The organism is Ancylobacter dichloromethanicus (genome assembly GCF_018390645.1).
Lineage (GTDB): Bacteria > Pseudomonadota > Alphaproteobacteria > Rhizobiales > Xanthobacteraceae > Ancylobacter > Ancylobacter dichloromethanicus.
In genome coordinates, this window is record NZ_JAHBGC010000007.1 from 1 (window position 1) to 109,333 (window position 109,333).

At 66.0% G+C, this 109,333-nt stretch carries 115 protein-coding genes, 6 pseudogenes and 1 other annotated feature; of the genes and pseudogenes, 53 read left to right on the forward strand and 68 right to left on the reverse strand.

Annotated features, from left to right (window positions below):
- Window positions 1–506 precede the first annotated feature (506 nt).
- A complete protein-coding gene (locus KHC23_RS04215; protein ID WP_213369865.1) occupies window positions 507–1,064 on the forward strand; it encodes a hypothetical protein in 558 nt (185 codons plus the stop codon).
- Here KHC23_RS04215 and arsH (KHC23_RS04220) read toward each other — a convergent pair.
- The 8 genes from arsH (KHC23_RS04220) to KHC23_RS04255 form a co-directional block, all read right to left on the reverse strand.
- A complete protein-coding gene (arsH, locus tag KHC23_RS04220; protein WP_213369867.1) occupies window positions 1,054–1,746 on the reverse strand; it encodes an arsenical resistance protein ArsH in 693 nt (230 codons plus the stop codon). The two genes, KHC23_RS04215 and arsH (KHC23_RS04220), sit on opposite strands and share 11 nt — an antisense overlap.
- Window positions 1,746–2,801 (reverse strand): ACR3 family arsenite efflux transporter, encoded by a 1,056-nt coding sequence (gene arsB, locus KHC23_RS04225; protein WP_213369869.1) that lies wholly within the window; start codon window positions 2,799–2,801, stop codon window positions 1,746–1,748. Before arsB (KHC23_RS04225) ends, arsH (KHC23_RS04220) begins: the two co-directional genes overlap by 1 nt.
- A 9-nt stretch (window positions 2,802–2,810) precedes the next feature.
- Window positions 2,811–3,236, reverse strand: a complete 426-nt coding sequence (gene arsC, locus KHC23_RS04230) for an arsenate reductase (glutaredoxin) (RefSeq protein ID WP_213369871.1) — start codon at window positions 3,234–3,236, stop codon at window positions 2,811–2,813.
- An 8-nt stretch (window positions 3,237–3,244) separates the two neighbouring features.
- Complete coding sequence (locus tag KHC23_RS04235; RefSeq protein WP_213369873.1) at window positions 3,245–3,772, reverse strand: arsenate reductase ArsC; 528 nt, start codon at window positions 3,770–3,772, stop codon at window positions 3,245–3,247.
- Entirely contained in the window at window positions 3,765–4,136 is a 372-nt protein-coding gene (locus tag KHC23_RS04240; RefSeq protein ID WP_213369876.1) for an ArsR/SmtB family transcription factor, read from the reverse strand. Before KHC23_RS04240 ends, KHC23_RS04235 begins: the two co-directional genes overlap by 8 nt.
- 158 nt (window positions 4,137–4,294) lie before the next feature.
- Window positions 4,295–7,564, reverse strand: a complete 3,270-nt coding sequence (locus KHC23_RS04245; RefSeq protein WP_213369878.1) for an error-prone DNA polymerase — start codon at window positions 7,562–7,564, stop codon at window positions 4,295–4,297.
- On the reverse strand, window positions 7,561–9,084 hold the full coding sequence (locus KHC23_RS04250) for a Y-family DNA polymerase (RefSeq protein ID WP_213369880.1): 1,524 nt from the start codon (window positions 9,082–9,084) through the stop codon (window positions 7,561–7,563). The genes KHC23_RS04245 and KHC23_RS04250 overlap by 4 nt, the downstream gene beginning before the upstream one ends.
- Window positions 8,999–9,757: an ImuA family protein gene (locus KHC23_RS04255; RefSeq protein WP_213369882.1), complete on the reverse strand. Its 759-nt coding sequence runs from the start codon at window positions 9,755–9,757 to the stop codon at window positions 8,999–9,001. Before KHC23_RS04255 ends, KHC23_RS04250 begins: the two co-directional genes overlap by 86 nt.
- A 194-nt stretch (window positions 9,758–9,951) precedes the next feature.
- On the opposite strand from KHC23_RS04255, the pseudogene KHC23_RS04260 reads away from it, so the two are divergent.
- The 4 genes and pseudogenes from KHC23_RS04260 (at window position 9,952) to KHC23_RS04275 (ending at window position 14,296) form a co-directional block, all read left to right on the forward strand.
- A pseudogene (locus KHC23_RS04260) lies at window positions 9,952–12,023 on the forward strand (ATP-dependent helicase).
- A 26-nt stretch (window positions 12,024–12,049) separates the two neighbouring features.
- Window positions 12,050–12,679: an SOS response-associated peptidase gene (locus tag KHC23_RS04265; RefSeq protein WP_213369884.1), complete on the forward strand. Its 630-nt coding sequence runs from the start codon at window positions 12,050–12,052 to the stop codon at window positions 12,677–12,679.
- A 102-nt stretch (window positions 12,680–12,781) separates the two neighbouring features.
- Window positions 12,782–13,879 (forward strand): annotated as a pseudogene (dinB, locus tag KHC23_RS04270) (DNA polymerase IV).
- Between the two features lie 84 nt (window positions 13,880–13,963).
- Window positions 13,964–14,296: a hypothetical protein gene (locus KHC23_RS04275; protein ID WP_213369886.1), complete on the forward strand. Its 333-nt coding sequence runs from the start codon at window positions 13,964–13,966 to the stop codon at window positions 14,294–14,296.
- Between the two features lie 48 nt (window positions 14,297–14,344).
- On the opposite strand, the gene htpG is transcribed toward KHC23_RS04275, so the two are convergent.
- Together htpG and KHC23_RS04285 are read right to left on the reverse strand one after the other, a co-directional pair.
- Complete coding sequence (gene htpG, locus KHC23_RS04280; protein WP_213369888.1) at window positions 14,345–16,219, reverse strand: molecular chaperone HtpG; 1,875 nt, start codon at window positions 16,217–16,219, stop codon at window positions 14,345–14,347.
- A gap of 542 nt (window positions 16,220–16,761) precedes the next feature.
- A complete protein-coding gene (locus KHC23_RS04285) occupies window positions 16,762–17,229 on the reverse strand; it encodes an Hsp20 family protein (protein WP_213370057.1) in 468 nt (155 codons plus the stop codon).
- A 337-nt stretch (window positions 17,230–17,566) separates the two neighbouring features.
- Between KHC23_RS04285 and groES the strand changes: the two genes are divergently transcribed.
- Both groES and groL read left to right on the forward strand, forming a co-directional pair.
- A complete protein-coding gene (gene groES, locus KHC23_RS04290) occupies window positions 17,567–17,881 on the forward strand; it encodes a co-chaperone GroES (RefSeq protein WP_029349471.1) in 315 nt (104 codons plus the stop codon).
- A gap of 55 nt (window positions 17,882–17,936) precedes the next feature.
- Entirely contained in the window at window positions 17,937–19,565 is a 1,629-nt protein-coding gene (gene groL, locus KHC23_RS04295; RefSeq protein ID WP_213369890.1) for a chaperonin GroEL, read from the forward strand.
- Window positions 19,566–19,667: 102 nt separating this feature from the next.
- On the opposite strand, the gene KHC23_RS04300 is transcribed toward groL, so the two are convergent.
- Entirely contained in the window at window positions 19,668–19,853 is a 186-nt protein-coding gene (locus tag KHC23_RS04300; protein WP_213369892.1) for a hypothetical protein, read from the reverse strand.
- Between the two features lie 58 nt (window positions 19,854–19,911).
- Here KHC23_RS04300 and KHC23_RS04305 point away from each other — a divergent pair, with 58 nt between their 5' ends.
- The 3 genes from KHC23_RS04305 (at window position 19,912) to KHC23_RS04315 (ending at window position 23,600) form a co-directional block, all read left to right on the forward strand.
- Window positions 19,912–21,027, forward strand: coding sequence for a glycosyltransferase family 4 protein (locus KHC23_RS04305; protein ID WP_213369894.1), 1,116 nt, complete (start codon window positions 19,912–19,914; stop codon window positions 21,025–21,027).
- Between the two features lie 14 nt (window positions 21,028–21,041).
- Window positions 21,042–23,255: an amylo-alpha-1,6-glucosidase gene (locus tag KHC23_RS04310; protein ID WP_213369896.1), complete on the forward strand. Its 2,214-nt coding sequence runs from the start codon at window positions 21,042–21,044 to the stop codon at window positions 23,253–23,255.
- Window positions 23,256–23,363: 108 nt separating this feature from the next.
- On the forward strand, window positions 23,364–23,600 hold the full coding sequence (locus KHC23_RS04315; RefSeq protein ID WP_213369898.1) for a hypothetical protein: 237 nt from the start codon (window positions 23,364–23,366) through the stop codon (window positions 23,598–23,600).
- On the opposite strand, the pseudogene KHC23_RS04320 reads toward KHC23_RS04315, so the two are convergent.
- The 5 genes and pseudogenes from KHC23_RS04320 to KHC23_RS04340 form a co-directional block, all read right to left on the reverse strand.
- Window positions 23,599–24,690: pseudogene (locus KHC23_RS04320) on the reverse strand (Do family serine endopeptidase); the annotation flags it as partial. The gene KHC23_RS04315 and the pseudogene KHC23_RS04320 overlap by 2 nt on opposite strands.
- Window positions 24,691–24,774: 84 nt before the next feature.
- A complete protein-coding gene (locus KHC23_RS04325; protein ID WP_213369902.1) occupies window positions 24,775–25,140 on the reverse strand; it encodes an SPW repeat protein in 366 nt (121 codons plus the stop codon).
- A complete protein-coding gene (locus KHC23_RS24845) occupies window positions 25,134–25,667 on the reverse strand; it encodes an NADH dehydrogenase ubiquinone Fe-S protein 4 (RefSeq protein ID WP_213369904.1) in 534 nt (177 codons plus the stop codon). The genes KHC23_RS04325 and KHC23_RS24845 overlap by 7 nt, the downstream gene beginning before the upstream one ends.
- Window positions 25,668–25,739: 72 nt before the next feature.
- Window positions 25,740–26,249, reverse strand: a complete 510-nt coding sequence (locus tag KHC23_RS04335; RefSeq protein ID WP_213369905.1) for an Hsp20/alpha crystallin family protein — start codon at window positions 26,247–26,249, stop codon at window positions 25,740–25,742.
- Window positions 26,250–26,343: 94 nt separating this feature from the next.
- A complete protein-coding gene (locus tag KHC23_RS04340) occupies window positions 26,344–26,817 on the reverse strand; it encodes an Hsp20 family protein (protein ID WP_213369907.1) in 474 nt (157 codons plus the stop codon).
- A 408-nt stretch (window positions 26,818–27,225) separates the two neighbouring features.
- On the opposite strand from KHC23_RS04340, the gene KHC23_RS24290 reads away from it, so the two are divergent.
- From KHC23_RS24290 to KHC23_RS04355, 3 genes are all read left to right on the forward strand, one after another.
- Window positions 27,226–27,411: a response regulator gene (locus tag KHC23_RS24290; protein ID WP_246544197.1), complete on the forward strand. Its 186-nt coding sequence runs from the start codon at window positions 27,226–27,228 to the stop codon at window positions 27,409–27,411.
- Between the two features lie 156 nt (window positions 27,412–27,567).
- Entirely contained in the window at window positions 27,568–27,813 is a 246-nt protein-coding gene (locus tag KHC23_RS04350; protein ID WP_213369908.1) for a PCC domain-containing protein, read from the forward strand.
- 243 nt (window positions 27,814–28,056) lie between these two features.
- A complete protein-coding gene (locus KHC23_RS04355; RefSeq protein ID WP_213369910.1) occupies window positions 28,057–29,091 on the forward strand; it encodes an AI-2E family transporter in 1,035 nt (344 codons plus the stop codon).
- A gap of 252 nt (window positions 29,092–29,343) precedes the next feature.
- On the opposite strand, the gene KHC23_RS04360 is transcribed toward KHC23_RS04355, so the two are convergent.
- Window positions 29,344–30,339, reverse strand: a complete 996-nt coding sequence (locus tag KHC23_RS04360; protein ID WP_213369911.1) for a sensor histidine kinase — start codon at window positions 30,337–30,339, stop codon at window positions 29,344–29,346.
- Between the two features lie 286 nt (window positions 30,340–30,625).
- On the opposite strand from KHC23_RS04360, the gene katE reads away from it, so the two are divergent.
- From katE to KHC23_RS04380, 4 genes are read left to right on the forward strand one after another with little or no spacing between them, the layout of a single operon-like run.
- On the forward strand, window positions 30,626–32,737 hold the full coding sequence (katE, locus tag KHC23_RS04365; RefSeq protein ID WP_213369914.1) for a catalase: 2,112 nt from the start codon (window positions 30,626–30,628) through the stop codon (window positions 32,735–32,737).
- Between the two features lie 13 nt (window positions 32,738–32,750).
- On the forward strand, window positions 32,751–33,359 hold the full coding sequence (locus KHC23_RS04370) for a cysteine hydrolase family protein (protein WP_246544200.1): 609 nt from the start codon (window positions 32,751–32,753) through the stop codon (window positions 33,357–33,359).
- Between the two features lie 19 nt (window positions 33,360–33,378).
- Window positions 33,379–34,011 carry a DUF6766 family protein gene (locus tag KHC23_RS04375; protein WP_213369916.1) on the forward strand — a complete coding sequence of 211 codons (633 nt, stop codon included), beginning with the start codon at window positions 33,379–33,381 and terminating at the stop codon, window positions 34,009–34,011.
- A gap of 44 nt (window positions 34,012–34,055) precedes the next feature.
- A complete protein-coding gene (locus tag KHC23_RS04380; RefSeq protein ID WP_213369918.1) occupies window positions 34,056–34,949 on the forward strand; it encodes an SDR family oxidoreductase in 894 nt (297 codons plus the stop codon).
- Between the two features lie 54 nt (window positions 34,950–35,003).
- Here KHC23_RS04380 and KHC23_RS24295 read toward each other — a convergent pair whose 3' ends face one another.
- The 4 genes from KHC23_RS24295 to KHC23_RS04400 all read right to left on the reverse strand — a co-directional run bounded on the left by KHC23_RS24295 (window position 35,004) and on the right by KHC23_RS04400 (window position 38,295).
- On the reverse strand, window positions 35,004–35,153 hold the full coding sequence (locus KHC23_RS24295; RefSeq protein WP_271188744.1) for a KTSC domain-containing protein: 150 nt from the start codon (window positions 35,151–35,153) through the stop codon (window positions 35,004–35,006).
- Window positions 35,154–35,419: 266 nt separating this feature from the next.
- Window positions 35,420–36,571 carry an extracellular catalytic domain type 1 short-chain-length polyhydroxyalkanoate depolymerase gene (locus KHC23_RS04390; protein WP_213369920.1) on the reverse strand — a complete coding sequence of 384 codons (1,152 nt, stop codon included), beginning with the start codon at window positions 36,569–36,571 and terminating at the stop codon, window positions 35,420–35,422.
- A 143-nt stretch (window positions 36,572–36,714) separates the two neighbouring features.
- Window positions 36,715–37,638 carry a hypothetical protein gene (locus tag KHC23_RS04395; RefSeq protein WP_213369921.1) on the reverse strand — a complete coding sequence of 308 codons (924 nt, stop codon included), beginning with the start codon at window positions 37,636–37,638 and terminating at the stop codon, window positions 36,715–36,717.
- A gap of 159 nt (window positions 37,639–37,797) precedes the next feature.
- Window positions 37,798–38,295, reverse strand: a complete 498-nt coding sequence (locus KHC23_RS04400) for a YciE/YciF ferroxidase family protein (RefSeq protein ID WP_213369923.1) — start codon at window positions 38,293–38,295, stop codon at window positions 37,798–37,800.
- Between the two features lie 630 nt (window positions 38,296–38,925).
- Here KHC23_RS04400 and KHC23_RS04405 point away from each other — a divergent pair.
- From KHC23_RS04405 to KHC23_RS04435, 6 genes are all read left to right on the forward strand, one after another.
- Window positions 38,926–39,150: a hypothetical protein gene (locus tag KHC23_RS04405; RefSeq protein WP_213369925.1), complete on the forward strand. Its 225-nt coding sequence runs from the start codon at window positions 38,926–38,928 to the stop codon at window positions 39,148–39,150.
- Window positions 39,151–39,171: 21 nt separating this feature from the next.
- Window positions 39,172–39,693: a hypothetical protein gene (locus KHC23_RS24850; protein WP_373878542.1), complete on the forward strand. Its 522-nt coding sequence runs from the start codon at window positions 39,172–39,174 to the stop codon at window positions 39,691–39,693.
- Between the two features lie 57 nt (window positions 39,694–39,750).
- On the forward strand, window positions 39,751–40,398 hold the full coding sequence (locus KHC23_RS04420; protein ID WP_309299205.1) for a flavodoxin family protein: 648 nt from the start codon (window positions 39,751–39,753) through the stop codon (window positions 40,396–40,398).
- A gap of 67 nt (window positions 40,399–40,465) precedes the next feature.
- The gene (locus KHC23_RS04425; protein WP_213369928.1) at window positions 40,466–40,993 is read left to right on the forward strand and encodes a DUF4142 domain-containing protein; all 528 of its coding nucleotides are present in this window, start codon (window positions 40,466–40,468) and stop codon (window positions 40,991–40,993) included.
- Between the two features lie 28 nt (window positions 40,994–41,021).
- Window positions 41,022–42,314, forward strand: coding sequence for an SDR family oxidoreductase (locus KHC23_RS04430; protein ID WP_213369930.1), 1,293 nt, complete (start codon window positions 41,022–41,024; stop codon window positions 42,312–42,314).
- Window positions 42,314–42,793 carry a DUF2269 family protein gene (locus KHC23_RS04435; protein WP_213369932.1) on the forward strand — a complete coding sequence of 160 codons (480 nt, stop codon included), beginning with the start codon at window positions 42,314–42,316 and terminating at the stop codon, window positions 42,791–42,793. The genes KHC23_RS04430 and KHC23_RS04435 overlap by 1 nt, the downstream gene beginning before the upstream one ends.
- Here the strand turns inward: KHC23_RS04435 and KHC23_RS04440 are convergent.
- The 7 genes from KHC23_RS04440 to KHC23_RS04470 form a co-directional block, all read right to left on the reverse strand.
- Window positions 42,790–43,113, reverse strand: a complete 324-nt coding sequence (locus tag KHC23_RS04440; RefSeq protein WP_246544202.1) for a hypothetical protein — start codon at window positions 43,111–43,113, stop codon at window positions 42,790–42,792. The genes KHC23_RS04435 and KHC23_RS04440 overlap by 4 nt on opposite strands.
- Window positions 43,110–43,616 (reverse strand): hypothetical protein, encoded by a 507-nt coding sequence (locus KHC23_RS04445; protein ID WP_213369934.1) that lies wholly within the window; start codon window positions 43,614–43,616, stop codon window positions 43,110–43,112. The genes KHC23_RS04440 and KHC23_RS04445 overlap by 4 nt, the downstream gene beginning before the upstream one ends.
- Window positions 43,613–44,071, reverse strand: a complete 459-nt coding sequence (locus KHC23_RS04450; protein ID WP_213369936.1) for a hypothetical protein — start codon at window positions 44,069–44,071, stop codon at window positions 43,613–43,615. The genes KHC23_RS04445 and KHC23_RS04450 overlap by 4 nt, the downstream gene beginning before the upstream one ends.
- A gap of 28 nt (window positions 44,072–44,099) precedes the next feature.
- Window positions 44,100–44,894 (reverse strand): SDR family NAD(P)-dependent oxidoreductase, encoded by a 795-nt coding sequence (locus tag KHC23_RS04455; RefSeq protein ID WP_213369938.1) that lies wholly within the window; start codon window positions 44,892–44,894, stop codon window positions 44,100–44,102.
- Window positions 44,895–44,904: 10 nt separating this feature from the next.
- Window positions 44,905–46,074, reverse strand: coding sequence for a zinc-dependent alcohol dehydrogenase (locus tag KHC23_RS04460; protein WP_213369940.1), 1,170 nt, complete (start codon window positions 46,072–46,074; stop codon window positions 44,905–44,907).
- Window positions 46,075–46,175: 101 nt separating this feature from the next.
- A protein-coding gene (locus KHC23_RS04465) for an IS3 family transposase (protein ID WP_246544205.1) occupies window positions 46,176–47,275 on the reverse strand; the annotation gives its coding sequence in 2 pieces (ribosomal slippage) (window positions 46,176–47,026 and window positions 47,026–47,275; 1,101 coding nt in all).
- Between the two features lie 263 nt (window positions 47,276–47,538).
- The gene (locus tag KHC23_RS04470) at window positions 47,539–47,928 is read right to left on the reverse strand and encodes a DUF2934 domain-containing protein (RefSeq protein ID WP_213369942.1); all 390 of its coding nucleotides are present in this window, start codon (window positions 47,926–47,928) and stop codon (window positions 47,539–47,541) included.
- A gap of 117 nt (window positions 47,929–48,045) precedes the next feature.
- On the opposite strand from KHC23_RS04470, the gene KHC23_RS04475 reads away from it, so the two are divergent.
- From KHC23_RS04475 to KHC23_RS04485, 3 genes are all read left to right on the forward strand, one after another.
- Window positions 48,046–48,768 (forward strand): hypothetical protein, encoded by a 723-nt coding sequence (locus KHC23_RS04475; protein ID WP_213369944.1) that lies wholly within the window; start codon window positions 48,046–48,048, stop codon window positions 48,766–48,768.
- 120 nt (window positions 48,769–48,888) lie between these two features.
- Window positions 48,889–49,473 carry a TetR/AcrR family transcriptional regulator gene (locus KHC23_RS04480; protein WP_213369946.1) on the forward strand — a complete coding sequence of 195 codons (585 nt, stop codon included), beginning with the start codon at window positions 48,889–48,891 and terminating at the stop codon, window positions 49,471–49,473.
- Between the two features lie 9 nt (window positions 49,474–49,482).
- A complete protein-coding gene (locus KHC23_RS04485) occupies window positions 49,483–50,349 on the forward strand; it encodes a DUF3313 domain-containing protein (RefSeq protein ID WP_213369948.1) in 867 nt (288 codons plus the stop codon).
- Between the two features lie 81 nt (window positions 50,350–50,430).
- Here KHC23_RS04485 and arsH (KHC23_RS04490) read toward each other — a convergent pair whose 3' ends face one another.
- From arsH (KHC23_RS04490) to KHC23_RS04515, 6 genes are read right to left on the reverse strand one after another with little or no spacing between them, the layout of a single operon-like run.
- Window positions 50,431–51,180 (reverse strand): arsenical resistance protein ArsH, encoded by a 750-nt coding sequence (arsH, locus tag KHC23_RS04490; RefSeq protein WP_213369950.1) that lies wholly within the window; start codon window positions 51,178–51,180, stop codon window positions 50,431–50,433.
- Between the two features lie 8 nt (window positions 51,181–51,188).
- Entirely contained in the window at window positions 51,189–52,421 is a 1,233-nt protein-coding gene (locus KHC23_RS04495) for an MFS transporter (RefSeq protein WP_213369952.1), read from the reverse strand.
- Window positions 52,418–53,479: an ACR3 family arsenite efflux transporter gene (gene arsB, locus KHC23_RS04500; protein ID WP_213369954.1), complete on the reverse strand. Its 1,062-nt coding sequence runs from the start codon at window positions 53,477–53,479 to the stop codon at window positions 52,418–52,420. The genes KHC23_RS04495 and arsB (KHC23_RS04500) overlap by 4 nt, the downstream gene beginning before the upstream one ends.
- Window positions 53,480–53,485: 6 nt before the next feature.
- Window positions 53,486–54,313: an arsenate reductase (glutaredoxin) gene (arsC, locus tag KHC23_RS04505; protein ID WP_213369956.1), complete on the reverse strand. Its 828-nt coding sequence runs from the start codon at window positions 54,311–54,313 to the stop codon at window positions 53,486–53,488.
- Window positions 54,314–54,316: 3 nt separating this feature from the next.
- On the reverse strand, window positions 54,317–54,859 hold the full coding sequence (locus tag KHC23_RS04510; RefSeq protein WP_213369958.1) for an arsenate reductase ArsC: 543 nt from the start codon (window positions 54,857–54,859) through the stop codon (window positions 54,317–54,319).
- Complete coding sequence (locus KHC23_RS04515; protein WP_213369959.1) at window positions 54,852–55,220, reverse strand: ArsR/SmtB family transcription factor; 369 nt, start codon at window positions 55,218–55,220, stop codon at window positions 54,852–54,854. The genes KHC23_RS04510 and KHC23_RS04515 overlap by 8 nt, the downstream gene beginning before the upstream one ends.
- 255 nt (window positions 55,221–55,475) lie before the next feature.
- Window positions 55,476–55,531 (forward strand) — a sequence feature (sul1 is cis-regulatory element that is thought to sense ions involved in sulfur or methionine metabolism; They are found in Alphaproteobacteria).
- Between the two features lie 61 nt (window positions 55,532–55,592).
- Here KHC23_RS04515 and KHC23_RS04520 point away from each other — a divergent pair.
- Window positions 55,593–57,074, forward strand: coding sequence for a SulP family inorganic anion transporter (locus KHC23_RS04520; protein ID WP_213369961.1), 1,482 nt, complete (start codon window positions 55,593–55,595; stop codon window positions 57,072–57,074).
- An 84-nt stretch (window positions 57,075–57,158) separates the two neighbouring features.
- Here KHC23_RS04520 and KHC23_RS04525 read toward each other — a convergent pair whose 3' ends face one another.
- Window positions 57,159–57,533 (reverse strand): winged helix-turn-helix transcriptional regulator, encoded by a 375-nt coding sequence (locus KHC23_RS04525; RefSeq protein ID WP_213369964.1) that lies wholly within the window; start codon window positions 57,531–57,533, stop codon window positions 57,159–57,161.
- A 345-nt stretch (window positions 57,534–57,878) separates the two neighbouring features.
- On the opposite strand from KHC23_RS04525, the gene KHC23_RS04530 reads away from it, so the two are divergent.
- Both KHC23_RS04530 and KHC23_RS04535 read left to right on the forward strand, forming a co-directional pair.
- Window positions 57,879–58,745, forward strand: a complete 867-nt coding sequence (locus KHC23_RS04530; RefSeq protein WP_213369966.1) for an NmrA/HSCARG family protein — start codon at window positions 57,879–57,881, stop codon at window positions 58,743–58,745.
- Between the two features lie 65 nt (window positions 58,746–58,810).
- Window positions 58,811–59,383 (forward strand): isochorismatase family protein, encoded by a 573-nt coding sequence (locus KHC23_RS04535; RefSeq protein WP_213369968.1) that lies wholly within the window; start codon window positions 58,811–58,813, stop codon window positions 59,381–59,383.
- A gap of 273 nt (window positions 59,384–59,656) precedes the next feature.
- Here KHC23_RS04535 and KHC23_RS04540 read toward each other — a convergent pair whose 3' ends face one another.
- The 5 genes and pseudogenes from KHC23_RS04540 to KHC23_RS04560 all read right to left on the reverse strand — a co-directional run bounded on the left by KHC23_RS04540 (window position 59,657) and on the right by KHC23_RS04560 (window position 63,513).
- On the reverse strand, window positions 59,657–60,124 hold the full coding sequence (locus tag KHC23_RS04540; protein ID WP_213369970.1) for a hypothetical protein: 468 nt from the start codon (window positions 60,122–60,124) through the stop codon (window positions 59,657–59,659).
- An 11-nt stretch (window positions 60,125–60,135) separates the two neighbouring features.
- Window positions 60,136–60,915: an anti-sigma factor family protein gene (locus KHC23_RS04545; protein WP_213369972.1), complete on the reverse strand. Its 780-nt coding sequence runs from the start codon at window positions 60,913–60,915 to the stop codon at window positions 60,136–60,138.
- A pseudogene (locus KHC23_RS04550) lies at window positions 60,912–61,448 on the reverse strand (RNA polymerase sigma factor); the annotation flags it as partial. The pseudogene KHC23_RS04550 and the gene KHC23_RS04545, both read right to left, overlap by 4 nt.
- Before the next feature lie 72 nt (window positions 61,449–61,520).
- Window positions 61,521–62,978: a YncE family protein gene (locus tag KHC23_RS04555; RefSeq protein ID WP_213369976.1), complete on the reverse strand. Its 1,458-nt coding sequence runs from the start codon at window positions 62,976–62,978 to the stop codon at window positions 61,521–61,523.
- A 10-nt stretch (window positions 62,979–62,988) separates the two neighbouring features.
- A complete protein-coding gene (locus tag KHC23_RS04560) occupies window positions 62,989–63,513 on the reverse strand; it encodes a DUF305 domain-containing protein (protein ID WP_213369977.1) in 525 nt (174 codons plus the stop codon).
- A gap of 220 nt (window positions 63,514–63,733) precedes the next feature.
- Between KHC23_RS04560 and KHC23_RS04565 the strand changes: the two genes are divergently transcribed.
- Window positions 63,734–64,159 carry a nuclear transport factor 2-like protein gene (locus KHC23_RS04565; RefSeq protein WP_213369979.1) on the forward strand — a complete coding sequence of 142 codons (426 nt, stop codon included), beginning with the start codon at window positions 63,734–63,736 and terminating at the stop codon, window positions 64,157–64,159.
- A gap of 67 nt (window positions 64,160–64,226) precedes the next feature.
- Here the strand turns inward: KHC23_RS04565 and sorB are convergent, their stop codons facing one another.
- From sorB to KHC23_RS04590, 5 genes are all read right to left on the reverse strand, one after another.
- The gene (gene sorB, locus KHC23_RS04570) at window positions 64,227–64,553 is read right to left on the reverse strand and encodes a SorB family sulfite dehydrogenase c-type cytochrome subunit (RefSeq protein WP_213369981.1); all 327 of its coding nucleotides are present in this window, start codon (window positions 64,551–64,553) and stop codon (window positions 64,227–64,229) included.
- Window positions 64,554–64,565: 12 nt separating this feature from the next.
- A complete protein-coding gene (gene sorA / locus KHC23_RS04575) occupies window positions 64,566–65,783 on the reverse strand; it encodes a SorA family sulfite dehydrogenase catalytic subunit (RefSeq protein ID WP_213369983.1) in 1,218 nt (405 codons plus the stop codon).
- 81 nt (window positions 65,784–65,864) lie between these two features.
- Window positions 65,865–66,674 carry an anti-sigma factor gene (locus KHC23_RS04580; protein ID WP_213369985.1) on the reverse strand — a complete coding sequence of 270 codons (810 nt, stop codon included), beginning with the start codon at window positions 66,672–66,674 and terminating at the stop codon, window positions 65,865–65,867.
- Window positions 66,661–67,179 carry an RNA polymerase sigma factor gene (locus KHC23_RS04585; RefSeq protein ID WP_213369987.1) on the reverse strand — a complete coding sequence of 173 codons (519 nt, stop codon included), beginning with the start codon at window positions 67,177–67,179 and terminating at the stop codon, window positions 66,661–66,663. The genes KHC23_RS04580 and KHC23_RS04585 overlap by 14 nt, the downstream gene beginning before the upstream one ends.
- Window positions 67,180–67,258: 79 nt before the next feature.
- Window positions 67,259–68,431 (reverse strand): TDT family transporter, encoded by a 1,173-nt coding sequence (locus KHC23_RS04590; protein ID WP_213369989.1) that lies wholly within the window; start codon window positions 68,429–68,431, stop codon window positions 67,259–67,261.
- A gap of 132 nt (window positions 68,432–68,563) precedes the next feature.
- On the opposite strand from KHC23_RS04590, the gene KHC23_RS04595 reads away from it, so the two are divergent.
- The 3 genes from KHC23_RS04595 to KHC23_RS24305 all read left to right on the forward strand — a co-directional run bounded on the left by KHC23_RS04595 (window position 68,564) and on the right by KHC23_RS24305 (window position 70,250).
- Entirely contained in the window at window positions 68,564–69,478 is a 915-nt protein-coding gene (locus tag KHC23_RS04595) for a LysR family transcriptional regulator (RefSeq protein ID WP_213369990.1), read from the forward strand.
- A gap of 94 nt (window positions 69,479–69,572) precedes the next feature.
- Window positions 69,573–69,950, forward strand: a complete 378-nt coding sequence (locus KHC23_RS24300; RefSeq protein WP_246544208.1) for an SH3 domain-containing protein — start codon at window positions 69,573–69,575, stop codon at window positions 69,948–69,950.
- A 30-nt stretch (window positions 69,951–69,980) separates the two neighbouring features.
- Window positions 69,981–70,250: a hypothetical protein gene (locus KHC23_RS24305; RefSeq protein ID WP_246544210.1), complete on the forward strand. Its 270-nt coding sequence runs from the start codon at window positions 69,981–69,983 to the stop codon at window positions 70,248–70,250.
- Between the two features lie 69 nt (window positions 70,251–70,319).
- On the opposite strand, the gene KHC23_RS04605 is transcribed toward KHC23_RS24305, so the two are convergent.
- The 3 genes from KHC23_RS04605 to KHC23_RS04615 all read right to left on the reverse strand — a co-directional run bounded on the left by KHC23_RS04605 (window position 70,320) and on the right by KHC23_RS04615 (window position 73,043).
- Window positions 70,320–70,904 carry a hypothetical protein gene (locus KHC23_RS04605; protein WP_213369992.1) on the reverse strand — a complete coding sequence of 195 codons (585 nt, stop codon included), beginning with the start codon at window positions 70,902–70,904 and terminating at the stop codon, window positions 70,320–70,322.
- Window positions 70,905–70,987: 83 nt separating this feature from the next.
- Window positions 70,988–72,313, reverse strand: coding sequence for an ATP-binding protein (locus KHC23_RS04610; protein WP_213369994.1), 1,326 nt, complete (start codon window positions 72,311–72,313; stop codon window positions 70,988–70,990).
- Between the two features lie 10 nt (window positions 72,314–72,323).
- On the reverse strand, window positions 72,324–73,043 hold the full coding sequence (locus KHC23_RS04615) for a response regulator (protein ID WP_213369996.1): 720 nt from the start codon (window positions 73,041–73,043) through the stop codon (window positions 72,324–72,326).
- Between the two features lie 262 nt (window positions 73,044–73,305).
- On the opposite strand from KHC23_RS04615, the gene KHC23_RS04620 reads away from it, so the two are divergent.
- Genes KHC23_RS04620 through KHC23_RS04635 form a run of 4 tightly spaced genes read left to right on the forward strand, consistent with a single transcriptional unit; the run spans window position 73,306 to window position 76,675 of the window.
- Window positions 73,306–73,578 (forward strand): hypothetical protein, encoded by a 273-nt coding sequence (locus tag KHC23_RS04620; protein ID WP_213369998.1) that lies wholly within the window; start codon window positions 73,306–73,308, stop codon window positions 73,576–73,578.
- Between the two features lie 39 nt (window positions 73,579–73,617).
- Entirely contained in the window at window positions 73,618–74,820 is a 1,203-nt protein-coding gene (locus tag KHC23_RS04625; RefSeq protein WP_213370000.1) for an efflux RND transporter periplasmic adaptor subunit, read from the forward strand.
- On the forward strand, window positions 74,817–75,980 hold the full coding sequence (locus KHC23_RS04630) for an ABC transporter permease (protein ID WP_213370001.1): 1,164 nt from the start codon (window positions 74,817–74,819) through the stop codon (window positions 75,978–75,980). Before KHC23_RS04625 ends, KHC23_RS04630 begins: the two co-directional genes overlap by 4 nt.
- Window positions 75,977–76,675 (forward strand): ABC transporter ATP-binding protein, encoded by a 699-nt coding sequence (locus KHC23_RS04635; protein ID WP_213370003.1) that lies wholly within the window; start codon window positions 75,977–75,979, stop codon window positions 76,673–76,675. Before KHC23_RS04630 ends, KHC23_RS04635 begins: the two co-directional genes overlap by 4 nt.
- Before the next feature lie 52 nt (window positions 76,676–76,727).
- Here KHC23_RS04635 and KHC23_RS04640 read toward each other — a convergent pair whose 3' ends face one another.
- The 3 genes from KHC23_RS04640 to KHC23_RS04650 all read right to left on the reverse strand — a co-directional run bounded on the left by KHC23_RS04640 (window position 76,728) and on the right by KHC23_RS04650 (window position 80,199).
- On the reverse strand, window positions 76,728–77,513 hold the full coding sequence (locus KHC23_RS04640) for a sulfite exporter TauE/SafE family protein (protein WP_213370005.1): 786 nt from the start codon (window positions 77,511–77,513) through the stop codon (window positions 76,728–76,730).
- Complete coding sequence (locus KHC23_RS04645) at window positions 77,513–79,204, reverse strand: bifunctional protein tyrosine phosphatase family protein/NAD(P)/FAD-dependent oxidoreductase (RefSeq protein WP_213370007.1); 1,692 nt, start codon at window positions 79,202–79,204, stop codon at window positions 77,513–77,515. The genes KHC23_RS04640 and KHC23_RS04645 overlap by 1 nt, the downstream gene beginning before the upstream one ends.
- Before the next feature lie 71 nt (window positions 79,205–79,275).
- On the reverse strand, window positions 79,276–80,199 hold the full coding sequence (locus tag KHC23_RS04650) for an MBL fold metallo-hydrolase (RefSeq protein ID WP_213370009.1): 924 nt from the start codon (window positions 80,197–80,199) through the stop codon (window positions 79,276–79,278).
- A 99-nt stretch (window positions 80,200–80,298) separates the two neighbouring features.
- Between KHC23_RS04650 and KHC23_RS04655 the strand changes: the two genes are divergently transcribed.
- The 7 genes from KHC23_RS04655 to KHC23_RS04685 all read left to right on the forward strand — a co-directional run bounded on the left by KHC23_RS04655 (window position 80,299) and on the right by KHC23_RS04685 (window position 83,823).
- Window positions 80,299–80,952 (forward strand): peroxiredoxin, encoded by a 654-nt coding sequence (locus KHC23_RS04655; protein WP_213370011.1) that lies wholly within the window; start codon window positions 80,299–80,301, stop codon window positions 80,950–80,952.
- Between the two features lie 5 nt (window positions 80,953–80,957).
- The gene (locus tag KHC23_RS04660) at window positions 80,958–81,350 is read left to right on the forward strand and encodes an ArsR/SmtB family transcription factor (protein ID WP_213370013.1); all 393 of its coding nucleotides are present in this window, start codon (window positions 80,958–80,960) and stop codon (window positions 81,348–81,350) included.
- Between the two features lie 117 nt (window positions 81,351–81,467).
- Entirely contained in the window at window positions 81,468–81,686 is a 219-nt protein-coding gene (locus KHC23_RS04665) for a YgaP family membrane protein (RefSeq protein WP_213370015.1), read from the forward strand.
- Between the two features lie 4 nt (window positions 81,687–81,690).
- Complete coding sequence (locus KHC23_RS04670) at window positions 81,691–82,572, forward strand: MBL fold metallo-hydrolase (protein ID WP_213370017.1); 882 nt, start codon at window positions 81,691–81,693, stop codon at window positions 82,570–82,572.
- A 55-nt stretch (window positions 82,573–82,627) separates the two neighbouring features.
- Complete coding sequence (locus tag KHC23_RS04675) at window positions 82,628–82,978, forward strand: ArsR/SmtB family transcription factor (protein ID WP_213370019.1); 351 nt, start codon at window positions 82,628–82,630, stop codon at window positions 82,976–82,978.
- On the forward strand, window positions 82,975–83,403 hold the full coding sequence (locus KHC23_RS04680; RefSeq protein ID WP_213370020.1) for a YeeE/YedE family protein: 429 nt from the start codon (window positions 82,975–82,977) through the stop codon (window positions 83,401–83,403). The genes KHC23_RS04675 and KHC23_RS04680 overlap by 4 nt, the downstream gene beginning before the upstream one ends.
- 3 nt (window positions 83,404–83,406) lie before the next feature.
- On the forward strand, window positions 83,407–83,823 hold the full coding sequence (locus KHC23_RS04685; protein ID WP_213370021.1) for a DUF6691 family protein: 417 nt from the start codon (window positions 83,407–83,409) through the stop codon (window positions 83,821–83,823).
- Between the two features lie 259 nt (window positions 83,824–84,082).
- On the opposite strand, the gene KHC23_RS04690 is transcribed toward KHC23_RS04685, so the two are convergent.
- The 8 genes from KHC23_RS04690 to KHC23_RS04725 all read right to left on the reverse strand — a co-directional run bounded on the left by KHC23_RS04690 (window position 84,083) and on the right by KHC23_RS04725 (window position 92,827).
- Window positions 84,083–85,438, reverse strand: a complete 1,356-nt coding sequence (locus KHC23_RS04690) for a ferredoxin reductase family protein (protein ID WP_213370022.1) — start codon at window positions 85,436–85,438, stop codon at window positions 84,083–84,085.
- 242 nt (window positions 85,439–85,680) lie between these two features.
- Window positions 85,681–86,382, reverse strand: a complete 702-nt coding sequence (locus KHC23_RS04695; protein WP_213370023.1) for a VIT1/CCC1 transporter family protein — start codon at window positions 86,380–86,382, stop codon at window positions 85,681–85,683.
- The gene (locus KHC23_RS04700; protein ID WP_271188746.1) at window positions 86,379–88,283 is read right to left on the reverse strand and encodes a heavy metal translocating P-type ATPase; all 1,905 of its coding nucleotides are present in this window, start codon (window positions 88,281–88,283) and stop codon (window positions 86,379–86,381) included. The genes KHC23_RS04695 and KHC23_RS04700 overlap by 4 nt, the downstream gene beginning before the upstream one ends.
- A gap of 5 nt (window positions 88,284–88,288) precedes the next feature.
- Window positions 88,289–89,263: an FAD:protein FMN transferase gene (locus KHC23_RS04705; RefSeq protein ID WP_213370024.1), complete on the reverse strand. Its 975-nt coding sequence runs from the start codon at window positions 89,261–89,263 to the stop codon at window positions 88,289–88,291.
- Entirely contained in the window at window positions 89,244–91,451 is a 2,208-nt protein-coding gene (locus KHC23_RS04710; protein ID WP_213370025.1) for a PepSY domain-containing protein, read from the reverse strand. The genes KHC23_RS04705 and KHC23_RS04710 overlap by 20 nt, the downstream gene beginning before the upstream one ends.
- Window positions 91,452–91,460: 9 nt before the next feature.
- A complete protein-coding gene (locus KHC23_RS04715) occupies window positions 91,461–91,931 on the reverse strand; it encodes a DUF2271 domain-containing protein (protein ID WP_213370061.1) in 471 nt (156 codons plus the stop codon).
- Window positions 91,932–91,974: 43 nt separating this feature from the next.
- Complete coding sequence (locus KHC23_RS04720; RefSeq protein WP_213370026.1) at window positions 91,975–92,310, reverse strand: hypothetical protein; 336 nt, start codon at window positions 92,308–92,310, stop codon at window positions 91,975–91,977.
- A gap of 202 nt (window positions 92,311–92,512) precedes the next feature.
- Entirely contained in the window at window positions 92,513–92,827 is a 315-nt protein-coding gene (locus KHC23_RS04725) for a PepSY domain-containing protein (RefSeq protein WP_213370027.1), read from the reverse strand.
- Between the two features lie 143 nt (window positions 92,828–92,970).
- On the opposite strand from KHC23_RS04725, the gene KHC23_RS04730 reads away from it, so the two are divergent.
- From KHC23_RS04730 to KHC23_RS04740, 3 genes are all read left to right on the forward strand, one after another.
- Window positions 92,971–93,630, forward strand: a complete 660-nt coding sequence (locus KHC23_RS04730; RefSeq protein WP_213370028.1) for a response regulator transcription factor — start codon at window positions 92,971–92,973, stop codon at window positions 93,628–93,630.
- A complete protein-coding gene (locus KHC23_RS04735; protein WP_213370029.1) occupies window positions 93,627–94,985 on the forward strand; it encodes a sensor histidine kinase in 1,359 nt (452 codons plus the stop codon). Before KHC23_RS04730 ends, KHC23_RS04735 begins: the two co-directional genes overlap by 4 nt.
- Window positions 94,986–95,380: 395 nt before the next feature.
- Complete coding sequence (locus KHC23_RS04740) at window positions 95,381–95,806, forward strand: hypothetical protein (RefSeq protein WP_213370030.1); 426 nt, start codon at window positions 95,381–95,383, stop codon at window positions 95,804–95,806.
- Window positions 95,807–96,081: 275 nt separating this feature from the next.
- Here KHC23_RS04740 and KHC23_RS04745 read toward each other — a convergent pair whose 3' ends face one another.
- From KHC23_RS04745 to KHC23_RS04770, 6 genes are read right to left on the reverse strand one after another with little or no spacing between them, the layout of a single operon-like run.
- Window positions 96,082–96,555 carry a DUF411 domain-containing protein gene (locus KHC23_RS04745; protein WP_213370031.1) on the reverse strand — a complete coding sequence of 158 codons (474 nt, stop codon included), beginning with the start codon at window positions 96,553–96,555 and terminating at the stop codon, window positions 96,082–96,084.
- Window positions 96,556–96,608: 53 nt separating this feature from the next.
- Window positions 96,609–96,899 carry a copper-binding protein gene (locus tag KHC23_RS04750; protein WP_213370032.1) on the reverse strand — a complete coding sequence of 97 codons (291 nt, stop codon included), beginning with the start codon at window positions 96,897–96,899 and terminating at the stop codon, window positions 96,609–96,611.
- 14 nt (window positions 96,900–96,913) lie between these two features.
- Window positions 96,914–97,381: a cupredoxin domain-containing protein gene (locus KHC23_RS04755; protein WP_213370033.1), complete on the reverse strand. Its 468-nt coding sequence runs from the start codon at window positions 97,379–97,381 to the stop codon at window positions 96,914–96,916.
- A 13-nt stretch (window positions 97,382–97,394) separates the two neighbouring features.
- Entirely contained in the window at window positions 97,395–98,792 is a 1,398-nt protein-coding gene (locus KHC23_RS04760; protein WP_213370034.1) for a multicopper oxidase family protein, read from the reverse strand.
- A gap of 19 nt (window positions 98,793–98,811) precedes the next feature.
- Window positions 98,812–100,278, reverse strand: a complete 1,467-nt coding sequence (locus KHC23_RS04765) for a TolC family protein (protein WP_213370035.1) — start codon at window positions 100,276–100,278, stop codon at window positions 98,812–98,814.
- A complete protein-coding gene (locus KHC23_RS04770) occupies window positions 100,278–100,496 on the reverse strand; it encodes a hypothetical protein (RefSeq protein WP_213370036.1) in 219 nt (72 codons plus the stop codon). The genes KHC23_RS04765 and KHC23_RS04770 overlap by 1 nt, the downstream gene beginning before the upstream one ends.
- A gap of 703 nt (window positions 100,497–101,199) precedes the next feature.
- On the opposite strand from KHC23_RS04770, the pseudogene KHC23_RS24310 reads away from it, so the two are divergent.
- Both KHC23_RS24310 and KHC23_RS04780 read left to right on the forward strand, forming a co-directional pair.
- Window positions 101,200–101,517: pseudogene (locus KHC23_RS24310) on the forward strand (FixH family protein); the annotation flags it as partial.
- A gap of 490 nt (window positions 101,518–102,007) precedes the next feature.
- Complete coding sequence (locus KHC23_RS04780) at window positions 102,008–102,160, forward strand: hypothetical protein (RefSeq protein ID WP_213370039.1); 153 nt, start codon at window positions 102,008–102,010, stop codon at window positions 102,158–102,160.
- Window positions 102,161–102,220: 60 nt separating this feature from the next.
- Here KHC23_RS04780 and mbfA read toward each other — a convergent pair whose 3' ends face one another.
- Entirely contained in the window at window positions 102,221–103,198 is a 978-nt protein-coding gene (gene mbfA, locus KHC23_RS04785) for an iron exporter MbfA (RefSeq protein WP_213370042.1), read from the reverse strand.
- A gap of 219 nt (window positions 103,199–103,417) precedes the next feature.
- Window positions 103,418–104,529, reverse strand: a protein-coding gene (locus KHC23_RS04790) for an IS3 family transposase (RefSeq protein ID WP_213370044.1) whose coding sequence is annotated in 2 segments (ribosomal slippage) — window positions 103,418–104,274 and window positions 104,274–104,529 — 1,113 coding nt in all. Because the reading frame shifts where the segments join, the coding sequence is not laid out codon by codon here.
- Between KHC23_RS04790 and KHC23_RS04795 the strand changes: the two genes are divergently transcribed.
- Window positions 104,495–106,552: a DUF3320 domain-containing protein gene (locus tag KHC23_RS04795; protein ID WP_213370046.1), complete on the forward strand. Its 2,058-nt coding sequence runs from the start codon at window positions 104,495–104,497 to the stop codon at window positions 106,550–106,552. The two genes, KHC23_RS04790 and KHC23_RS04795, sit on opposite strands and share 35 nt — an antisense overlap.
- 106 nt (window positions 106,553–106,658) lie before the next feature.
- Window positions 106,659–107,428, forward strand: a pseudogene (locus KHC23_RS04800) (IS5 family transposase).
- Window positions 107,429–107,570: 142 nt separating this feature from the next.
- Here the strand turns inward: KHC23_RS04800 and KHC23_RS04805 are convergent.
- Window positions 107,571–108,164: a cytochrome b gene (locus KHC23_RS04805; RefSeq protein WP_309299206.1), complete on the reverse strand. Its 594-nt coding sequence runs from the start codon at window positions 108,162–108,164 to the stop codon at window positions 107,571–107,573.
- Window positions 108,165–108,367: 203 nt separating this feature from the next.
- Here KHC23_RS04805 and KHC23_RS04810 point away from each other — a divergent pair, with 203 nt between their 5' ends.
- Entirely contained in the window at window positions 108,368–108,754 is a 387-nt protein-coding gene (locus tag KHC23_RS04810; protein WP_213370050.1) for a hypothetical protein, read from the forward strand.
- Window positions 108,751–109,275, forward strand: a complete 525-nt coding sequence (locus KHC23_RS04815) for an RES family NAD+ phosphorylase (RefSeq protein ID WP_213370052.1) — start codon at window positions 108,751–108,753, stop codon at window positions 109,273–109,275. The genes KHC23_RS04810 and KHC23_RS04815 overlap by 4 nt, the downstream gene beginning before the upstream one ends.
- The last annotated feature ends 58 nt before the right edge of the window (window positions 109,276–109,333 follow it).

The window sequence follows — 109,333 nt, forward strand, 5'->3', positions numbered from 1 at the left end:
CTTCGAAGCCACCGACCAAAGGGGACACCCTCCAGGCCATGCCCCGCCCTCGCCCCCACCAAGCAGGACCCGCACCGGACCGACGCCTCGCCCGGTATCCGTCATGGCCGCTCAGGACGCCCCTGCTCCCCCGCACCGCGATGGACAATTGCAGCGCTCCGCCCGATTCCGCCGGCGGCGCCGCGCCAGCGCCCGCCAGAACCACGGACCACCACCAACGGCAGGAACCCTCACGTCGATCCCCAGCCACGGTCCAGGCTCTACGCAAACACCCAGGCCTGGCGCCAAGGCCATTCCGCCCTCGCCAGCATCGGCCCGATACACCCGAAGCTCGACGTCACCCAACAGCGGGGTCGGCGCTCCCGCCAGACCAGCATCTCCGTGCCGAGCCGATCGCGCAGCCCGCCGAACTCGAGATCTCACGGGAACTCGGTTGAGAAGATAAGGATTCATGCCGTCATTGACCCGTGCTAATGGAGAAAAATCTCCCAACTTGAACCGGTTCCATGAAACGCCCGACGAAGCCTTTTGTTGTCGAATACAAGCGCAGCGCGCGAAAAGCCTTCGGACCGTCGACGATCTCGGCAAGGGATATGGCTGCGAGCCTTCCGACACCCGCAGCTGATTCGATCCCGAAATCTCCGCAGGCAGCAGCCTCCGCACTGTTCGAGATCACAGGCCAGTCGAGTCCCACTTCCAATTCGGTGCCGACGGAGCCGCTTGTCTTGGCGGTCCTTACGGTTGAAGGCGACAGCACACCCGAAACCGAGCAGACCCAGGACGATCCCCTTCGGCTGCATGACCCGTCATCACCGGCAATCGAAGCGAGAGCGTCACCTCGCAAGACGAAGGCGCGGAAGCAAGTTGCGGTTTCCGCGCCGGCCGATATCGGTGCAGGCCCGCAGATGGCGCCGGCAGGGGATGATGGAGCGATGGCTGGGACTTGCAAGCCGCGCGCCGCTTCACTCCCGGCAGTCCGCCGGCGCCGACGACTGCTGGAGGGGGAAGATTGTTTGCCGCGTGGGCAGCGTTGGAAACGGCGATTGCCGAAGTTCATGCGGTAGCTAGCTTCTCCGCCGCTTCCTTGCGCTCACTGTAGCGGTCGGTGAGATAGGGGGAGAGATCGCGTGTCAGCAGCGTGAACTTAACCAATTCCTCCATCACGTCGACCACCCGGTCGTAATAGGAGGATGGCTTCATGCGGCCCGCCTCGTCGAATTCCTCGTAAGCCTTGGCGACGGAAGACTGGTTGGGGATGGTCACCATCCGCATCCAGCGGCCGAGCACACGAAGCTGGTTGACCGCGTTGAAGCTCTGCGAGCCGCCCGACACCTGCATGACGGCAAGCGTCCGGCCCTGCGTCGGCCGTATCGCGCCAACCGATAGCGGTATCCAGTCGATCTGCGCCTTGATCACCCCGCTCATGGCGCCGTGCCGCTCCGGGCTGGTCCAGACCTGACCCTCGGACCATGCCGACAGATCGCGCAGTTCTCGCACCTTCGGATGGTCGATCTCCGCGCCGTCGGGTAGCGGCAGGCCGTGCGGATCGAAGATACGGGTCTCCGCACCGAAGTGCTTCAGCAGACGTTCGGCCTCCAGCGTCAAGAACCGGCTGTAGGAGCGCTCGCGTAGCGATCCGTAGAGCAACAGGATGCGCGGCGGATGCATTGAGGGCGTCGCGTGCAGCCGGTCGATGGTTGGCACGTCGAGGCAGTCGGCGGCGACGTTGGGCAGATCGTCCGGCATCAACGGTGGGCCTCGGCAATCGCCACGACTTTGTCGCCGCGCTCGTACCAGCCCTTGGAGCGGTTCACGATCCAGACGACGGTGAGCATCACCGGCACCTCGATCAGCACGCCGACGACAGTCGCGAGCGCAGCCCCTGAGTGAAAGCCGAACAGGCTGATGGCGGCGGCCACCGCCAGCTCGAAGAAATTCGACGCGCCGATCAGCGCCGAGGGACCGGCGACGCAATGCTGCTCGCCCGCAATCCGGTTTAGGATATAGGCCAGTCCAGCGTTGAAATAGACCTGGATCAGGATCGGCACCGCCAGCAACGCGATTACCAATGGCTGCGCGATGATCTGCTCGCCTTGAAAGCCGAACAGCAGCACCAACGTCGCCAGCAGCGCGACGAGCGAAACCGGGCCAAGCCTTGCCAGCAGCCGGTCGAGCGCGGCTTGTCCGCCTGTCGCCAATAGTCGGCGCCGGAGAAGCTGCGCGATGATCACCGGAATGACGATGTAGAGCACGACCGAAAGAACCAGCGTGCCCCATGGCACGGTGATAGCGGAGAGGCCGAGCAGCAGCCCAACGATCGGCGCAAAGGCCACGACCATGATGGCGTCGTTGAGCGCTACCTGGCTCAGCGTGAAATGCGGCTCGCCCTTGGTCAGGTTCGACCAGACGAACACCATCGCGGTACAGGGTGCTGCCGCGAGGATGATGAGGCCGGCGATATAGCTGTCGATCTGGCCAGCCGGCAGATATGGTCGGAACAGGTAGCCGATGAACAGCCAGCCGAGCAGCGCCATCGAGAACGGCTTGATCGCCCAATTGATGAACACAGTGACGCCGATGCCGCGCCAATGACGGCCGACTTCGCCGAGCGCGGCGAAATCGATCTTCAGCAGCATCGGGATAACCATCAGCCAAATCAGCACCGCGACCGGCAGATTGACCTTGGCGATCTCAGCAGCCCCGATCATCTGAAACGCGCCGGGCATGATGTGCCCGAGCGCGATGCCGGCGACGATGCACAGCGCGACCCACAGCGTGAGATAGCGTTCAAACGTGGACATGGCTTTTCCTTACGCCGTCGCGACGCGGCGGCCGTGCTCGTCGACGACGCGCTCGCCGTCTTCCTTGGTGAACGCGCCCCGTTGCGGCGGCAGCAGATCGAGAACCTCTTCGGAAGGGCGGCAGAGCTTCACGCCTTCCGGCGAAACGACGATCGGCCGGTTGATCAGGATCGGATGCGCCAGCATGGCGTCGAGAAGCTCGTCATCCGTCAGGCCGGGATCGCCGAGACCGAGTTCGACATAGGGCGTTCCCTTCTCGCGCAGCAGCCCGCGCGTGGAAATCCCCATCCGCGCAATGAGCTGGAGCAGCATCGCGCGCGACGGTGGTGTCTTCAGATATTCGATGACATGCGGCTCGACGCCGGCATTGCGGATCAGCGCCAGCGTGTTGCGCGAGGTGCCGCAGTCAGGATTGTGATAGAGGACGACATCCATGGCTCGCCTCACGCCGCACTGTGGCGGCGCGAGGTTGTCCCTTCGGACTGGCCGATCTCAACGAGCTTCGCCTTGAGCGACGCCTTGTCGAGGCTCGCGACCGGCAAGGCCACGAAGACCGAAATCCGGTTCCTGAGATAGCGGAAGGCGGAGACAAAGGCGGCTTGCTTCTGGATATCCGTGCCTTCGACCGCAGCGGGATCCTCGATCCCCCAATGGGCCGTCATTGGCTGGCCGGGCCACACCGGGCACGCTTCACCGGCGGCGTTGTCGCAGACGGTGAAGACGAAATCCATGACAGGGGCATCCGGCATCGCGAACTCCTCCCAGCTCTTCGAGCGGAAGCCCTCGGTCGGATAGTCGAAGCTCTCCAGCACCTTCAGCGCGAACGGATTGACAGTCCCTTTCGGTTGGCTGCCGGCAGAGAAGGCACAGAAGCGGCCGCCGCCATCCTTGTTGAGAATGCTCTCGGCGAGGATCGACCGCGCCGAATTGCCCGTGCAAAGGAAGAGGACATTGTAGATACGGTCACTCATGAACAGCCTCCTGGGTAGCTTCATTTTTGGGTGTGCAGCAGGGAGACAGGTCGGCGATCAACGGGGCGCAGATCTCCGGGCGCCCGCCGCAGCAATCCTTGACGAGGTAGAAGGCAAGCTCGCGTACCGCATCGAGCTTGGCTCGGTAGATGATCGACCGGCTTTGCCGCTCGGCTTCGATGAGCCCGGCGCGTGTCAGGATCGCCAGATGGGTCGACATGGTGTTCTGCGGTACGGTCATATGCCGGGCGATGTCGCCGGCCGGCAGCCCTTCCGGTTCGCGTGCGATCAGCAGCCGGAACACGTCGAGGCGCGTCGGCTGGGCAAGCGCCGCGAAGGCGAGAATGGCTCGCTCTGATTCCATAATTCGAGATTACTCGATATATGGAATCATGTCCAGCCAAGCATGGTAGTGAAGGTCACCTGCCTGAGACGGCAGCATCCGAGTCAGCAGCTAACCATGGAGCCAAGCCAGTCAGCATCAATAGGAATGGGACGTCCCAACAGCCCTACCGATGTGCCCTAACGAAAATCCCGCGTCTTCACCTTGATCTCGTCGACGCGCGCGTAGGGATCCGCGATGTCGCGCGGCCGCGGTCCTTTTGACACCCCGCGCGGATCGGGCGTCGGCGAACCGTGGTGGAACTCATCCCCACGCCCATGCGGCAGCGGGAAGCTCACCTCGCGCGATCCGACGCTGGCGAGCTCGGCCGAGAGATCGGTAAGGTGATGGGCGACGAGATGCACCACCTCGCCCTCCCTCTGGATACGCCCGCGCACGCTGATCATCCCGGACCCGAGCACAATGCGCCGATGTGCCTCGAACACTTTCTGCCAGACGACGAGATTGGCGATGCCGGTCTCGTCCTCCAACGTGATGAACATGACGCCCTTGGCGGAGCCGGGACGCTGGCGCACGAGGACGAGGCCGGCGACCTCGACCCAGCGCCTGTCGCGGGCGGCCATGGCCTCGGCACAAGCGATGATGCGCCGGCGGGCGAGATCCTTCCGGAGGAAGGAAATGGGATGATCGCGCAGGGTCAGGCCCACATGCCCGTAATCTTCGACGACCTCGCCGCCGGCGGTCATGGGACGCAAGGCAACGACCGGCTCATGCTGCTCCGGAACGGGCGTAGCGTCCCGCGCTGCCGCGGCGGCGAACAGCGGCAGGGGTTCGTCGCGCAGTGCCTTGATCGCCCAGAGCGCTTCACGGCGCGCAAGCCCGAGCGCGGGGCGGAACGCATCGGCCTCGGCAAGCTCGACCAGGCCGGCGGATGGGATGGCGGCGCGGCGCCAGAGATCGTCAACCGAAAGAAAGGGCCGATCGGCGCGGCAGGCGACCAGCCGCGCGGCTTCCGCGTTGCCGAACCCCTTGACCAAGCGCAATCCCAACCGGACGGCGAAGCGGCCGTCATCGGCATCGCCTGGCTCGAGCGTGCAGTCCCAACGTGAAGCGTTGACACAGACGGGTCGGACCTCGACGCCGTGTGCCTGTGCGTCGCGGACGATCTGCGCTGGCGCGTAGAATCCCATGGGCTGCGCATTCAGCAGTGCCGCGCAGAAGACATCGGGATGCCAGCATTTCAGCCAGCTGCTCGCATAGGCGATCAAGGCGAAGGAGGCGGCGTGGCTTTCCGGAAATCCATAGGAGCCGAAACCCTCAAGCTGCCGGAAGGTGCGCTCGGCGAAGTCGCGCTCGTAGCCATTGGCGACCATGCCGCCGATGAGCTTCTCGCCGAACTTCGACACCCCACCCGTATGTTTGAACGTCGCCATGGCCCGACGAAGCTGATCGGCCTCGCCGGGCGTAAAACCGGCGCATTCGATCGCCACGCGCATCGCCTGCTCCTGGAACAAGGGCACGCCGAGGGTCTTGCCTAGCACGGCCTCGAGCTCGGGCTTGGGATAGACGACATCCTCCTTGCCCTCGCGCCGGCGCAGATAGGGATGGACCATGTCGCCCTGGATCGGCCCGGGTCGGACGATGGCGACCTCGATGACGAGATCGTAGAAGGTGCGCGGTCGAATGCGCGGCAGCATGGCCATTTGGGCGCGGGATTCGATTTGAAACGTCCCTAACGTGTCGGCGCGGCGGATCATCGCGTAGGTGCGCGGATCCTCCGGCGGGATCGTCGCCAGATCGAGTTCGATCCCTTTGTGCTCGGCGAGGAGGTCGAAGCCTCGGCGCATGCAGGAGAGCATCCCCAAAGCCAGCACATCGACTTTCATGAATTTCAGGATGTCGATGTCGTCCTTGTCCCATTCGATCACCTGCCTTCCGAACATGGCTGCGGGCTCGATCGGCACCAGCTCGTCGAGGCGATCGCGTGTCAGCACGAATCCGCCTGGATGCTGGCTCAAGTGCCTGGGCGTGCCGACCAGCTGATGGGCGAGCTCCAGCGCCAGCTGCAGCCGGCGGTCGCCCATGTTCAGATTCAGCCCCTCGGCATGCTTCTGCTCGACACCCTCCGACCAGCCCCAGACCTGGCTCGACAAGGTCTTGGTGAGATCCTCGGGCAGGCCGAGTGCCTTGCCGACATCGCGGATGGCGCCCTTCCCTCTGTATCGGATCACGGTGGAGCAGAGCGCGGCCCGGTCACGGCCATAGGTCTCGTAGACCCACTGGATGACTTCCTCCCGCCGCTCGTGCTCGAAATCGACATCGATATCGGGCGGTTCGCGGCGTTCCTCGCTCACGAATCTTTCGAACAGCAGGTCGTTACGGTCCGGGTCGATGCTGGTGACGCCGAGCACATAGCAGACCGCGCTGTTGGCCGCCGAGCCCCTGCCCTGACAGAGAATGCCCTTTGACCGCGCAAAGCGGACGATCGAATTGACCGTCAGAAAATAGGGCGCGTATTGCAACTTCTCGATCAGGCGCAGCTCGTGCTCGAGGTTGCCCCGGACTTTGCCCGGCAGGCCCTCGGGATAGCGCTGCGCCGCGCCCTCCCAGGTCAGCTTCGCCAGCGCCTCCTGCGGCGTCAGCTCCGGGAACAGCTTCTCTTCCGGATATTGGTAGGCGAGCTCATCGAGCGAGAAGCGGCAACGCTCCATGATCTCGATCGTGCGGGCCAGCGCCTTCGGATAGCGAGGAAACAGCCGGTGCATCTCTGCGGGGTCTTTGAGATGGCGATCGGCGTGCCGTTCCCGCCGGAAGCCGAGCTCGTCGATGGTAACGTTGTGCCGGATCGCGGTAACGACATCCTGCAGGACGCGCCGTCCGGGTTCATGAAACAGAACGTCGTTGGTGACGACGGTCGGCACACGCACCGCGGCCGCCATGTTCGATAGGTGCCACAGGCGAAGCTGATCGTTGGGGCGCCGGCGGAGCGACAAGGCCAGAAAGGCGCGGTTGGCAAAGGCCTCGCGCAGCCGGCGAAGCCGGAGCGCGCAGCCCTCGTCGGCCTCGTCGGGCACCAACACGGCGATCAGACCGTCGCCATAGGCGACGAGATCGGGCCATTCGAGATGGCATTTCCCCTTGCCGCCACGCTTCTTCCCGAGCGAAAGCAGCCGGCAAAGCCGGGCATAGGCGTCGCGATCGGTCGGATAGGCGAGCACCGACATGCCATCGACGAGATCGAGGCGGCAGCCCACGACCAGCCGGATGCCGGCATCCTTCGCCGCCTGGTACGCCCGCACGATGCCGGCCAGCGAATTTCGGTCGGCGATGCCGAGCGCCTCGATGCCGAGGGCCTTCGCCTGCTCGAACAGCTCCTCGCAGCTGCTGGCGCCGCGCAGGAAGGAAAAGTGCGACGTCGCCTGGAGCTCGGCGTAGCGGGGACCGGTCATCCGAAGATTCCATGCAGATACCATCGGTGCGACCCGGTCTCGGGATCCTCGCCGTCGCCGGCCCGAAAGATCCAGAACCGCTCGCCACCATCATCCTCGACGCGAAAATAGTCTCGCACCGCGCTGAGCTCATCGTCCCTCTTCCACCATTCCTCGAACAGGCGCTCGGGGCCGTCCGCCCGGCGCACGCGCCGGCGGATGCCACGCCACGTAAACCAGACGGGCGGATGGTCCGGCAGGAGCGCCATGGTCTCGATCGGCTCGGGCCGCGGCAACAGCCGCGGGGGACGCGGCCAGTCGCCATGCCAGGTGCTCTCGTCCTCGGGAGCGAGCGCCGGCACGCGCGCGACAGAGCGTTCCGGGACGTCGCTGGCGACAGGAGCGAAGCGATAGAGGCTATGTTCGCCGACCCGGTTGGCGAGCGTATCGACCAGATCGGAGACATCGGCTTCCGGCTCTTCCACGAGCGACGAGATCGCCTGCTTCGCGGCCAGCGGCTCGGCCAGGGTGGCGGCGAGCGTCATCACCTCGATGCCGAAACCGGGATCGACCTTCTCGATCTGGTCGCAGAGGAGCCGGCTCAGGCGGCGGGCGTCGCGCACGGGTAAGGCCGTGCCGACACGTATCGCCTGCCGCGTATTGTCGACGCGGTGGAACAACAGGTCGAGCCGCTTGGCGCCAAGCCCCCTGGCTTCCAGTTCCTCGCACAGTGCGGTGACGAGCTTGGTCGTGTAGCGGGCGATGGTCTCGGCCGCGCCAATGGGTTCGGGAAAAGCGCGGCGGACCTCGACGAGATCTGGCGCGCGAATAGGATCGATCGGCTCGGCCATAATCCCCATGGCCTGGTCGAGGCGGCGGCCGACCTGCGGCCCGAAGCGTAGCGCCAGCGGCGCGCGCGGCTGGCTGGCGAGCTCGCCGATGCGCTCGAAGCCGAGCGTGTGCAGGTCCGCGACGATGCCGGGATCGAGCCGAAGCGCTGCGATCGGCAGGTCGCGCAGCGCGGCCTCGCTCTCACCGGGCGGAATCACGACCGCCGGCCGACCGGCGAACCGGGCGCAGGCGTGGGCGGCCCCCCAGCTATCGGCAATCGCGGCGCGGGCCTCGACACCGGATGCCGCGAAACGCTGCACCATCGATGTCAGCATGGTGACTTCACCACCATGAAGATGGTCGGCGCCGGTCGAATCGATCACCAGCCCATCGGGCGGATCGGCGGCGACGATCGGCGAGATGCGCTGGAGCGCCCAGAGTGCCAGGCGTTCGAGACCTTCGGCGTCCGCGTAAGGATCGGCATCCTGGACAATGAGGCCGGGGACCAGGGCCTGCGCCTTCGTCGCCGGCATGCCGACGCGCAACCCCGCCCGCAGGGCGGCAAGGTCTGCGGCGAGCACGACGCGGCGCCGTCCATCGCGGCCGATGAGGACGAGCGGCGCTTCAGCTGGAGGCGCGGCGTCGCCCGCTTTCCGTCTGAGGCGATCCGCCGGCCATCTCGGAAAATAGAGCGATACGACCCTGTGCATCGCAGGATTCCACCTCAAAATCCGCGCTTTCTCCGGCGCGACACCGGATCAGTTCGAGCAGCCAACGGGGACGTCCGACGCCCGGGACCGGAAGGGGCTCGGAGGGCAAGACCGAGACGCGCCAGCGCGTGACGCTGGCCGTCGGCTGCCCGAAATCCGCGACCTCCGTCGCGCGCCGCCAGCGCCGCACCGCGATGCCGATGGTGCCGGAGCCTTCCGCCGCAAGCTGCAGGCGGCGCGAGGCGGTCATCGACAGCCGTGCCACCTCTCCGACGACGGCGCCGAGGCCACCATGGCGCAGCCCCTCTTCCATGCAGGCGAGCAGCGCCTTCTCGTCGCCCGCTTCGACGAAGATCACTCGGCCAGGAAGAAGCCCCGCCTGGGCGAGCGCCGGTGCGAACAGATCCTGGCGCGTGACGCACCAGAGCACCTTGCCGCGCGTGCGCGCCGCGACGCCGGCGGCGAACAAGGCCGCCGCGGCGCCATCAACCGCGCCATTCCCGCCACCCGCCACCTCATGCAGGCAGCCGAGCGCCAACCCTCCTCCCGGAAGGCGCCGGTCGATCTGCGGCAGACCGAACGGCAGCACTTTCCGCGCACGGCCCGCCCCGCCTTCGAGGCGCTGGATGCGCTCGCGAAGCTCGGCGATGGAACTGACGACGGGCTTCGGCATGACGAAAAAGGCTGCTCCTCGGGGCTTTGCAAGGGGTCTCTCCGCTGGTATGTTCTTTATTTGTTCTCAATTGGCGACTGAGTCAATCGGACTCGCGAAAGACTCCTCGGTGACGGCGACGATAGATCAGTGTGAGTAATGTCCGTGTATTCGCGGATGGCGGTTGATTCTCAGGCGGATACGGGGACGGGGACATGGGCGGCGCGGCGCATCTGGAAAAGTTGAACGACCGACAGCGCAGCGCCGTCGAGCATGGCGTCGGCCTCGCCGACGGCAAGGCCGGAGGGCCTCTCCTGATCATCGCCGGTGCCGGATCGGGGAAGACCAACACGCTGGCGCATCGGGTCGCCCATCTGATCGTCAACGGCGCCGATCCGCGTCGGATCCTGCTGATGACCTTCTCCCGGCGCGCGGCCTCCGAGATGGGGCGCCGCGTCGAGCGCATCTGCGCCCTGGTGCTGGGAGACAAGGCTGGCGTGCTCACCGACGCGCTCGCCTGGGCGGGCACCTTCCATGGCATCGGCGCGCGGCTGCTGCGCGACTATGCCGACCAGATCGGTCTCGATCCGCAATTCACCATTCACGACCGGGAAGACAGCGCGGACCTGATGAACCTCGTCCGCCATCAGCTCGGCTTCTCAAAGATGGAAAGCCGGTTTCCGACCAAGGGGACGTGCCTGGCGATCTATTCGCGCACGGTCAATGCGGAGGCCCCGCTGCAGGACGTGCTGCGCGCGAACTATCCCTGGGTCGCGGTGTGGGAGGCGCAGCTGCGCGAGCTGTTCGCGGGCTATGTCGAGGCCAAGCAGGTGCAGAACGTCCTCGATTACGACGACCTCCTGCTCTACTGGGCGCAGATGGTCTCCGATCCGGTCCTGGCCGACGACATCGGCGGACGCTGGGATCATGTGCTGGTCGACGAATATCAGGACACCAATCGGCTTCAGGCTCGATCCTGACGGCGCTGAAGCCCGGCGGGCGCGGGCTCACCGTCGTCGGAGACGATGCGCAGTCGATCTATTCTTTCCGCGCCGCCACGGTCCGCAACATCCTCGATTTCCCGAAGGAGTTCAGCCCTCCGGCGGAGATCATCACGCTCGATCGCAACTACCGCTCGACGCAGCCGATCCTGGCGGCCGCCAATGGCGTGATCGATCTCGCCAGGGAGCGGTTCACCAAGAACCTCTGGACCGAGCGCGAATCCGCCGAGCGGCCCTGCCTCGTCACGGTGCGCGATGAGGCCGACCAGGCGCGTTTCGTGGCGGAGGAGGTCCTTAAGAACCGCGAGGCGGGCATGCGGTTGAAGGAACAGGCCGTCCTGTTCCGCGCCAGCCACCACAGCGGACCGCTGGAAGTCGAACTGACCCGCCGCAACATCCCGTTCGTCAAATTCGGCGGGCTGAACTTTCTGGATTCAGCCCATGTGAAGGACATGCTGGCGGCGCTGCGTTTCGCGCAGAACCCGCGCGACCGCGTCGCCGGCTTCCGGGTGATGCAGCTTCTGCCGGGTGTCGGGCCATCATCGGCACAGACGGTCCTCGATGCCATGGCGGATCGGCCGGATCCCGTCGCCGCGCTTACCGAACTGCCCTGCCCTCCGCGCGCCGCGGCCGATTGGCCGGGCTTCGTCGTCTTGCTGGGAGACCTGCGCGAGCGCGGCGCCGGTTGGCCGGCGGAGATCGCCCAGGTCCGCAACTGGTATGAGCCGCATCTCAAACGCATCCATGAAGATGCCGAGATGCGCAAGGCGGACCTGCTCCAGCTCGAGGACATCGCGGCCGGGTATCCGTCGCGCGAACGGTTCCTGACCGAATTGACGCTCGATCCTCCCGACGCGACCTCCGGGCAGGCTGGCGTGCCGCTGCTGGACGAGGACTATCTGATCCTCTCGACCATTCATTCGGCCAAGGGCCAGGAATGGAAATCAGTCTTCGTGCTGAACACGGTGGACGGATGCATCCCCTCGGATCTGGGCGTCGGCACGACGGAGGAGATCGAGGAGGAGCGCCGCCTGCTCTACGTCGCCATGACGCGGGCGAAGGACAGTCTCTCGCTTGTCGTGCCGCAGCGGTTCTTCACCCATGGGCAATCGTCGACCGGCGATCGCCATGTCTATGCCTCGCGCACGCGCTTCATTCCGGGGAAGCTGCTGGAACTGTTCGAATTCCGTCCGTGGCCGGTGGTCGCCGCAGGACAAGCGGGAGGAACGCAGGCACGGCACGTCCGGGTCGATGTCGGCGCCCGGATGCGTGGCATGTGGCGCTAGGAGGAGCTGCCAGATGTGACGCGGTGATGCAGTTCACCAAGGCATTCCAGGACAAGGCCGGATGGAACGACCCATCGCTCGACGTCTATCCGAACACGCTCGCGCCCATCGTGTGCGTCGGTGAGGATGGCCAGCGTGAGATCGTGCGCGCCACTTGGGGCATGCCGACGCCGCCGGCCTATATCAAGGGAAACTACGATCCCGTCGTCACCAACATCCGCAACGTCGACTCCTCACATTGGCGGCGCTGGCTCGGCCCGACCAGCCGGTGCGTCGTGCCGTTCACGTCTTTTGCCGAGCCCGATCCGGCAAGCCAGGTGCCGGGTGGACGGGTTCCGAATGCTTGGTTCGCCCAGAACCCGGATCGGCCGCTGATGTTTTTCGCCGGGTTCTGGACGCCGTGGAAGGGGGTCAAGAAAGTTCGAGACGGCGAGCGCGAGTTCGAGCTGTACGGCTTCCTGACCACCTCGCCGAATGAGATCGTCAAGCCGATCCATTTGGCGGCCATGCCGGCGATCCTCACGACGCCGGAAGAAGTCGATCTGTGGCTCACTGGATCGTGGGAGGAGGTGAAGCACCTCCAGCGGCCGCTTCCCGGCAACATGCTGGTCGTCGTGGAGCCGCCGGCGAAGCCAAAGGAGGATACGCTGCTGTGAGGCAGGCTCCTGACAGCACGTCGGGCAAGGGTGTGGCCGTCACCTCCCGCGACGCGAGGGACGCCGTCATGGACGGTTCCGAGCCGGAGATCGTCGCCGACGATGCCGCCAACCCAAGGTGTGCCGGGCTCCTACCGCAAGATCATTCACGTCGACATGGATGCCTTCTATGCCTCGGTCGAGCAGCGCGACTATCCCGAGCTGCGCGGCAAGCCGGTCGCTGTCGGCGGCTCGGCCGCGCGCGGCGTCGTTGCCGCGGCCAGCTACGAGGCGCGCGCCTTCGGCGTGCGCTCCGCCCTGCCCTCCGTCACGGCGAAGCGGAAATGCCCCGAGCTGATTTTCGTGACGCCGCGCTTCGACGTCTACCGAGCGGTGTCCGCGCAGATCCGGGAAATCTTCGCCGAGCACACGGATCTGATCGAGCCGCTCTCGCTCGACGAGGCCTATCTCGATGTTACGTCGAACCATCAGGGTATCCCGGTCGCCACGCCGATCGCCGAGCTGATCCGGGCTAAGATCAAGGCTGTGACCGGTCTCAGTGCGTCTGCCGGCATCTACTACAACAAGTTCCTCGCCAAGATGGCCAGCGATCAGAACAAGCCGAACGGCCAGTTCGTAATCACGCCGCACCAAGGGCCGGCTTTCGTCGAGGCGCTGCCGGTCAAGAAGTTCCGCGGCGTCGGTCCGGCGACGGCGGCCAGGATGCAGCGTCTCGGCATCGAGAGGGGGCCGACCTCAAGGCAAAGTCGCTCGCCTTCCTCCAGCAGCATTTCGGGAAAGCCGGCTCCTGGTATTATCGGATCGCGCGGGCGATCGACGAGAGGCCCGTCGAGCCCGACCGCCCGCGCAAGTCGATCGGCGCCGAGGACACCTTCGCCACCGATATCTTCGAGCTCGACGCCGCGCGGGCGGAGCTTGTACCACTCATTGCCAAGGTCTGGCGCTATTGCGAGGCGAACGGGATCCGCGGCCGGACCGTGACGTTGAAGGTGAAATACGCCGATTTCCAGCAGATCACGACGCAGCCGGACGGTCGGCGGGCCGATTTCAGCATCGGCGGACATCGAGGCCCTCGCCGTCTCCTTGCTTGCGCCGTTATTCCCGGTCGCAAAAGGCATACGACTGATCGGCGTCACGGTCTCGTCGCTGGATGCGTCGCCTCGTCAGGCCGAGGAACAGATTCAGCTTTCGCTTCTATAGATCCGCCCCACCTCGGAGGACTTCGCCGACGGAACGAGCGAGGGCCGGTCGGACCTAGCTAGTCCGCATCTGCGAAAGGCGCTGATGTCCCGCGCCTTCACCAAGGGCACTCACCATTTAGCCCCCGCCGGCCGACTCGGCCGTGGTCGCCGACTATGGGCCGTGCGCTATGCCGGCTTCGGAAACGAGGTACAGAAGGCCTTCGCCGAGATCGCGCCCGAAGACGCCGATGTCGCCGCCGTGGCAGAGGCGATCGTGCGCATCTTCGACGCGCCGTTCGGCCGGCACCGGTTCGAGGCGCATATCGACCCCACGCAATACGGCGCCGATGTCGGCTTCGCCGTGCCCGACCGGCGCGCCGAGATGTCGCACCGGATCGGCCTGTCCGACCTGCTGAAACCGGCGGCGCGAAGCTGACATCTCCGTCACGGTGGACGGACGCGTTCCTCCGGCCTACGTCGCCCGTCAGCCGAGGCTGCGGGCAATCAGCCGGCTCAGCCTTTCCGAGAACGCCTTCGCATCACTCGGGCGATCGCCGTCGAGCACGCGCGCGGTGTCGAGCAGCAGGTGCGCAACATCCGCGCGCACCGCGTCGTCGCCGTTACCGGCAAGGCCCACGATCATCGCATGCTTCGGATTCAGCTCCAGGATCGGCTTCGCCGCGCTGCCCAGTCGCCCGGAAGCGGCGAGGAGGCGCGCGAACTGCCGGTCCGGGCCGCTCTCGGCGGCGACAAGGCAGACCGCGCTGTCGGTGAGGCGGTCGGAGGCACGCACATCCGCGATCTCCTCGCCGAGCACATCCTTCATCGCGGCGACGAGCGCCTGCACCTCCACGCTTGCTTCCGCCGGAGGCTGGGCGCCGGCGTCGAGCAGCGGGATCAGCCCGAGATCGGCGGCGCCTTGGGTGATCGACTTGAACGGCTTGCCCTCGTAGTCGAGCCCGCTCGACGTCCAGAAGCTGTCGACCGGATCGGCGAGCAGCAGCACCTCGATGCCGCGGGCACGAAAACCTTCCAGATGCGGCGAGGTGGCGATGCGGGCGGCGTCGTCGCCGGCGATGTAGTAGATCGCCGTCTGGTTTTCCTTCAGCGCGCCGACATAGTCCTTCAGGCTGCGCCAGCCCTCGCCGGAAGCAGTGGTCTTGAAGCGGGCGAGGCCGAGCAACTGTTCGCGCCGCTCGAAGTCCTCATAGAGGCCTTCCTTGATGACCGCGCCGAAATTCTCCCAGATCTTGCCGAAGGCCTCGGCGTCCTGCTCGGCGAGCCTCACCAGCTCGGAGATGACCCGGCTGGTAACGCCCTTCCTGATCGCACCGAGCAGCGGGCTGTCCTGGATCATCTCGCGGGAGACGTTGAGCGGCAGGTCGGCGCTGTCGACGATGCCGCGCGCGAAGCGCAGATAGCGCGGCAGGAGTTCGGCGTCGTCGGTGATGAAGACCCGCTTCACATAGAGCTTGATGCGGCCCTTGCGGTCGGCGTCGAACACGTCGAAGGGGCGTGCGCCCGGCACGAAGATGAGGCCGGTATATTCGTGGCGGCCCTCGGCGCGGAAATGGATGGTGGCGGCGGGCTCGTCATACTGCCCGGCAACGCTGCGATAGAAATCGGTATAGTCCTGCGCGGCGATGTCGCTCTTCGACTTGGTCCACAGCGCGGCGCCATCCGAGAGCGGCTTCGCTTCCTCGCCCGGTTTCTCGACAAGAGTGATCGGCACCGGCACATGGCCGGACTGCTCCTTGACGATGCGCTCCAGTGTCCAGCGCTCGGCATAGGACTTGGCATCGTCCATCAGGTGAAGCATGACGCGCGTGCCGCGCGCTGGCGCCTCGTCCAGCGAGAGTGGCGCGACGGAGAACGCGCCCTTGCCGTCGGAGGACCAGAGCCACGCTTCCGCGCTGCCGACGCGGCGGCTGATCACCTCGACGTTGGAGGCGACCATGAAGGCGGAGTAGAAGCCGACGCCGAACTGGCCGATGAGCTGCGCGCCTTCCTTCCCTTCCGCACCGACGATGCGGTCCATGAAGCTGCGCGTACCTGAGCGCGCGATGGTGCCGAGCGCCTCGATCAGCTCGTCATGGCTCATGCCGATGCCGTTGTCGGCGATGGTGAGCGTGCCCGCCTCCGGATCGGCGGAAATGGTGATGGTGAGCCTCGGGTCGCCGCCGAGCAACTCGGGCGCCGCGATCGCCTCGTAGCGCAGCTTCTCGCAGGCGTCGGCGGCGTTGGAGATCAGCTCCCGCAGGAATACATCCCGGTCGGAATAGACCGAGTGCACCATCATGTGCAGCAGGCGGGAAACATCGGCTTCGAAGGGGCGGCTCTCGGAGGTCTCGATCGTCATTGGGATAGGTCAGGCAGTTGAAAGCTGGACGCGTGACATGACAAGAACGGCGGGCGGTTGCAAGACGCGCGCAACGCCGGCAATGAACAGCCCGCGGCCGGGCACGGGCTCCATCCATAGCGAGCTGCGGTCCGGCATGCTCTGATCTCACATGCCAGCAGCACAGCTCGCGTCAGAGGTTTGGCGGGAGCTTCGGCCCTGCGATATCTGCGGAAGATCGGTCAACTCGTCCAAAGCTTGCAGCGCCTCAAATATGTCGGAGAGGACCAGGATCTCGCCTACCTCTGGGCGGCGAAGATCCGGCCGGTTCGGTACGGCATGCCGGTCCGAGGCCCATGAAGCAAGGAGTGCACGCTTTGACTCGGCGCTCATCGTCGGATCGGCCAGAACCTCTCCCGGCGACCGCGGTTCGCCCCATGGGACACCAGGCGGAAGAACCCCGGCGCCTGCATTCACTTCGTCCAACATCTCCAATCCTCCACAGCCCCCGTCTCCCGCCGAAGTGTCGGGAGACGGGACACAGCCTTTTCTTGCGGGAAAGGTCAGGCAGCCTTGGCCTGCTCGATCTGCTTGACGCTGCTCTCGGCCGGCTGGGCGGCGGAAGCGATCTCGATGCGGCGCGGCTTCAGCCGTTCCGGCACCTCGCGGACAAGATCGACCGACAGCAGACCGTCCTGAAGCGTCGCTCCGGACACCTTCACATAGTCGGCGAGATTGAAGGTTTGGGTGAAATCGCGGAAGGCGATGCCCTTGTGAAGCATCTGGCGGTCGTTTGCGCCCGCGGTCTTCCTGCCCGTGACGACCAGCGTATTTGCCTGCTGCGTGAGCTCGACTTCGTCGGGACGGAAGCCGGCAACGGCCATGGTGATCCGGTAGGCGTTCTCGCCGGTCTTCTCGATATTGTAGGGCGGCCAGTCCGGGCGCGGCGCCGCCGCAGTATCGATGAGATCGAAGAGCCGGTCGAAGCCGACGGTGGAACGATAAAGGGGAGCAAAGTCGAAGGGTCTCATAGCCACATCCTCCACTGAGCAACATGGGTACAAGCCGCCCGCACTCTTGCCACGGGCGGCCATGCGCCGGTCCTTTCAGGCCCCGGCGACAAGCGATCTGGGAAGCGAAAAAATCTCGTTCAAGAGGGACCCTAAAAATTTCTCGGCCACCTCCTCGCCAGTCACCCCGATTCGATATTCGCTATTGTTTTCAGCTCATTGTCACTTAATGACGCCGAGTGACAAAAATTTTCGCGTACCCTCTTGAACGAGAAATGCAGCCTTCCTAGCTCGATGTCCGCTCGTGCGCCCAGCCGCCGAGTTCATGACATCGCTGCCCTGCACCAGGAGGATCTGCATGCATTTCCGCCCGCTGCACGACCGTGTCGTCGTGCGCCGCATCGAGGCCCTCGAGAAGACGGCCGGCGGCATCATCATCCCCGACACCGCCAAGGAAAAGCCCCAGGAGGGCGAGGTCGTCGCCGCCGGGCCCGGCGCGCGCGACGAGGCCGGCAAGCTGGTGCCGCTCGACCTAAAGGCCGGCGACCGCGTGCTGTTCGGCAAGTGGTCCGGCACCGAGGTGAAGATCGACGGCGAGGACCTGCTCATCATGAAGGAGAGCGACATTCTCGGCGTGATCGAACGGAGCGAGACGGCCAGGAAGGCCGCCTGACCAAGCATCCCTTTTAAATCGTGAGCCATCGCAATCCAGGAAGGAGGACAGGATCATGGCTGCCAAGGAAGTGAAGTTCTCGTCCGAGGCGCGCGAGAAGATGCTGCGCGGCGTGGACACGCTTGCCAATGCGGTGAAGGTGACGCTCGGCCCGAAGGGCAGGAACGTCGTCATCGAGAAGAGCTTTGGCGCTCCCCGCATCACCAAGGACGGCGTCACCGTTGCCAAGGAGATCGAGCTCGAGGACAAGTTCGAGAACATGGGCGCGCAGATGGTGCGCGAGGTGGCCTCGAAGACCAACGACCTCGCGGGCGATGGCACCACCACCGCCACCGTTCTCGCCCAGGCCATCGTGAAGGAAGGCTCCAAGGCGGTAGCCGCCGGCATGAACCCGATGGACCTCAAGCGCGGCATCGACCTCGCGGTGGACGCGGTCGTGGCGGATCTCAAGACCCGTGCCCGCAAGGTGACGCGCAATGACGAGATCGCCCAGGTCGGCACCATCTCTGCCAATGGCGACACCGAGATCGGCCGTTTCCTCGCCGAGGCGATGCAGAAGGTCGGCAATGAAGGCGTGATCACCGTCGAGGAAGCCAAGACCGCCGCCACCGAGCTCGAGGTGGTCGAAGGCATGCAGTTCGACCGCGGCTATGTCTCGCCTTATTTCGTGACGAACACCGAGAAGATGCGGGTCGAGCTGGAGGATCCGTACATCCTGATCCATGAGAAGAAGCTGTCCGGTTTGCAGGCCATGCTGCCGCTCCTGGAATCGGTGGTGCAGACCTCCAGGCCGCTGCTGATCATCGCCGAGGACGTGGAGGGCGAGGCCCTGGCCACCCTCGTGGTGAACAAGCTGCGCGGCGGCCTCAAGGTCGCGGCGGTGAAGGCGCCCGGCTTCGGCGATCGCCGCAAGGCCATGCTCGAGGACATCGCCATCCTCACCGCCGGCCAGGTGATCTCCGAGGACCTCGGCATCAAGCTGGAGAACGTCACTCTCGCCCAGCTCGGCCGCGCCAAGAAGGTGGTGATCGAGAAGGAGACCACCACCATCGTCGACGGAGCGGGGTCGAAGGAGGAGATCCAGGGCCGCACCTCGCAGATCAAGGCGCAGATCGAGGAGACCACCTCGGACTACGACCGTGAGAAGCTGCAGGAGCGCCTGGCCAAGCTCGCCGGCGGCGTCGCGGTGATCCGCGTCGGCGGCGCGACCGAGGTCGAGGTGAAGGAGAAGAAGGATCGCGTCGACGACGCGCTGCACGCCACCCGCGCGGCCGTCGAGGAAGGCATCCTGCCGGGCGGCGGCGTCGCCCTGCTGCGGGCGCTGAAGGCGATCGATTCCGTACAGCCGGCCAATGAAGACCAGAAGGCCGGCGTCGCCATCGTCCGGCGCGCCATTCAGACGCCGGCGCGGCAGATCGCCACCAATGCCGGCGAGGATGGCTCGGTGATCGTCGGCAAGCTGCTGGAGAAGGACGACTACAACTGGGGCTACAACGCCGCGACCGGGACCTACCAGGACCTCGTCGCCAATGGCGTGATCGACCCGGCGAAGGTGGTGCGCACCGCGCTCCAGGACGCGGCGTCGGTCGCTTCGCTGCTGATCACCACTGAGGCTCTGGTCGCAGAGAAGCCGAAGAAGGAAGCAGCACCCGCCGTTCCCGCCGGCGCGGGCATGGACTTCTGACAAGGCGGGGCCCGGAGGAGATCCGGGTCCCTGTCTCGCGCCAGAATGAACCGGCTCCCACGCCGGAACGCATTTGCCTTGAACAAGGCGGGCGCGCTTCCATCAACTGAGATGCCACGGGCGCGCCGCGCGGGGCATCTCGACGATATCGCCAACCGGGGAGGTCCTGCTCAGCACGGCCGCTATCGCTCGGGTTCGTTGCGGCGGGCGCCGGACGGACCGGATCGCTTCGATCACGGCAGCGGCCACTACGACGAGGAAGGCGGTCACGCCCTCCTGGGTGGCCACCGGACTTCTCCGACCGCGCTCATTGTCAACGCTTTGCTCAAACGAGGAGGTTTTGCCGATGAAGATCGCCCAGATCGCCCCGCTCGCGGAATGCTGCCCGCCACGGCTCTATGGCGGCACGGAGCGCATCGTGTCCTATCTCACCGAGGAACTGGTCCGGCAGGGCCATCAGGTGACGCTGTTCGCCAGCGGCGAATCCAAGACTGCGGCCGAGCTGGTGCCCTGCTGCGACATGGCGCTCAGGCTCAATCCGCAGGTCAGGGACCCGCTGCCCTATCACATGATGATGCTGGAGGAGGTGCGCCGCCGGGCCGCCGAGTTCGACGTGCTGCACTTCCATGTCGACTTCCTGCATTATCCGCTCGCCAGTGCCTTTGCCGACCGCATGGTGACGACGCTGCATGGCCGTCTCGACCTGCCCGACCTCAGGCCCTTCTATTCCGCCTTCCCGCACTATCCGCTCGTCTCCATCTCGGACGATCAGCGCCGCCCCATGCCGCCGGTCCATTGGGCCGGCACCGTGCACCATGGCCTGCCGAGGGACGTCCTGCCCTTCACCGCGACCCCCCAGGGCGACTATCTCGCCTTCCTCGGCCGCATCTCGCCCGAGAAGCGGCCCGACCGCGCCATAGAGATCGCCGCCCGCGCCGACATGACGCTCAAGATCGCCGCCAAGTTGGACAAGGCCGACCAGGCCTATTGGGACGAGGTGATCGGCCCGATGGTGGCGCGGCATCCCAATGTGGAGTTCATCGGCGAGATCAACGAGCAGCAGAAGGCCGATTTCCTTGGCAATGCCCGCGCACTGCTGTTTCCAATCGATTGGCCGGAGCCGTTCGGGCTTGTCATGATCGAGGCCATGGCCTGCGGCACGCCGGTGATCGCCTTCCGCCACGGCTCGGTGCCGGAGGTGATCGATGACGGCGTCAGCGGCTTCATCGTGAGCCACATCGGCGAGGCGGTGGCGGCGGTGCGCTCGGTCGCAAAGCTCGACCGTGCTGAGGTGCGCGCTACCTTCGAGGAGCGCTTTACGGTCGAGCGCATGGCGCTGGATTATCTCGCCATCTATCGTGATCTTCCTGGTCTGCGCCGTGCCGCGATGCGCATTCCCGCCGTGGCCAACGGCACCGGCAACGGGCTGGCCGATGGCATCGAATTGCGGGCCGTCGCCTGAGCGGGAGGTCCTCCATGCACGGCACGACCAGTGCGGAAGCGGTCGCGCATGCGCCGGCGCCGACCGGGCCAGGCACGCCGCTGGCGCAATTCTTCATCCCGGCCGCCGCCTCGCTGCAGGAGCGGCGGCCGCGCACGCTCAAGCACGGTGACACCTTCGCCGTGTTCGACCACAACGGCGATGCGCTCTCCGGGCCGGGCAGCCCGGAGGGCCTCTATCATCGCGACACGCGCTATCTCTCACATCTCTACCTGACCATCGCCGGGCAGCGGCCGATGCTGCTGTCCTCGACGCTGCGCGACGATAACGCGACGCTGACCTGCGATCTCACCAATCCCGACCTGTTCGATGCCGAGGGCCGGCTGGTGCTGGAGCACGACCTGCTTCATCTGCGCCGTTCGCGCTTTCTGTGGAACGGCACCTGCCATGAGCGGATCGCCATCCGCAACTTCGACGACCGGTCCCGGCGGGTGAGGATCGACATCGCCTTCGCCGCCGACTTTGCCGACCTGTTCGAGGTACGTGGCACGCAACGGGCGCGGCGCGGCACGCGGCAAAGGCCGGAGATGACGGCCGACCAGGTGAAGCTCGCCTATCTCGGCCTTGATGGACAGCGACGGCAGACCACGCTGCGCTTCGACCCGGCACCGCAGGAACTGACGGCGGACCATGCCGGCTTCGTCTTCGACCTCGCCCCGCGCGAGGTACGGACCATGGTCCTGGAGATCGCCTGCGACGGCGCCAGCGAGAGGCCAGTGCGTCCTGCCTTCCTTCGCGCGATGCGCGATGCGCGCCGCGCGTTGCGCTCCTCCGCCTCGCGGGCGACGGCGATCATCACTTCGAACGACATCTTCAACGAGGCGGTGCGCCGTTCGGTCTCCGACCTCTATATGCTCGTCACCGATACGCCGGAGGGACCCTATCCTTACGCCGGCATCCCGTGGTTTAGCACGGTGTTCGGGCGCGACGCGCTGATCACCGCGCTGGAGACGCTGTGGCTCGACCCGGCCATTGCCCGCGGCGTGCTCCTGCATCTCGCCGCCAACCAGGCCACGGAATTCGACCCGGAGGCCGACGCCGAGCCGGGCAAGATCCTGCACGAGGTGCGCCATGGCGAGATGGCAGAGCTGAGGGAGGTGCCGTTCCGGCGCTATTATGGCAGCGTCGATTCCACCCCGCTCTTCATCATGCTGGCGGGCGCCTACCTTGAGCGCACCGGCGACCTTGTCACGCTGCGCCGGCTCTGGCCGAACATCGAGGCGGCGCTCGGCTGGATCGAGAACCATGGCGATCACGACGGCGACGGCTTTGTCGAATATGGCCGGCAGACCGCGGAGGGGCTGATCAATCAGGGCTGGAAGGACAGCCATGACTCGGTCTTCCATGCCGACGGCACATTGGCGCGGGGCCCCATCGCCCTCGCCGAAGTGCAGGCCTATGCCTATGGCGCCTGGCGGGCCGCCGCGGACGTCGCCCGCGCCTTGGGGCACCCTGAACGCGCCGCCAGGTTTGACCGACGTGCCGAGGCGCTGCGCGCCGCCTTCGATGCGGCCTTCTTCGATGCAGCGCTCGGCACCTATGTGCTGGCGCTCGACGGCGAGAAGCGGCCGTGCCGCGTCAGAAGCTCCAATGCCGGGCATGCGCTGCTCACCGGCATTGCCCTACCGGAGCGGGCAACCGCTGTGACGAGCACGCTGATGGGACCGACGCTGTTCTGCGGCTGGGGGGTGCGCACCATCGCCAGCAGTGAAGCGCGCTACAATCCGATGAGCTACCATAACGGCTCGGTCTGGCCGCATGATAATGCGCTGATCGCCGCCGGCCTCGCCCGCTACGGCTTCAAGCGCGAGGCGGCGCGGATCTTCGAGGGCCTCTTCGCCGCCTCGACCTATATCGACCTGCGCCGCCTGCCAGAGCTGTTTTGCGGCTTTGCCCGCCAGCAGACCCGCGGGCCGACATTCTATCCGGTCGCCTGCATGCCGCAGGCCTGGGCGGCGGCGGCACCGCTCTACATGCTGCAGGCCTGCCTCGGGCTCGGCTTCGACCCGGAGCGGCTGCACGTCACCTTCGACGAACCCACGCTGCCGGATTTCTTGAGCGAGGTCACATTGCGCGATATCAGGCTCGACGGCGGGGCGGTCGACGTCGCGCTGCGCCGCTCCGGCGGCAAGGTGGTGGTCGATGTGCTCGACCGGCGCGGCCCGTTGCGGGTGCTGACGACGAGCTGAGGCGGATCAGGGCGGGCGCGTCTACGAGGCGCGCCCGCCTCATTCCTCGCCGTCCTCGTCCAGCTCCTCGAGAAGCGCGACGAGCTCGGCGACGCGCGACGGCGGGTGTTGCCGGCCTTCATCGATCAGCGCCTCGTCGGCCTGGCGCTAGGCCCGGGCCTGCGCCAGTTCCTCGCGCGTGGCTCCGGTCATGAGGATGTCGGCGATGAGGCTTCGTCGACCGGGCCGAGCACGGCGACGACGTCACTGGCGTTCATGACGTCCTCCCTGTCGAAACATCTTCGAGATAGGTCGGCCACGGCAGAGTTCTATGCCGGCATGAGCGGGACGCTCCTCAGGAACTGATCCTCACGCTGACATCGCGCGCCCCGTCGCTGCGCCGCACCGTCAATGTCACGCTCGTGCCGGCGGGTGTCAGGCCGATGCGGTTACGCAGGCCGGCGGCGCTGTGCACCGGACTGCCGTCGACCGCCGTCACGACGTCGCCCGCGGCGAGGCCGGCCCGTTGCGCGGGCGAGCCCGGTTCGACACCGGCGATCACCGCGCCACGCACGTCGCCCAGCCCGAGCGCCTCGGCGATATCCGGCGTGACGTCCTGCACGGCGATACCGACCCGGCCGCGATGGACCCTGCCGTCGCGGGCCAGCTGGTTCATCACCGCCACCACCATGTTGCTCGGCACGGCAAAGCCGATGCCGACATTGCCGCCCGCTGGGCTCAGTATGGCGGTGTTGATGCCGACCAGCCGACCGTCCAGTGTCACCAGCGCGCCGCCGGAATTGCCGGGATTGATCGAGGCATCGGTCTGTATGAAGTCCTCATAGCCGTCATTGCTGATGCCGGTGCGACCGAGCGCGCTGACGATGCCGGAGGTCACCGTCTGGCCGAGGCCGAAGGGATTGCCGATGGCGACGACATAGTCACCGACCTTCAGCCGGTCGGAATCGCCGATGGGCAATGCGACGAGGTTGGTCGCCTGAACCTTGAGGAGCGCGATGTCGGTCGCCTTGTCGGAGCCGATGAGACGGGCGCGCAGTCGGCGCCCGTCCTTCAGCGTGACGACGATCTCGCTTGCGCCTGCGACAACGTGATGGTTCGTCAGCACATGGCCGCGCGCGGCATCGATGATGACCCCGGAGCCGGCGCTCAGCCGCGGCTCCTCCTGCGGCATGTCCCGCAGATCGAAGAAGCGGCGGAAATAGGGATCGTTATAGAGCGGGTTCGATGAGCCGGGGGCGCGCGAGATCACCGAGATGTTCACCACCGCCGGCGTCACCCGATCGAGCACTGGCGCCAGCGTTGGAACACCGCCGGCGATGCCCGCAATCGCCGGTTGGCCGAGGGCAGGTGACGCGATCCCGGCCACCAGCGCCAGCGCCAGCGCCACCAGAAGGGTGGTGATCATCCTTTTCTTCCGTGTAGGAACCGTGAGCATGCCTGGCCCCCGTATTAGGTTGCTTTCCTTCTGTTGGAGCGAATGAAAGGCCGGCCCGGCAGGGCGCCGGGCCGGCTCACACGATCAGGCGGTCGAGTATGGCCGCCCGGTGGTGAACCACAGGCGGGCGGCCGCCACGGCCGCGACGACAAGGCCGGCGATCACATGGGCGGCGACGGCGACGGACAGCGCCGAGAAGCCGAGAGCCCAGGGCGCGACGATGGCCCACAGGCCGAGCGCCGCGTTCGCCCATTCTTCAACCTGGTGGAAGGCGAACAGGGCGGCCACGGCGATCAGCGTCACGGCGGCGCCGACGATCCAGGCATTCCACGCTGCGGCGGTCTCGGTGGTGAAACCGAGATACCAGGGCGCCAGGGCAAGGCCGAGGCCGGCGATGATGGTGACGACGTCGAAGGCCTTCGGCGTGTCTACAGACAGTGACTTCAGCATGATTGATCCTCCTCATCTGTTCGGTTGCGACTGATGGTGTGGCGTCTGCCGGCTGGGACGACGCGATCGCGCGCGCCGTACCGCCGCTCCGGCCGGCTGAAATGCCCAAGGTCGAGAAGAGGAGCCCGGCTGGCAGGTCGGACTCCGTGCGAGGGAGGGATGCGCTCCTGGCATCGCGCCGCCGACTGGACGACACAGGCGAGACCCTGCCGCTCGGCGTAGCGGATCGCGGCGTCGAGCGAGGGAAAGTCGAGCTCGATCTGGGCGAGCGTGTCGCTGCCCGCCGTCCAGCCCATCAGCGGCTCGATGACGGGCGCGCCGCGCCGCTCGAAGACGAGGCGCCAACTCTTGCAGCGCGCGCGGCCCGCCGTCATCACGCAGCGCGACGGCCTGAAGATGCGGGCGACCGCATCCTCGGGGAAAACGGAGCGCCCCATCGCCAGCGGACCGCGTGCGTCATTGGCGGGCCAGTTCGCTGGTCGATGGATTGTAGGGTTGGACGGTGTTTCTCTGACGGTCTCCAGCATCTCATCCCTCCCTCGTCGGCGAAGGAGGCGACCGGCAGCTCGCCATAGGGTCGCTGCCGGTCAGCGATGGTCTCAGTGCTTGATGGCGATGCGCTTCACCTGCGACTGCGCCTTCGCGCTCTTAGGCAGCACGATGCTCAGCACGCCGTTCCTGAAGCGGGCATCGATCTTGTCTTCCTCGACCTCGACGCCGAGCGGGATGCGCCGCTCGAAGCGGCCATAGAAGCGTTCGGAGAACTGCTTCTCCTTGTCCTGCGTCTCCGAGCGCTTCTCGCCCTTGAGCGTCAGCACGCCGTTGTCGAGGAAGACCTCGACGTCCTTCTCCTCGAGACCGGGGACCTCGGCCGTCACCTTGATCTCCTTCTCGGTCTCGGCGATCTCGACGCTCGGCCAGCCGACGTTGAAGGTCGGCAGCGCGCCGAAGGCCGGCAGGCCGCGGTCGAAGGAGCGGAAGACGTCGTCGAACAGCCGGTTCACCTCGCGGTGCAACGAGAGAAACGGGCTGCGCTCGTCGTCGCGGAAGACAGTGGGGACCGAACTGCCATTGTCGCGGCCCCACGGGATCAGGTCACGTACACTCATGATTTTTCTCCTTTCCGTTCGGGTGCAAAAGCTTCCCGTGGCGCCGGGCGGGTAAGCCCGGCGTCCCTACGCGGTGCGTTGTGCGGGAAGCGCTTCAGGCCGCGCGCTTCTCGGCCTCGATCTGCCTCACCTCGCCCTGGGGACGCGCGGCGTCGGTCGCGATCGCGATGCGGCGCGGCTTCATTTCCTCGGGGATTTCGCGCTTCAGCTCGATGGTGAGCAGGCCGTTGACGAGGCTTGCGCCGGTGACCTTTACATGGTCGGCGAGTTCGAAGCGGCGCTCGAAGGCCCGGCCGGCGATGCCGCGATGGAGATACTGGCCATCATCGCCGGACTTCTGACCCGTCACCACCAGCAGGTTCTGCTCCTGAGTGAGGGTGAGGTCGGCATCCGTAAAGCCCGCCACCGCCATGGTGATGCGGTAGTCGTCCTCGCCGGATTTGACGATGTCATAGGGCGGCCAGTTGTCGATCGTCGCGACACGGCTCGCGGTTTCGAGCGCGTTCAGCATGCGGTCGAAGCCGATGCTCGACCGGAACAGGGGAGCAAAGTCGAGAGTGGTTCTCATAGCCACATCCTCCATTGAGCAACATGGGTACAAGACAATCTGATCGCCGGGCGCCGAGCGGTGCCCGGCGACCGCCGGCCCCGATGGGCGCCGGCAGCAAGCGATTTAGGAAGCGTCATTCGTGTTGCAAGAGGGGTGAAGCTGTAACAAGCGGCACTTACCACCAGGGACGGGACCAGCCTCAACTACAAGGACTGGGGCGCAGGGCCGGCGGTCGTCGTCAGCCACGGAAGGCACGGTCGATCTCGACTACCGCACGGACGGCCTGGTCTGCACGATCGAGTTTCCCGCGCCGTGCGGTGCGCGCGATGGATAGATTGCTTTCCGGTCGGCAGGTTCTCGTCGTCGAGGTGAAATGCTGATCCTCATCATGATCGAGGACATGCTGGCGATCTCGGGTGCTTAGCCGTGACCACCGCCGCCGCGGTCGAGCAGGCAATCGCGCTCATTGACAGTCAGGCGTACGATCTGGCCATGCTGGACATGAACCTCAATGGCAGCAAGACTTATTCCGTCGCCGATTCCGTCGCCGACGCGCTCGCCATGCGTGGTGTGCCTTTCGTCTTCTCGACCGGCTATAGCGATCGCGCGTGAGAGACGGCTATCGCAACCGCCCGGTGCTGAAGAAGCCCTTCACAGAGGAGGAACTGCCCAAGATGCTCAAGCGCATTCTGCCTCGCTGATTGACGGGCGCCACGCCTCGCGAGGCGACGCTGGACGGCATCACCCCAACAATCGTGTGAGGGATTCATGGCTGAGGCCACGCGTTACATCGCTACCCCTGCCGGCTTTTTGGTGGTCCTGCGCGAAGGCGACGACGTCTTCGCCCGATTGGACGAACTCGTGGGCCACGAAGCCATCCCCGCGGCCGTCATCTGCGGCTTTGGTTTCGTGCGCAAGGCGACCTTCGGATTCTTCGACTTTCAGACCAAGCAATATCGGCCGAAGACGATCACCGACCTCGACCTCACAAACCTGACCGGGAGCCTGGCTTAGAAGGAGGGCACACCGTCCGCGCACCTCCATCGAACGGCGGCGGACGACACCTTCCGCACCTTCGGCGGGCATCTTCTGGCACTCAAGGTGGGTCGCGGCTCGCCGCGGACCGCAAACATCAGGGCGCTCGATCAGCGAACGCCGCGCCCAACGTCAGCGACCCACCTGAAACCCACCAACTTGCCAGCGTGGGCTTGGGATTGTGAAGTAGGCCCAAGGACCACGCGTTCGGGGCAGGGCAGCATGCGCAGCGTTGAACAAAATGCCTTCCTCGCGATGATCGTGGCGATATCGCTGGCGTTCGCCTGGATCCTCTGGCCGTTCTACGGTGCGGTTCTATGGGGAACCATTATCGCTGTTCTGTTCGCGCCACTCTACCGGCGGCTGGTGCGGTTGCTGGGAGGGCGTCGTAACCTTGCCGCCTTCGTCACGGTCTTCATCATCGTAACGATCCTGATTCTACCGGTGACGCTTGTCGAGTCGGGAGAGATCGATTTCGGCCGGTTCTTTCGGCAGGTGCGGGCCGTCTTGCCTGGATGGGCAACCGATCTGCTGGATCACTTCGGCGTCGCGAGCCTCGAAGCGTTGCAGGAAAAGCTCTCCGCCGGCCTTGTCACGGGCAGCCAGTACATTGCGACCCAGGCCCTCGATATCGGTCAGAGCACGTTCGACTTCGTCGTGAACCTGTTCGTCATGCTGTATCTGTTGTTCTTCCTGCTCCGCGACGAAGCGGCGCTCTCCAGGCGTATCCGGGATGCCATCCCTTTGCTCGCCGAACACAAGCAGGACTTCCTCAGCAAGTTCACGATCGTCATCCGTGCCACGGTCAAGGGCGACCTGCTTGTCGCTCTTCTGCAAGGAACGCTCGGGGGTCTGATATTCTGGTTCCTCGGGATTAGCGCTCCGCTGCTATGGGGCGTGGTAATGGCCTTCTTTTCATTGCTGCCGGCGATCGGCGCAGGCCTGATCTGGGCGCCGGTTGCTATTTATCTCCTGGCGAGCGGAGCCGTCTGGCAGGGCGCCGTCTTGGTCGCATTCGGTGCCCTCGTCATCGGGCTCGTCGACAACTTCCTGCGGCCGATCCTGGTGGGCAAAGATACAAAGTTGCCGGACTACGTCGTGCTCATCTCGACACTGGGCGGCATCGCCACATTCGGTCTCAACGGATTTGTTGTTGGCCCGGTCATTGCCGCCATGTTTATGGCGGCCTGGGATATATTCACGACGTCAAGGAAAAACATCGACGGCGACGGGACCGGGCGTTCCGAGGAAGTTTGAAGGCTCGGCGCAGCGATCCGGCGACTGCGAATTTGCGTTTGCCCTTCAATTCCCGCCAGTTTGGATATCCGTACCACCAAGCGTTGGCTCGCCTTCCCCGTCGTTCTGGACCGCCGTCATCCCTACTCGAAACGATGGATCGTTGATACCGTGCGGTTCTGCGAGAAACTCATGACGACTCTACGCTAATCGCGGAACGTTTTGTGGCGGACCGGCGCAACGGGGCGCGAGCGTTTCGCCTCGCGCTCACTCCTAGGCAGTCAGCTTCGATGCCTTTAGTATCAAGGTGACGATCACGCCCTCTACCGACCAGTTGTAGTCGATCGAGCCGCCGAGTTGACCGGAGATGCTACGGACCACAAGACGGCTGCCGTAGCCTACGGCACCATTCGGCGGCTCGACGGCGGGCCCGCCGCGTTCCGTCCAGACGATCTTCACGTCCTCCTCATCCAGGCTACCCGAAACGTCCAGCGTTCCCTCCTCGGCGGAGAGCGCTCCGTATTTCAACGAGTTCGTTGCGAGTTCATGGATCACCAGCGCCAGCGTCGTCGCCGCGGTCTCGCCGACGCCCATTCGAGGAACCGCAACGCGGATACGCCCGCTGAAGGCGCCGGAAACCTCATAGGGGGAGAGTAGTACCGCCAGCAGGTCCCCCAGCAGCGCCGCTTGGCCCTGATGTCCGGGAAGCGGCCGAACCAGGTCATGGGCCCGACCGAGGGCGGTTAGGCGACCCGTCAGCTCGGTCGCCATCTCCTTCGCCGTCGTCGACGAACGCGCCGAGAGCTGGGTTAGTCCAGCGGCAATGGCCAGCAGGTTCTTGACACGATGGCTCATCTCGCCGGCGAGCAGCTCGTGGCCTTCCTCGGCCTGCTTGCGGCCGGTAACGTCGAGGAAGACCCCGTACATCAGCCGGTTGTGCAGCCCCGAATCGTTGCCAAGCCCGCGAGCGGAAATCCATCGGATCTCGTCGCCGATCATGATGCGAAAGTCGATTTCGTAAGAACCGACAATGCCTCGCGTGGCAGTGAAGGCGGCTCTTACACGGTCGCGGTCGGCCGGGTGAATATGGGCCGACAGGTCCTCAAATTTCACCTCGTCGTTTTGCGGCACGCCCCAGAGCAAAAACGCCTGTTCGTCCATTGCGAGCTGGTCGTTATCTACGTTCCACGACCAGAGCGCGACGCCGGCCGCACGGATGGCCCGGCGGAGGCTGTCGGCGTCCCACGCCAGAGGATTGCTCGTCGGCATTGATAAAACCCAAGACGCTCGCGGCAGCAGCAATCCCAATGATTATCGGACAAGAGTGTTATCTGCCACGTCCCGCCCGATGATTTCTATCGCATCAGGTACGTTGGCTTGCATCAAAGTCCGCGCCCTCTTCGAAGCCCTCGCGAGCCGTGGCGGCGAGGACTGGCGCCCGCCCACATTCCCGAAGGCTTTGGACCGCCGCGCGCAACGAAAGCCGACCCACAAGGTTAGTGAGGCGGTGCGGGGTCAGCCCGGCACGGAGCACACGCCGAGGGAGCGCACGCGGATGGCACGGAAACCCAAGGGAACGTCAGGTTCAACCGCGAGGGTCCACGATCAGACGTTGATCCGCGGCAATGGTGGCGAACTGCACCAGCTGGCCGAGGGCGACACGCCGGTGATGACCACGGCCCAGGGTGGCCCGGTCGCCGACGACCAGAACACGCTCAAGGTCGGCCCGCGCGGCCCGGCGCTGATCGAGGACTTCCACTTCCGCGAGAAGATCTTCCATTTCGATCATGAGCGCATTCCCGAGCGCGTCGTTCATGCGCGCGGCTATGGCGCGCACGGCTATTTCGAAACCTATGAATCGCTGGCGAAATACACCCGCGCCGACCTGTTCCAGCGCGCCGGCGAGAAGACGCCCGCCTTCGTGCGGTTCTCCACCGTCGCTGGCTCCGAAGGTTCGGCCGACCTTGCGCGCGACGTGCGTGGCTTCGCGGTGAAGATTTACACCAAAGAGGGCAATTGGGACCTCGTCGGCAACAACATCCCGGTGTTCTTCATCCAGGACGCCATCAAGTTTCCCGACGTCATCCACTCGGTGAAGCCGGAGCCCGACCGCGCCTTCCCGCAGGCGGCCTCGGCGCACGACAATTTCTGGGACTTCATCTCGCTGACCCCGGAATCCATGCACATGATCATGTGGGTCATGTCGGACCGGGCGATCCCGCGCTCCTTCCGCTTCATGGAAGGTTTCGGCGTCCACACGTTCCGCCTGCTGGACGCCAAGGACGAATCCACCTTCGTCAAGTTCATCTGGAAGCCGAAGCTCGGCCTGCAGTCGGTAGTGTGGAACGAGGCGGTGAAGATCAACGGCGCCGACCCGGACTTCCATCGCCGCGACCTGTGGGATGCCATCCAGTCCGGCAATTTCCCGGAATGGGAGCTCAACGTGCAGCTGTTCGACCAGACCTTCGCCGACAGCTTCGACTTCGACGTGCTCGACCCGACCAAGCTGATCCCGGAGGAGATCCTCAAGCCGATCCCGATCGGCCGGCTGGTGCTGGACCGCATGCCGGACAATTTCTTCGCCGAGACCGAGCAGGTCGCGTTCATGACGCAGAACGTGCCGCCCGGCATCGACTTCTCCAACGATCCGCTGCTGCAGGGGCGCAACTTCTCCTATCTCGACACCCAGCTGAAGCGGCTCGGCAGCCCGAACTTCACCCATATCCCGATCAACGCGCCGAAATGCCCGTTCGCGCATTTCCAGCAGGACGGGCACATGGCGATGCGCAACCCGGTCGGGCGCACCAACTACCAGCCCAATTCGCGCGGCGAGGGCCCGCGCGAGGATCCCGCACGCGGCTTCCGCTCGTTCGCTGAGCAGATCGACGCGCCGAAGGTTCGCCTGCGGGCCGAGAGCTTCGCCGACCATTACAGCCAGGCGCGGCAGTTCTTCAACAGCCAGACCGTGCCGGAGCAGAAGCACATCGCCATGGCTCTGACCTTCGAGCTCAGCAAGGTCGAGGCGCCGGTGATCCGCGAGCGGATGGTGGCGCATCTGCTCAACATTGACGAGGCGCTCGGCGCCACCGTGGCCGACAAGCTCGGCATGGAGAAATTGCCGAAGCCCGCCGACGCCGCGGTGACGCCGCGCGACGACCTGCCGGCCTCCCCGGCCCTCAGCATCATCCAGAACGGCCCGGCGAGCTTCAAGGGCCGCAAGGTGGGCGTGCTGGCGAGCAATGGCTGCGATGGCAAGCTGCTGAAGGCGCTGCAAGTCGCCATCGAGAAGGAAGGGGCGGTGATGGAGCTCGTCGCGCCGAAGGTCGGCGGCGTCGAGACCGCGGACGGCACCAAGGTCGCCGCCAAGCACATGATCGACGGCGGCCCTTCGGTGCTGTTCGACGCCGTTGTGTTGCTGCTCTCGCAGGAAGGGGCGGAGCGGCTGACCGGCGAGGCCGCCGCGCGCGACTTCGTGGCAGACGCCTTTGCGCACTGCAAGTTCATCGGTTTCACCTCCGCCGCCGTGCCGCTACTGGCCAAGACCGGCGTCGCTCCCGATGCCGATGAGGGGTTGATCGCGCTCGAAGGGCCGACGTCGGCGGCAAAATTCGTCGAGAGCTGCCGCAAGCTGCGCCTGTGGGCGCGCGAGGCAGCCGTCAAGCTCTGAGGAGGCGTATGGGATGGCAGCCCGGGGACTCGTCCACGGACCGCTCGGCGACACGTGCCTGCATCTGTGCGTCGACATGCAGCGCCTGTTCGGCCCGGACTATCCGTGGGCGGTCCCCTGGCTGGAACGGGTACTGCCGGCAATCGAGGCGCTGTGCGGCCATCGTCCGGAGCGGACCGTGTTCACCAGGTTCATCCCGGCCGCGCGGCCGGGCGAGGGTCGCGGCGCCTGGGCGCGCTACTACCGCCGCTGGGCATCCGCCACGCTCGAGGAGATCGGCGCGGATGCCGACCGGCTGGTGCCGGCGCTGGAACGCTTCGTCCCGCCGGCGAGGGTGGTCGACAAGCAGGTCTATTCGCCCTGGATGGAAGGCCGGCTCGACGCGCTGCTGGCGCAGTCGGAGGTCGAGGCGATCGTCATCACCGGCGGCGAAACCGATGTCTGCGTGCTCGCCACCGCGCTCGGCGCCATCGACCGGGGCTTCCGGGTCATCCTCGTCGCGGATGCCCTCTGCAGTTCGTCCGACGAGACCCACGACGCGCTGATGGAACTCTACCTCACCCGCTTCAGCGAGCAGATCGAAGTGGCGAGCACCGAGGAAGTGCTCGACGGCTGGCGCTAGCCCCGGAGACCAGGCACCGATGCAAAACTTCCTGCGCAACAACGGACTGACGCTGGCCTTGTGCCTGACGTTCCTCGTCTCCGTCGCGGGCATGGTGCTCACCGGCCAGGCCGCTTTCAACAAGGAACTCATCGACCATGGACAGCCGGACATCGGGTTGGCCGCCTATGTCAGCACGGGCGAATTCCTGTCCGCGCTGTTCGAGAACTGGGAGAGCGAGTTCCTGCAGATGGCGGCCTACGTCGTGCTGACCGCCATGCTGTTCCAGCGCGGCTCGTCGGAATCGCGCGATCCCGATGAGCCCTACAGGCCCGATGACGAGCTGCCGTGGCGCGCCCGTCATAAGCTGGCGGCATGGCTCTATGCGCACTCGCTCGGCCTCGCCCTGGCACTGCTGTTCGTCGCTTCGTTCCTGCTGCACTGGTGGTTCAGCATGACCGCCGCCAATGCCGAGGCGCTCCGCCACGGCAGCGAGGTCCAGACGTGGGGCAGCTACCTGCTCGATCCGCAGTTGTGGTTCGAGTCGTTCCAGAACTGGCAGTCGGAATTCCTGTCGACCGCCGTTCTCGTCGTGCTGTCGATCTTCCTGCGCCATCAGGGCTCGCCGGAATCCAAGCCCGTCGCCGCCGCCAATGCGCAGACCGGCGATTGAGCCGGCGCCGTCACGTCGGCGACCTATTAAGTGGAGAAGCCACCATGCCTGATCGTCTGAAAATGCAGGACCCGCGCACGCTGTATCCGGGCCCGCCCTTTCCCGAGCAGCCGCAGCCCATGCCGGGCCTCGCCCGCAAGATGGACCCAGTGCCCGACCATGGCGAGGAGAGCTATCGCGGGTCCGGCAAGCTGGAAGGGCGCAAGGCGCTCATTACCGGCGGCGATTCCGGCATAGGGCGGGCGGTCGCCATCGCCTTCGCACGCGAGGGAGCGGATGTCGCCATCTCCTATCTTCCCGACGAAGAGGCCGATGCGAAGCAGGTCATCGCCCTCATCGAGGCCGAAGGGCGCAAGGCACTCGCGCTTCCCGGCGACATCACCGACGAATCCTGGTGCCGGGAAATGGTGGAAAAGGCCGTGTCGGGTCTTGGCGGCCTGGACATCCTTGTCATCAACGCCGCGAGGCAGCAGTTCCGCGAGACGATCGACGAGCTGTCGACGGAAGATTTCGACCGGACGATGAAGACCAACCTCTATGCGCTGCACTGGATCACCAAAGCAGCCGTTCCACATCTGCCGGCGGGTGCTTCCGTCATCACCACCGCCTCGATCCAGGCCTACCAGCCCTCGGCCATCCTGCTCGACTATGCGACGACCAAAGCGGGCATCGTCGCCTACACCAAGGCGCTGGCGAAGCAGCTCATCAAGAAGGGCATCCGCGCCAATGCGGTCGCGCCCGGCCCGTTCTGGACGGCGTTGCAGCCGAGCGGCGGCCAGCCGGACGAGAAGGTGGAGAATTTCGGCAAGGACAGCGATTTCGGCCGCCCGGGACAGCCGGTCGAACTGGCGCCCGTCTATGTGCTGCTCGCCTCGCAGGAGGCCAGCTTCATCAACGGCGAAGTCTATGGCGTCACCGGCGGCAAGGGCATCGCCTGACGTCCTTGGTGAGTGCAGCGAAGCGGCTGGCGCGCTGAACGAGGACGTCGACCACTAGCGCTGCACTATCCGGCGGTATGGAAAGCGATCGCGGATAAACTGGTTGAAATAGCTTCCCTTCGAGATCGCGGCTCTATAAGCCGCATAAGTCTCTGGAGGGACATTGCGGTAGTCGTAGCGTCGCCCGCTCTGTCGGAACCACACCGATAGCGTCCGTGTGGCCTCATCATAGTGGTTCGCTCAATTACCGTCGACGGCATGCCTTGCCCCCAGTCCGGCGCATCCATCAGCGCAATCCGAGTTCCGGTCGTCTCGTGCCGCACAACAGGAGGCGGCGATCGGATCTCCCTTGCTTTCCTGCTTTGCAGATGTGGCCTTTGAGTTGTCGTCTCGTGGCAGGCTGGGCGCCGGGCTCGGAAAACAGGCACCTATATGATAGCGGCGCCTGTCTATCCCGCTGCTCGTCGCCGTCAGCGCATCAACCCCGCGGTTCGAAGCGCATCCTCGATGATTTTCTTCACGCCGATTTCACCGGATGCCGGAGGTCTCGGGCGCGAGGCCGGCGCATCGATCGCGGGCGCGCCCTTTTTCACGCCAGCGGGCGACGGCAGTTCCACGAGCTTGCCTTGTACAGCGGCCGGAGCAGAGCACGTGACAGCATCCTCGCCGGCCTCTGAAATACCCCAGAATTTGACGATCTCCCGGGTGGAAGAGATGCCAACCTCCAGCATATAGGGACCTGGAACGCCGAGGCCATCGCCCAGCGGTGTGCCATGGCCCATGGCGGCGATTGTGTTCAACTCGATCACGGTCTCGCCCGCTTCATTGCACCAGCTGTGCCTGGCGCGAACGCCCAGCACCTCCGAGCGCGTCGGCGTCTCATCGAGCCGGTGGACGCTGCGCCATTGCGCGGCGATGTCCTCGGCGTTGGAAGGGGCGACGGTGTGGTCGGCCGATCCCTGCCAGATGGCGATCCTCGGCCATGGCCCCGCATGGGTGGAGGCTTCACGCAGAAGCGCCCACAATTCCTCATCGGACGCAGCGGTCTGGCCCCGCATGCAGTCGAACGCCTCCGGCACCGTGCTCGCCCGCCCATAAGCGAGGCCGGCAATGATGGCACCGCCAGCGAAGACTTCCGGGTAGGTCGCCAGCATGACCGAGGCCATCGCACCGCCGGCCGAGAGGCCGGTGATGAAGACCCTATCCCGGTCTATGCCGTGGGCCACTGTCATCGCCTCGATCATCTGGCGGATCGACAGCGCCTCGCCGACATCTCGCCGCCTGTCGGCCGGTCGAAACCAATTGAAACACAGATTGGAATTGTTGCCGTGATGCTGTTCCGGATAGAGCAGCGCAAAGCCGACGTGATCAGCCAACTTCGACCATCCGGCATGGTGGTCGTAACTGGCCGCGCTCTGCGCGCAGCCATGCAGCACGACCACGAGGGGCGCACCATCTGCAAGCTTGGCCGGGAGATAGAAACGTGACTTCAAGCCGCCGGGGTTAGATCCGAAATCGGAGAGCGTGGTGAGGCGGTCGGGTACGCCGGCCCCGGGGAAATGTGCACCCTGTGGCCCACGAAAAGCAGCGAGACGGGCGATCGTATCCGACATTGTCTTCAATGGAGACATCCTTGTTGGGACGCCCGGGGTGGACGACCATGTGCCTCAACGCACTTGCAACGAAATCGTTGCTGCACTGCACAACAACAAGGGCGAACTGGGAAGAATGTGTAGAGCGGCCGGACTAGCCGGCCGCCCTTGGTTCAGCGGCGTTCGCCGAGATAGAGGGTTTCCTCGTCGTCGCGCTCCCGGCCGCCCAGAGCAGCAGCCACGCAGGCGATGAAGGCCCCGATCATCAGGGAGAGCGCTCCAAGCAGCGCGAAGGTGGCGCCGGCCTTGCGGGCCGCATCGGCCGCCTGTTGCGCCTTGACCTTGGCGTCGTTGACCTGGGCGAGCACGGCATCGACCCGCGCCGTCGCATCCGCCTGGGACAGGCCGGTACGGGCAGCGACGAGCTGGCCGAGATAGGTCTTGTCGCCGGGGGAGACTTCACCGGCTGCGGCGCTGGCGATCAGGATGCGCGAGGCCTGCGCGGCCGCGGCGGCATTGCCTTCCGCACCGGGCGCAGCGAGCTGAGCGGGATCGGAGGGGCGGAAGAGGGCGTCGACGAAGTAGGACGTCGCGTCCGAGCTGCCGCCGCCGGATCCGGCATTAGCGGTTGCGCCGGCCGAAGCCCCGAGCGCCGCACCGGACGCCACGGTCGAGGCAGCCTGGACACCGGTGCCGATGGCTCCGGACAGGGCCGAGCCAAGCACCGAAACCACCAGCAGCGTTGCCACCGCCCAGGCCATGAAACCATGTGCGGTGTCGCGGAAGAAAGTCTCGTCGGTAGCGATGCCGACCCATTTGGTGCGAAGCCGCCCGGTCAGATAGCCGCCAACGCCCGAGGATAGCCATTGAACAATGACCAGCCAGATTGCCGTGGAGACGGCAAAGGTGGTGACGCTGGCGCCATCGTTGGACCAGGGGGAGACAATGGTTAGTCCGAGGCCGGAGCCCAGCAGCATGAGCACGAAGGTGAGCGTCGCGGCGGCGAAGGCGCCGGCGATGATCGGTCCCCAGCTCACAGCCGAGGAGGTGGATTCGACGGGGGCGGCGACGTCGGTCGCCGAATGGATCGATGCCATGATGTCCTCCTATCGCATGAACAGCGCGAGGAGGATGATGATCGGGATGGGAACGCCCAGCAGCCAGAGTAGAATGCCACGGCCCATGATGGCCTCCTCTCGATAGATGGAATCCTGAAACGAAACAGCCACCGCGGGGGAGCCGGGTGACTGTCTGAATCAGGCGGCTTTTGCCATTGCGTTGGCGGATGTGTCCGCCAGGCTTGTGAGCGCCTTGTCGGTCATGGATTCTTCCTTCAGCGTGGCGTCGAGCAGCGTCACCGCGTCCTTCAGGCCGAGCACCTGCGCCCAGCGCTTCAGCGTGCCGTAGCGCGTGATCTCGTAGTGCTCGACCGCCTGCGCCGACGAGATGAGGCCGGCGTCGATCGCGGGTGTGCCCTTGAAGCTTTCGATGATTTCCTCGCCTTCGGCGACGATGCCCTCGATGGCGTCGCAGGTCTTGGCCTGGGGGCGCTTGCCCATCAGCTCGAACACCTGTTGCAGGCGCTCGACATGGCCTTCGGTCTCGTCCTTGTGCTTCTCGAACGCGGCCTTCAGCTCAGGCGATGAGGCGGCACGTGCCATTTTGGGAAGAGTCTTCAGAATCTTCCGCTCGGCGTAATAGATGTCCTTGAGCGTGTCGTGGAAGAGATCTTCCAGCGTTTTTTCCTTAACCATGGGAGTTGTCCTCTGGTGCGCACATTGGCGCTACTTTTCACGGGGTCGTGAAGAAGCTCATCCAATAAGCGACTCCTAGGGCCAAAGGTTCCTTGGAAGTCACAACGCAGGCGCTGCACCAACAATAACCTACCGGGCCACCACAATTACTTGCCCTGGTCGAGCACCGGTATATCCGCAATTGCTCTCAGCGCTCTCCGTCGCAGGTAGCCCTGTATTCGATGACGCGCATCGCCCCCCAAGCGGCACCGGGGAGGTGCACCCGCGAACCGAAGTCGGGGCGAGCGTTACATCTGACGATTCCTGCCTAGAAGTCGCGCGACGAGAGGGACGCAATTGAGCCGCATCTTCATCGTCGGAGCCACCGGCCTAATCGGATCGGCCGTCGTGGTCGACATCGTCGCTACGGGGCACGATGTGGCCGCCCGGCACGTCCAGGCGGCGTCTTGTCGGGCCTCTCCTGCAGGCGGTACTGCAAGGGCAACCGATCAGACGGCCAACGTCCCGAAGCTTATAGGAGCGCCGAGCACGACAGCTCGAGGTGGCGGGTCCCTTTCGGCGAAGCGGCGTGGTCGGAGAGCTCGGCGTCCCGGAACTATCTGGCCGCATGGTGGTTGGCCGCACGGAGGAATGACGATGCAGATCGGAGCTTTTGACGATACTCCTCTCAGCGATCACGAATGGGACGCTCTGCTGGCCATCGGCGTCGGGGACGAGACGCTGCCGCTCGATCTGGCATCGCTGAGCCGACTTGAGGAGCGCGGGCTGATTGTCCACCGCGACATATCATATGATCTCACGACTGACGGCCGCGCCCTTTACGACCAGCGCTGGCCGAGTTCCCAGGCCTCGTAGTCACCGCTCGCCATCACCGGCATGCAGTTCCACGACCTGATCGAAACCTCCACCGAGGGGCCGGTGCTGATCGAGGCGGTTGTCGACGCCGCGGAACCGATGATGCCGCCCAAGATGCCGCCGGACTATGCGGAGAACTTCCGCAAGGCGCTGCCGAAAACGCCCGGACATGAGCAGATCGAGGCGGGCGATCGCCGAGGAGCCGCTGAAGACCATGATCGAGGCGAGGCCCGGATGACTGAGCGTTGGGATATAGAGCTGTCTGAGCCGCTCACCTTCCGCAGGGATGGCGAGGAGCGGACGCTTCGCACCATGGACGACACGCGAGGCCTGCTGTCGGCGCACGAGCCGAGCGAGCGCGAGCGCGAGCTGTGCCAGGCGGCGGTGACAGCGGTGACCAAGGCAGCCGATTCCGGTCACCCATCCGATCGTGAGATGGCGACCGAGCAGATGCGGGTCCTGCTCCGCTTCCTTGCTGGCTCTAGCCCGCTGCGCCCCTTTTACCCGAGGAGGCCGACATGGCGCTTTCCGTCATCGCGTTGAACTGCACTCAAGCGAGGCGAGGCGCCGTCTTCCACCGAGAAGCTGCTACGCGAGGCATTGGCTGAATTCGGCAAGCTCGGCGCTGCCGGCGAACTCGTCCGCGTCGCCGATCTCGACATCAAACCGGGCGTGAACTCAGACGAGAGCGAAGGCGACGAATGGCCGGCGTTGCGCAGGCGCATTCTGGCCGCCGACATCCTCCTCATCGGCACGCCCATCTGGCTCGGCCAGCCTTCCAGCGTTGCGAAACGGGTGCTGGAGTGGATGGACGCCTTTCTCAGCGAGGGCGACGAACGTGGCCGCATGCCGTCCTTCGGCAAGGTCGCGGCGGTGGCGGTGGTCGGCAATGAGGACGGCGCCCATCACTGTCATGCCGAGCTGTTCCAGGCGCTCAACGACGTCGGCTTCAGGCTTGCGCCGGGAGCCGGCACCTATTGGGTGAGCGAGGCGATCGGCTCGGTCGATTATCAGGACCTGGAACAACCGGCGGAGAAGACACGCCAGCAGACCGCCTCGCTCGCGGTCAGTACGGTGCACATCGCCGGCCGCTCAAGGTTTCCGGCTATCCCGGCATGGAGCAGGGCTGACTCCGAGCTCAAACGATGCGGTATAGTCTTATTCTGTCTGGTGTATCTGGGTAATCATCGGGTTATTCCGCCTCGAATTTCTTGGATCATCGGAACATTGATGCCTGCGCGCCATTAATCCGCGAGCGCCGCGATAACTCGCAACACATCGGGCTGCGGCATCATCGAACCGATGGAGAAAGACGATGAAGACGCTTCATGTCGTGGCCGCGCTTCTCATCGCGGCGACGCCCGCCGCCGCCCAGTCGATTGGCGAGAAGACCGGCGTCAATTCCGTGCTCGGCATCAGCCCTTCGACGCAGGATTTCGTCACCGAAGCCGCCGTCAGCGACATCTTCGAGATCCAGTCGAGCGAGCTCGTCCTCCAGCGCGGCGACGAGCCGACCAAGGCTTTTGCGACGCAGATGATCGCCGCGCACCAGAAGACCACGCAGGAACTGAAGGGTCTCCTGGTGAGCGCCAACGTCCAGGTCACCGCGCCGGCGGTGCTGGACAGCTCGCACCAAGGCAAGCTCGACGACCTGAAGAAGCTGCAGGGCAGCGAGTTCATCGATCAGTACCAGGAGGACCAGGTCGACGCGCACAAGGCCGCTGTCTCATTGTTCGAGCGCTATGCCAAGGAAGGCGACAATCCGGCGCTGAAGGACTGGGCCAGCAAGACGCTGCCCGAACTGAAGCATCATCTCGAAATGGCGCAGAAGCTGGCGGATTGATCATTCGGCGGCCTGATGGCAGGTCGCCATGAGCCGCATACTCGTGATCGGCGCGACCGGTCTCATTGGCGCGCATGTCGCGGCGTCACTCGCGGCCGCCGGCCATGAGGTGACCGGCGCCGCGCGCGATGTCGGCTCGGCATCCCGCCGGATGTCACTGGTGCGCTGGCTGCCGGTCGATGTCGCCCGGACATCGACGCAGACCTGGCGCGGCCATCTCGCCGGTATTGACGCCGTGGTGAACTGCGCCGGCGCGCTGCAGAGCGGCCCCATGGATGACCTCGCCGGGACCCACGAGCGGGGCCCGAGGGCCCTGGTGGCGGCCTGCGAGGCGACGGGCGTGCGTCGGTTCATTCATTTCTCGGCTATGGGCGTCGACGTGGCTACGCCGACGGAGTTCTCGCGCAGCAAATTGGCAGGCGACACGGCACTGATGGCCAGTGACCTCGATTGGATCATCCTGCGCCCCTCCGTCGTGCTCGGCGACGCGGCCTATGGCGCCAGCGCACTCATTCGCGGCCTCGCAATCCTGCCCGTGCTGCCGGTGATGCCGGACACCGCGGAACTGCAACCGGTCAGTCTTGCGGATGTGGTCGCTACGGTCGCTTTCTTCACAAGGCCGGATGCTCCCGTCCGGCTTGCCTTACCGTTGGCCGGTCCGGACCGCCTCACCTTCACGGCATTGGTCGGGCTTTACCGTCGCTGGCTCGGCGACCCACCGGCGACGGAGTTCTCCCTGCCCGGCTGGCTTGCCATGCCGCTCTATCGCTCCGGCGACCTCACCGGCTGGCTCGGCTGGCGCCCGCCCGTCCGCTCGACCGCACGGCGCGAGATCGCCCGCGGCGCCGTCGGCGACAATAGGCAGTGGACGACGCTCACGGGCATCCAGCCGCAATCGGTTGAAGCCATGCTGAATGCCCGGCCTGCGTCGGTGCAGGAGAGATGGTTCGCCGGCCTCTATCTTCTGAAGCCCGTGGTCCTGGTGAGCCTTGCGCTGTTCTGGATCGGCTCGGGCCTCGCCTCTCTCGGACCGGGCTACGCGTCCGGCATCACACTGATGGAGCAAGGCGGCGCCGGCGCGCTGGCCGCGATCGCCGTCATCGGCGGCGGGCTTGCCGACCTCCTCGTCGGAGCCGGCATCGCGGTTCGGCGCACAGCGCGTCTGGCGCTCGTCGCCGGCATCATCGTCTCACTGTTCTACGCGCTTGCCGGCACCATCCTCACCCCCTGGCTCTGGCTCGATCCGCTGGCGCCCCTGCTGAAGATAGCGCCCGTGCTCTGCCTTCACCTGGTGGCGCTCGCCACACTGCGGGATCGGTGATGACCTATTTCATCCTGAAGTTCCTGCATCTCATTGGCGCCGTCGTGCTGATCGGCACGGGCGCCGGCATCGCCTTCTTCATGGTGATGGCGCACTTCACCGGCAACGCGACCAAGATCGCCGGAGTGGCGCGTATCGTGGTGAGGGCGGATTTCCTGTTCACGGCGACCGCGGTCGTCGCCCAACCGATCACCGGGATGCTGCTGGCGCGCGAAGTCGGGTACCCGCTGACCGAAGGATGGATCGTGCTGTCGATCATCCTCTATCTCGTGATCGGCGCCTTCTGGCTGCCGGTCGTCGTCATGCAAATGCGCATGCGCGATCTGGCGGAAGCGGCGGAGGCCGCTGGTACGCCGCTTCCCCCAGCCTATCACCGGCTGTTCTGGACTTGGTTCGCTTTCGGTTTCCCCGCCTTCGGCGCCATCCTCGGTATATTGTGGCTCATGATCGCCAGACCGGAATTCGCCCTTTCGGGCTAGAGATCCAGCGGGCCGTCCGGAGCGGGCGATGCCGCCAGCGGCCGCTCGTCCCGCTTGCGGCCGATGCCGGCAGCTATCGCCGCGTAATCGAGCGCCTCCCCCTCGCGCTCCATGGCGCGCCGCAGGAAGCGAATGGGGAAGCGGATCGCCTCGATATTGGCGTCGCTCAGCCCTGGGGCGCGGGCGGAAGCTCCCTTTTCAGCGCATGCCAGCGCGTCGGTGATCTCGTCACCCGTCAGCAGGCCCCTGCGCTTGAGCGCCTCGCACAGCGCGGCCAGCGCCAGCAGCAAGCCTTCCATCTGCAGGTTCGCGGTGTTCATCCGATGTCCTCCACGCGGTCTTCCAACACAGGCCGACGGCTCTTCGACCTGGAGAAGCTTTGCACTTTCGCCTCTTCGAGCTCGCGCAAGCCGGCCGCGAGGCTCGCTCCCCACGCCAGATGCGCCGCGAGCATCAGCCCGTTGCGGCGGGCCGGGTGCTCCGTGCCGAAGCGCAGGATGCGCGCGGCCGGTATCCAGCCGAGATAGCTCGCCGCCCACACGGCGACGCCGAAGACGGAGCCGACTGCCATGCCGCGGCGCCGGAACAGGCCGGCGTACAACGCTCCGGCCGCCCCACCATAGAGGAAATGATAAAGCAGCGTCGCCGCCGCGGGACTCAGGCCGAGCCGCGGCAGATCTTCGCTGATCTCGCGCGGCGGCAAGGGATAGCGCTCCGGCGCAGGCAGCTGCCCGTGCAGACGCCTCATGACCAAGGTCATCGGAAGGGTCGCCGCGAAACCGGCCAGCGCCCCGAGCATCAGGCGGTCCAGCGACCGCGTCATCGCCTGTCGTCCTGCCCGCGTCGCCTCAGACAGGTCGCCGACAGCGCAACCGCCATGACGACATAAGCGATGGCGATCGAGCGCGGCGTGACGACCTTCTCCCAGCCGGGAGTCAGCCGCTTGGGGACCACACCATAGTCGACGAGCGCGGCAAGCGCCGACACGGCGATCGCATTGCCGAGCGGCGCGCTGTTCGGGCGATACCGACGCACGGCCTCGAATATCACGGCCCAGAAGACCGAGGCCGCGTGATGGGTCGCGAAGCCCCCAAGCGTGTGGGAGAGGTCGAACGCGCGCGAACGGCCCGCGCGTTCGCCGAGATACCAATGGCTTGCCGAGTTCACCGGCTGGACCGGATGGCGCCCCTCGGCTCGGGCCAGCAGGGCAAGCGCGGCCGTGGTGGCGAGGCTGACCGCGCTGCCGGACACCAGCGCCTTTGCGAGAACCGGAAGCATCGCGCTATTCTCCCTTTCAGGGTGGCTTTCACTGCTTGCCGGAACCGGGTTCGGCCATCTTGCGGTGCTGCTCGGCGAGCATGCCGGCGGGCATGACGTTGGCGGCGGCGGTCTGCAGCTTGTTCTTCCAGCCGCTCACGACATCGCCTTCGCCCTTCATCATCGCGTCGAAGCCGGTGGCAGCGACCTCGGCAGGGTCATCCTTCTCGTCCTGACCGACCTTGGTGTCGAGCATGCCGGCCCGGGCGAAGAACTCGGTGTCGGTGGCGCCGGGCATCAGGCAGGTCACGGTGACGTCCGTGTCCTTCAATTCATTGCGCAGCGCGAAGGAGAAGGAATTCAGGAATGCCTTGGTGCCGTTATAGACCGCCTGGAACGAGCCGGGCATGAAGCCGGCGATCGATCCTGTGATGAGGATGCGCCCGGTATTGCGCGCGCGCATGTCGAGGCCGATCTTCTGGATCAGATAGACGGTGCCGGTGATGTTAGTGTCGACAACGTGGCGCCAAGCCTCGACATGCTGATCGAGGAAGGCGTGACCAAGGCCGAGACCGGCATTTGCCATCAGCAACTCCACCGGCCGGCCTGTCGCTTGGACGGCCTCATAAAGTTGGTCTACGCCCTCGATGGTCGAGAGATTCGCCTGGACCGCCACGACCGCAGCGCCCTGCTGCTGCAGCTGCCGCGCCGTCTCCTCGATGCGCGCCTCGTCGGCGGCGATGACGAGATCATAGCCGCGCTCGGCGGCGATGCGGGCCAGTTCGCGCCCGATCCCGGTGGACGCACCGGTGACGACGGCGAGTGGTTTGGACACATAAGCCATGGGTGTCTCCTCAGGGTTTGAGAACGACCTTGATGCAGCCGTCGTGCTTGTCGCGGAATGTCTTGTAGAGCTCGGGGCCATCCTCCAGCGAGGCGCGGTGGGTGATGACGAAGGAGGGGTCGATCTCGCCCTTCTGGATGCGATCGAGCAGCGTCGGCAGATAATGCTGCACCGGCGTCTGAGCCATGCGGAACGTCAGGCCGCGATTGATCGCCGAGCCCATCGGCACCTTGTCGAGGAAGCCGCCATAGACGCCGACGATGGAGACCGTGCCGAAGTTGCGGCAGCAATGGATGGCCTGCCGCAGCACATGCGGCCGGTCCGTCCCCATGAACAGGGCGGTCTTCACCCGGTCGAGCATGGAGTCGGCGCTCGCCGTTGCGTCCGCTTCGGTGCCGACCGCGTCGATGCACGCATCCGCGCCTCGGCCCTTGGTCAGCTCCATGATGCGGTCGTAGATATCCTCTTCCATGAAATCGAGGGTCATGGCGCCACCCGCCTGGGCGAGCGCCAGGCGCTCGGGAACCGTATCGATGGCGATCACCCGTTCGGCGCCGAGCAGGAAGGCCGAACGTATCGCCATCTGGCCGATCGGGCCGCACCCCCAGATCGCGATGGTGTCGCCGGGCTGGATGTTGCAGAAGTCCGCCGCCATGTAGCCGGTGGGGAAGATGTCGGAGAGGAACAGCACCTGCTCGTCGGTCAGCCCGTCCGGGACTTTGATCGGGCCGACATCGGCGTAGGGCACGCGCAGATATTCCGCTTGGCCTCCTGCATATCCGCCCAGAAGGTGCGAATAGCCGAACAGGCCACCGGGGGAATTGCCCCAGAGCTTGGCAGCCTTGGCGTGATCGGGGTTCGTCCGCTCGCAGCCGGAATAGAAACCGCGCGTGCAGAAGAAGCACTCCCCGCAGGAGATGGTGAACGGCACCACCACACGGTCGCCGACCTTTAGCTTGGTGTTCTCGGCACCGACCTCGACCACCTCGCCCATGGTCTCATGGCCGAGCACATCCCCACTCTCCATCCCGGGAATGATGCCGCCATAGATATGCAGGTCGGAGCCACAAATCGCACAGGCGGTGACCTTGATGATGGCGTCGCGGCCGTGTTCGATCTTGGGGTCCGGCACGCTCTCGCAGCGTATGTCGCCCTTGCCGTGCCAGGTCAGCGCTTTCATTGGAAGGCTCCTCGGGATTGGACGTTCTCATCACAATCCGCGTGACCTGAGACCCTTTTCTCCTCCGGCTTAGGCGAGAGTCCGAGGGTTGATTTGTGGCCTCAGGCGGCCTCGGTTTCCAGTGGGATTGTTGCGGCGAACTCGGCGGGAGATCGATTGCCGAGAGCTGAATGAGGTCGGTGCAGGTTGTAGTCCTCCTTCCATGAGGCGATGGCGGCACGGGCCTGACCCAGGCTCGAGAACAGGGTCTCATTCAGGCACTCGTCCCGGAACCGTCCGTTGAAGCTCTCGACGAAGCCGTTCTGCATGGGTTTGCCCGGCGCGATATAGTGCCATTCGACGTCGGTCTGTTGGCACCATTTGAGAACGGCCATCGAGGTCAGCTCCGTGCCGTTGTCGGAAACGATGGTCGCAGGCCTGCCCCGGATAGCGAGCAGCGCGTCGAGCTCGCGCGTCACCCGAAGGCCCGAGAGCGAGGTGTCGGCCACCAGCGCCAGGCACTCCCGGCTGAAGTCGTCGACGACGGCCAGCACCCGGAAACGCCGACCGTCCGTGAAGGCATCTGACACGAAGTCGAGGCTCCAGCGGACGTTGACCCGATCCGGTACCAGGATAGGACGCCGCGTGCCGAGCGCTCGCTTGCGCCCCCCGCGCCGAAGGACTTGAAGCTTCTCTTCCCGATACAGCCGGCGCAGCTTCTTCTGGTTCATGACGATGCCCTGGCGCCTCAGCATGATGTGGATGCGCCGGTAGCCGAAGCGACGGCGCTCGCCGGCCACGGCCCGCATGGCCTCCCGCAGACTTGCATCGTCGGAACGCACACTTCGGTAGCGCACGCTGGTGCGATCGACGCCCAGCGCCTGACACGCCCGACGCTGGCTCACCCCGTGCGCGGCACAGGCATGGGCCACGGCTTTGCGCCGTGCATCGGGCGTCACCATTTTTTTGAGCTGACATCCCTCAGGATCGCGTTGTCGAGCATCTGCTCAGCCAGCAGCTTCTTCAGCCGCGCATTCTCCTCCTCAAGCGCCTTCAGCCGCCGGGCATCGGACACATCCATGCCGCCGTACTTCGCCTTGAACTTGTAGAAGGTCGCCGAGGAGATGCCGTGCTTGCGGCAGACGTCAGCGGTCTTCGCCCCCGCCTCCTGCTCCTTCAGCATCCCGATGATCTGTTCCTCTGTGAACCGTGAGGCTCGCATCGTCCGTCTCCATGATCGACGGACTCTACCTAAATCTGGAGGAGGATCAGGGTCTCAGGTCACGCGATATGCCGCGACGTTCCCTCTCAAAGCACAACACTATCGATAACGCCTTTGTGTTCTTAGTATTATCTCGACACCAATACCTGCCAATAACGATCGGTCCTCGTGGCTAGTCTTCCTCGGCGAACCAACCCGATGTCACGAATGCACGCGACGGCGGGGCAAGGCACCAAGGCGCTCTGAGCCGTGCCGCCAAACTTTTAGAGCCGTCGGCCGGCCTCGCCGCTCATCGCGCCTTCGGGGTCTCCGAGGGGCGACACCTTACCGCGCCGCTCGATCGGCACTTCCAGGGTTCGGCGGATGGTCTCGATCTCACTGACGGGTGCGGGCTCGTCGCCGTGCGGAGTCCCATCGGGATTGATTTCGGATCGGCGGGAAATCGCCGTCCCGCCGGGATCCACCGATGCCTCGCCCGTCACCATCGAGGGCTCGGCAGCATCCACCGGCTCGAAGTTTTCCGCAGAATCATTCTCGACCGCCGCCATTTCCTCGGCCCGAAACCAGTGGGCGTCAGCGCGTCCTTCCGGTCGGCCTTCGTCTTCCCACAGGCGGTGTGCACGTTCGCGGATGCGGTCTTCTCGCTGGTCCATCACTTCCTCCCGATCTGTTGAGGAAGAACGCGCGGAGAAAGAGGACCGTTCCGCTCCGGAACGCGCCGCTACGAACAACGTGGAGGTTATGGCGTGCGGAGGCTTTCCCATTCGATCATGGCCGAGAAGAGCACCATCAGGCGCCTGGCACGCCGTTTCGATCTCAGGATCGTCTGTCCCGCAGAGCTCACTATCCGCCGCAAGCCGCGCGGACGCGGTTTCAGCTACGAGGCGGAGAACGGCGCGCCGCTGAAGGACGCTAAAATCCTCGCGCGGCTGAAGGGCCTCGCGGTTCCACCGGCCTATGTGAAGGTGCGCTTCGCCGCCGATCCGCGCGCGCATCTGCAGGCGGTCGGCGAAGATGCCGCCGGACGCCTGCAATATCGCTATCATGCCGACTGGACGCTGGTGCGCGAGACGTTGAAGGCGCAGCGCCTGTCCGGCCTCGCGCAGACGCTGCCGGTGATCCTGCGCTTCGTGCGGCGGGCGCTGCACCGGTCTGAATCCGGCCGGCAATTCGTCCTCGCCGCGGTAGTACAGCTCGTCGCGCTGACATCGATACGCGCGGGCAGCGATCAATATGCTCAGGAGCACGCCACGCGCGGCGCCACGACGCTGCTCAAGTCACATGTGAGCATCAAGGGCGACGAGGTGACGCTCGCCTTCAAGGGCAAAGGCGGCAAGGTCATCCGCAAGCAGGTCCACGACGCCGGGCTGGCGGGAGCACTAACGCGGACGAAGGCGATCCCCGGTTCCGCTCTGGGGCAGTCATTTGGTGCAATTGGGCCATCGCTAGTCGGCCTTGGCATCGATCTGCTGCGGATGGCATTCCAGGTTTAGAATCGAGCCGGAAAAGCCGCTCCTCTAGCTGGGCAGCACCGCCATAGGTCGAAAGTCAACACGTGTTGACGTTCGACTCCTGATGGTGTCTGGTGCCAACGGCGTCAACGAGATCGAACCATGGCACGCAGAATCGTCGTCCGGGGGGAAGGGACAACCCGCCAGACCATACTGACGGCAGCGGCAAAGCGCTTCGCCTCGGCCTCGTATGACGAGGTCAGTCTTCGCGATATCTCGGCCGACGTGGATGTCGATGTGGCCTATGTCCATCGCAGCTTCGGATCGAAAGAGAACCTTTTCCGGGAGGTCCTGGCGTCGCGACGTATCGAGCCCCCGTTTCTCAATGTGGGGGTCGAGGCCTTGGCGAGGTATCTTGCCAAAGGAGTGATCGAACGTTCCCACATGAAAGATCACCAACAGCCCGATCCATTGCTGATCCTCATGCACTCGCTGACCAGCATAAAAGCCGGGGCTATTGTCGGAGAGTGGCTGCAGACCGACTTTATCGAACCGCTTCATCGGAAGATTGGCGATTCAACATCATCCCGTGCGTCGATGATCATGTCGTTGCTGATCGGGTTCAGCATTCTGCGCAATCTCATCCAGATTTCCGCCGCCACTGAAATTGATTCCGCGCAAGCTGAAATGCTCATAGCGCGCGCGATCGAAGGAATCATGAGCAATGACAGCAGGAACGAGGCCTGAGGCGACGACATGAACCGTTCCCGTTGGTTTTGGAATAGATTCTCGTTGTATCAGGGTGGCCTGCACTGGCTTGCGCTGCCGTTGACCCTCGCAATGGCTGGATGCGCATCCGTGCCTCTCAAAGAAGGTGGCACTCTTTCTTCTTACGGTAATCTTGGTGTGACCAAAGGGGAATTATCCAAGTCGCGCACATTCGTGGACGGGCAAGGTCTGGCTGCGATGAAAACCGTCAAGATCGTGCCGACGACCTTTGCGTCGGATGCGGCCTCGCGAGTCAAGGCCAAAGCTGACCGTGCCTTGGTATCCAATGCACTGGATCGAGAGCTTTGCGTCGCGCTCAGCGACAAATATGAGGTGGTGTCGGCCGAGCAGCCCGCCGATCTGACGGTTCGAGCGGTTGTCACCGACCTCGTACCAACGGACAAGGCAATGGCCGGCGTCTCGGCCATGGTGACCTTGGGTACCGGCGTTGTGCTTCCGGTGGGCGTTCCGCGCATTCCCGCGGGATTGGGCGGACTCTCCGTGGAGGCGGAGGCTGTCGACAGCAGCGGAATCCAGCGCGCCGCGATGGTGTGGGCGCGCGGCGCGAACTCGATCCAGAACAACCCGCGCGTATCCGAAGTCGGTGATGCCTATAGCCTGGCATCGACATTTGGGAGTGATTTCTCCCGAATGCTCGTTACCGGTAAGGAACCGAAAGACCTGGAGATCGTGCTGCCCTCGGGCCAGCGCGTTCAGTCGTGGTTCGGGGGCAAGCCGAAATACGCGGTGTGCGACAACTTCGGCCGTTCGTCGGGCCTTGCACGGGCGGTCTTTGATAAGATCGGCGCTCCTCCGGAGTGGTCGGATAAACGCGCCGAGGCTGCCACGCAATGATGAAACAGATGGTCCACATGGTCGCTCGGCGACGAGCACATTGCGACATGACGGCCTTTTCACAGCCGCGTCCGAGGGGCATCAGCCGATCACTTGATGAGACCGACTGTCCACTCGATCGCCCGCGTCGAAACACCGGGCGGCCTCGCGCCGTTCGCTGTAGCGGCTGGTGAAATACTCCGTCCGGTCGCGGGTGAGCAGCGTGAACTTCACCAGTTCCTCCATCACGTCTACCACGCGGTCGTAGTACGGCGAGGGCTTCATGCGGCCCTCCTCGTCGAACTCCTGAAACGCCTTCGCCACGGAGGACTGGTTCGGGATGGTCACCATCCGCATCCACCGTCCGAGGACGCGCAGGGCGTTCACCGCATTGAACGACTGCGAGCCGCCGCTCACTTGCATCACCGCGAGCGTCCGGCCCTGCGTGGGGCGAACCCCGCCCACCTCCAGCGGTATCCAGTCGATCTGGCTCTTGAAGATGCCGGTGATGGTTCCGTGCCGCTCGGGGCTGCACCAGACCTGACCTTCGGACCATATCGAAAGGGCACGAAGCTCCTGCACCTTGGGATGATCGGACGGCACGCTGTCGGGCATCGGCAGGCCGCTTGGATCGAAGATGCGGGCTTCGGCACCCATGCGCTCCAGCAATCGCGCGGCTTCCTCCACCAGCAGCCGGCTGTAGGAGCGCTCCCGCAGCGAGCCATAGAGCAGCAGGATGCGTGGCGGGTGGGTCGAGGGTGCGCGGACCGCCAGCTTGGCGTGGTCCGGCAGGTCGAGATGGGCCGCATCCAGGGCGGGGAGGGCGTCGTCGGCTGGCGTGTCGGAGGGCATGACGGGACCTATGCGGGTTGGACAGCCCGGCGGGACAGCGCCGCCGCAGACCAGAAGCCGAGCGCGAGGACGAGCGTGCCGGCCAGGAGGGCGAGCAGCACCGCGTCATACGAGCCCGAAGCGGACCAGAGGAGCGCTGCGCCCACGGGGGCGATGGCGCGGCTCGCCGATGCGGGCGCGGTCAGGGCACCATTGACCGCCCCATAGGCGCGCCGCGTCAGCATCTCCGGCACGGCGAGACCGCGCACGATGGTCATGATGCCGTTCGCTGCACCGTACATTGCGGCCACGATGGCGATGATCGCGAAATGGGGCGGCAATTCCAGCGCGAGCAGGGTGATCGGGAACACCAGCACGACGACGCATCCGATGACGCGCACAGAGGCCCCCGGCGCGAGTAGCCAGATGGCGAGCCTTCCCGCGACCTGCGCCGGGCCGATGATGGCCATCGCCGCGACCACGGTCGTGCTGTCGAAGCCGCGCTCGCCGAGCAGCGGATACAGGTGGAAGGTGAAGGCCGAGAAGGTCGCCGCATAAGCGGTGAACGCCACGGCCAGCGCCCAGAACACGGGTTGGTGCATCGCCCAGCGGACGGCGGAGTTGCCGGTCCACGAGCCGTCCTGCGCCCCCGTGTGCGGCGCTGCCGGATGATCCCGCTCCGGGCGGATGACGCCGGCGTAGAGCGCCGCACAGAGCACCAGGTTGATCGCACCCAGCACCATGAGCGTGTGCCGCCAGCCATAGAGATCGAGCAGCAGCTGGACCAGCGGAATGAACGCCGTGGACGCAAAACCGCCCCACAATGTCAGGGCGGTGATGCCGGCTCGGGCATGGTCTGCTCCCGCCCGGCGGGCGACCACGGCGAAGGCGGGCTCATAGAGCGTCGCGGCCTGCAGGGCGCCGATGCCGGCCGCGCAGATGTAGAACACCAGCAGGTTTGCGGCCTGCGACCAGGCGAGGAGCAAGGCGCCCGCAAGGACGGAGCCGCCCGCCATGATGAGCCGCCCCTGCCCGCGGTCGATGGCCGAGCCGACCGGGTAGGCGGCCAGGCCCGCGAGCGCCAGCCCGAGCGTTGCCGCGCCATACAGTTCCGTCTTGGACCAGCCGAGCTCGACCCGCATCGCCTCCGCGATCAGCGGGAAGCTGTAATAGAGCGAGCCCCACGAGCAGATCTGACCGATCCCGAGGCCGGTGATGAAGAGGCTTCGCGGGCTGGGCTCCCGCGCTTCGGCCGTGGTCATGACGGGCCCGCGGTCCGATGGGCGGGACGTTCGACGGGGTGACCCTCGTACCAGCCCTTGGACCGGTTCACGAGCCACACCACGGTCAGCATCACCGGCACCTCGATCAGCACACCCACCACCGTTGCCAGCGCGGCCCCGGACCGGAAGCCGAACAGGCTGATGGCCGCCGCCACCGCCAGCTCGAAGAAGTTGGACGCGCCGATGAGCGCCGAAGGACCGGCGACGCAGTGCTGTTCGCCGCTCAATCGGTTGAGCAGATAGGCAAGCCCGGCGTTGAAATAGACCTGGATCAGGATTGGCACCGCCAGCAGGGCAATGACCAGCGGCTGCGCGAGGATTTGCTCACCCTGAAACCCGAACAGCAGCACCAGCGTCGCCAGCAGCGCGAGAAGCGACAGCGGCTGGAGGCGGTCGAGCAACCGAAGCAGGGCCGCCTCGCCGCCACGTGCCAGCAGGCCCCGGCGAACCGCCTGCGCGAGGATCACGGGCACGAGGATGTAGAGCACCACGGAGAGCAGCAGCGTGTCCCACGGCACGGTGATGGCGGAGAGCCCGAGCAGCAGCCCGACGATGGGCGCGAAGGCAAACACCATGATGGTGTCGTTCAAGGCCACCTGCGAGAGCGTGAAGTGCGGCTCGCCCCTGGTCAGGTTCGACCAGACGAACACCATGGCGGTGCAGGGGGCGGCGGCGAGGATGATGAGCCCGGCTATGTAGCTGTCGATTTGATCGGCCGGCAGGTACGGCCGGAACAGATAGCCGATGAACAGCCAGCCGAGGGCCGCCATCGAGAACGGCTTCACCGCCCAGTTGACGAACAGCGTGACGCCGATGCCGCGCCAGTGCTGCGCGACCTGACCGAGGGCCGCGAAGTCGATGCGCAGCAGCATCGGCACGATCATCAGCCAGATGAGCGTCGCCACCGGCAGGTTGACCTTGGCGACCTCGGCTGCGCCGATCACCTGAAACAGGCCGGGGAACAGGTGGCCGAGCCCGATGCCGGCAAGGATGCACAGGCCGACCCAGACGGTCAGATAGCGTTCGAACGTCGTCATGGCGCCTCAGAGCGTGATGCGGCGGGTGAGAAGGGGAGCGGTGGCCGGGCAGAGCGAGACGGCCTGCGGCGCCCGCCGGATGGCCTCGGGGGCCGCTTCGCGAGCCGCTACCGTGAACCCCAGCCTCTCGAAGAACGCCGCCGCAGACGTCGTCAGCAGCCAGGCCTTGCGACCGCCGACATCGAACGCGCGGCTCATGAGCAGGAGGGCGATATTGCGCCCGATGCTCTTTCCACGTGCCGCTGGCGTGACCAGCAGGGAGCGCAGGAGCACATCGTCTCCGCTCACCTCGAAGCCGCCATAGCCGACCAGTGTGCCTCCGAGGGTCCGATAGCCGTAGAACCGGCCGGTTGACGACCGCAGGTCATCGGTCGGAAGGCCCGTGTCGCGAAGGGCCCTGGCCAGGCGCGGGTCGGTGGCAGCCACCTGCTCGTCACGGAGGAAGGGGCCGCCATCGTCCTTGTCGAGGTCGGCCCTCGGAGCCACGGGCAGCAGGTCCAGGACCGTCTCGGATGGGCGGCACAGCTTGACCCCGAGGGGTGTCACCACAATCGGGCGGTTGATGAGGACGGGGTGGTCCGCGACGGCCGCGAGCAAGGCGGCATCGTCCAGCGCCGGGTTGTCGAGCCCGAGTTCCCTGAACGGGGTTCCCCGCTCGCGCAGCAGGTTCCGGAGCGGCCAGCCCATACGGCTGGCAAGCTGGAGCAGCAGGGCCGGCGTCGGCGGAGTCTTGAGATATTCGACGACGTGCGGCTCGATCCCGGCATGGCGGATCAGCGCCAGCGTATTGCGCGACGTGCCGCAATCCGGATTGTGATAGACGACGACATCCATCCCTCAGGCCACGTCCGGGCGACGCGTGGTGCTGCCCTCAAGCTGCCCGATCTCCCGCAGCTTCGTGCCGAGTGCGACGGTGTCGAGGCTCTTGAGCGGCAGTGCGGTGAAGACCGAGATGCGGTTCCTGAGATAGCGGAACGCGTCGGCGAAGGCGGCTTCCTGCTGGATGTCCGAACCGGACGCGGCGGCGGGATCCTCGATGCCCCAATGTGCGGTCATCGGCTGTCCCGGCCATACCGGGCAGGCTTCGCCAGCGGCGTTGTCGCAGACGGTGAACACGAAATCCATCAGCGGCGCTCCGGGCGTGGCGAACTCGCTCCACGATTTGGACCGGAAGCCCTCCGCCGGATAGCCGAGGCTCTGCAGCGTCCTGATGGCGAGCGGATGCACGGCGCCCTTCGGCTGGCTGCCGGCCGACCAGGCGCGGAACCGGCCGGCGCCGAGCTTGGTCAGTATGCTCTCGGCGAGGATCGAGCGGGCGGAGTTGCCGGTGCAGAGGAACAGCACGTTGTAGACGCGGCCGGAGCCGATGGCGTCAGTCATGGACGGGCTCATTTGCGGCGGTGAGGGGAGGGCAGCAGGGCGACAGCTCCGCGAGCAGCGGCGCGCACACTTCGGGCCGGCCGGCGCAGCAGTTCCGCACGAGGAAGCTCGCGAGTTCGCTCACGGCGGCAAGACGGGCGCGGTAGATGATCGTGCGGCTGTGGCGTTCGGCGCCGATCAGGCCGGCGCGTGACAGCACCGCGAGATGGGTCGACATGGTGTTGTGCGGCACGGCAAGCCGCCGGGCGACGTCCCCCGCGGGCAGGCCGTGCGGCTCGTGCTCGATAAGCAGCCGGAACACGTCAAGCCGGGTCGACTGGGCGAGCGCGGCAAAGGCGAGGATGGCTTGTTCTGAGTCCATATGTCGACGCTAATCGACAGGTAGGAATCATGCAAGTGTCGAGCAGGTCCAGGAGGACGACGCGCCGCTAGCCTAGTCTGCCCGAAGCAGAAGGAGGGGGCTTAGCGCCAGACGCGGAACGTGGAGGATAGGCGGATAGCGGATGCCACGTAGTTTTTTTGGGGGAGACATCGCTTCTCGTTTTCTGAGGGGCACAGCCAGCGCCAGGACCCTTGTTGCACCGCAGCAGAATATCATTTAGGCCAAGTCCATTCGTCAGGACCCGGTAAAACCCCGGGTGGCTCTTCCGGCCGCCGATCCGCCGGATCACGCACAGTTAGCGCGCGTCCCGCTCGCCATTCGGCGAACGCTCGCTCTTGCGAAGATTCCCACATGACATTGACCTCACGCTATTTTCGCGACTGGACCTCCAATATCCGCGCCGACGTGCTCGCCGGCATCGTCGTCGCGCTCGCCCTGATTCCGGAAGCCATAGGCTTCTCGGTCATTGCCGGCGTCGATCCCAAGGTGGGCCTCTTCGCCTCCTTCGCCATCGCCTGCGTCTCCGCTGTCGTCGGTGGGCGGCCGGGCATGATCTCCGCCGCGACGGCGGCGACCGCCGTGGTGATGGTCAGCCTCGTGCGCGATTACGGCCTGAACTATCTCTTCGCGGCGACCATTCTGATGGGCGTCATCCAGATCATCGCCGGCGTGCTGAGGCTCGGCCGCGTGATGCGCTACGTCTCGCGCTCGGTGATCACCGGCTTTGTCAACGCGCTCGCCATCCTGATCTTCATGGCGCAGCTGCCGGAGCTGATCGGCGTGCCGCTCGACACCTATCCGATGATCGCCGCCGGCCTTGCGATCATCTATCTGTTCCCGCGCCTGACCAAGGCGATCCCCTCGCCGCTGGTCGCCATCGCCGTGCTCACCGCCTTCGCGTGGTGGAGCGGCCTGGAACTGCGCACCGTCGGCGATCTCGGCGAGCTGCCCTCCAGCCTGCCGGTCTTCACCCAGCCGCAGGTGCCACTGACGCTGGAGACGTTGCAGATCATCCTACCCTATTCGCTCACCCTCGCGGCTGTCGGCCTGCTAGAGTCGCTGCTCACGGCGCAGATCGTCGACGACATGACCGACACGATGAGCAACAAGAGCCAGGAATGCGTCGGACAGGGCGCGAGCAACATCGCCTCGGCGCTGATCGGCGGCATGGGCGGCTGCGCCATGATCGGCCAGTCGGTGATCAACGTCACCTCCGGCGGGCGCGGCCGGCTCTCGACCTTCGTTGCCGGCAGCTTCCTGCTGTTTCTGATCCTCGTGCTCGACGACCTCGTGCGGATCATTCCGATGGCGGCGCTGGTCGCCGTCATGATCATGGTGTCGATCGGCACCTTCTCCTGGCGCTCGATCCTCGATCTGCGCCGCAATCCGCGGTCCTCGTCCGTGGTGATGCTGGCGACGGTGATCACGGTGGTGGCGACGCACGACCTCGCCATCGGCGTGCTAGTCGGCGTGCTACTGTCGGGCGTGTTCTTCGCCGGCAAGGTCTCGCAGCTCGTCGCCGTCGGCGAGCATGTCGACGACGAGAGCGGCCGCGTCACCTATGTCGTCTCGGGCCAGATCTTCTTCGCCTCCGCCGAGGTGTTCCTGCGCGGCTTCGATTTCGACCGGCCGGCGCGCGAGGTGATGATCGACCTCACCCACGCGCATTTCTGGGACATCACCTCGGTCGGCGCGCTGGACAAGGCGGTGCTGAAGTTTCGCAAGGCCGGCGCGCGCGTGGAGGTGATCGGCCTCAACGAGGCGAGCGCCACAATGGTCGCGCGCTTCGCTAGGCACGACAAGGACGTACCAGCCGCTGCGGACCTCCATTGATGGCATAAGCGCCATCTAGGCCATCCGATGGAGCGAGCCGGCCCATGGAGCGAGTCGGACGGGCAATGGATGCCGGCCATTCTCTCAAGCCAGCCGACTGCCATGACCCCTACGCAGTGAACGCGCCCAGTCCGCCAGTCCCTCGAAGATCGGCTTTAGCGCCCTCGCGTTGTCAGTCAGCGCATACTCTACCCGCGGCGGGATCTCCGCATAGGCAGTGCGAGCGATCAGGCCATCGGCTTCGAGAGCTCTGAGCTGCGCCGTGAGCATGTGCTGCGTGATACCGGGCAATGCCCGGCGCAGTTCGCCAAATCGCATGGGTCCGGCCAGCAGCACCCAAAGGATATCGATCTTCCACCTGCCAGTGATCATGTTCACCGCCTGGCGAAACTCGTTGAGCTCGACCACCGAAGGCACGCAGACCTCCGGGACAGACGCGTCGTCGGTTGTCCCTTCCATGCCAGTCCGATTTTCCATGCTATGCGCAGGCGTGGATATTACAGCGGTTTTTCATACCATCATCATGAGATCGCCTGCGAGACAAGCGAGCCTGTCACAGGACGCCCTCCAGCGCCCGGCCGGCTGCCGCCATCCGGTCGAGTCGTGATCAGGAACTCTATGCTATCCCTATAGCATAGGCGCCGCGGCGCATTGACAGCCTATGTCCATGCTGCGCGTGGCAACCAAGCTCATCTTCTGCAGTCACAGGCGCCAGGCACCACCTGACTGACAGTATTATTTTTCATACTGGTATGATTTTTCATTCTACTTGCGAAAGGCGATGCTGCATATAGCTTCCATACCATGAGTATGCGAAACGATAACTCTCCAAAGATCATCGTCGTCCTCGGGGCCACTGGACAGCAAGGCGGCGGGATCGCGCGGGCGCTGGCGGCGGACGGCCGGTGGAAGCTGCGCGCCTTCTCGCGAAATCCTGCCTCGGATTCGGCTCGTCGGCTCGCCGCCAGGGGCTTCGAGGTGGTCGCCGGCGATATGGACGACCCGGCTTCCATGCGTGCGGCTTTCAAAGGAGCGCATGGCGTTTTTTCCGTCCAGGGCACGGACCAAGGTGGAGAGGTGGAGACGCGCCGCGGCATCGCCGTCGCAGACGCGGCGCTTGCCGCTGGGGTCGAGCACTTCATCTACGGATCCGTCGGCGGCGCAGACCGCCGTTCAGGCGTCCCCCACTTTGAGAGCAAGAGGCGGATTGAGGAACATGTCCTCAGCATCCGCCTGCCGGCAACGATCGTTCGACCCGTCTTCTTCATGGACAATTTCACCAAGGCCTCGATGCGGCTCGTGCTGCTGGCCTTGATGCGCAGCTACGTCCCGAAGGCGAAGCCGCTCCAGATGATCGCCGTCGATGATATCGGCAAATGGGTGGCGCGCGCCTTCGCGGATCCTGCGGGCTTCATCGGGAAAGCGGAGGAGATTGCCGGCGACGAACTGACACGCGCGCAAATCGTCGCCGCGCTGAAACGGCACGGCTGGTCGGCGGGACTTCCATTTCCGCTTCCAAGGCTGCTGCTGCGCCCGCTTCCCTATGACGTGCGCAGGATGTTCGAATGGTTCGGCACCGCCGGCTATTCCGCGGACATCCCGGCCTTGAAGGCACGGCAACCCGACATCCTCACATTTGAAGACTGGCTTGCCAGGCAGCCGACTGGGTGACGGCCGCTTTTCGCGGAAGCGGCGATGCGGGTCCGGACGGCACTGAATCAAAGGAGTAAGGGTCGATGCACAAGAACGTTTACACGCCCGAAAATGCAGCGATGCTGCTGATCGACCATCAGGAGGGCACGATATCCTGGACGCACTCTCACGACGTCAGCGGAATCAAGGAAAATGCCCTGTCTCTGGCGAAGATTGCCAGCGCTGTCGGGATGCCGCTGGTGCTGACAGCGAGCATGGAGGACCAGGCACAAGGTCCGTTGCTGCCTGAATTCGAAGCGATTGCACCTGAGGCTTTTGCGAGCCGCATCAAGCGAGCCGGCATCGTCAATGCGATGCACGACGAGAACTTCAATCACGCGGTGAGGGACACCGGCCGCAAGAAGGTCGTTGTTGCCGGGATCACCACCGAGGTCTGCGTGGTCTTCCCTGTCCTTCAGTTGCTGGATGAGGGCTATGAGGTGCAGGTCGTCTGCGATGCGTCCGCATCGTTTACGAAGATCGGTGATGATGCCGCGCTGCGCCGGATGGAACAGGCTGGCGCCGTGATCACCTCCACCGCTCAGCTGATCTCCGAGCTTGCCGTTGATTGGACCACGCCCAAGGGACAAGAGCTTGGCAAGCTTTTCAACACTTGAACCTAACCCCCTGGCTCGATCCATTTAACGAATTTCGGGTGTTTGCCGATGCTCGGGATGGTCTTGGCAGAGAGTCCGCAACTCCAGGAACGACCGAGTTCAGGATCTCGCCGAGACGCCCGGGGGCTGACGAACTGGATCACCGAGCTTTCCTGTATCGTCGCCCGCTGCCTTGCGGGGCATCGTAACCGCCCGCGTTTCGGAGGTTGTACAGGGCCTTTCATTGAAACTTGCTGCACGGCCAAGTCTTTTGAAAGTCCTGGCTTGTCGAGCCTAGCTCAGCCCCGCCAGCACGAGGAAGAAGGCGGTGTGGGCGACGGCGAAGGCGAGAATGCCGACGGCGCTGAGCGTGTTGATGCCGGCAAAACCCTGGCCGAGGGCGGGCAGCACGATGCCGGCATTGATCAACCAGACCAGCAGCGCATAGATCAGTCCCTTTTCGAGAGCTGAACCGGGCAAGAGCGGCCTGATCCAGACATAGATCACCGCGAACGCCAGTCCCACGGCGACCTTGAAGCCGTTGGTGAAGAGAGCGCCGTTCGGATCGGGAAGAGAGAGCGCGGCCCAGATGCGATCGACGCCGAACCCCTGCAGCACGGGGCCGGTCCACATCTTCACCAGCCGCTGGAAGCCGCCGCGCGCGGTGACGATGCCGAACCGGTCGGCGAGGCCAAGCAGGAGGAAATTGACCGCCAGCCCGACCAGGCCCGCCAGCAGCGCCCTCGAGTAAGTGGCAAGCATTATCGTTCCCCTCAGGCCTCGCTGCGGATCTGGCGGCGCACTTCGTCCGCCAGCGGGTGCAGCCTGTCGGACGCCACCCCTCCGACGAGGCTGTAGCCGAGGCCGTTGTCGGCCCAGGCGAAGCCGTTGAGCTCGCCTTCCGCGTGCGACGACATGGGCATGTCGCGCTCGGCCTTCATCGGCCGCGCCAGCATCACGAGGCGAGTGCCGCGATCGTCGTCATACATGAACAGCGCCGCCGGACCGTGCTCGGTCGGCACCACGCGCCCGCCCATGAGCCGGTAGCCCGCCGCGGTCAGGTCCGGAATGCCGATCGGACGGCCGACACGCTTGGCGGTCCAGGCGGCGAGCACGTCGCGATCGCTCGCGCGGATCTCGACCGGCCGCACCTGGTCGGGCGCGTAGGTCGCATAGCTCGCCGCCGCCTCGCGGGCGAGCGCCTGGATTCCTTCGGAGGGCGGAGGCGTCATGCCGCGCAGCGACCAGCCGCCAGCGGCGCCCACGGACAACAGCAGCACCGCGGCAGCCGCCATCGCCCAGCGCGGCGCTTGCCGGGGACGCCGGCGTTCCTCGATCATGCGCGAAAGATCGAGTTCCGTCGGCACCGGCTCCTCGATCACCGGGGCGAAAGCCGCGCGCAGCATGTCGGCCTGCTCACTATGGAGGGCGAGGCGCTGCGCAACATCCGGGTGAGCGTCGAGATAGGCGAGCACCTCCGCATGACGGGCGGGATCGAGCGTGCGGTCGAGGAGACCGTTGAGGTCGTCTTCGGTGATTGGGCGAGAGCTCATTTCACGCTCCGGAGATAGGGCGGCGAGAGGGTCGCGCGCGGTTCGGCGGACATCAGCCGGGCAAGGCGTTCGCGGGCACGCGACAGCCGCGACATCACGGTGCCGATCGGCACGTCGAGCACCCGCGCGGTCTCGGCATAGGAGAGCTCCTCGACGGTGACCAGCAGCAGCACGGTGCGCTGCTCGTCCGGCAACCGGGCCAGCGCGGCGAGCAATTCGCGATGGCGCAGCCCATCCTCCTGCGGCGCAGCGAGCGACAGGTTCGCGGCATCGGCATCGTCAAGGGCGACGTGGACCGGCCGCTGCGCCGAGCGGCGCAGCCGCGTCATGGCGAGATTGTGCAGGATGGTGAAGATCCACGCCCGCGCATCGTCGTTCGGACGCCGCTGATGCCAGCGGCTGATGGCGCGCTCCAGGCAGTCCTGCACCAGATCGTCCGCTGCCGCCCGCTCGCGCATCAGGGCGCGGGCATAGCGCCGGAGCGCGGGGATGAGCGGCTCGATGAGGCGCACCATCTCGTGGTCCATGCTGTCTCCTTGTCGCGAGAGAAGGCGGGCCGCCCGCGGTTGCGAGACGTTCCGCCTTCATCCCGGGCGGCATGCCGGTCAGTCGAGCGTCTGGCGCTGCACCACGGCACCGGGCTGCGCGGTCGAGCCCTCGGCGATGACGAGATAGCGCCGCTGCGCCTTCGCGTCGTTCTGTACGATCTGGCGGATCGGACCGGCAGCGTTGACGATGGCCGAACCGGCCGGATTGGTCATGAAGGCGGAGAGAGGTTCCAGCGTGCCCTTGCCGTCCGGCTGACTGGCCAGCGCCAGCACATAGGGCTTCTTCGGCGCGAGGCCGGTCACCGAGGCCTGCAGGATCTGGATTAGACCCTGATCGAACAGCGAGACGCTGGTCGGGGCCTTGCCCTCTCCCTTGCCTTCCTGGCTGAGGGTGAGATGCGCCGTCTGACGCGCCACGCCGAGCGGCTGCAGGTTCTGCATACCGTCGCCCTCCGGCACCGCATTCGGCACATAGTTGACCGCTTGCGGCGCCTGGCCGATCGGGATCGTGGCGACCACCTTGTTGGTCAGGGTGTCGATGGCGGCGAGCGCGTCAGCATTCTCAAGACCCACATAGACCCGCGACCCGTCGCCCGACGGCCAGATGCCGTGCGGCAGCTTGCCGACCGGAATGGTCGCGACCTGCGAGAAGTCGTCGGTGCGGAACACCTTCACCTCGTTAAGTCCGCCCACCGTCACATAGGCGAAGCTGCCATTGGCGTTATGCGCGAAGTTGACGTGGTTGGTGATCGGGCCGGTGTCGAGCGTCTTGATGACGTCGAAAGGCGGCTGCGCGTTGAACACCTGCGTCTTGCCGATGTCCTTCAGCGTGAACCAGACCTGCTTGCCGTCCGGTGTCGCGGCGATGTTCGGGCAGAACGGGCTCTCCTGCTTCACATGGCCGACGATCATATGGTCGGCAACCGAGATCACCACCGTCTCCGGCATGAAGGAAGAACAGACATAGCCGTATTTGCCGTCGGGCGAGAAGATCTGAATGCCCGGGCCGTTCGGCACCTTGATGCGGGCCTTCTCCTCATAGGTCGTCCCGTCCAGCACGGCGATGTAGTCCTCGCCGCGCACCGTGACCCAGACTTCCTTGCCGTCCGGCGTGAAGAACGCCTCGTGCGGCGAGCGGCCGACATAGGTGGTGAGCTTGACCCTATTGGTCGCGGTGTCGATGAAGGTCACCGAGTTCGAGCCGATCGACACCACGGCGATGGTCTTGCGGTCAGGGGAGAAGCCCATGCCGTGCACCAGCACCTGCCCCTTGTAGAGCGGGCTGAAGTTCACCGGCTGCGGCTCGCCCAGCCGGATGACGCCGACGAGCTTGTTAGTGGCGGGATCGGTGACGGAGATGGTGTTGGAGAACTGCTCGGCGGCATAGACGCGGTCGCGGCTGCTCAGCGGGATGTCGGGGGCGGAGGCGGCGAACGGCGCCTGTCCGGCGAAGGCGGGCGCCGCACAGGCGAGAAGGCTGCTGGCGAGCACGCCGGTCAGGAAAGGATTCTTCATCGGTCGGTTCCTACTTCATCGGCATCGACATGGCCGGCATCGTCATGTGGCCGGCGGACATCGTGCTGTGGGATGTGGTGAGGCCGGAGGTGGTGAGGCCGGACATGGCGGAATGGTCGTGGACGGTGCCGGCCTCCGGCTCGGTCGGCGCCGGCGCGGAAGGCGGCAGAGGCTGGCCGAGCGCGAGCCGCATCGCGGCGATCTCCTGCTGCTGCTCGACCACGATCTCCTGCGCGAGGCGGCGCAGCAGCGGGTTGGTGCCGTAGCGCAGATAGGCGACCGCCATGTCGATGGCGCCCTGATGGTGCGGGATCATCATCGCCGTGAAGTCGGCGTCGATGTCGCCGGTCGGCTTCACCTCCATCTCCGCCATCATCTTGTCCATGGCGGCCGTGTTCTCGGTGAGGAACGGCGCTTCGTCGCTGGTCGTGGAAGCCGTCTCGGTGCCATGGTCGTGGTCGTGCGCCTCGGCCGCGGCGCCGGCGAGGCACAGCGCGAGCAGCGCGCCGACATGGGACAGGTGTCGTTGTCGCATGGGCTTTTCTCCTTCCGGCGCGATGGCGCCTTCGGAAGGTTGGACTCCGGGCCGTCGCGATTATTCCGGCCCGGCACGCATTTTTCTGCGGTCCTTCGCATTGGCCCGTCCGACGCCCGCGCCAGGCTGGGAGAAATTCGGGACCCGCGCCCTGCGGGGCGGAATAAATCGGCGCGGCGCGAGTCTCCCGTGTGCAGGCCACATTTGGAGATACACGCACATGCGCCTTTCAACCCTCGCCGCCACCCTCGTCCTCGTCGCCGCTTCCGGCTCGGCCGCGCTGGCAGGACCTGCTGAAGACCTCGCCAGGTCACGCATCGACGCCATTGCCGGCGGCGACCTCGCCACTGTCACCGCCGCTTACGGCCCCGCTGCAACCCTGCACTGGGTTGGCGGCCCGCTCGACGGTACCTACAGCCAGCCGGGCAAGATCAAGGAGATCTGGTCGAAATTCTTCGCCGCCCAGGGCGCCCAGAAGGCGACCGTCGCCGCGGCGGCGGAGGCGGCCAATCCCAAGGGCGGCACCGTGACAATCGACGCCAGCTTCGCCGGCAAGAACACCGTCAAGGTGCGCTACGTGCTGCTCTATCGCGACGGCAAGCTCACCGACGAGATCTGGCAGGTCAATCCCGCCGCCGCCTATTGAGCCACCAATCCCGTGGGGGCGGCCATGGTGCCGCCCCCACGGAACTCAATGGTCAGTAGGTCTTGGATCAGTAGGTCTTGGCGAGATAGTCGGCGATGGCCTTGGCATCCGCCTCGTCCACCGGCGCATGGTAGACCTTGACCATCTTCTGAACTTCCGCATCCCAGAATGCCGGGCCTTTGCCCGGCGGCTGCGTGTTGATGTAGTCCGCGGAATGGCAGGCCGCGCAATTGTTCTGCGCCGCCTCGAAGCCGGGCTGCGGCCCGGGCTTCAGCTGGGCGGTCTCGTCGGGAAGCACATAGGTCAAGGGCGCCGCAACGGTGGGGCCCCCGAGGACCGCGATGAGGCCGATGCCTGCCGACAAGGCGATGGGGTGAATAAGGCATTTCGCCATCATGATCTCCCCTCAAGCCGCGATGACGCGCGTCGCTTCCACGACGTTGCGCATGTAGCCGGCCGGATTCCATGTTGCCTGCAGGGCCTGGGTCTCGCCCTTGGCGTTGGTCGCCCTGCACATCAGAACATGTTCGCCCTTCGTCAGGGGAAGGACCATGCTCCACTGGCGGAACGAATACTTGCCGAGATCCTGGCCGAGGGTGGCGTCCCGCCACGATTGGCCGCCATCGGGCGATATCGAAACCTGCGTGATGCCGTAGCCGCCGTCGAAGGCAATGCCGCGCAGCGGCACGTCCCCGGCCTTTACCGTGGCTCCGCTCTCCACATTGGTGATGAAGGAGCGGACGTCGAACCGGTTGATGGGGACCGTCGCCGCGGGAGCCTTGCCGGGCTCAGTGCAGGCGCACGCATTGTCCGGAATGCGGTAGGCCGACTTCATCCAGAAACCGTCGAATTCCTTGTCGATCACCGTGATCTCGTTCAGGTGCTTGACCCAGTAGGTGCCGTAATAGCCGGGCACGATGAGGCGCAGCGGATAGCCGTTGAGCCAGGGCAGGTCGCTCCCGTTCATCGAATAGGCGAGCATCACTTCGCCATCGGTGGCGTGGTCGATGGCGAGCGCTTTCGCGAAGTCCGGGGTTTCGGGAATGACCGGCCCGTCGAGCCCCGCGAACGTGACCTGCTTCGCGCCGGCCTGGACACCGGCCTTCTGGAGCACGGCCTTGAGCGGCACGCCGCGCCAGCGGGCGTTTCCCATGGCGCCGTTGGCAAGCTGGCCGCCGGCGACGCGAGGGTCGACGAAGCCGCGGCTGTTGCCGGAGCATTGGTTGACCGCGACGATCTCGCTGGCGAGAAAACCGTCCTTCAACTCCTGAAGCGACAGCGAGAGCGGCGTATCGACGTTGCCCTTGACCGTCATGCGGAAGCTGTCCGGGTCGATCTCGAGCGGAATGTCGGCGAGATGATAGCGCACGAAGAAGGCGTCGTTCGGCGTGATGACGCCTTCGTCGAACACCGAGAAAGGCGTTTCGAGCTGCGGCGGCCGCGCCGTCAGGCCGATCAGCGGCCGCTTGCCGGGATATTTGACCAGAGGCCGCTCGCCATTGGCGAAGGGCAAGGTGACGGTGTCGGCGGCCAGCGCATGGCGGCTTGGCCAACTGAGCACCCCGGCTCCCAGTCCCAATGCGGCAGTTCCTGCCGTCCTCAGCATTTGTCGTCTGTTGAACATGGCGTCTCTCCCGAGGAAATTTCCTCCTTGTTCAAGACGTACAGACGGCGCCTTTTATTCCCTGACTACCGAGGTGCCCGCTCATGTGCCGCAGGGCTGGCCGATACCGGGTATCTCGCGCAGGGCGGCAACCTGCTCGCTTGTCGGCTTCCGGCTGCGAAGCGTCATATGCGCGACGATGTCGGCAATGCGATCCAGCCGCTCGGAATCCATGCCGCGACTGAGCAAAGCGTAGTCGGCCCGGTCCGAGCTCCAGGCGCGGATATGCAGGCGCTCCTGGTCCGCACGCGCTGGGGTGCCGTTCCAGCGGTTCGAATGCGGACCGATCCAGAGGCCGAGCCGACAGCCATGCGGGCCGCGATAGCCCGCCAGCAGCCCGCCGCCGTCGCGCATCGTCGGGTCGATGGAGATATAGGACAGCTGGAGCAGAGCCATGCTCAGGTCGGGCAGGCCTTCGGCTTCATAAGAGGTGAGAGTCACCGGAATGCCCCCGCCCGCCAAAGGCGTGGCGCCCGACAGCCACTGCTCGTGGGCCGCCACGGCCTGCCGGAGCGGGGATGCCTCCGGGGGCACACGGGTCGTGTGCCAGACCAGAACACCTGCAAGCATCAGCAGGGCCGCGAAGGAGGCGGCAAAGGCCAATGGCCGGCTCGAAACCGCGGGGCCTTGTCGAGGCGGCAACAGAGGAGGGACGTCTTCCTCGGCGGGAAGAGCGCGCGTCGCCGACCTCAGCTGCGCGAGCGTCGCTACGCGCGCGGCGGTGGACGGATCGCGCGCCACCGCAGCCGCCACCTCTGCCGCCATGTGCGGTGCAAGCTCCTCGTCGACATAGGCATTCAGCATCTCCCAGGAGATGGAGTCCATCCGTGCCAGGCCGTCATCCTCCGCCATGCCGCCGCCTCGCTGCGAGTGGAAGCACATTGCCCTCCGAGATCACCGCCAGCAGGGACAGCCTCGCGCGGCTCAGCCGGCTCATCACCGTGCCCTGCGGCACGCCGAGGATCGAGGCGACCTCCGCATAGCGAAAGCCGGCGAGGTCCACCAGTTCGATGATTTCCCGATGGATGGGCTCGAGCCGCTCCAGCGCCTGCCGCACGGTGATCGCCGCAATGACGCGGTCATCATAGTGCTCGGACGGCTCGGGCAGCGGCTCGGCGGTCAATTCCGCATCCGTGCGGCTTCGCCGGAACTCGTCGATCCAGGCGTTGCGCAGGATGGTGAATATCCATGCCCTCACGCTGACCATGTCGGCAGGCAGCGACCGGCTCGACAATGCCTTGACCGCGCAGGATTGCAGGAGGTCGCCGGCGGCTTCCCGGCTCCCGGTGAGGTGCAGGGCATAGGAGAACAGCCGCTGCCAGTCCTGCTTCAGCGCGGTTTCGACTGCGGCGCGCATGCCCTCGCCTCCTGCCATGGCCGTTCATGCTAGCCGGGGTCGGGGCCGGCCGCTACGCGAACGTGCAGGCGCCGCCGCCTCAGGCGATGTCCGCTTCGAAGCGCACCGGCACCGCCGCACCCTTGAGGCAAGGCGAGACGAACAATGTCGTCGTCCATGCGCCGTGGAGCGTTCGCGCGGCGACGATGACCCAGAACACCGCCAGCGCGATTGCGAAGCCCGCTCCCGCCACCGCGAAGAGTTCAAGCCTGGTCGTACGGGCCAGCGCCAGCGTCGCCAGAGTGTAGACAGCGAGCGGGAAGGTGAAGCCCCACCAGCCGAGATTGAACGGCAGGCCTTCGCGCAGATAGCGCACGGTCTTCAGGAGTGCGAGGGCGAGCCACCAGGCGCCGTATCCCCACAGCACGATGCCGCCGATGACCCCTAGCCCGAACGCCACCTCGCCGACGCCGGCAAGACCATTCGCGGCGAAGATGGCCGGCGCGTCGCCGCCGAGCAGCAGCAGCCCGAGCGCACCGGTTCCGATCGGCCCGAGCGCCAGCCATGCCGAGACGCCCATGTCGCGCTCCGGCAATTTATGCAAGGCGAGCCGCAGCACGAGGAGAACGAGGATGCTCATGGCGAGCGGGACGGAGCAGGCCCACAGCACATAGCCGAGGACGAGCACCAGGAAGGCTTCCGATGCGCCGAGATGCGGGGCGAGGAGCCCTGCGCTGGCGGCAGCGACCTCGCAGGCGACGATGGGCAGAAGCCAGACGGCGGTCAGCTTCTCGATGCTGTGCTGCTGGCGGGTGAACATGAAATAGGGGATGGCGAGCCCGCAGGCCACCGACAGGGCGGCGTCAAGCCACCACAGCCCATGGGCGATGGCGATCGCCCGTCCGCCGATTAGCTCCGGGCCGAAGGCCAGGAAGCCGTTGACGATGGTGGCGAGGCCCATCGGCATGGCGCCGAAAAACATAGACATCACCGGGTGCTGGAAAACCCGCTTCGCCTCGGCGAAGAACATCACCCAGCGCGCGCCATAGAGCAAAGCAAAGAGCGCAAACAGCGCGATGTTGAGGAGCCACAGGCCCACCGCCAGCGCGTGCAACGCCGGCAGCGGAAGCGGAAACTGGTTGAGCACCAGGGCGAGAGCGCCCGTTCCCATCGTCACCGTGAACCAATTGGGCGTGAAATTGCGGATGATTTCCGCGAGCGGCTTGGCCGGTGTGATGACGGCCGGCTCGAAATGTCGCGGCAGGTAAGTCATGGCGCAGTCTCCGAGGCGCATGGTCGCCCCCCTTCGTCGGAGAGGGGCCCGGCGGAAAGGTATGGCCGCGCAGCTAATAATTCCAATAGATCGTAAAGCTTGATATGATCTGACAGATAGATTGATTGCGCCATGACCTTGGAACAGCTTCGGATCTTTGTCGCGGTGGCCGAGCGCCAGCACGTCACCCAGGCGGCGCGCGCGCTCAACCTCGCCCAGTCGGCCGCCAGCCACGCCATCGCGGTGATCGAGGCACGCCATGACGTCAAGCTGTTCGATCGCATCGGACGCCGCATCGAATTGACCGAGGCAGGGCGCGCCTTTCTCGCTGAAGCGCGGACCATCCTCGCGCAGGTCGATCATGCTGAACGGGTGCTCGGCGAATTCGGCACGCTCGAGCGCGGCACGCTCGCCGTCCATGCGAGCCAGACCATCGCCAGCTACTGGCTTCCGCGCCACCTCGTCGCGTTCCGTCGCGCCTATCCGCGCATCGACATCCGCCTTCAGATCGGCAACACGGCGCAGGTCGCCGAAGCCATTGAGACCGGCGCCGCGGAACTCGGCTTCGTCGAAGGCGAGGTCGAAAGTCAGGTCCTGGTGAGCGCGCCGGTCGCGCGCGACCAGCTCGTCCTCGTGGTAGCGCCCGAGCATCGCTGGGCGGCGGCGGACAAGCCGTCCCCGCACGACCTCCGGGAGAGCGACTGGGTGCTGCGCGAACCGGGCTCCGGCACGCGTGCGGCTTTCGAGCAGGCGCTGGCGAAGCTGGGTATCGAACTGCGCGATCTGCACATCGCCATGGAATTGCCCTCGAACGAGGCGGTGCGCGCCGCCGTCGAGGCCGGCCTTGGCGCGACGGTGCTTTCGGCTTCCGTCGCGGCGCCGAGCATCGAAGCCGGGCTTCTGCAGCAAGTCGACGCCAAGCTGCCGGATCGGGCCTTCCACGTGCTGCGGCACACGCAGCGCCATCGCAGCCGCATCGCGGATGCACTTCTGTCGATCATTCGCGGTGGCGACAGCGCTCGCGCGACCCCTGCTGTCACAAATTGAAACATGGTCGAGACACCGAGGCGATGCCAGGCGCCTAGCAAGGTCGGCGGATAAACAGACGCCGCCTCCGTGCGGCATGCCTCGGGGTTCCGCCATGCTCAGGAAGATCCTTCTCGCCGCCGCGCTGACGCTCGCGGCCGCGCCGGCGGCCAGCGCCGCCACCACCACCGCCGTCGCCGTCACCAACGTCAATCTGCGCGCCGGCCCGTCGACCCTCTATCCCGCGGTCACCGTGGTGCCGACGGGCGCCGCCATCACCACCTTCGGCTGCGTTTCCGGCTACAGCTGGTGCGACATCGGCTTCGGCCCGTATCGCGGCTGGGTGGCGGCAAGTTATGTCCAGGTCGTTTACCGGGGAGCGCCGGTCGTGCTCACCGCGCCGCTGGCGCCGGCGGTCGGCATCAGCATCGTGTCATTCAACCGGGCCTATTGGGACCGCTACTATGTCGCCTATCCCTGGTACGGGCGCTGAGCGGCCTATCCGCCCTATGTCGCGCCGCGCGTGACGTCGACCAACCGCTCGGTCGCCTGCGCGGGCGGCGCCTGTGTCGGCGTCCGCGGCGCCACGGGAGTTCACGGCGGCTCGACCGCCCAGACCCGCGTCTGCACCGGCGGGGCCTGCACCTCGGCCCGGATTACCGCGGGTCCCAATGGCGGCATGGCGGCGCGCACGCGCCACTGTGCCACCGGACAGGGCTGCACCACCAACCGCGCGGTCATCGGCCCCGGCGGCGGTGTGCATACCGGCTCGCGCAGCTTCCAGCGCTGGTGAGCCGGCGTCCTTCCGGCAAAAAGGCCGGGAGCGCGCACTCCCGGCCTTTTCCTTTGACGCCCCAGTCCGTCAGAGCGGGACGCCGGGGTCCTCGCCACGCCGCCATTCCACGAAGCGGACGATCCGCTCGACCAGCTTCTCCTGCATCTGCTTCGCCATGCTCATCTGCTCGGGCGTCAGCACCGCCTTGAGCTTGGAGACGGCATCCTGCAGCGCGCGAGCCTTCTCCGCCCGCTGGATGGCGGCGCCGGCGATATCCTGGGCGAGGTCGAAGGCCTGAGCATCGGCGCGCTTCTTCTCGTCCATCCAGCGCCCCAGCCGCTCGCCGGAGGGGAGAAAGGCAATGAGCGCGTTGGTATAGCCGCGCCAGGCGTCCATCTGGTCGGTCCGGATGCCGAGCGCCGTCTCCTGCGCGGAGAGTAGCATGCCGGCGATGAGCCGCGCCGCGGCGGGATCGAAGGCCGGCCCGGGTCCGGCCGCGAAGGGCGGCACCTCGCATGCCCACGATCCCGCCGCCTGGGCCGAAGCGGCGGGCGATCCGGCCAGGTCCTGCGCGATTCCCAGCGTCGGCACGGCGCCAGCTGCGACGAGGGTGAGGACGGCGGCCCCGCCGGCGATCCGCGTGGAAAGTCTGGAGGGGAATATCTTTCTCATGGCTTTGGTCCTTTGCCGTTGAGGAGGCGGCAAGGGTGGGCGGCCAAGGTGTCTCCGCTCGAACGGCGGCATGTCGATTTGTATCAGGCCGGCGGTTCCGCCCGCGGCAGCCCGACCCGGACGGCGAGCCCGCCGCGGCGGCTGCTGCCGAGCTCGATGCTGCCGCCGTGCCGCTCGACCAGCCGGCGGACAATGGTCAGGCCGAGACCGGTCCCGCCGCTGTCGCGGTTGCGCGACGCCTCCAGCCGATGGAACGGCTCGAAGACGCGCTCGCGCTCCTCGGCCGGGATGCCGGGGCCTTCGTCCTCTATGATCAGAACGGCATGCGAACCGCCCGTCTCGATGCCGGCGAAGGCGCGATCGCCATAGCGCAGGGCGTTTCCGACGAGGTTGGCGATGACGCGCCCCAGCGCCTTGTCGCCCATGGCGACATGCACCGGGCCGGCCGGCACATCCAAGATGATGCGCTCGTCGTTCTGCTCGTCCGCGTGGCGGCGCAGCGCGGCGGCGAGATCGGCGCAGGCCGGCTCCGCTGGGGCGAACGACTCCTGCGCGAAATCGAGCGTATCCTCGATCAGCGCCTGCATGGCCTCGACATCGGCGATGGCGCCGGCCCGGTGGCGACTCTCGGGCATCATCTCCACGCGCAGGCGCAGGCGGGTGAGATAGGTGCGCAGGTCATGCGAGATCGCGCCGAGCGTCAGCGTCCGGTTGCGCACCAGGGCGGCGATGCGCTCCTGCATCGCGTTCACCGCGCGGATCAGCTTGCGCAGTTCCGGCGCGCCGCGCTCGGGGATCGCGACGGGGCCGATGCTCTCGCCGACCCGGTCGACCTCGCGGGCGAGGCGGGTGATCGGCCGCATCTCGCGGGCGACCGCCCCCAGCGCGGCAAGGGCGACGACGACGCCGAACAGGCCGGCGAAGAAGCCTATGGGCACGCCGAGCAGCCGGACAGTGACGCGGTCCTCGACGTCGAGCCAAAGATAGCCGCCGCCGGCGAGCTCGACATAGACGCTCAGCGTGCCGCCGCGCCCGCTCTCGCTGCGCCCCTCGAGCCGCGCCCAGACCTGCCGCCCCTCCGCCCCGCGCAGCGCCAGCGCGGCCCGGATCGTCCGCTCGACCCGGATCAGCCCGTTGATGCGGTCGAGACCGGGAGGCAGAGCGGGGATGATCGAGGCGGTACGGCCGCTCTCGCTGAAGGCCTCGAGCACGGCCGGCCGGAGGTCCAAAGGCACCTTGTCGACCAGCAGGACCAGCGAGGCGACCTGCCGCGGTAGCGAGGGCGAGCCCTCGCCGAGCGTCCGGCGCCCTTCTCCGGCCCCGAAATAGAAGAACAGCGCCAGCAGTTGTATGGCGAAGAGCGCCACCGCGACGATGAGGATGATGCGGGCGAGCAGGCCGAGGCGCATGGGAACCGTCTCAGGCCTCGCGCACATCGGCGGAGAACAGGTAGCCGACGTTGCGCACGGTGGTGATCGGCTGCTCGGCTTCGCCCAGGCAGCGGGACAGCTTGCCGCGTAATCGCGAGACGGTGACGTCGATGGTGCGGTCGAACGGGTCGCCGCCGGCGCGCCCGCGCGTCCAGTCGAGCAACTGGTCCCGCGAGAGCACGCGGCCGGGCCGTTCGAGGAAGCAGGTCAGCAGGTCGAACTCGGCAGTGGTAAGATTCACGCGGTGCCCGGCCTCGTCCACGACCGTGCGTGCGTCAAGGTCGGCGACCAGCTCGGCGAAGCGCCGACGGCGCCGCTCCGGCGCGCCGCTCGACAAGGGACCAGACGCACGGCGCAGCAGGGCGCGGATGCGCGCCAGCAATTCACGCGGATTGAACGGCTTGCCGAGATAGTCGTCGGCGCCGATCTCCAGCCCGACAATGCGGTCGATGTCGTCCTGCTTGGCGGTGAGCATGAGGATCGGCACCCGGCTCTTTGCCCTCAGCCGCCGGCAGATCGACAGCCCATCCTCCCCTGGCAGCATGAGGTCGAGGATGACGAGATCGGGCATGCCGCGCACCAGCGCACGGTCCATCAGGGCGCCGCTTCCGACCGCTTCGACGTCATAGCCCTCGCCGCCGAGGAAATCGACGAGCAGGCTGCGAATGTCGCGGTCATCCTCGACTAGAAGCACTCTTGCGGCTGTCATGGCGATGGCATGACAGCGACGGCGGACCCGCACAAGCCGTACCGCCGGTGTCGATACAAACTGCAACAAAAAGCCCCTGCGTCGAGACACGGGCGCAAAAAGCCGCGGTGATTCTCCGCACCGTCGCCGAGCACACCACACCCGTTCCCGGCGGCATGGCAGGCGCGAGCCTGCTCACCATGGAGCCCGTCGCGGTCGGCCGCCCCCTAGCCGGGCGGGCTCCATGGTCCTGCGACCCCACTCCCACAAAGGAGCTGACATCATGGATCGTGCCTTCTTCCTCCGCGCCGGCCTCGTGCTGGCGTTCGCCACCCTGCTCGGCGCCGCCTTCGCCGGAGCCGCCTCGGCGCAGAACCTCTCGCGGGCGCAGATGCAGACCGTCCGCGCCGCCTGCGAGGCGGACATCCGCGCTACCTGCCCCGGCGTGCAACCGGGCGGCGGGCGCATCCTCCAGTGCATCAAGGCCAATCCCGACAAGATCTCCCTGCCCTGCAAGGACGCGCTGGTCGCCGCCAAGGCCGTGCCCGCCCAGTGACCGGTCCCGCCGGCCACCCTCCCATCGGATACCCTTGTCATGAACGTCCAACCCGGCCTCGACCAGTTCCTGTCGCTCGAACCGCCACCCCCGCGTCCGCGGCGCCGCCGCGGGGTTAGGCTCGCCGTTCTCACGGTGGCGGTTCTGGCGATCGGGTTCGTCGGCCTGCGCTACTTCTATCCGCATGCGGTGGAGGGCGAGATTCTCCGGCTGGGCATGCTGAACGTCGAGCTCCAGGGGCCCGGCACGCTGTCGGCGCTGACCGAGGTCAGCGTCGGCAGCCGCATCCAGGCGCGCATCGAGGAACTCGCCGTCGATCGCAATGACATCGTCACGAAGGGCGAGATGCTCGCCCGCCTCGCCTTCGACGACCTCAGCGGAGAGCTCGACGCCACCGAAGCGAGTGCCCATGCGGCCGGGCGTGCGGTGAGCGCCGCGCAGGCGGAGCGCGACCGCGCCGTTGCAACGCTGGAGAAGGCGCGCGCGACGCATGAGAGGCAGGTCGCGCTGCTCGCCAAGGGTGTCGCCAGCGAGGCCGGGCTGGAAGATGCCCTCGCGGCTCGCCGGCAGGCCGAAGCGGACCTCGCGCGGGCCGGCCGCGCCATCGAACAGGCTGAAGCCGAGCGCGATGCCGCAATGGCTCGCATCGCCGTCGCCCGCGCCCAGCTCGACGACAGCGTGCTGCGCGCACCGATTTCCGGCGTCGTGGTGTCGCGCGCGCGCCATGTCGGCGAGGTGCTGACCCCGGGCAGCGAAGTGCTGCATCTCGTCGATCCCGCCAGCCTCGTGCTGACCGCACGGCTGGATGAGAGCGGCATATCCGCAATCCTGCCGGGACAGGAGGCGCGCGTCACCTTCGCCCGCGCCGGGAACGCGATTCCGGGTCACGTCCTCAGGCTCGGGCGCGAGGTCGACGAGGAGACCCGGGAATTCGAGGTCGACATCGCACTCGATTCGCTTCCCGCGAACTGGGCGCTCGGCCAGCGCGCCATGGCGCGCATCATGGTCGAGCGGCGCGGCCCGGTGCTGACCGTACCGACGTCGTTCCTCGTATGGCGCGACGGGCACCCGGGCGTGTGGGTCGCGAGCAGTTCCCGCGCGCGCTGGCGGGAAGTGGCGCTGGGCGAGAGCGGCGCGCAGCGCGTCGAGATCAGGCGCGGCCTCTCCGCCGGTCAGAGGATCCTGAAACCCGTGGACCTCTATCCCTTCATGCGCGTGCGCCTTGCCGGTTCCGCCATATGAACCTGGCGCTGAAGGACACGCTGCACGCCCCGACCCGCTTCGCGCTGACCGCCCTCGGCGTCGCCTTCCTCGTCATGGCGGTGATCGGCATGACCGGCCTCTATCGTGGCATCGTCGAGGATGCGCTGCTCATCCTCGACCGGATCGATGCCGATCTCTGGGTGGTCCAGGGTGAGCGCGCGGGCCCCTTCGCCGAAGGCTCGGCGGTGGCGGCGGACATGGACCGGCGCGTCGAGGGCGTGCCAGGCGTCGCGGATGTGCGGCGCTTCACCCAGTTCAGCCAGCAGTTCAGCTTCGCCGGCACCTCGCGCCGCGCCACCGTGACCGGCGTCGACGTGCCGCGCGACGACGGGCACTGGCTGCCGCTCGCCGAGGGGCGATGGCTGAGCGGGAGCCGCTACGAGGCGGTGGCGGATGCCAGCACCGGCCTCGTGATCGGCGACCAGGTCCCGCTCGCGCGCGACACCTACACCGTCGTCGGACTCACGCGCCACATGGTGGACTCGGCCGGCGACGGGCTGCTTTTCGTCGGCATCAACGATGCGAGCGTCATCGCGCAGCGCCGCACCTCGGAAGAAATCCATCTGGCCCGGGCGGCTAGGAATGGCGCCGTGGTCGTCACGGCCGATGCGAGCTCGGTGGCGCAGGAGAGCAAGATCGCCGCGGTTCTGGTCCGGCTCGATCCTGCGGCCGATGCCTCGCATGTGATCGCCGCCATGCAGCGCTGGGGCGACGTGCGGGTCATGACCACCGGCGAGCAGCGCGACCTGATGCTCAACGCCCGGCTCTGGAAGCTGCGCCTGCAGATCCTGACCTTCACCGGACTGATCCTCATCATCACCGCAATCGTGGTGTCGCTGATCGTCTACACAATGACCATCGAGAAGCGGCACGAGATCGCGCTGCTCAAGCTGATCGGCGCACGCGAGAACGTCGTGATTGGCCTCATCGGCCAGCAGGCCGCGCTCATCGGCATCGCCGGCTACGTCCTGGCCATCGGCCTGTCCTGGCTGATCTTCCCGCTCTTCCCCCGCCGCGTGGTGATGTTGCCGTCCGACCTCGCACAGATCGCGCTTGCGCTCGCCCTCGTCTGCGCCGCCGCGGCGTGGGTCGGCATCGCCCGCGCCTCGCGGGTCGGGGCGCGGGAGGTGCTGTCGTGAGCGGAGCACCCGTGCTCTCGGTGCGGGAGCTCTCGCGCCATTACGCCACCGGCGCGGGAATGGTGCGGGCGCTCGACGGGGTGTCGCTGGACGTCGCAGCCGGCGAGCTGGTCGGCATCTTCGGTCCCAGCGGCTCGGGCAAGAGCACCTTCCTCATGCTGGCCGGGCTTCTGGAAAACCCGACCTCCGGCGAGGTCTGGCTGGCGGGCGAGCGCGTCTCCCATGCCGGCGCCGACCTCGACGCGCTGCGCGAGACGCGGCGCAGGCGCATCGGCTTCGTGTTCCAGAAGGCAAATCTCATCCCGTTCCTGTCGGCGGTGGAGAACGTCGCGCTCAGCCTCGAAATCGCCGATGTGAGCCCTGCCGATGCCCGCGCCCATGGGAGGCGGCTGCTCGCCGCGCTCGATCTCGCGCACCGCGCCGATCACCTGCCGGCAAAGTTGTCGGGCGGCGAGCAGCAGCGCGTGGCGGTGGCGCGGGCGCTCGCCAACACGCCGCCGCTCATCCTCGCTGATGAGCCCACGGCGGCGCTCGACAGCGTGCGGGGCCGTCAGGTGATGGAGATCTTCCGCCGCATCGCCGGCACGCGGGGAGCAGCTGTCCTCGTGATCACGCACGATCCCCGCTCGACCGACCTGTTCGATCGCATCGTCCATTTCGAGGACGGGCGAATGCGCGCAAAGAAGACGGACTAATCGATGATGTTCCGACGAGCCGCGCTTGGCGCCTGCCGTTAGCCGAGCCAATTCAGGCCAGCAGGGCCAATGCGCTTTTGAACAGCATATAGGTCGCGACCACGAAGATCAGTCCGGCGAAGATGGTGGCGAGGCGGCCGGTGCGGCCGGCGAGGTGGCGGGCGAGCTTCATGCCGCCGACACTGCCGAGCGCGCCGCCGGCAATGAACATGAAGGCCAGCGGCCAGTTCACGAGCCCCGACAACGCGTAGTTGATCGCCGTTGTCAGGCCGAACGCGGTCACGGCGACGAGCGAGGTGCCGACGGCGTTGAGGATCGGCATGCCGGTCGAGCCGATGAGGCCCGGCACGATGAGGAAGCCGCCGCCTATGCCGAAGAAGCCCGAGAAGGCCCCGGTGCCGAGGCCGAAGCCCAGCACTTTCGGCGCCTTCTCGCGGTTGCATTCCGCGCCCGGCTCGCCAGCATTGCCGCGCCCGCGCAGCATCAGCACTCCGACGACCAGCATGAGCAGGGCGAAGAGGAAGAGCAGCTTTTCGCCGCCCACCATCTTGCCGAGGCTCGATCCGGCGAAGGCGCCGACGACGCCGGCGGCGGCGTACATGCCGCCGCAGCGCCACTTCACCGTGCCAGTCCGCGCATGATTGAGCAGACCCACCGCGGCGTTGATCGCCACCGCGAAGGCGCTGGTGCCGATGGCGACATGCGGGTTGCCGACGCCGACCAGATAGACCATCAGCGGCACGGCGAGGATCGAGCCGCCGCCGCCGACGAGGCCGAGAGTGAAGCCGACGAGCACGCCGGCCCCGCCCCCCAGCGCATACTGGATCGGCTCGAGCATCAGGCCGCCTCGTTCCGGCCCGGAGCGGGGATCGGCTCCGGCCCGCAGAGCCACTCGCGGCCCTTCAGCATGGCGTGCCAGTAGATCGGCGGCAGCATGCGGTCCTTGAGGAACCAGGCGAGGCGGGTGGGACGCGTGCCGTCGAGGATCCATTTCGGGAAGGTCGGCAGCAGCACGCCGCCATAGCCGAACTCCGCCAGCACGATCTTGCCGCGCTCCACCGTGAGCGGGCAGGAGCCGTAGCCGTCATACTGGGCGGCGGGTGCCTTCCCCTCCAGCGCCGCGAGCACGTTTACCGCCACCACCGGCGCCTGCTTGCGCGCTGCCGCGGCGGTCTTGGCGTTCGTGGTGTTGGTGGCGTCGCCCAGGGCGAAGACGTCCGGATAGCGCATGTGGCGCAGGGTTGCCGGATCGACGTCGATCCAGCCGCCGGCGCCGGCCAGCGGGCTGGCGGCGACGAAATCGAGCGGCTTCTGCGGCGGCACGGCGTGGAGCATCTCGAAGCCCCGCTCCACCCGCTCGACGGTGCCGTCGGCCCCCTTGCGCTCGAAGGTCGCCACCTGGGCATCGCCGTCGACGGCCACGAGGCTGGAGCCGAAATTGAGGTCGATGCCGTAGCGCTCGACATATTCCATCAGCGCCGGCACATAGGCCGGCACGCCGAACAGCACGCCGCCGGCATTGTGGAACTCCACCTCCATGCGCGGCAGGAGGCCGGCCTCGCGCCAGATGTCGCAGGACAGGTACATCGCCTTCTGCGGCGCGCCGGCGCATTTGATCGGCATCGCCGGCTGGGTGAACAGCGCCCGGCCCGGTTTCACCGAGCTGGCGGCGCGGAAGGTGTAGGGCGCGAGGTCGAAGCGGTAGTTCGAGGTGACGCCGTTGCGGCCGAGCGCCTCCGGCAGGCCTTGTATCGCCTCCCAGGCGAGCCGCAGGCCCGGCGCCGCCACCAGCGCGCGGTAGCGCACCGACGAACCGTCGGCGAGGGTGACGTCCTTCGCCTCCGGAGCGAAGCCCGCCGCCGCCTGCCGGATCCAGGTGACGCGGTCGGGCATCACCGCGCCCATGGGAACGCGGGTGGTGTCCGGCTGGAACACGCCGGCACCGACCATGGTCCAGCCCGGCTGGTAGTAATGGCATTCGGCCGGCTCGACGATGGCGATGTCGAGCGAGGGGCGGCGCTTGAGCAGGCTCGACGCCGTGGCGATGCCCGCGGCGCCGCCGCCGACGATCACGACGTCGTAGGTCTTCGGCGCCATGCCCCGGCCGTCGCCGGCGCGCGCGGCGAGACGCGCACGCTGGCCGGAGACGTCGATGCCAGCGACATCGGTCAGGGCAAGGATCTCCGCCGGGGTCCGCCGTCCGGCCTCGGCGAGCGCCCAGAGGGTCGCCGCGCGCGTGCCGCTGCGGCAATAACCCAGCACCGGACCGGGGAAGCGGTCAAGCACGGCGCGCATCGAGGCCACATCCTCGTCGGCATAGCTGCCCGGCGTCACCGGGATGTAGACGAAGGCCATGCCGTGCGCCTCAGCAAGACCGCCGGCCTCGGCGGCGGTGAGCTGGTTCGGCTCCTCGTCGTCCGGCCGCGTGCATATGACAGTGCGGAAGCCCGCCGCGGCGGCCGCGGCGAGGCCGGCGTGGTCCACCTGGCCGGTGACGTGAAAGTCCGGCGTGATCTGCTTTGGCGTCATGGACGTTTCCTCAAATTTCTGGGCGGACGGTCGTGGGTTGGCCGACGTCCGCCTTGTCGGGATGATGCGTGTCAGAGCGTGTCGAGCGGCAGCTTGAGGTAGCGGCGGCCGTTCTCTTCCGGCTCGGGAAGATTGCCGGCGCGGATGTTCACCTGCACCGAGGGCAGGATCAGCTTGGGCATGGCCAGGGTGGCGTCGCGCCGCGTGCGCATGTCGACGAAATCGTCCTCGTCCACGCCGTCGCGCACATGGATGTTGCCGGCGCGCTCGGCGCCCACCGTGGTCTCCCACTCATAGGTATCGCGGCCCGGCGCCTTGTAGTCGTGGCAGAGGAACAGCCGCGTCTCGTCGGGCAGCGACAGCAGGCGGCGGATCGAACGGTAGAGCTGGTGCGCGTCGCCGCCGGGGAAGTCGGCACGGGCGGTACCGAAGTCCGGCATGAACAGCGTGTCGCCGGTGAACACGACATCGCCGATCACATAGGCCATGTCCGCCGGCGTGTGGCCGGGAACGTGCAGCACCACCGCGGGGATGGACCCGACGGCGAACGTGTCGCCATCTTCGAACAGCCGGTCGAATTCGGAGCCGTCGCGGGCGAATTCGGTGCCGAAGTTGAAGATCTTCCCGAACACGTTCTGGACGGTGATGATCTCGCGCCCGATGGCGAGCTTGCCGCCGAGCTCGCCCTGGATATAGGGCGCGGCGGAGAGGTGGTCGGCATGGGCGTGGCTTTCGAGCAGCCAGTCCACCGTCAGGCACTCCCGCTTCACGAAGGCGATGATCGCATCCGCCGAGGCGGTGGAGGTACGGCCGGACGGCGCGTCGAAATCCAGCACGCTGTCGACGACGGCGGCCCGCCGGGTGGCGGGGTCGTGGATCACATAGCTCGCCGTGTTGGTCGGCTCGTCGAAGAAGGCTTCGACCGCCAGGCGGTTGTCGCTCGCGCGGGCGGCGCGGATCTGGGCGGCGGCCTGTTCGAGATGCGGATCGGACATTGGCGTTCCTCCGATGGTTTCATGAATTTCATATTTACATAATGTGTGTAATTGTAAATCCGTGTTGCATCACTTTCTCGCTGAGGGCAATCAGAGGGCATGACAGGGGAGCTTCCTTCCGAGAGCCGATCCGCCCCATCCACGCCGCGCCCGCTGCGGATCGGCGACGCCGCTCCGGTGTTCAGCGCCCGCTCGACGCAGGGACAGATCCGGCTGACCGACTATCGAGGCCGCTGGCTGCTGTTCTTCTCGCATCCGGCGGACTTCACGCCGGTCTGCACCAGCGAGTTCATCGCGCTCGCCCGGCTGGCGCCGCAGTTCGAGGCGGCCGGCTTCGCCCTGCTGGGACTCTCCGTGGACAGCCTGTTCTCCCATATGGGCTGGCTGCGGGCGATCCGCGGCGCCTTCGATGTCGAGGTGCCCTTCCCGGTGATCGAGGACACCTCCCTCGTCATCAGCCGCGCCTATGGCATGCTCGACGAGACGGCGCAGGATTCCTCGACGGTGCGGGCGAGCTTCTTCATCGACCCGGACGGCATCGTCCGCGCCATCAGCTGGTATCCGATGTCGGTCGGGCGTTCCGCGCAGGAGATGCTGCGCCTCGCCGCGGCACTGAAGCGCGTCGAGAAGGGCGATGCCGTGACGCCGGAAGGCTGGCAGCCGGGCGACCCCGTGCTCCGGCCGCTCAGCGACGAGACACTCTTGTCGGACGACGACCCCGCCTGGTTCTGCCGCACCATCGAGCCGAGGTGAGCCTCATGCCGCTGACCCGCGAGGAAGCCGAGAAGGCCGTCGAGAAGCTCCGGATCTACAGCCAGCCGCAGCGGCTCATGATCCTTTCCTATCTGCAGGCCGGCGAGATGACCGTGGGCGAGATCGACGCCGCCACCGGCATTGGCCAGCCGGCGCTCAGCCAGCAGCTGGCCGAGCTGCGGAAGGGCGGGCTCGTCGCCACGCGACGCGCCTCGAAACAGGTTTTCTACCGGCTCGCCGACGCAGGCGTGGTGCAGTGCGTGCACAGCATCGAGGCGCAGTTCGGCTGGGCGATGCCGGCCGCCGGCCCTGCCCCCGCCCAGCCGCCGCCGGCGCTCCCCGCCGGCGGACGGCACTCCAACAGGGAAGCCGCCGTCTTCGCCCGGATCGTGTCCTAAGACCACACGCGATACGCGCTCCCATGTCCGAATAATTACGGATTTATGATTGCATTTTTTTGCAATTGATATACATCGTTGGAAGCGCGACGAACCTGCCGCGCTGGGAGTGAACCCATGGCTCGCAATCTCGGAAATTTCGACCGCGCCCTGCGCGTCGTCATCGGCATCGCCCTGCTGTCGCTGCTCTTCGTGCTGGAGGGCGGCCTGCGCTGGATCGGCCTCGTCGGCTTGGTGCCGCTGCTGACCGCGGCGGCCGGCAACTGCCCGCTCTATTCCGTCTTCGGGCTGTCGACCTGCCCACTGCGCACGCGCAATGACCATGCCCGGGGCTGAAACCATGACCCACACGCCCGAAGTGACCGGCTTCTTCGACCCGCGCACCTGGTCTGTCCAGTATGTCGTCGCCGACCCGGCGACCAAGCGCTGCGCCATCGTCGATCCGGTCTATGACTTCGACGAGAAATCCGGCCAGACCGGCTCGGCCAATGCCGATCGCCTGCTCGATTTCGTGCGCAGCAAGGGCTATGAGGTCGAGTGGATCCTCGACACCCATCCCCATGCCGACCATTTCTCGGCGGCGCACTACCTCAAGCAGAAGACCGGCGCGCCGACTACCATCGGCGAGTATGTGAAGAACGTGCAGAAGCTCTGGAAGGGCTTCTACAACTGGCCGGACTTCCCCGCCGACGGCTCGCAATGGGACCATCTCTTCGCCGACGGCGACACGTTCAAGGTCGGCGGGATCGACTCGAAGGTGATGTTCTCGCCGGGACATACACTGGCCTCGATCACTTATGTGATCGGCGACGCCGCCTTCGTCCACGATACGCTGTTCATGCCCGACAGCGGCACCGCCCGTGCCGACTTTCCCGGCGGCAGTGCGGGTGTGCTGTGGCGGTCGATTCAGGCCATCCTCGCGCTTCCCGACGAGACCCGCGTCTTCACCGGCCACGACTACCAGCCCGGCGGACGCGAGCCCCGGTGGGAATCGACGGTCGGAGAGCAGAAGGCGACGAACATCCATATGGCGCGCTGCAGCACCGAGGAGGAGTTCGTGGCCCTCCGCGAGGCGCGCGACCGCAGCCTCGCCATGCCCAAGCTTATCCTGCAATCGTTGCAGATCAACACCAATGGCGGGCGGCTACCCGAACCGGAATCGAACGGGATCCGCTATCTTAAGATTCCACTCGACCTGCTCACGGGAGCGGCCTGGGACTGAGACGACAAGCGGACTGAGACGACAAGCGGACTGAGACGACAAGCGGACTGAAACGATGACCGAGACGCTGGCGCCGGATGCCGCCGACATGAAGGCGAAGGTCGGCGAAGCCTCCGCCTTCCTCAAGACGCTGTCGAATCCCGACCGGCTGCTGGTTGCTTGTGCGCTCGCCCATGGCGAGCGCCCGGTGCGCGAACTGGAGGACCTGCTCGGCATCCGCCAGCCGGGCCTGTCGCAGCAGCTCGCCGGCCTTCGCGAGGCCGGCCTGATCGTCGGACGGAAGGAAGGCAAGCAGGTGTTCTACCGGCTCGCCGATCCGCGCGTCGAAACCTTCATCACCACCATGCACGCGCTGTTCTGTGCGCCCGACGCACCGACGGCGAATGTGCGCGAGAGTTTGCCATGACCGAGTTCACCCCCATCGCCTCGCTCGTCGGCGGCATGCTGATCGGCCTCAGTGCTGCCTTGCTGGTGCTGCTGGAAGGGCGAATCGCCGGCATCAGCGGCATCGCCGTCCGGCTGCTCCCGCCCTGGCGCGACGGCCTGTTCGCGCAGCGACTGGCCTTCGTCGCCGGTCTGGTTGCCGCGCCCCTCCTCGTGTCCGCGGTGACGGGAACACCCGTCGTGCAGACGGTCTCGGCCGACCTGGCGCTCATGGCGGTGGCCGGGCTGCTGGTCGGCTGCGGCTCCGTATGGGGCGGCGGCTGCACCTCCGGCCATGGCGTGTGCGGAATGGCGCGCCTCTCGCCGCGCTCGGCCGTGGCGACGCTCGTCTTCATGAGCACGGGTTTCCTCACCGTGCTCGTCATGCGCCATGTACTCGGGGGCTGAACCATGTCGATCCTCGTCAATCTCGCCCTTGGGCTCCTGTTCGGCATCGGGCTGGTGGTCTCGGGCATGAGCAATCCTGCCAAGGTGCTCAACTTCCTCGATCTCTTCGGCACCTTCGATCCCTCGCTCGCCTTCGTGATGGGCGGGGCTGTGATTGTCGCCTTCATCGGTTTCCGTCTGACGCGGATGCGAGCGGCCCCCCTATTGGCCCCGGCCTTCCAGCTGCCGACGCGGCGCGACATCGATTCGAGGCTCATCGTCGGGCCGGCGCTGTTCGGCATCGGCTGGGGCCTTGGCGGCTTCTGTCCGGGCCCGGCCTTCACCGCTCTCGGGCTTGGGGCGGCGGGGACGCTCGTCTTCGTGCCGGCCATGCTCGCGGGCATGTGGGCAGCGCGGATGCTGGCCGAACGGACCGCTTGAGAGACGAGCCATTCACGCCGGTCACGCGAAGTCTCTCGATCGACGAAGGCGCGCAAATCGCCGCTCCCCGGACCGGTCGCGTCAGGATCGCGAGCGCCGCCCGCCTGCCAGACGCGAACGGCCCGCTGCCAAGCGATAACCGACGAGCGGCATCCGGATCATCCGTCCCGGACCCACCGAGAGCCGGCCCATCACTGCAAAAAGGACGCAGATACGCGCGACCAGCCGCGGCCATTCTGAATTGCCCAGAACCGGTCGTTCACCGCATGTCGAACAACTCCTGATGGAAGCGATCCTCGACGGGAAAGCCGTGAGCGGCGAAGTCCTTCCTTAGCGCGGCTCCGAAGCCGGCGGGACCGCAGAACCAGATGCTCGCCTCGCGCCAGTCCGGCACTTCCTCGCGGATGCGGGCGCCGGTGAGCCGGCCGTCACGGGCACTGATCAGGACATGCAGGCGCACATTGGCGGCCCGCGCGTCCTGCGCGATCTTCGCGAGCGCCACCTCGTCGACATCGGTGGTGGTGTGGAACAGGTCTGCCGTCTGGCCTTCCGGCCAATCGGGCGCGTCGCCGCGCAGGGCCATATGCTTCAGCCGCGCGATGAACGGCGTGATGCCGATGCCGCCGCCGACCCAGATCTGGTTGCGGCAATCGTCGTCGAAGGTGAAGCAGCCATAGGGCCCTTCCACCTGCACCTCCTGGCCGGGACGCAGTTTCTCGCGCAGCCGGCTGGTGTGGTCGCCCAGCTCCTTGGTGATGAAGGCGATCCGCGGACGGTCCGGATGCCAGCCGGAGGCGATGGTGTAGGGATGCGCGCCTTCCGACGCGTCCGACATGGCGAAGGCGAACTGGCCCGCCCGGTGCCCCGGCCAGCCGGTGGGCACGTCGATGATGGTCTCGAGCGCCTTCACGCCCGGATAGTATCGGAACTCGGCGATCCGCCCCGTCACCTGTCGCGCCGCGCCCACGCGGCGCAGCAGCACGATCCCGGCCGCATAGGCGCCGCCGGCCAGAAGCAGGGCCGTCGCGACGCCGAGCGGCGTCATCCAGTCGGCGAAATCCAGCAGCACCACCGCGTGGAACACCAGCACCAGATAGACGACCGCCAGCAGGCGGTGGGTCTTGTAGAACCAGCGGTAGGGAAAGGCGCGGATCAGCGCCAGCGCGATCAGCACCACAGCGGCATAGAAGGCCCATTCGCCGATGCCCTCGGCAGTGCCGCGCAGGCCTGCGAACAGGGCCTCCACCGGGTCTGCGGGGGCCGGGCGGGCGCCGCCCCGCACCGGCCGTTCCAGCAGGCCCCAGCCCACCGCCCATTTCGGCCCCTGCGCCCACAGCCAATGGACGATGGCGACGACGAGCGCGGTGATGCCGAGCCATTTGTGGAGGCGGTACATCTTGTCCAGCCCGCCCATCCAGCGCTCGGGCCAGCGCGGGCGCAGCGCGAGCATCATCGCCACGCTCATGGCCGCGATCGCGAGGACGCCGGTATATTGCACGGCGGCCGCTCTCGCCGCGAAGAAGCCGCTCGACTGGAACACCTCCGGCTCGGCCGCGACCCACAGTACGGACATGAGGGCGAGGACGGCGAAAAGGGCCAGCTTGATGTGTCGCATGTCTCACGCTCTCTTCCATGCTGCGGCGGGCCGCCGCCGACCTTGCACGAGCATCCTGTCGGAACAGAATACCCAGCGCTTGCCCGCCGCATTGAGCGGCCTCAAGGCGGGTCGCTCCCCTTCTTCTGTGCCGACGGAGGCTCATGGCTTACGGCCATGGCGGACTCGCCAGCCTTGAGGCGCCGAAGCCTCGGACCCTCGCCGCGCAGTTGACGGCGGCGGGACTGTGCACGGAATGCCCGCTATCCGGCACTGACCCCGAAGATCGTTCCGACTGTGGCGGTTACGCCCATGGCGAGCGCGCCCCAGAAGGTGACACGCAGAGCCCCGCGCGCCACGCCGGCTCCTCCGGCAGTGGCACCGAGACCGCCCAGGACGGCCAGCGCCACGAGCGTCGAGGCTGCGACCATGACGCTTGTCTTGTCGGCAGGCGACGCGAGCGCGACCAGTACCGGCACGACCGCTCCAGCTGCAAAGGTGAGAGCCGAGACGATGGCCGCCTGTACCGGGCGGGCGGCGATGGTCTCGGAGATGCCGAGTTCGTCACGGGCATGGGCTCCCAGGGCGTCGCGTTCCGTCAGCTGGATCGCGACCCGCTCCGCGAGCGTGCGGTCGAGGCCCCTTTCGACGTAGATTTGCGTCAGCTCCTCCAGTTCCGCCTCGGGCATCGCCGCGAGTTCGCGTCTCTCGCGAGCGAGATCGCTGTTCTCGGCGTCCATCTGGGAGCTCACCGAGACATACTCACCGGCAGCCATCGACATCGCACCCGCCACGAGACCGGCCAGTCCCGCGATCAGGATCTCGGTCGATCCCGATCCGGCCGCGGCGACGCCGACGACGAGGCTCGACGTGGACACGAGCCCATCGTTTGCGCCGAGCACGGCGGCACGGAGCCAGCCGATCCGGTGAACCATGTGGATTTCGGGATGCGAGAGACGGCTCATTTCGGGACCTTTCCTGGAAGACCGGTTTCCATGGCGACGGGAGCCGGCGCAGACGGTGGCGCAGCAGCCGGGGAGATGCGGAGCGCCCGAAGGGCGTTGAGGATGACGGCGACGTCGATCGCTTCCTGAAGCAAGGCGCCCTGGACCGGCGACAGGTAGCCGAGAGCGGCAGCCACCATGCCGAGAACCGACAGCCCTATGCCGGCGACGACGCTTTCCAGCGCGATCCGGCGTGCGCCGTGCGCGATCTCCATCCCGGCTCCCAGCCGATCGATCCGGTCGACCAGGAGAACCACGTCGGCGGCCTCCGCCGAGGCGGCGGCACCGCGCGCGCCCATTGCGACGCCCACGTCGGCAGCCGCGAGCGCAGGCGCGTCATTCACGCCATCCCCAACCATCATCACCGGCCCCCGCTTGTGCTCGGTGAGGACCAGCAGAACCTTCTGATCCGGGGTCAGGCCCGCACGGATGCCGTCGAGGCCCAGGCCCTGCGTCACACGCTCGGCCACTTCGCGGCGGTCCCCCGTGGCCAGCAGGATCCGTTTGACGCCTTGGCCGCGCAGGCTGGACAGCATGTCCCGCGCCCCGTCGCGCAGCGGGTCGGCCATGATCAGATGTCCCGCCAGCTGCCCGTCTATGCCGACCGCCACCAGCACCGCCCCCGCGGCGAGCGCCGGATGCTCCACCGCCGTCCGCTCCACGCGATCCGAGACGAACCCGTGCCCGCCAACGAGGACGACGCGGCCCTCCACGCGTCCGGCCACCCCCTCGCCTGGTACTTCCGTCACCTCCGACGGTACGGGGAGGGACAAGCCCCTTGTTCTGGCGGCGGCGACGATTGCCTGCGCCATCGGGTGCTTGGAAGCCTGCTCGAGGGCCGCGGCAAGGCGAAGAAGTTCGTCCTCGTCCATGCCGAGATGGCTGTCCATCGAGACGATCCGGGGCTGGCCGTCGGTCAGCGTGCCTGTCTTGTCCAGGATCAGTGTCCGGATGTTCGCCATGGTTTCGAGGGCACCCGCGCCCTTGATCAGCACGCCGAAATGGGCCGCGCGCGACAGCCCGGCCACCAAGGCGACGGGAACGGCAAGGATCAGCGGGCAGGGCGTGGCCACGACGAGGACGGCGACGGCGCGGATCGGGTCGCCGGTGAACCACCAGGCGGCGAAGGCGAGCCCGACCGTGACCGCCAGGAAGCCGAGCGACCAGCGGTCCGCCAGCCGCGACATCGGCGCCTTCGACCGCTGGGCTTCCTCCACCAGCCGGACGATGCCCGCATAGGTGCTGTCCTTCGCCGGGCGCGAGGCGATCAGGTCGAAGGCCTCGCCCGCATTGGTTGAGCCGCTCATCGCCTCACCGCCCGCGTCGACGCGGACGGGAAGCGATTCACCCGTCAGCGCGGAGGTGTCGAGGAAGGCCGAGGCGGAAGCCACGGTGCCGTCGGCGGCGACGACGTCGCCCTGCCGGATCAGCAGACGGTCACCAGGCTCGATGTCGTCCAGCGGGACGTCGACCAGGCCATTGTCGCGATACCTCGTCGCCATGCGCGGGACGCGCGACAGCAGATCGCGCATTTCGCGGCGGGCGCGGCCCTCGGCGAAGCTTTCGAGGAAGGTGCCGCCGGAATACATGACGGCGACCACCGCCGCCGCCAGCGTCTCCCCGAAGGCGAGGGCGGAAGACATGGACAGCGCCGCCACGATGTCGAGGCCGACCTCGCCGCGCCACAGGCTGCGCAGGATTTCCACCAGAAGCGCGGCCAGGATAGGAACGACGCCCGCGAACCAGACAGTCTGCGCGAGATCCGGCCTCGCCGCGACATGGAGGATGAGGCCAGTCGCGAGGCCGCCGAACCCCACCAGCAACAGCGCGATCTTCAGCCTGTCCTCATTCGAATGGTCCACCGCGTTCAGCCTCCCCACGCCCGAACTGTCATCCTTGCGTCCCCGAAGAGACGTCCGATCCCACAGGAACGGATGCCACAGGCGCTGCGAAGCAGGAACAGGGCATCGATCCCCAGCCGCCGGGCGAGGTCCCCGCCCTTGCCCGCGCCGAGCACCATGAGCGCGGTCGCCCAGGCGTCGGCCTCGGCGCATGTCGGCGCCAGCACCGTGACCGAGGTGGGCGATTCCACCAGCGGCGCGCCGCGGGCCGGGTCCATGGTGTGGGAGAGGCGCCGGCCCTGCACGTCGATCCAGTGGCGATAGTCGCCGGATGTGGCGACGGCGCAATCCTCGAGCGACAGGAGCGAATGCGGCGCGCGACGCTCCGGGTCCGGCTGCTCCACCGCGACCGTCCAGGCCTCGCCGTCGGGCCTCAGGCCCATGGCGCGCATCTCGCCATCGATGCCCACCAGCCCGTCGCGGATGCCGAGGCTGCCGAGAATCCCGGCGAGGCGGTCCACGCCATATCCCTTGGCGATGCCGTTGAGGTCGAGCGTGATCGGCACGCGCTTGCGGACCCTGGTTCCATCGATCTCGAGCGCGTCATAGGCCGGCACGCGCCGGGCCTCTATTGCGCCGCGGATGCGGTCCGGGCTGGCTTCCGCGGCGCCGAAGCCCCACGCGGCCACCGCGTCACCCATGCCGAGGTCGAACGCGCCGCCGGAAGCGCGACCGATCGCCAGCCCCAGCCGGAGCACATCCAGAAGGCGTGGCGGGACGCTCACCCATTCCCCCGCCGGAGTCCCGTTCAGGCGCATCAGCTCGCTGTCGGGCTTCCATGTCGACATCTGCGCATCGATCTCGTCCATCGCCGCCTGCAGATCCGCCTGAACGGCCCCGGCGTCGAAGCCGGCGGGAGCGTAGAAGAGCGCGGACCAGCGTGTCCCCATCGTCGGGCCGTTGAGTGCGTAGCGCCCGAAGTCAGTAGACGTCTTCGACATAGCGTCCCTCCGCCTTGAGGACCTCGGGCGACAGGCCGAGCGGCTCCAGCATTCGCGTCATCGCCTCGGCCACCCCGGCCGCCATCTGCCGCCCGCCGCAGACCATGACGCGCGCACCTTTCCGGATGGCGCGGACGACTTCGAGCTGGTCGGCGACAAGCGCGTCCTGGACATAGTGCGGCCGGGCTCCGCGGGAGACCGCCGTGGACAGATGGCGGAGCCGGCCCCCGGCCGCCCAGCCTTGCAGCTCCTCGCGATAGAGGAAGTCGCTGTCGGGATGCCGCATGCCGAAGAACAGGTGGATCGGGCGGCGCGATCCGTTGGCGCGGATGAAGCCGGCGAGCGGCCCGATGCCGGTGCCGGCGCCGATCAGGATCAGGGGCGTGCGGTCGCGGGCCGCGTGGAAGCCGGGATTGCGGCGGATGAAGGCGGCGACCGTCCCGCCGGGCTCGAGCGTCGTGAGCGCGCTCGAGCAGATGCCGCCGACATGCCGGCGCACCACGATCTCCACGAAGCCGTCCCGGCGGCCCGAGGCGAGTGAATAGAAGCGAAGTATGGGCGATCCCTCCGGCACGATGCCGAGCAGGTCCCCAGCCTCGAAGCGGGCAAATCCCTGTCCCGTCAGGCGCTGCCACACGGAAAGGCGCGGGAGCGCGAAGCGCAGGATCGCGGTCGGGGCCTGGACGTCGTGGCCATAGTCGCGGCGCGACACGAGCGTGAGCGCGCTTGTCTCGGGCCGGACGGGCTGGTGGTCGAGCTCCAGCGCGGTGCCGAGCGCCTCGCCCAGCGCACGGCCCCAGCGCGCGAATTCCTGCGGCGACTGGCGGTCCACCGTCTCGAAAGGCAGCAGAAGCCGCCAGCCCTTGCTTTCCGCCGCGGCGGCGACCGATCGGGCATAGGCGCAGAAGGCCGGAAAGCTCCGGTCGCCGAAGCCCAACACCGCCAGCGGCGCGTCCGGCACGGCGGACAGCCGGGCGAGGCGGTCGAGGAATCCTTTCGCCGAAGCGGGGGCGCCGCCGTCGCCATAGGTCGCGGCAAGCACAAGGTAGCGCCGCGCGCCGGAAAAGCGGGCGGGGTCGAACCCCGACATCGGCGCAGCATGGACGCGCTGCCCGGCGCGGGTCAGCGCCGCGTGCAACGTCGCGGCAAATCCCCAGCTGCTGCCGCCTTCGCTGCCGACGAGGATGATCGTCTCCGCGCGGCCCGGCGCGGCGTTGCCGCGGATCCTGGGACGACGGGCGCGGCCCGCCAGCCAGATGAAGAGCCCGGTGGCGCCCATCGCTGGGACGGCGAGCGCCGTGAGCCCGAGCAACAGGCCGAGAAGCGAGGCCCCCTGTCCGGTGTGGAGCATGTAGACGGTCTCCGAGACCCGCTCCCAGCCGCTCAGCCCCGACCAGCCGAGCGTCGCCCCCGTGCCCTGGTCGATACAGCCGACCCCGTCGTCGGTCTTGAGGGTGAAGACGTCGGTGGCATCTTCGGGATAGGGGAAGCTCAGCTCGCGCAGGGCCGAGACGGGTGTCGCGGTGAGCAGCGGCATGGATGCCAGCAGGGCGCCGGCCCTCCCGCTCACCGCGGAGGGCAGCTCCGGAGGGGCTCCCTGGTCGGGAAGGAAGCCGAAGGTCGAAGCCGTCATCCAGAGAGCCGTCGCCGACGACAGCAAGAGACCGAGCACGGCGCCGCGCGCAAGCTCGACATGCACGCGCGCCGCCAGAGGCCCGCGCAGCGGCGCCAACCAGCGTCGCCATCCGCCCACGCGCCGCGCGACCAGCAAGAAGCCGGAGACGGCGAGGACAAGCATCGCCACCGCTCCCGCCGCCATGAGGAGGCGGCCGGAATCATCCAGGAACAGCGAGCGGTGCAGATTGGTGAGCCAGCGCTCGAACGGGTTGGGATCGGCCGAGGCGACGCCGGTGCCGGTCGCCGGGTCGATGACTGCGGAACCCGGCGCGCCGCCGTCGAACCAATAGGCGGTGATACGCCCGGAGGGCGAGCGCTTGATTTGCTCGACCCCCGGATAAGCGGACTGGATCCGCGTGGCGAGGTCGGCCACGCTCATGTCCTCATCCGCCTGCGGCGCGGCGAGCCGTTCCGCCGCCGGGAAGACGGACAGCGCCGCGCCGCTGACGGCAAGGAGCGTCACCAGGGCCAGGGCCAGCAGGCCCGGCCAGCGATGGAGGGCGCGGATCATGCTCGCCCCCTACATGCCGTAGCTGAAATTCGCGATGTAGCGACGGCCCTGGACGGGCTGTCCCGCTCCCTTCGCGGTCAGCGGCACGGCGACCTCGTTGGGGCTGTCGCGCATGTCCTCGGCCGCCGCATCGACATGCAGCGTGTAGCCTGCGTCGAAGAGCGCGTCGGCGAGGTCGAGGGTGATCGCCAGCCGGCGGCCCGCCCCGACGCTCGCCCCGGTGATGCCGTTGATCTCGGCGGTGTTGCCGCCGGTCGCGCGGTACCAGTCGGACAGGTGCTCGTAATATTTGGACTTGGTGCCCGCCATCCACAGGCTGCCGGCATAGGCCCCCTTCGGGTCGATGACATAGATGGCGAGGTAGGCGCCGTTGCCGCCATAGTTCTTCAGCGTCGTGGTCAGGGTCACCGGCTGCGCCATGGCGATGCCGGGAAGCGTGAGCGCCGTGGTCAGCGCCAAGGCAGCGAGGATGGCTCTCATCATCGTACTGTTCTCTGGGTCTAGCGTGGATGGGGCGGTGGGCTCAGTTCACCTGCGCCTTGGGCGCCGCGCCGTTGCCGAAGAGGCCGTTGTTCGGGGGAGCGACGCTTCCTGCCGGAACCGGTGCGGAGACGCTGCCGCCGCGGGCATCGTCGTCGTCATCGTCTTCGTCGTCATCGCCTCCGCGCTGGCGTCCACGATCGTGGTCGTCATCGTCATCATCGCTGACCAGCATCGCGCCAACATCTCGGCCGGCATCCAGGACGGCGTCACGCAGGCCTCCGAAGCGACCGGTGTCGTGCATCGCGCTCCATGCGGGAATGCCGATCCCGGCGGTCAGGGCGGTCGACGCGAACAGGATGGCAAAGGTCTTTTTCATGGCAGGGTCTCCTTTTTCTCTGCTGGAGCCGTTCTGGGCACCCCGCCTGATCCCCTCCTGAAGGGAACGGATTTTCTGCTTCAGCTTGCCGTCAGGAATCGAAAGGCCCCGCCGAAACGACGGGGCCGGGTTGGCTCTCGGTTGTAGGATCGCCAGCCTTCAGACGACGTCCGGAGATCCGGGCCGGACGGTGGCAGAGCTATCAATCGCCGCGGCGGCCTTCTACGTCGTGGCGCCGGTGGCCCGTGCCATCCTTGCGTTCGATGTCGAGGACGTCGAGGGTCGATGGATGGACGGTCACCTCGATCCGCTGGCCTTCGGCGTCTGTGCCGTCGATCTCGTAGCAGCCGTCGTCGATTTTGATCCGGCGCACCGTCCAGCCGTTCCGGGCCGCGAGGGCGGAAACGGCCTCCTTCGGCTTCCAGTCCGCCATCGGCACAAAGCATTCGTCGTCGGCGAGCGCCTGCCCTATAGGGAGGACCGCGACACATGCGAGAATTGTCAGAGCGAGCCGCATGGGCCGAGACTCCCTTCCATCTTGATCTGCGACAAGCCTCAAGGATCAAGCTGACGGCATCCTGAAGCTCGCGCGCGATCCGCTTCAGCGCGGCGTCAGGAAGGACCGTCAGGAAAGGCAGGAGCCGTAGAAGGCGAACAACGATGAGAATCCTGCTGATAGAGGACGACGGCGTGCTGGGCGCAGCCGTGCGCGACCAGATCGCCGGCGATGGTCACTCTGTCGACTGGGTCATGCGGATCGACGCAGCCCGCGATGCCATGGCGAGCGCAGCGTATGACCTGATCCTGCTCGACCTGATGCTCCCCGACGGCAGGGGGATCGTGTTCCTTCGCGCCCTGCGGGCCGCGGGGAATGTCACGCCCGTGATCATCCTGACCGCGCTCGACCAGGTGTCGGACCGGATCGAAGGCCTGACCGCCGGGGCGGATGACTACCTGGTCAAGCCGTTCGACCTCGACGAGCTGTCGGCGCGCATCGGCTCGGTCGCCCGCCGCTATTCCGGAAACCCCAACCCGATCATCCGGCATCATGCGCTCGACATAGACATCGCCCGCCGGAGCGTGCGCCGGGACGGCAGGCCCGTGCAGCTTACGGCCCGTGAATGGGCGCTGCTCGAAGCGTTCCTGGCGCGGCCGGGCCAGGTGCTTTCCAGGGCGCAGCTCGAGGAAAAGCTCTACGATTTCGATGCCGAGGTGGAGAGCAACACGATCGAGGTCCATGTCAGCCGGCTGCGCAAGAAGCTCGGCCCCGACCTCATCGAGACCGAACGGGGCCTCGGCTACCGGCTGGCCGCGGCATGAGGCGTCCTCGAAGCCTGCAGGGCCGGCTCCTGCTTTCACTCGGGACGGTGCTGCTCGTGATCTGGGTCGGCGCGGCATGGACGACCGCCGTCCTGCTGCGCCATGAAATCGGGGAGGTCTTCGATTCATCCCTGCAGGAGACGGCGCAACGCTTGCTTCCCCTCGCCGTCATGGACATCGTCGGCCGTGAGGAGGGGGATGCCGCCAGCCAGCGGCTTGGCGCGATCCACGGCCATGACGAGCTCTTCACCTATGTGGTTCGTGACGACAAGGGCAAGGTCCTGCTCCAGTCCCATGCCGCCGACCTGTCCGTCTTCCCGCCTTACAGCGGCTCCGGATTCGGCCGGACCGCGACGCACCGCCTGTATAGCGAGGAAGCCCTGCAGGGAACGGTCCGTATCACCGTGGCGGAGCCGCTCGCCCATGAGGCCGGGGTCGCGCGGGAAGTCCAGATCGGCCTCGGCCTGCCGATCCTCCTGGTCATCCCGGCCGCCTTCGTCGCCGTCATGCTCGCGGTGCGCCGGAGCACGAGGCCGCTGCGGGCGTTCCGGGAACGGCTGGAGACCCGCAGCGAGAAGGATCTGGGGCATGTCGCCTCCGACGACCTGCCCAGCGAGGTCGCCCCGCTCGCTGTCACCCTGAATGCGCTGCTCGAAAGGCTCAGGGCGGCCTTCGAGGCGGAACGCAGCCTCGCCGCCAATACCGCCCATGAACTCAGGAACCCGCTCGCCGGGGCGATCGCCCAGGCCCAGCGCCTCCAGAAGGAGACCGCGGATCCTCATGCCGCCCAGCGGGGAGCCGACATTGAGGCGACGCTCAAGCGGCTGACGGCGCGCGCCGAGCGCCTCATGCAGCTTGCCCGGGCGGAAGGCGGCCAGCTTCGGCTGGATCGGATGTCAGACTTGCGCGCGGCCTTGCGCGTCGTGATCGACGACATGCACAGGGGCATGACGCGGGACAGGGTGTCCCTGCGCGTACCGGAAACGCCGGTAATGTCCGACATCGATCCCGACGTCATCGGAATCATATGCCGCAATCTCGTCGAGAACGCTCTCAGCTATGGCGGGGCGCCGTCGTCCGTCGAGGTGACCCTTGCCCCCGACGGGCTGCTGACCGTGTCGAACGAGGGGCCCGTTGTCCCGCCCGAGATGCTGGCGAAGCTGGCCGGCCGTTTCGAGCGGGCCGGAACCTCGGCCCGCGGCAGCGGGATCGGCTTGTCGATCGTGTCGACGATTGCCGAGCGCATAGGCAGCCCGCTCACGCTTCGCTCGCCGCGGCCCGGCATGCCGTCGGGTTTCGAAGCCGGGATCAGATTCTCGATTGGGAGGGATATCGATACACCCGAATCGTCCTGAACGCGGCTCGAACCCCTCGAGTCTCGGCTTCGCGGCGTTGGAGCATTGTTGGACTAGCCACTGCCATAGTACCCAACCTCCGCAAGGCGCATACGCGACGAAAATGTTGGCCGGCGCCCGGCTTCTGTCGATGCGTTATGGCATGTGGTACTGGACATCCCTAGCCGGTGCGGCCTCGAAGTTCGCCAGCGCAATGGGAAGTCACCTCAGAAAGTACGATCGATGACCGTACTTAGCGCCGCCTATCAATCCAGCGGCGACGCCGATCACGACTATCTCCACCACGGTGCCCAGAGCCGCTCCTGGCAATGCGCGCTCGCCCGGCGCAAAGTACGATCAGCAAAGCGAGTGTTACAACCGCCGGGACGATCCACGCCTCTGGGACCGGCACCAAGATGAATGGCAGGATCGGAATCACCGCGGCCAAGCGGGGCAAGCCGATCGCCGCATTGGCGACCGCTCGAAAGCTAGCGGAGATCATCCGGTACATGCCGACGAAAGGCGAGGACTACATCTGGGTGCGACCGGCGCTGCGCGCCCGCAAGTTCGCAGTATCGAAATTCAAGGCGGGCTTACCGCACGAGCACGCCAGCGTGGTGCGGCCTACGATTAAAATATCACGGAAAAACGGGTTCGCTGAGCGGGCGCGCGTCGCGAAGGCCGAAAATGCGTACGCCGATTTCACTGCACAATGGCGAACCAGGCCTCACGCTAAGTCGCGTTCGGAAAAGAAAATGCCAGAGTGCAGACGAGTTTCCACAGATCGTTTTGATGCGACCCGCCAAAGAGCCTGGTCGGGTCCGCAGGATCTCCAATGGTAGGTGGACTTATCAAACGCCAGAGCCGCACAGGCTCGGCGGACCGACGCCTGCCACTGACTGTACATCCTGCCGACGAGCTTGCGCTTCCGAACAGGCCGCAGATTTTTCGGCGGACAATATCCTTCAGCATTCCCGGTCATGGGATAGGTCGGCAACTGGCTTTCTCATATTCGTGTTCTCGTCCTTAACTTGCTTCAGCCAACGAATTTCAAGCGAGGCTAGTTCTTCCAGCAAAAGCAGAGAACCTACTCCAGCAGGCTATACATACCGAACGTCTATTGCTCTATTTGTAACGAACCTCGAAAGCGCATGAAAACGCTAGTATATGCTACCTTAAAAGCGATAACGTCGTAAAGTTCAGGTGACATTCCTGCCACTTCCATGCCCGGCGATCCTATCGGCATACCGGGTACTGCCAGGCCACGTATCACCGGACGGACGGTGAGGAGGTGGGCTATCGCCGAAGGCGGAATATGACCTTCGAGGAGGTAGCTATCGACCTGCGCGGTGTGGCAGGACCAGAGAGCTGATGGCACGCCCATCCGGTTTTTCAATGCATTGATGCGGGGTTCTTCGATAACCTTTGTTGGGAAGCCGGCCTCGGCGATGTGGTCTGCCCACGCGCCGCAACATCCGCAGGACGGATCCTTGTACACGGTAACCAAGGGGCGATTTTCCGCCCACGCGACGCCTGGAGCGAGGCATGCGGCGCCTGTGAGCAAGGTGAAGCGTCTGCGGTCGATGTTCATTCGAGATCTCCATGTGATGGGATGCGCCGACGGCGCATCCCATATGAGGAACGTCACGTCGCCTTTTCGATCTTCGTCACGGTGATGCGTCCGTTCACCCGATCGGCCTCGAACTTGACCTTGTCGCCGACCTTGACCGCATTCAGCATGCTCGGATCGGCAACGACGAACACCATCGTCATGCCCTCCATGTCGAGGTTCTTGATCGGTCCGTGCTTGAGGGTGATCTTGCCCTGCGCCTCGTTGATCTTGGTAACTTGACCATCCACCGGCACGGCCTGCGCCAGGGCTGCGGTCGAAAAGGCGGTTATCGCCAGTGCGGTAACAAAGCCACGCATCTGCATGCTCCTTCCCTGCCCTACTTCACGATGATGGTGCCGACCATCCCGGATTCCATATGTCCCGGAATGAGGCAGGCGAATTCGAACGTTCCCGCATTGGTGAAACGCCAAACGATGTCGCCATTCTGATTGGCGCTTAGGCGCTTCGAATTCGGGTCGTCGTGCTCCATGTCGGGGTTCTTCCTCATCTGCTCCGCATGCGCGACGATCTCGTCATGCGTTCCCAGGACGAATTCGTGATCGCTCGCACCGTGGTTCTTCATGACGAAGCGGACCTGCTCGCCTTTGCGAACCTCGATCCGGTTCGGCACGAACAGCATCTTGTCGTCCTGTTCCGTCATTGCGACCTGGACGATGCGCGCCGACTTCTTGGCGTCGCCCGGCACGCCGTATGGCTTGTTGTCGTGAGAATGTCCGGCGTCCGCCAAGGCGGACGTCGACAGGGAGAAGGCCGCGATTGCGGCGAGAACGATTTTCGTCTGCATTCAGGTTTCCTTCTCAATGGTTGTCGTGAGGTGAGTTGCCGCCGGGTTTCACAACCTTGAATTCGGCGGTCTTCGTCTTGTCGAACGCAGTTGATGGCGCGCGTTCGGCCTTTTTCGGCTCGCCCTTCCATTCGAAGGCGACCGATCCTTCCGGGTGCTTGAACCAGCCCGGGTCCTTGTAGTCGTTGGCGGCGAGGCCCTCGCGTACCTTCACGACCGAGAACATTCCGCCCATTTCCACTGCGCCGAACTGGGCGAAGCCGGTCATCATCGGCAGTGTATTGTCCGGAAGCGGCATCTCCATTTCGCCCATGTCCGCCATGCCCGCCGAACCCATCGGCATGTAGTCGGGCACGAGCTTGCGGACCTTCTTGGCTACCTCCTTCTTGTCGACCCCGATGAAATTGCGCAGGTCGTGGCCCATCGCGTTCATGGTGTGATGCGACTTGTGGCAGTGGATCGCCCAATCACCCGGGTGATCGGCGACGAAGTCGAAGGCGCGCATCTGTCCGACCGCGCAATCGATGGTGACCTCGGGCCAGGCCGCCGCCTCCGGCACCCAGCCGCCATCCGTGCACGAGACCTTGAAGTCGTAGCCGTGCATGTGGATCGGGTGGTTGGTCATGGTCAGATTGCCGAAGCGGATGCGGACCTTGTCGCCCTTGGCCGCGACGATGTGGTCGATTCCTGGAAAGACGCGGCTGTTCCAGGTCCACAGGTTGAAGTCCGTCATCTCGGCGACCCGCGGCACATAGGCGCCGGGCTCGATGTCGTAGGCGGCCATCAGGAAGACGAAGTCGCGATCAACACGGCGGAACGTCGGGTCCTTCGGATGCACCACGAAGAAGCCCATCATGCCCATGGCCATCTGGACCATCTCGTCGGCATGGGGGTGGTACATGAAGGTCCCGCTCTTCTGTAGCTGGAACTCGTAGACGAAGGTCTTGCCCGGCTTGATGTGTGGCTGGGTGAGGCCCCCGACGCCGTCCATGCCGCACGGCAGAAGCTGCCCGTGCCAGTGGATCGTGGTGTGCTCCGGCAGCTTGTTGGTCACGAAGATCCGGACTTTGTCGCCCTCGACGGCCTCGATGGTCGGTCCGGGTGACTGGCCGTTATAGCCCCACAGATGCGCCACCATGCCGGGGGCCATCTCGCGAACGACCGGCTCGGCGACGAGATGGAACTCCTTCCAGTCGCCGTTCATGCGCCACGGCAGCGTCCAGCCGTTCAGGGTCACAACGGGCTGGTAGTCCGGGCCGCTCGTCGGGATGAGCGGCGGCTGCATGGTCGCGTCCTTCATGATCGGGGCTTCGGGAATTGAAGCGGCCTGGACGCGGCCCGAGACTGCGCTCGCGCCGATCAGCGCCACTGCCCCCGAAGTGCCGAGGAAATTTCGACGGGAGACCGTCATGATGTCCACCTTTCTGGGATCAGTGCCCGCCGCCTTCGGCGGCCGCCGTGACGACAGGTCCCTCGCTGGCGCCAGCGGATGAACCGCCGCCGCCGATGATCGAGGTTTCGAAATCCACGGTAGAGATGAAGAAGTCGCGCTTGGCCGTGATCGCGGCTATGTTGCTATCGATACTCTCCTGCGCCGTCGTCAGGAGTTCGAAGACATCGATGAGCATGCCGTTGTATTCGAGAAGGGCCTGCTCGTTGATGGTCCTGCGCAGCGGCAGAATGCTGTTCTGATACTGGCGAGCGATGTCGTAGCTGGCGCGATAAGTGAGATAGGCCGATCGCGCTTCGGAGCGAACATTGACCGACTTTTCGAGAAGCCGGTTGACTGCCTGCATATAGATCTCTCGTGAGCGGCGGACATTGACCTCTCCGAGATCGAAGATCGGGATCTGCAGCTCAAGCTCGAAGCCTTGCGGCGAAGCGCTCTCTTGAAGTCCATCTGCGGTCACCCGCTCGTAGTTGCCCCGCCAACCACCATCGAGCATCGAGACGAAGCGGGTCGCCTCGGTAAGACCGAGCGTCTTGGCCATGGCGTCGAGCTCCAGCCTCGCGGCGATAAGGTCCACCCGCTTTCTGACCGCTTCGACTTCGACCTGCTGTACGGTCTGAATACGGGGCATGCTCGGAAGCTGCCCGGGCAGCTTGTATGCGAGGTCCGCACCCCACAGGCCGAGCATGCGCGTCAGCGCCTCGCGGTCTGTACTCGCGTTCATACGGGCTTCGGCGAGCTCGGTAGAAACCTCGGCATAGAAGGCTGCAGCCCGCGCCTGGTCGAGCTTCTTCACCGCTCCGGTCTCTCCGAGCTTGCGGGTCAGATCCGCAGCGGCATCGGCCGAGATGCGTGCCTGTTCCAGGAAGGAAACCGTCTGGCGCGAAGCGACTGCCCGATAATAGGCCCGCCGCGCATCCGCGGCCGCACGGAACGTCGCCTCGATCGCCCTCTGCCGCGCCGCTTCGAACTGCGTCTTCGCGATATCACTGCGAGCCGGCAGCGTGATCAGCGCCAGGATGTTTGCGATGACACGCCGCTCGATCTCCAACGACCCGCCCGTCGCCAGGCGCTCGACGCCAATGACCGGGTTCGGGGGAAGGCTAGCCTCGACGAACGCAGCTTCCGAGATTCCGAGAGAATTGTATTCGGCTTGAAGCCCGCGATTGTTGATGAGCGCGAGCTGCACGGCACCATCAGCTGTCAGAGGCTTCGCAAGAAGCGTAGAAACGCGAGCCCGAACGTCAACGGCGTCGGCTGGCGATGCGATCTTGACGGTGTCCTTGCCGATTGCGGCAGAGACCTCCCTGGACACCGGGCTCATGCCACCATCCGGCGTGAACGTCACACAGCCACTGAGCCCGACAGCCACTACGCTGATCGCGGCAAGCCGTTTGCGAGGCGGGGCACGGCGTACAGTCGATCGGGCGACGATAATGAGTGCCATCACTCGCTCCCCTGCGTGGGAGCAACACGCTCATTGCGCTCGATCCACGGTTTCGGATCAACGGGTTGGTAATCGACCGTCCCTGCGGTCACGGGCACATAGCGCTGGGCGGGCACCCAGGAGCCCGCATCGGACGGGCTGAGGCCCGCCTCGATCGCCGGAGGTCCGCTGCACGCGGACAAGATGACGGCGGCAGCCGTCAGCAACGCTGGCTTCATGAAATCCTCGGAATCGGGCTGGACCTGCCGGCGCGGCGTGGCCGCGCGGCGTCGAACAGCGAGCTTCAGCGACTGCGGAGGGCGCAGTAGCGAAGGTGGTCGGCCGAATGCCCGAGGACGGCCCCCAAGACGGATCTAGTCCGTCAACGGTCTGAGGTCGCGATAAGGAGTCGGCCGACGACTAAAGGTCGGCAAATCTCGGTGGGCGGTCGAGGCGCGTGGTAGCTGCCTCCCTTATGCCGACTTCAAGCGGCGGGTGGTCTATCGCCCGTATGAGGGTAATGATCGTTGCAACACACGGGCTCGTCAGCATCGCCGTATGGCAGGCCGTCGCACAGCAGGAGCTTGTCGCTTCACCTTCCTGAGCGTCGGGCTGGCACCCCGTTCCAGCGGATGCGTCACACGTTGCAAGATACCCGCTCGCCGTATTTGCGTGCGTGTCATCAAGGCTGGCGTGATCGCTATGCTGCGCTTGTGCAAACGCGGCTGCGGCATGATGCCCGCCGCTCGGCACCCCGTTCAGCACGGCGCCTGCAATGCTCCAGCCGACGCTTGACACCGCAAAGGTGAGGGCGATCAGCAGGACAAGGATATGGCGCGTGCGTCGCAGCATATAAGCCGAGGAGTAGATGACTCGGCGAGGATGTCAAGCCACAGGGAGGAGATCAAGTCGGTCTTGCACCGCCGTCGCACGTCGCTTTGCATGGCGGCTCTCTCGGCGGCACACGCCAACTTCGCAGACTGTGAGTTCCGGCTAGTTCAGACCAACGTCAAGCATGGCTATGGCGCCATCGTTGCCGTCCGGCTTGTCAAGCGGTCTGGAAAGGCGATGCCGGACGCGGTGATCTTCGCCACCCGCTTCGACATGGCGCCCGAAGGCATGCCGACCATAGCCGCTCCGATCGAGGCGCTACCCTCGACCGAGCCGGGCGTCTACCGCTTCAAGGTCAACCTGATGATGTCGGACGGCTGGCAACTGTCGCTTGGCACCAGAATCCAGGGTGAGACTGACGCCATCGAGAAGACGCCATCGAGAAGACGCCATCGAGAACAAGCTGGTCCTCGATGCGATGCCATGAAACGGATCGCCCTCACGGACCTCACCCTTGCCGCCATTGCGGCGACGGGGTTCGTAGCCTGTTTGATCGATGTTCGGGGGCTTTCCTCGCCCGGCATTCGCGAGTTGTTCGATGCCGTGTGCATTCCAGCGGTAGCAGGATCGGCGGTACGGCGGCTGTGATCTGCTATCGGGACCCTGACGTTACGCCCGCCTATTCGGCGACCCCGCGCGAGACTGGGATGGCCGGAAATTCCGCACCGTTCGCGCCAACGAGGATGTCAGTTCGGCGACAAGCCACAGCGACGGCCGATGCGGCACGGGCACGACGCGTCCCCTATTCCCGCAATCCGATAGGTCGGCCGGATACCTCGCCGACGCTGAAGAAGGACTCAACGGGGATGGACTACATCCCTGTCCACCGCCGCCAATCGGCGGCGGTGGACAGGAGGTCGTGAACCTGCTGCTCGGCTTCACGTTCACGCCGGCGGAAGAACTGTTTGCGAAGCTCGAAGGAAGCCATTCCGCAGGCGCAACTCCGGTGGATCGTGGAGTGGTGCGCCGGAGCGACCTGATGAAATGCATGGCCGACGCGATGGTCTCATGACCGATAGGACGGACGCAACGCATGCTTCGGCGTTCAGCCGCCCTATGAGCCGACAGCGCGTCAACCTCCACCAATGAAAACGCCGACGCCTAGGACCAGTAAGCCCCCGACGACTATCTGAACGGTAGCCCGCAGGATCGGCGTTTCCATAAAATGATGTTGGACCCAGACGATCGCCCAGAGCTCGGCGAACACGACAGCAAACGCGATTGTAGTTGCCGTCCAGAAATCGCTTATGAGGTATGGCAAGGCGTGACCAAGCCCCCCAATTGTCGTCATTATACCAGATGCGAGCCCCCGCTTGATGGGGGATCCCCGACCTGAGAGCACCCCGTCATCATGCGCTGCCTCTGTAAAACCCATTGAGATACCGGCGCCGATTGACGCAGCAAGGCCAACTAGTAGTGTTGTCCAGGGATCGCGTGTTGCGAAGGCCGTTGCGAATATCGGTGCGAGCGTCGAAACCGAGCCGTCCATTAAACCAGCGAGGCCGGGCTGGACAAGAGTTAGAAGCAACTGACGCTTAGCTGTCTTTTCCTCGTGAAGGGTCGCGTCAGGCGAGAGATAATCCTCGGCCAGCGCCTCGGCCGTTCCTTTATGTTGGCGTTCGGCTTCGGCAAGGTCTCCAAGTAGCCTGCGTGTCCGGGAATCGGTTGTTCGCTTGGCCGCTTCCTCGTAGAAACGACAGGCATCATTTTCCATCCTGCCTGCCTCAGCACGTATCCGGTCTAGGCCGAGGTTGGAAACCAGCCAAGTGGGGCGTCGCGAAACGTAATCGGCAACATGTTCACGCCGAATCAGTGGGATGACACCTCCAAAGCGCCGCTCATGCTCGGCGATGAGAGCACTTCGATGCAGGTCCTCCTCTCGCTCCATTCCTGCGAACATGGCAGCAGTTTTCGGATAATCTGTTGCCAGTCGCTGGGCGTATCCAGCATAAATTTGAGCGTCGTCTTCCTCTGCCGATATCGCAAGCGCCAGGATTTCCTGCTCCGAAAGGTCGGAGAAGCGCTTTCTCCCATCAGAAAACCAACCCATGCGACTACCTAATTTGGAATAGTTCTAATCTGTACGCTTTGTACCACTGGTTTCCTCGACAAACAAGGCAATCAACCTACCCGACGGGAGCATGCCGACTGAGCACAAGGCATTCTATCGATGCTCACTTAGAACGATGCTGGCCTCAGCCGTGACCATGCGACGGCGCTCGCTGACGACAAGAGGAGCGCGTTGACGTTGCCCCCTATTTGGCCTCGTTCATAACTGGACTCTGTTCTCGCTCTGGTCCGTTCTGGACCGGGTTGCAAACTCGCCCGGGGTGAGGCCGCCAAGGCTCGTATGCGGCCGGTGGGCGTTGTAGTCCGTTCTCCATTCCTCGATCAGCTGGCGAGCGCTCGATAGATTTCGGAACATGTGCTCGTTCAGGCATTCGTCCCGGAAGCGGCCGTTCAGGCTCTCGACGAAGCCGTTCTGCATGGGCTTGCCGGGTGCGATGTAGTGCCACTCGACCCGGCTGTCTTCCTGCCATTGCAGGATCGCGCGCGAGGTCAGTTCGGTGCCGTTGTCGCTGACCACCATGAGCGGGCGGCCGCGAAGGGCGATGAGTGCATCGAGCTCCCGGACAACACGCTGGCCGGAGAGCGAGGTGTCAACGACGAGCGCCAGGCATTCGCGCGTAAAGTCATCGACGATGACCAGCACGCGGAAGCGCCGGCCATCGACGAGTTGGTCCGCGACAAAGTCGAGGCTCCAGCGCTGGTTCGGTCCCTGTGGCAGGGTCATCGGCGCCCGTGTCCCAAGCGCGCGCTTGCGCCCGCCACGCCGGCGCACCGTCAGCCGCTCCTCCCGATAGAGCCGGAACAGCTTCTTATGGTTCAGCGCAATGCCCTCGCGTCTCAGCAGGATGTGCAGCCGCCGGTAGCCGAACCGCCGCCGCTGGCCCGCAAGAATCTTCAGCCGCTCCCGGATCTCCACATCGTCTGATCGCCGCGAGGCATAGCGATAGGTCTTTGGAGCGAGCCCGATCAGGCCGCAGGCCCGCCGCTGCGAGTAGCTCTTCTCTTCGATCGCCCAGGTCACGAACGCTCTCCGCGATCCGGGCTTCAGAAGTTTTTTCCGAGCGCCTCGCGCAGCGTCGCGACGTCCAGCATCGATTCCGCCAGAAGCTTCTTGAGCTTACGGTTCTCGTCGTCCAACGCCTTCAGGCGACGCGCGTCGGACACCTCCATGCCGCCGTAGCGATTGCGCCAGTTGTAGAAGGTCGCGTCACTGATCCCATGCTTGCGGCAGATATCCACTACCGCAATCCCGGCCTGATGCTCCTTCAGCACGGCAATGATCTGTTCTTCGCTGAACCGGCTCTTCTTCATCTCCGTCTCCTTCCGACGGAGTCCAATTCAAACCGAGGACGCTTCAGGGGGCAACGTCATCTTCGATGAGGCGTCCCAGATTCCGGTATGGGATGCGATCGGCGCCATCGCCCGTGGGCGGCAGGTTGTCATTGTGGGGGACCCCGAACAGTTGCCCCCGACCAGCGTCGGTGATCGCGGCGTCGACGACGTGGACGATGGCATCGACGTCGAAGACCAAGAGAGCATTCTCGACGAATGCCTCGCCGCCAACATTCCCCCACGCCGGCTGGATTGGCACTATCGGAGTCGGCATGAAAGTCTCATCGCCTTCTCCAACAACGAATATTACCGCGGAAGGTTGGTGACATTCCCTTCGCCCGTGACCGACGACCGCGCGGTTCGCTATGTCCACGTCCCGAATGGCGTGTATGAGCGCGGCAGCGGCAGGGTAAACCGCGAGGAGGCACGGGCGGTGGTCGCCGAGATCATCCGCCGCCTGAAGCAGCCGGAGTTCACGGTGCTCCGCTCGTCTCTGGGTGTCGTTACCTTCAATGGCGAGCAGCAGCGCCTGATCGAGAATCTGCTCGATCAGGAACGACGCAGCTATCCGGATCTGGAACCTTTCTTTGATCCCGCGCGCTGGCACGAGCCGGTGTTCATCAAGAATCTGGAAAACGTTCAGGGCGACGAGCGCGATGTCATTCTGTTCTCGGTCGCCGTGGCGCCCGATCACACCGGCCGCTCGGTGGCGACAATCAGTTCGCTCAACAAGGAAGGTGGACATCGGCGCTTGAACGTTGCCATCACCCGGGCCCGGCAGGAGATGGTGGTGTTCGCCACGCTGCGGCCCGATCAGATCGACCTCTCCCGCACCAATGCCCGCGGCGTGCGAGACTTCAAGCACTTCCTGGAGTTTGCGGAGCGTGGCGCACGGGCTCTGGCCGAGGCGTTCGCGGCGACCGGGGGCGGCACCGAGTCGCCCTTCGAGGATGCCATCAAGTCCGCACTGGAAAACCGCGGGTGGATTGTGCACACCCAGATCGGCGTCTCGGCCTTTCGCATCGATCTCGGCATCGTTGATCCCGAGGCGCCCGGACGCTACTTCGCTGGCGTCGAATGCGACGGCGCGACCTATCATCGCTCAGCAACCGCACGCGACCGAGACAGACTGCGCGAACATGTGCTTCGGCAGCTCGGCTGGCGTATCCGGCGTGTGTGGAGCACGGATTGGTGGGCCGATCCCAGCCGCGCCATCGAGCGCCTGCACGACCAGCTGATTGCGGATCTGGAAGCGAGCCGCGTGGAGCGACTGGCGGCAGAGCAGGAAGTGGCGGAGGCTCAGCCGCCTCTTCCGGAAGCCGGCGAGAGCGAACCGCCGGATGATGCCGCGTCGACCAACGGCGAGCCAATTTTCGCGGAAACCGAGTTCGAACTCGAACTACCGGAAATCGTAGCCATCTCGAATGCGCCGACGATGCCCCTTCCAAACCGACAATATGCCGCTGCGGCGCCTCAGCCGGCACCTGCGCTGCACTTCGACGAGTATCGAATAACCGACCTCGCTTCGGCCGGTTTCACGCCCGACGCCGATCGCTTCTACGAGCCGCTCTATCGCTCGCAGCTCCGGCAGATGGTGACCTGCGCTATCGCTGTAGAAGCACCGATTTACGAAGACTTGCTGGTCTCCCGGATCGCTCGCGCGCATGGCTTCTCCCGCGCTGCAAGTCGGATACGTGAACAGGTCGTCGCTTGCGTTTCATCATCGATACCGCGTTCGGTGGAGGACGAGCGCACGCTGCTTTGGCCGCCGAACCTTCGACCGGGCGCGATCATTCCCTTTCGCAGCGCATCTCTCAAAATGCGCGACCATACGGATATACCGCTCGCGGAACTCGCGTCGCTGGCCGCGTCGTTCCAGGGTGACGGCGTCGAAACGGAGGAAGTGATCCGCAGTATGGCGGCATATTTCGGCCTCAGCCGGCTTCGAGAGGCGACACGGCAGCGCTTCGCGGCAGCGGCGCGAATTACAGTGCAAAATTGATTTTGCCGAAAGAAATGGGATTGGTGATCTAGCCTAGGCAGTGGCCCCATAAAATTGCCGGCCGGCTATGAGCGTGATTCAAGCTCTCTCGATTGGGGAGAGAGTGATGCGCCGGCACGAATTGACGGACGAGGAATGGGCGATCATTGGGCCGTTGTTGCCGAACAAGCCGCGCGGGGTCGCGCGGGTGGATGACCGCCGGGTGATCAATGGCATTCTCTGGCGGTTCCGCACCGGGGCGCCGTGGCGGGACGTTCCGGAGCGCTACGGTCCGCGTACAACCCTCTACAACCGTTTCGTTCGCTGGCGGGCGGCCGGGGTCTGGGACAAGCTGCTGGAAGCGGTCTCAGCCGCCTATGACGGCGACATCGTGATGATCGACAGCTCCTGTGTTCGCGTTCACCAGCACGGCGCCGCCATCAAAAAGGGGGCGATGACGATCGTTGCATGGGACGCTCCCGGGGTGGGCTGACCACCAAGATCCACGCTCTGGTCGATGCTGAAGGCCGGCCGATCCACCTCCTGCTCACCGCCGGGCAGGCGGGCGGCGCGCCGGCTGGGCGCGAACTGCTGGCGCGGCTCGCACCGGGCGGCATCCTGCTCGCCGACAAGGCCTATGACACAGACGCCATCCGCGCCGAGACGGCGGAGCGCGGCGGATTTGCCAATGTGCCGCCTCGCTCGATCCGCAAGCGCACCTTCGCCTTCAGTCCGTGGCTCTATCGACAAAGGAACCTCGTCGAGCGCTTCTTCAACAGGATCAAGCAGATGCGGGGCCTCGCAGCCGCTACGACCGGCGCCCAGACAACTTCCTCGCAGCCCTCAAGCTCGCCGCAGTCCGCATCTGGATCAATGCGTTATGAGTCCGCTGCCTAGTAAATGCGCATGCCTCAGGGCTGGTCGTCGATAGCGAGGGCGGCAAGCTTCTGCCTGAGGGTCCCCTCCGGGATAACCGGATGACAACGCTTCGAAGGAAGTGGCGCTCGTCGGATTGTCTTCGGTAGGTTTCGCGCTGCCTCTATGGCGGCCACATGCGGCCGAGCACGCCATCCTTGAAGACGAAGCGATGCGCCAGCGCTGCGCTGGCGTGGATGACGATCAATCCGCCGAGTGTCAGACCGAGGATGTTGTGCATACTCCAGAGCACGTCGGAGAACGCCTCGTTCTTCCCGGTTACCGTCGGCAGGGTGACCGACCAGAACACATTCATCGGCTCGCCATAGGCGTTGGTGCCAATCCATCCGATCACCGGCATGGCGAAGAGAATAGCGTAGAGGACGATGTGGACGCTCTCCGCCAGCAGCCGCTGAGAGGGCGGGATCAACGTGGGCAGAGGTGGCGGCTTGTGCGTCAGGCGATAGGCAAGGCGGACGATGACCAGCCCAAGAACCACGATGCCCAGCGACTGGTGCAGGTTGAAGAGCCAATCCTGGAAAGCGTCCCAGGGTAGGTAGTTCACCGCGATGCCGAGCGGCACCATCGTGATCACGATGGCCGCCATGATCCAGTGCAGGAGGCGCGCCGGACGTCGGTATTGTTGCAAGACTGGCGGCGTCCGCGGCTGCATCTCCGGCCTCTTTCTCCGATCGCGACGACGATAGGCAGGTAGCATGAGCAAGCCCGATTTAAACGAGGCCCGCTCTTACCCTGCACATTCACCATGTCGCACCAAGGATCATCGAGAGACGACCAGCCACCGTTCCTTCGATCGCCCTTTGGGCGGTGACCTTCGGTACCGGGGAAAGGGAATGGGACCGTCACTTGATGTGCCTGGAAATGTGCATATATTGTGCATGGCACAAGCGAGGTTCTGCCGTGGCCCAGGCTCAGCTAACTCACACTGCGATGGTTTCCGGCTTCGTCGACAGCCTTCAGGAGCCCCGGACGCCCTATATCTCGCCAAAGCGCTTATCCAAGGCACTCGGCGTCAACGTTGCCAATCTGGCCGAGCTCACCGGGGTTCATCGCAACACCTTGCGCAACCCCTCTTCCGAGCGGCTGCAGGGACGGATGCGCGAGATGGTAAAGGTGATCTCGGCAGCCACGGAGCTCACCGGCAATATCGACAAGGCCATCTATTGGTACCGCAACGAGCCGATCGCCGATTATGGGCATCGCACGGCGGCTGAGCTCGTGGCCGATGGCCAAGTAGAGGCAGTGCTGGCCTTCATCCGCGATCTCGAGAACGGAGCCCGTGGGTGAGAACCACCCGCCTCGGTCCGGACGAGATATTCCACCGCTATCTGACACCTAAATGGGCGTTCGTACCGACCAGCGGCGCGGGTGCCGCCATCGACGGTGGCCGCTTCAACCGGCCGGGCGTCGAGGCGCTTTATCTCTCCCGCGCGCCGCAGACGGCGCTTGAAGAATACCGGCAAGGCGCCAGCATCACGCCGCCGGCGACGCTTGCCGCCTACACGGTCACGCTCGGCGAGGTCGCGGACCTGTCGCAGGGATTCGATCCGAGCGTTTGGGATGAGGCCTGGAAGGCGTGGGATTGTGCGTGGCGCCGCATTGCCCGCATCGACGGAAAAGTCCCCCCATCCTGGAAGCTCGCTGATCGCGTAATCACCGCGGGGCTTCGCGGCATCCTTTTTCCCTCACTTCGCCATGCCGGCGGCACCAATCTGGTGATCTTTCCCGCCAATCTTTTCACTGACGACACGGTCATGGTCCACGATCCCGATCATCGGCTGCCGCAGGACCAATCGTCGTGGTCGTAGGTTACTCGGCGAGAAGCATTGGCGTTCAGAGAGCACTTGCTCATGTAGGCGCACATTT

Excerpts from the sequence above, each read along its gene's own strand:
- KHC23_RS04215 (WP_213369865.1), top strand. The coding sequence starts at position 507 with ATGAAACGCCCGACGAAGCCTTTTGTTGTCGAATACAAGCGCAGCGCG.
- arsH (WP_213369867.1), bottom strand. The coding sequence starts at position 1,746 with ATGCCGGACGATCTGCCCAACGTCGCCGCCGACTGCCTCGACGTGCCA.
- arsB (WP_213369869.1), bottom strand. The coding sequence starts at position 2,801 with ATGTCCACGTTTGAACGCTATCTCACGCTGTGGGTCGCGCTGTGCATC.
- arsC (WP_213369871.1), bottom strand. The coding sequence starts at position 3,236 with ATGGATGTCGTCCTCTATCACAATCCTGACTGCGGCACCTCGCGCAAC.
- KHC23_RS04235 (WP_213369873.1), bottom strand. The coding sequence starts at position 3,772 with ATGAGTGACCGTATCTACAATGTCCTCTTCCTTTGCACGGGCAATTCG.
- KHC23_RS04240 (WP_213369876.1), bottom strand. The coding sequence starts at position 4,136 with ATGGAATCAGAGCGAGCCATTCTCGCCTTCGCGGCGCTTGCCCAGCCG.
- KHC23_RS04245 (WP_213369878.1), bottom strand. The coding sequence starts at position 7,564 with ATGACCGGTCCCCGCTACGCCGAGCTCCAGGCGACGTCGCACTTTTCC.
- KHC23_RS04250 (WP_213369880.1), bottom strand. The coding sequence starts at position 9,084 with ATGCACAGGGTCGTATCGCTCTATTTTCCGAGATGGCCGGCGGATCGC.
- KHC23_RS04255 (WP_213369882.1), bottom strand. The coding sequence starts at position 9,757 with ATGCCGAAGCCCGTCGTCAGTTCCATCGCCGAGCTTCGCGAGCGCATC.
- KHC23_RS04265 (WP_213369884.1), top strand. The coding sequence starts at position 12,050 with ATGCAGTTCACCAAGGCATTCCAGGACAAGGCCGGATGGAACGACCCA.
- KHC23_RS04275 (WP_213369886.1), top strand. The coding sequence starts at position 13,964 with ATGTCCCGCGCCTTCACCAAGGGCACTCACCATTTAGCCCCCGCCGGC.
- htpG (WP_213369888.1), bottom strand. The coding sequence starts at position 16,219 with ATGACGATCGAGACCTCCGAGAGCCGCCCCTTCGAAGCCGATGTTTCC.
- KHC23_RS04285 (WP_213370057.1), bottom strand. The coding sequence starts at position 17,229 with ATGAGACCCTTCGACTTTGCTCCCCTTTATCGTTCCACCGTCGGCTTC.
- groES (WP_029349471.1), top strand. The coding sequence starts at position 17,567 with ATGCATTTCCGCCCGCTGCACGACCGTGTCGTCGTGCGCCGCATCGAG.
- groL (WP_213369890.1), top strand. The coding sequence starts at position 17,937 with ATGGCTGCCAAGGAAGTGAAGTTCTCGTCCGAGGCGCGCGAGAAGATG.
- KHC23_RS04305 (WP_213369894.1), top strand. The coding sequence starts at position 19,912 with ATGAAGATCGCCCAGATCGCCCCGCTCGCGGAATGCTGCCCGCCACGG.
- KHC23_RS04310 (WP_213369896.1), top strand. The coding sequence starts at position 21,042 with ATGCACGGCACGACCAGTGCGGAAGCGGTCGCGCATGCGCCGGCGCCG.
- KHC23_RS04325 (WP_213369902.1), bottom strand. The coding sequence starts at position 25,140 with ATGCTGAAGTCACTGTCTGTAGACACGCCGAAGGCCTTCGACGTCGTC.
- KHC23_RS24845 (WP_213369904.1), bottom strand. The coding sequence starts at position 25,667 with ATGCTGGAGACCGTCAGAGAAACACCGTCCAACCCTACAATCCATCGA.
- KHC23_RS04335 (WP_213369905.1), bottom strand. The coding sequence starts at position 26,249 with ATGAGTGTACGTGACCTGATCCCGTGGGGCCGCGACAATGGCAGTTCG.
- KHC23_RS04340 (WP_213369907.1), bottom strand. The coding sequence starts at position 26,817 with ATGAGAACCACTCTCGACTTTGCTCCCCTGTTCCGGTCGAGCATCGGC.
- KHC23_RS04350 (WP_213369908.1), top strand. The coding sequence starts at position 27,568 with ATGGCTGAGGCCACGCGTTACATCGCTACCCCTGCCGGCTTTTTGGTG.
- KHC23_RS04355 (WP_213369910.1), top strand. The coding sequence starts at position 28,057 with ATGCGCAGCGTTGAACAAAATGCCTTCCTCGCGATGATCGTGGCGATA.
- KHC23_RS04360 (WP_213369911.1), bottom strand. The coding sequence starts at position 30,339 with ATGCCGACGAGCAATCCTCTGGCGTGGGACGCCGACAGCCTCCGCCGG.
- katE (WP_213369914.1), top strand. The coding sequence starts at position 30,626 with ATGGCACGGAAACCCAAGGGAACGTCAGGTTCAACCGCGAGGGTCCAC.
- KHC23_RS04370 (WP_246544200.1), top strand. The coding sequence starts at position 32,751 with ATGGCAGCCCGGGGACTCGTCCACGGACCGCTCGGCGACACGTGCCTG.
- KHC23_RS04375 (WP_213369916.1), top strand. The coding sequence starts at position 33,379 with ATGCAAAACTTCCTGCGCAACAACGGACTGACGCTGGCCTTGTGCCTG.
- KHC23_RS04380 (WP_213369918.1), top strand. The coding sequence starts at position 34,056 with ATGCCTGATCGTCTGAAAATGCAGGACCCGCGCACGCTGTATCCGGGC.
- KHC23_RS04395 (WP_213369921.1), bottom strand. The coding sequence starts at position 37,638 with ATGGCATCGATCCATTCGGCGACCGACGTCGCCGCCCCCGTCGAATCC.
- KHC23_RS04400 (WP_213369923.1), bottom strand. The coding sequence starts at position 38,295 with ATGGTTAAGGAAAAAACGCTGGAAGATCTCTTCCACGACACGCTCAAG.
- KHC23_RS04405 (WP_213369925.1), top strand. The coding sequence starts at position 38,926 with ATGACGATGCAGATCGGAGCTTTTGACGATACTCCTCTCAGCGATCAC.
- KHC23_RS24850 (WP_373878542.1), top strand. The coding sequence starts at position 39,172 with ATGCAGTTCCACGACCTGATCGAAACCTCCACCGAGGGGCCGGTGCTG.
- KHC23_RS04425 (WP_213369928.1), top strand. The coding sequence starts at position 40,466 with ATGAAGACGCTTCATGTCGTGGCCGCGCTTCTCATCGCGGCGACGCCC.
- KHC23_RS04430 (WP_213369930.1), top strand. The coding sequence starts at position 41,022 with ATGAGCCGCATACTCGTGATCGGCGCGACCGGTCTCATTGGCGCGCAT.
- KHC23_RS04435 (WP_213369932.1), top strand. The coding sequence starts at position 42,314 with ATGACCTATTTCATCCTGAAGTTCCTGCATCTCATTGGCGCCGTCGTG.
- KHC23_RS04440 (WP_246544202.1), bottom strand. The coding sequence starts at position 43,113 with ATGAACACCGCGAACCTGCAGATGGAAGGCTTGCTGCTGGCGCTGGCC.
- KHC23_RS04445 (WP_213369934.1), bottom strand. The coding sequence starts at position 43,616 with ATGACGCGGTCGCTGGACCGCCTGATGCTCGGGGCGCTGGCCGGTTTC.
- KHC23_RS04450 (WP_213369936.1), bottom strand. The coding sequence starts at position 44,071 with ATGCTTCCGGTTCTCGCAAAGGCGCTGGTGTCCGGCAGCGCGGTCAGC.
- KHC23_RS04455 (WP_213369938.1), bottom strand. The coding sequence starts at position 44,894 with ATGGCTTATGTGTCCAAACCACTCGCCGTCGTCACCGGTGCGTCCACC.
- KHC23_RS04460 (WP_213369940.1), bottom strand. The coding sequence starts at position 46,074 with ATGAAAGCGCTGACCTGGCACGGCAAGGGCGACATACGCTGCGAGAGC.
- KHC23_RS04470 (WP_213369942.1), bottom strand. The coding sequence starts at position 47,928 with ATGGACCAGCGAGAAGACCGCATCCGCGAACGTGCACACCGCCTGTGG.
- KHC23_RS04475 (WP_213369944.1), top strand. The coding sequence starts at position 48,046 with ATGGCCGAGAAGAGCACCATCAGGCGCCTGGCACGCCGTTTCGATCTC.
- KHC23_RS04480 (WP_213369946.1), top strand. The coding sequence starts at position 48,889 with ATGGCACGCAGAATCGTCGTCCGGGGGGAAGGGACAACCCGCCAGACC.
- KHC23_RS04485 (WP_213369948.1), top strand. The coding sequence starts at position 49,483 with ATGAACCGTTCCCGTTGGTTTTGGAATAGATTCTCGTTGTATCAGGGT.
- arsH (WP_213369950.1), bottom strand. The coding sequence starts at position 51,180 with ATGCCCTCCGACACGCCAGCCGACGACGCCCTCCCCGCCCTGGATGCG.
- KHC23_RS04495 (WP_213369952.1), bottom strand. The coding sequence starts at position 52,421 with ATGACCACGGCCGAAGCGCGGGAGCCCAGCCCGCGAAGCCTCTTCATC.
- arsB (WP_213369954.1), bottom strand. The coding sequence starts at position 53,479 with ATGACGACGTTCGAACGCTATCTGACCGTCTGGGTCGGCCTGTGCATC.
- arsC (WP_213369956.1), bottom strand. The coding sequence starts at position 54,313 with ATGGATGTCGTCGTCTATCACAATCCGGATTGCGGCACGTCGCGCAAT.
- KHC23_RS04510 (WP_213369958.1), bottom strand. The coding sequence starts at position 54,859 with ATGACTGACGCCATCGGCTCCGGCCGCGTCTACAACGTGCTGTTCCTC.
- KHC23_RS04515 (WP_213369959.1), bottom strand. The coding sequence starts at position 55,220 with ATGGACTCAGAACAAGCCATCCTCGCCTTTGCCGCGCTCGCCCAGTCG.
- KHC23_RS04520 (WP_213369961.1), top strand. The coding sequence starts at position 55,593 with ATGACATTGACCTCACGCTATTTTCGCGACTGGACCTCCAATATCCGC.
- KHC23_RS04525 (WP_213369964.1), bottom strand. The coding sequence starts at position 57,533 with ATGGAAGGGACAACCGACGACGCGTCTGTCCCGGAGGTCTGCGTGCCT.
- KHC23_RS04530 (WP_213369966.1), top strand. The coding sequence starts at position 57,879 with ATGAGTATGCGAAACGATAACTCTCCAAAGATCATCGTCGTCCTCGGG.
- KHC23_RS04535 (WP_213369968.1), top strand. The coding sequence starts at position 58,811 with ATGCACAAGAACGTTTACACGCCCGAAAATGCAGCGATGCTGCTGATC.
- KHC23_RS04540 (WP_213369970.1), bottom strand. The coding sequence starts at position 60,124 with ATGCTTGCCACTTACTCGAGGGCGCTGCTGGCGGGCCTGGTCGGGCTG.
- KHC23_RS04545 (WP_213369972.1), bottom strand. The coding sequence starts at position 60,915 with ATGAGCTCTCGCCCAATCACCGAAGACGACCTCAACGGTCTCCTCGAC.
- KHC23_RS04555 (WP_213369976.1), bottom strand. The coding sequence starts at position 62,978 with ATGAAGAATCCTTTCCTGACCGGCGTGCTCGCCAGCAGCCTTCTCGCC.
- KHC23_RS04560 (WP_213369977.1), bottom strand. The coding sequence starts at position 63,513 with ATGCGACAACGACACCTGTCCCATGTCGGCGCGCTGCTCGCGCTGTGC.
- KHC23_RS04565 (WP_213369979.1), top strand. The coding sequence starts at position 63,734 with ATGCGCCTTTCAACCCTCGCCGCCACCCTCGTCCTCGTCGCCGCTTCC.
- sorB (WP_213369981.1), bottom strand. The coding sequence starts at position 64,553 with ATGGCGAAATGCCTTATTCACCCCATCGCCTTGTCGGCAGGCATCGGC.
- sorA (WP_213369983.1), bottom strand. The coding sequence starts at position 65,783 with ATGTTCAACAGACGACAAATGCTGAGGACGGCAGGAACTGCCGCATTG.
- KHC23_RS04580 (WP_213369985.1), bottom strand. The coding sequence starts at position 66,674 with ATGGCGGAGGATGACGGCCTGGCACGGATGGACTCCATCTCCTGGGAG.
- KHC23_RS04585 (WP_213369987.1), bottom strand. The coding sequence starts at position 67,179 with ATGCGCGCCGCAGTCGAAACCGCGCTGAAGCAGGACTGGCAGCGGCTG.
- KHC23_RS04590 (WP_213369989.1), bottom strand. The coding sequence starts at position 68,431 with ATGACTTACCTGCCGCGACATTTCGAGCCGGCCGTCATCACACCGGCC.
- KHC23_RS04595 (WP_213369990.1), top strand. The coding sequence starts at position 68,564 with ATGACCTTGGAACAGCTTCGGATCTTTGTCGCGGTGGCCGAGCGCCAG.
- KHC23_RS24300 (WP_246544208.1), top strand. The coding sequence starts at position 69,573 with ATGCTCAGGAAGATCCTTCTCGCCGCCGCGCTGACGCTCGCGGCCGCG.
- KHC23_RS04605 (WP_213369992.1), bottom strand. The coding sequence starts at position 70,904 with ATGAGAAAGATATTCCCCTCCAGACTTTCCACGCGGATCGCCGGCGGG.
- KHC23_RS04610 (WP_213369994.1), bottom strand. The coding sequence starts at position 72,313 with ATGCGCCTCGGCCTGCTCGCCCGCATCATCCTCATCGTCGCGGTGGCG.
- KHC23_RS04615 (WP_213369996.1), bottom strand. The coding sequence starts at position 73,043 with ATGACAGCCGCAAGAGTGCTTCTAGTCGAGGATGACCGCGACATTCGC.
- KHC23_RS04620 (WP_213369998.1), top strand. The coding sequence starts at position 73,306 with ATGGATCGTGCCTTCTTCCTCCGCGCCGGCCTCGTGCTGGCGTTCGCC.
- KHC23_RS04625 (WP_213370000.1), top strand. The coding sequence starts at position 73,618 with ATGAACGTCCAACCCGGCCTCGACCAGTTCCTGTCGCTCGAACCGCCA.
- KHC23_RS04630 (WP_213370001.1), top strand. The coding sequence starts at position 74,817 with ATGAACCTGGCGCTGAAGGACACGCTGCACGCCCCGACCCGCTTCGCG.
- KHC23_RS04640 (WP_213370005.1), bottom strand. The coding sequence starts at position 77,513 with ATGCTCGAGCCGATCCAGTATGCGCTGGGGGGCGGGGCCGGCGTGCTC.
- KHC23_RS04645 (WP_213370007.1), bottom strand. The coding sequence starts at position 79,204 with ATGACGCCAAAGCAGATCACGCCGGACTTTCACGTCACCGGCCAGGTG.
- KHC23_RS04650 (WP_213370009.1), bottom strand. The coding sequence starts at position 80,199 with ATGTCCGATCCGCATCTCGAACAGGCCGCCGCCCAGATCCGCGCCGCC.
- KHC23_RS04655 (WP_213370011.1), top strand. The coding sequence starts at position 80,299 with ATGACAGGGGAGCTTCCTTCCGAGAGCCGATCCGCCCCATCCACGCCG.
- KHC23_RS04660 (WP_213370013.1), top strand. The coding sequence starts at position 80,958 with ATGCCGCTGACCCGCGAGGAAGCCGAGAAGGCCGTCGAGAAGCTCCGG.
- KHC23_RS04665 (WP_213370015.1), top strand. The coding sequence starts at position 81,468 with ATGGCTCGCAATCTCGGAAATTTCGACCGCGCCCTGCGCGTCGTCATC.
- KHC23_RS04670 (WP_213370017.1), top strand. The coding sequence starts at position 81,691 with ATGACCCACACGCCCGAAGTGACCGGCTTCTTCGACCCGCGCACCTGG.
- KHC23_RS04675 (WP_213370019.1), top strand. The coding sequence starts at position 82,628 with ATGACCGAGACGCTGGCGCCGGATGCCGCCGACATGAAGGCGAAGGTC.
- KHC23_RS04680 (WP_213370020.1), top strand. The coding sequence starts at position 82,975 with ATGACCGAGTTCACCCCCATCGCCTCGCTCGTCGGCGGCATGCTGATC.
- KHC23_RS04685 (WP_213370021.1), top strand. The coding sequence starts at position 83,407 with ATGTCGATCCTCGTCAATCTCGCCCTTGGGCTCCTGTTCGGCATCGGG.
- KHC23_RS04690 (WP_213370022.1), bottom strand. The coding sequence starts at position 85,438 with ATGCGACACATCAAGCTGGCCCTTTTCGCCGTCCTCGCCCTCATGTCC.
- KHC23_RS04695 (WP_213370023.1), bottom strand. The coding sequence starts at position 86,382 with ATGAGCCGTCTCTCGCATCCCGAAATCCACATGGTTCACCGGATCGGC.
- KHC23_RS04705 (WP_213370024.1), bottom strand. The coding sequence starts at position 89,263 with ATGTCGAAGACGTCTACTGACTTCGGGCGCTACGCACTCAACGGCCCG.
- KHC23_RS04710 (WP_213370025.1), bottom strand. The coding sequence starts at position 91,451 with ATGATCCGCGCCCTCCATCGCTGGCCGGGCCTGCTGGCCCTGGCCCTG.
- KHC23_RS04715 (WP_213370061.1), bottom strand. The coding sequence starts at position 91,931 with ATGAGAGCCATCCTCGCTGCCTTGGCGCTGACCACGGCGCTCACGCTT.
- KHC23_RS04720 (WP_213370026.1), bottom strand. The coding sequence starts at position 92,310 with ATGAAAAAGACCTTTGCCATCCTGTTCGCGTCGACCGCCCTGACCGCC.
- KHC23_RS04725 (WP_213370027.1), bottom strand. The coding sequence starts at position 92,827 with ATGCGGCTCGCTCTGACAATTCTCGCATGTGTCGCGGTCCTCCCTATA.
- KHC23_RS04730 (WP_213370028.1), top strand. The coding sequence starts at position 92,971 with ATGAGAATCCTGCTGATAGAGGACGACGGCGTGCTGGGCGCAGCCGTG.
- KHC23_RS04735 (WP_213370029.1), top strand. The coding sequence starts at position 93,627 with ATGAGGCGTCCTCGAAGCCTGCAGGGCCGGCTCCTGCTTTCACTCGGG.
- KHC23_RS04740 (WP_213370030.1), top strand. The coding sequence starts at position 95,381 with ATGAATGGCAGGATCGGAATCACCGCGGCCAAGCGGGGCAAGCCGATC.
- KHC23_RS04745 (WP_213370031.1), bottom strand. The coding sequence starts at position 96,555 with ATGAACATCGACCGCAGACGCTTCACCTTGCTCACAGGCGCCGCATGC.
- KHC23_RS04750 (WP_213370032.1), bottom strand. The coding sequence starts at position 96,899 with ATGCAGATGCGTGGCTTTGTTACCGCACTGGCGATAACCGCCTTTTCG.
- KHC23_RS04755 (WP_213370033.1), bottom strand. The coding sequence starts at position 97,381 with ATGCAGACGAAAATCGTTCTCGCCGCAATCGCGGCCTTCTCCCTGTCG.
- KHC23_RS04760 (WP_213370034.1), bottom strand. The coding sequence starts at position 98,792 with ATGACGGTCTCCCGTCGAAATTTCCTCGGCACTTCGGGGGCAGTGGCG.
- KHC23_RS04765 (WP_213370035.1), bottom strand. The coding sequence starts at position 100,278 with ATGGCACTCATTATCGTCGCCCGATCGACTGTACGCCGTGCCCCGCCT.
- KHC23_RS04770 (WP_213370036.1), bottom strand. The coding sequence starts at position 100,496 with ATGAAGCCAGCGTTGCTGACGGCTGCCGCCGTCATCTTGTCCGCGTGC.
- mbfA (WP_213370042.1), bottom strand. The coding sequence starts at position 103,198 with ATGGGTTGGTTTTCTGATGGGAGAAAGCGCTTCTCCGACCTTTCGGAG.
- KHC23_RS04795 (WP_213370046.1), top strand. The coding sequence starts at position 104,495 with ATGATCTGTTCTTCGCTGAACCGGCTCTTCTTCATCTCCGTCTCCTTC.
- KHC23_RS04805 (WP_309299206.1), bottom strand. The coding sequence starts at position 108,164 with ATGCTACCTGCCTATCGTCGTCGCGATCGGAGAAAGAGGCCGGAGATG.